The 102,787-nt window shown below is 48.5% G+C and carries 92 protein-coding genes, 1 tRNA gene and 2 pseudogenes (1 of these 95 only partly in view); 33 read left to right on the top strand and 62 right to left on the bottom strand.

Annotated features, from left to right (window positions below):
• Window positions 1–393: 393 nt before the first annotated feature.
• Window positions 394–1,278: an SGNH/GDSL hydrolase family protein gene (locus H6G00_RS13235; protein ID WP_199318466.1), complete on the top strand. Its 885-nt coding sequence runs from the start codon at window positions 394–396 to the stop codon at window positions 1,276–1,278.
• A gap of 10 nt (window positions 1,279–1,288) precedes the next feature.
• On the opposite strand, the gene H6G00_RS13230 is transcribed toward H6G00_RS13235, so the two are convergent.
• Together H6G00_RS13230 and H6G00_RS13225 are read right to left on the bottom strand one after the other, a co-directional pair.
• A complete protein-coding gene (locus tag H6G00_RS13230) occupies window positions 1,289–1,528 on the bottom strand; it encodes a hypothetical protein (protein WP_190797081.1) in 240 nt (79 codons plus the stop codon).
• A 16-nt stretch (window positions 1,529–1,544) separates the two neighbouring features.
• The gene (locus tag H6G00_RS13225; RefSeq protein WP_190797080.1) at window positions 1,545–1,694 is read right to left on the bottom strand and encodes a hypothetical protein; all 150 of its coding nucleotides are present in this window, start codon (window positions 1,692–1,694) and stop codon (window positions 1,545–1,547) included.
• 249 nt (window positions 1,695–1,943) lie between these two features.
• On the opposite strand from H6G00_RS13225, the gene H6G00_RS13220 reads away from it, so the two are divergent.
• The 5 genes from H6G00_RS13220 to H6G00_RS13200 all read left to right on the top strand — a co-directional run bounded on the left by H6G00_RS13220 (window position 1,944) and on the right by H6G00_RS13200 (window position 11,607).
• Complete coding sequence (locus tag H6G00_RS13220; RefSeq protein WP_190797079.1) at window positions 1,944–3,476, top strand: MFS transporter; 1,533 nt, start codon at window positions 1,944–1,946, stop codon at window positions 3,474–3,476.
• Between the two features lie 189 nt (window positions 3,477–3,665).
• Window positions 3,666–4,532, top strand: a complete 867-nt coding sequence (locus tag H6G00_RS13215) for a DUF6671 family protein (protein ID WP_190797078.1) — start codon at window positions 3,666–3,668, stop codon at window positions 4,530–4,532.
• A gap of 473 nt (window positions 4,533–5,005) precedes the next feature.
• On the top strand, window positions 5,006–6,574 hold the full coding sequence (locus tag H6G00_RS13210) for an MFS transporter (RefSeq protein ID WP_190797077.1): 1,569 nt from the start codon (window positions 5,006–5,008) through the stop codon (window positions 6,572–6,574).
• A gap of 239 nt (window positions 6,575–6,813) precedes the next feature.
• A complete protein-coding gene (locus H6G00_RS13205) occupies window positions 6,814–7,749 on the top strand; it encodes a DUF4394 domain-containing protein (protein ID WP_190797076.1) in 936 nt (311 codons plus the stop codon).
• An 807-nt stretch (window positions 7,750–8,556) separates the two neighbouring features.
• Window positions 8,557–11,607: a pentapeptide repeat-containing protein gene (locus tag H6G00_RS13200; protein ID WP_199318465.1), complete on the top strand. Its 3,051-nt coding sequence runs from the start codon at window positions 8,557–8,559 to the stop codon at window positions 11,605–11,607.
• Window positions 11,608–11,762: 155 nt separating this feature from the next.
• Here the strand turns inward: H6G00_RS13200 and H6G00_RS13195 are convergent, their stop codons facing one another.
• Window positions 11,763–12,449: a hypothetical protein gene (locus H6G00_RS13195; RefSeq protein WP_190797074.1), complete on the bottom strand. Its 687-nt coding sequence runs from the start codon at window positions 12,447–12,449 to the stop codon at window positions 11,763–11,765.
• 547 nt (window positions 12,450–12,996) lie between these two features.
• Window positions 12,997–13,317 carry a thioredoxin family protein gene (locus H6G00_RS13190; protein WP_190645299.1) on the bottom strand — a complete coding sequence of 107 codons (321 nt, stop codon included), beginning with the start codon at window positions 13,315–13,317 and terminating at the stop codon, window positions 12,997–12,999.
• Window positions 13,318–13,501: 184 nt separating this feature from the next.
• Here H6G00_RS13190 and H6G00_RS13185 point away from each other — a divergent pair, with 184 nt between their 5' ends.
• A complete protein-coding gene (locus H6G00_RS13185) occupies window positions 13,502–14,167 on the top strand; it encodes a hypothetical protein (RefSeq protein WP_190797073.1) in 666 nt (221 codons plus the stop codon).
• On the opposite strand, the gene H6G00_RS13180 is transcribed toward H6G00_RS13185, so the two are convergent.
• Entirely contained in the window at window positions 14,160–14,492 is a 333-nt protein-coding gene (locus H6G00_RS13180; protein WP_190685768.1) for a winged helix-turn-helix transcriptional regulator, read from the bottom strand. The two genes, H6G00_RS13185 and H6G00_RS13180, sit on opposite strands and share 8 nt — an antisense overlap.
• Before the next feature lie 116 nt (window positions 14,493–14,608).
• Here H6G00_RS13180 and H6G00_RS13175 point away from each other — a divergent pair, with 116 nt between their 5' ends.
• Window positions 14,609–15,340 carry an SDR family oxidoreductase gene (locus H6G00_RS13175; protein WP_190797072.1) on the top strand — a complete coding sequence of 244 codons (732 nt, stop codon included), beginning with the start codon at window positions 14,609–14,611 and terminating at the stop codon, window positions 15,338–15,340.
• 105 nt (window positions 15,341–15,445) lie between these two features.
• Here the strand turns inward: H6G00_RS13175 and H6G00_RS13170 are convergent, their stop codons facing one another.
• On the bottom strand, window positions 15,446–16,651 hold the full coding sequence (locus tag H6G00_RS13170) for a phosphoglycerate kinase (RefSeq protein ID WP_190797071.1): 1,206 nt from the start codon (window positions 16,649–16,651) through the stop codon (window positions 15,446–15,448).
• Window positions 16,652–16,938: 287 nt separating this feature from the next.
• Here H6G00_RS13170 and H6G00_RS13165 point away from each other — a divergent pair, with 287 nt between their 5' ends.
• A complete protein-coding gene (locus H6G00_RS13165; protein WP_190646880.1) occupies window positions 16,939–17,346 on the top strand; it encodes a universal stress protein in 408 nt (135 codons plus the stop codon).
• A gap of 75 nt (window positions 17,347–17,421) precedes the next feature.
• Window positions 17,422–18,282 (top strand): ribosome biogenesis GTPase YlqF, encoded by an 861-nt coding sequence (gene ylqF / locus H6G00_RS13160; RefSeq protein WP_190797070.1) that lies wholly within the window; start codon window positions 17,422–17,424, stop codon window positions 18,280–18,282.
• Between the two features lie 23 nt (window positions 18,283–18,305).
• On the opposite strand, the gene H6G00_RS13155 is transcribed toward ylqF, so the two are convergent.
• From H6G00_RS13155 to H6G00_RS13145, 3 genes are all read right to left on the bottom strand, one after another.
• The gene (locus H6G00_RS13155) at window positions 18,306–18,704 is read right to left on the bottom strand and encodes a hypothetical protein (RefSeq protein WP_190797069.1); all 399 of its coding nucleotides are present in this window, start codon (window positions 18,702–18,704) and stop codon (window positions 18,306–18,308) included.
• Window positions 18,701–19,366, bottom strand: coding sequence for a hypothetical protein (locus H6G00_RS13150; protein WP_190685795.1), 666 nt, complete (start codon window positions 19,364–19,366; stop codon window positions 18,701–18,703). Before H6G00_RS13150 ends, H6G00_RS13155 begins: the two co-directional genes overlap by 4 nt.
• Window positions 19,367–19,934: 568 nt before the next feature.
• Window positions 19,935–20,426 carry a hypothetical protein gene (locus H6G00_RS13145; protein WP_190646871.1) on the bottom strand — a complete coding sequence of 164 codons (492 nt, stop codon included), beginning with the start codon at window positions 20,424–20,426 and terminating at the stop codon, window positions 19,935–19,937.
• Window positions 20,427–20,784: 358 nt separating this feature from the next.
• On the opposite strand from H6G00_RS13145, the gene H6G00_RS13140 reads away from it, so the two are divergent.
• On the top strand, window positions 20,785–22,404 hold the full coding sequence (locus H6G00_RS13140) for a 2-isopropylmalate synthase (protein WP_190797068.1): 1,620 nt from the start codon (window positions 20,785–20,787) through the stop codon (window positions 22,402–22,404).
• A 144-nt stretch (window positions 22,405–22,548) separates the two neighbouring features.
• On the top strand, window positions 22,549–23,253 hold the full coding sequence (locus H6G00_RS13135) for an SDR family oxidoreductase (protein WP_190797067.1): 705 nt from the start codon (window positions 22,549–22,551) through the stop codon (window positions 23,251–23,253).
• Window positions 23,254–23,287: 34 nt separating this feature from the next.
• On the opposite strand, the gene H6G00_RS13130 is transcribed toward H6G00_RS13135, so the two are convergent.
• The 12 genes and pseudogenes from H6G00_RS13130 to H6G00_RS13085 all read right to left on the bottom strand — a co-directional run bounded on the left by H6G00_RS13130 (window position 23,288) and on the right by H6G00_RS13085 (window position 33,235).
• Window positions 23,288–23,917, bottom strand: a complete 630-nt coding sequence (locus H6G00_RS13130; RefSeq protein ID WP_190797066.1) for an FMN-binding negative transcriptional regulator — start codon at window positions 23,915–23,917, stop codon at window positions 23,288–23,290.
• A 49-nt stretch (window positions 23,918–23,966) separates the two neighbouring features.
• A pseudogene (locus tag H6G00_RS36630) lies at window positions 23,967–25,672 on the bottom strand (serine/threonine-protein kinase).
• Window positions 25,673–25,771: 99 nt separating this feature from the next.
• A pseudogene (locus H6G00_RS36625) lies at window positions 25,772–25,819 on the bottom strand (4-Cys prefix domain-containing protein); the annotation flags it as partial.
• Window positions 25,820–25,923: 104 nt separating this feature from the next.
• Window positions 25,924–26,949 carry a low-specificity L-threonine aldolase gene (gene ltaE / locus H6G00_RS13120; protein ID WP_190797065.1) on the bottom strand — a complete coding sequence of 342 codons (1,026 nt, stop codon included), beginning with the start codon at window positions 26,947–26,949 and terminating at the stop codon, window positions 25,924–25,926.
• A gap of 14 nt (window positions 26,950–26,963) precedes the next feature.
• Complete coding sequence (locus H6G00_RS13115; RefSeq protein ID WP_190797064.1) at window positions 26,964–27,782, bottom strand: ABC transporter permease; 819 nt, start codon at window positions 27,780–27,782, stop codon at window positions 26,964–26,966.
• A 2-nt stretch (window positions 27,783–27,784) separates the two neighbouring features.
• A complete protein-coding gene (locus tag H6G00_RS13110; protein WP_190797088.1) occupies window positions 27,785–28,642 on the bottom strand; it encodes an ABC transporter permease in 858 nt (285 codons plus the stop codon).
• 247 nt (window positions 28,643–28,889) lie between these two features.
• A complete protein-coding gene (locus tag H6G00_RS13105; RefSeq protein WP_190797063.1) occupies window positions 28,890–30,191 on the bottom strand; it encodes an extracellular solute-binding protein in 1,302 nt (433 codons plus the stop codon).
• On the bottom strand, window positions 30,161–30,286 hold the full coding sequence (locus tag H6G00_RS36100) for a hypothetical protein (protein ID WP_277881874.1): 126 nt from the start codon (window positions 30,284–30,286) through the stop codon (window positions 30,161–30,163). The genes H6G00_RS13105 and H6G00_RS36100 overlap by 31 nt, the downstream gene beginning before the upstream one ends.
• Before the next feature lie 21 nt (window positions 30,287–30,307).
• Window positions 30,308–31,465, bottom strand: coding sequence for an ABC transporter ATP-binding protein (locus H6G00_RS13100; RefSeq protein ID WP_190797062.1), 1,158 nt, complete (start codon window positions 31,463–31,465; stop codon window positions 30,308–30,310).
• A 396-nt stretch (window positions 31,466–31,861) separates the two neighbouring features.
• A complete protein-coding gene (locus H6G00_RS13095; protein ID WP_190797061.1) occupies window positions 31,862–32,338 on the bottom strand; it encodes a hypothetical protein in 477 nt (158 codons plus the stop codon).
• Window positions 32,339–32,457: 119 nt separating this feature from the next.
• Window positions 32,458–32,829, bottom strand: a complete 372-nt coding sequence (locus tag H6G00_RS13090) for a putative toxin-antitoxin system toxin component, PIN family (protein ID WP_199318462.1) — start codon at window positions 32,827–32,829, stop codon at window positions 32,458–32,460.
• Window positions 32,830–32,890: 61 nt separating this feature from the next.
• Window positions 32,891–33,235 (bottom strand): hypothetical protein, encoded by a 345-nt coding sequence (locus H6G00_RS13085; RefSeq protein WP_199318461.1) that lies wholly within the window; start codon window positions 33,233–33,235, stop codon window positions 32,891–32,893.
• Window positions 33,236–33,496: 261 nt separating this feature from the next.
• On the opposite strand from H6G00_RS13085, the gene hydA reads away from it, so the two are divergent.
• The 3 genes from hydA (at window position 33,497) to ruvB (ending at window position 36,801) form a co-directional block, all read left to right on the top strand.
• Complete coding sequence (hydA, locus tag H6G00_RS13080; protein ID WP_190797060.1) at window positions 33,497–34,909, top strand: dihydropyrimidinase; 1,413 nt, start codon at window positions 33,497–33,499, stop codon at window positions 34,907–34,909.
• A gap of 11 nt (window positions 34,910–34,920) precedes the next feature.
• Window positions 34,921–35,586, top strand: a complete 666-nt coding sequence (locus H6G00_RS13075) for an SDR family oxidoreductase (RefSeq protein WP_190797059.1) — start codon at window positions 34,921–34,923, stop codon at window positions 35,584–35,586.
• A 126-nt stretch (window positions 35,587–35,712) separates the two neighbouring features.
• Window positions 35,713–36,801 (top strand): Holliday junction branch migration DNA helicase RuvB, encoded by a 1,089-nt coding sequence (gene ruvB / locus H6G00_RS13070; protein ID WP_190797058.1) that lies wholly within the window; start codon window positions 35,713–35,715, stop codon window positions 36,799–36,801.
• Between the two features lie 24 nt (window positions 36,802–36,825).
• Here ruvB and H6G00_RS13065 read toward each other — a convergent pair whose 3' ends face one another.
• The 5 genes from H6G00_RS13065 to H6G00_RS13045 all read right to left on the bottom strand — a co-directional run bounded on the left by H6G00_RS13065 (window position 36,826) and on the right by H6G00_RS13045 (window position 40,736).
• Window positions 36,826–37,359 (bottom strand): hypothetical protein, encoded by a 534-nt coding sequence (locus H6G00_RS13065; protein WP_242042253.1) that lies wholly within the window; start codon window positions 37,357–37,359, stop codon window positions 36,826–36,828.
• A 72-nt stretch (window positions 37,360–37,431) separates the two neighbouring features.
• Window positions 37,432–38,217: a hypothetical protein gene (locus tag H6G00_RS13060; RefSeq protein ID WP_190797057.1), complete on the bottom strand. Its 786-nt coding sequence runs from the start codon at window positions 38,215–38,217 to the stop codon at window positions 37,432–37,434.
• Window positions 38,218–38,396: 179 nt separating this feature from the next.
• Window positions 38,397–39,464, bottom strand: a complete 1,068-nt coding sequence (locus tag H6G00_RS13055; RefSeq protein WP_190646856.1) for a fatty acid desaturase — start codon at window positions 39,462–39,464, stop codon at window positions 38,397–38,399.
• Window positions 39,465–39,810: 346 nt separating this feature from the next.
• The gene (locus tag H6G00_RS13050; RefSeq protein ID WP_190797056.1) at window positions 39,811–40,095 is read right to left on the bottom strand and encodes a hypothetical protein; all 285 of its coding nucleotides are present in this window, start codon (window positions 40,093–40,095) and stop codon (window positions 39,811–39,813) included.
• A gap of 143 nt (window positions 40,096–40,238) precedes the next feature.
• Window positions 40,239–40,736 (bottom strand): hypothetical protein, encoded by a 498-nt coding sequence (locus H6G00_RS13045; RefSeq protein ID WP_190797055.1) that lies wholly within the window; start codon window positions 40,734–40,736, stop codon window positions 40,239–40,241.
• A gap of 260 nt (window positions 40,737–40,996) precedes the next feature.
• On the opposite strand from H6G00_RS13045, the gene thrC reads away from it, so the two are divergent.
• On the top strand, window positions 40,997–42,106 hold the full coding sequence (gene thrC, locus H6G00_RS13040) for a threonine synthase (RefSeq protein ID WP_190797054.1): 1,110 nt from the start codon (window positions 40,997–40,999) through the stop codon (window positions 42,104–42,106).
• Between the two features lies 1 nt (window position 42,107).
• Here the strand turns inward: thrC and H6G00_RS13035 are convergent, their stop codons facing one another.
• From H6G00_RS13035 to H6G00_RS13025, 3 genes are read right to left on the bottom strand one after another with little or no spacing between them, the layout of a single operon-like run.
• Window positions 42,108–42,392, bottom strand: coding sequence for a SelT/SelW/SelH family protein (locus tag H6G00_RS13035; RefSeq protein ID WP_190797053.1), 285 nt, complete (start codon window positions 42,390–42,392; stop codon window positions 42,108–42,110).
• Window positions 42,393–42,403: 11 nt separating this feature from the next.
• Window positions 42,404–43,243, bottom strand: coding sequence for an SWIM zinc finger family protein (locus H6G00_RS13030; RefSeq protein ID WP_190797052.1), 840 nt, complete (start codon window positions 43,241–43,243; stop codon window positions 42,404–42,406).
• A gap of 18 nt (window positions 43,244–43,261) precedes the next feature.
• On the bottom strand, window positions 43,262–46,594 hold the full coding sequence (locus H6G00_RS13025; protein WP_190797051.1) for a DEAD/DEAH box helicase: 3,333 nt from the start codon (window positions 46,592–46,594) through the stop codon (window positions 43,262–43,264).
• Window positions 46,595–46,838: 244 nt separating this feature from the next.
• On the opposite strand from H6G00_RS13025, the gene H6G00_RS13020 reads away from it, so the two are divergent.
• Window positions 46,839–47,516: a HEAT repeat domain-containing protein gene (locus tag H6G00_RS13020; protein WP_190797050.1), complete on the top strand. Its 678-nt coding sequence runs from the start codon at window positions 46,839–46,841 to the stop codon at window positions 47,514–47,516.
• A gap of 164 nt (window positions 47,517–47,680) precedes the next feature.
• Here the strand turns inward: H6G00_RS13020 and H6G00_RS13015 are convergent, their stop codons facing one another.
• From H6G00_RS13015 to H6G00_RS13005, 3 genes are all read right to left on the bottom strand, one after another.
• On the bottom strand, window positions 47,681–48,571 hold the full coding sequence (locus H6G00_RS13015) for an LD-carboxypeptidase (RefSeq protein WP_190797049.1): 891 nt from the start codon (window positions 48,569–48,571) through the stop codon (window positions 47,681–47,683).
• A 94-nt stretch (window positions 48,572–48,665) separates the two neighbouring features.
• Window positions 48,666–49,727, bottom strand: a complete 1,062-nt coding sequence (locus tag H6G00_RS13010; RefSeq protein WP_190797048.1) for a glycosyltransferase family 4 protein — start codon at window positions 49,725–49,727, stop codon at window positions 48,666–48,668.
• A gap of 241 nt (window positions 49,728–49,968) precedes the next feature.
• Window positions 49,969–50,343, bottom strand: coding sequence for a c-type cytochrome (locus tag H6G00_RS13005; protein ID WP_190685866.1), 375 nt, complete (start codon window positions 50,341–50,343; stop codon window positions 49,969–49,971).
• A 228-nt stretch (window positions 50,344–50,571) separates the two neighbouring features.
• Between H6G00_RS13005 and petG the strand changes: the two genes are divergently transcribed.
• Window positions 50,572–50,685: a cytochrome b6-f complex subunit V gene (gene petG, locus H6G00_RS13000; protein ID WP_190646845.1), complete on the top strand. Its 114-nt coding sequence runs from the start codon at window positions 50,572–50,574 to the stop codon at window positions 50,683–50,685.
• Window positions 50,686–50,967: 282 nt separating this feature from the next.
• Here petG and rsmD read toward each other — a convergent pair whose 3' ends face one another.
• Window positions 50,968–51,513: a 16S rRNA (guanine(966)-N(2))-methyltransferase RsmD gene (gene rsmD / locus H6G00_RS12995; protein WP_190797047.1), complete on the bottom strand. Its 546-nt coding sequence runs from the start codon at window positions 51,511–51,513 to the stop codon at window positions 50,968–50,970.
• 396 nt (window positions 51,514–51,909) lie between these two features.
• Here rsmD and H6G00_RS35330 point away from each other — a divergent pair, with 396 nt between their 5' ends.
• On the top strand, window positions 51,910–53,694 hold the full coding sequence (locus H6G00_RS35330; RefSeq protein ID WP_190797046.1) for an N-acetylmuramoyl-L-alanine amidase: 1,785 nt from the start codon (window positions 51,910–51,912) through the stop codon (window positions 53,692–53,694).
• A gap of 85 nt (window positions 53,695–53,779) precedes the next feature.
• Here the strand turns inward: H6G00_RS35330 and H6G00_RS12985 are convergent, their stop codons facing one another.
• From H6G00_RS12985 to H6G00_RS12965, 5 genes are all read right to left on the bottom strand, one after another.
• A complete protein-coding gene (locus tag H6G00_RS12985; protein ID WP_190797045.1) occupies window positions 53,780–55,060 on the bottom strand; it encodes a glycoside hydrolase family 10 protein in 1,281 nt (426 codons plus the stop codon).
• A 135-nt stretch (window positions 55,061–55,195) separates the two neighbouring features.
• The gene (locus H6G00_RS12980) at window positions 55,196–55,807 is read right to left on the bottom strand and encodes a glutathione S-transferase family protein (protein ID WP_190797044.1); all 612 of its coding nucleotides are present in this window, start codon (window positions 55,805–55,807) and stop codon (window positions 55,196–55,198) included.
• An 8-nt stretch (window positions 55,808–55,815) separates the two neighbouring features.
• Window positions 55,816–56,190, bottom strand: coding sequence for an urease subunit beta (locus H6G00_RS12975; RefSeq protein WP_190797043.1), 375 nt, complete (start codon window positions 56,188–56,190; stop codon window positions 55,816–55,818).
• Window positions 56,191–56,274: 84 nt separating this feature from the next.
• The gene (gene ureA, locus H6G00_RS12970; RefSeq protein ID WP_190685886.1) at window positions 56,275–56,577 is read right to left on the bottom strand and encodes an urease subunit gamma; all 303 of its coding nucleotides are present in this window, start codon (window positions 56,575–56,577) and stop codon (window positions 56,275–56,277) included.
• Window positions 56,568–57,899 (bottom strand): Na+/H+ antiporter NhaC family protein, encoded by a 1,332-nt coding sequence (locus tag H6G00_RS12965; RefSeq protein ID WP_190797042.1) that lies wholly within the window; start codon window positions 57,897–57,899, stop codon window positions 56,568–56,570. Before H6G00_RS12965 ends, ureA begins: the two co-directional genes overlap by 10 nt.
• 157 nt (window positions 57,900–58,056) lie before the next feature.
• Between H6G00_RS12965 and H6G00_RS12960 the strand changes: the two genes are divergently transcribed.
• Both H6G00_RS12960 and H6G00_RS12955 read left to right on the top strand, forming a co-directional pair.
• Window positions 58,057–58,947, top strand: a complete 891-nt coding sequence (locus H6G00_RS12960; protein WP_190797041.1) for a LysR family transcriptional regulator — start codon at window positions 58,057–58,059, stop codon at window positions 58,945–58,947.
• Window positions 58,948–59,072: 125 nt separating this feature from the next.
• Window positions 59,073–59,145 (top strand) — tRNA-Ala (locus H6G00_RS12955).
• 401 nt (window positions 59,146–59,546) lie between these two features.
• Here H6G00_RS12955 and H6G00_RS12950 read toward each other — a convergent pair.
• Both H6G00_RS12950 and H6G00_RS12945 read right to left on the bottom strand, forming a co-directional pair.
• Window positions 59,547–61,133, bottom strand: coding sequence for a tetratricopeptide repeat protein (locus H6G00_RS12950; protein ID WP_190797040.1), 1,587 nt, complete (start codon window positions 61,131–61,133; stop codon window positions 59,547–59,549).
• A 193-nt stretch (window positions 61,134–61,326) separates the two neighbouring features.
• The gene (locus tag H6G00_RS12945) at window positions 61,327–61,932 is read right to left on the bottom strand and encodes an HNH endonuclease (RefSeq protein ID WP_190797039.1); all 606 of its coding nucleotides are present in this window, start codon (window positions 61,930–61,932) and stop codon (window positions 61,327–61,329) included.
• Between H6G00_RS12945 and H6G00_RS12940 the strand changes: the two genes are divergently transcribed.
• The gene (locus H6G00_RS12940; RefSeq protein ID WP_199318459.1) at window positions 61,932–62,735 is read left to right on the top strand and encodes a LysR family transcriptional regulator; all 804 of its coding nucleotides are present in this window, start codon (window positions 61,932–61,934) and stop codon (window positions 62,733–62,735) included. The two genes, H6G00_RS12945 and H6G00_RS12940, sit on opposite strands and share 1 nt — an antisense overlap.
• Window positions 62,736–62,877: 142 nt before the next feature.
• Here the strand turns inward: H6G00_RS12940 and H6G00_RS12935 are convergent, their stop codons facing one another.
• From H6G00_RS12935 to H6G00_RS12920, 4 genes are all read right to left on the bottom strand, one after another.
• Entirely contained in the window at window positions 62,878–63,234 is a 357-nt protein-coding gene (locus tag H6G00_RS12935) for a RidA family protein (protein WP_190797037.1), read from the bottom strand.
• Window positions 63,228–63,641: a nuclear transport factor 2 family protein gene (locus H6G00_RS12930; protein ID WP_190797036.1), complete on the bottom strand. Its 414-nt coding sequence runs from the start codon at window positions 63,639–63,641 to the stop codon at window positions 63,228–63,230. The genes H6G00_RS12935 and H6G00_RS12930 overlap by 7 nt, the downstream gene beginning before the upstream one ends.
• Window positions 63,642–63,889: 248 nt before the next feature.
• A complete protein-coding gene (locus H6G00_RS12925) occupies window positions 63,890–64,858 on the bottom strand; it encodes an SDR family NAD(P)-dependent oxidoreductase (protein ID WP_190797035.1) in 969 nt (322 codons plus the stop codon).
• 64 nt (window positions 64,859–64,922) lie between these two features.
• Entirely contained in the window at window positions 64,923–65,678 is a 756-nt protein-coding gene (locus H6G00_RS12920; RefSeq protein WP_190645515.1) for an SDR family oxidoreductase, read from the bottom strand.
• Between the two features lie 107 nt (window positions 65,679–65,785).
• Here H6G00_RS12920 and H6G00_RS12915 point away from each other — a divergent pair, with 107 nt between their 5' ends.
• The 4 genes from H6G00_RS12915 (at window position 65,786) to H6G00_RS12900 (ending at window position 68,670) form a co-directional block, all read left to right on the top strand.
• Window positions 65,786–66,400, top strand: coding sequence for a TetR/AcrR family transcriptional regulator (locus H6G00_RS12915; protein WP_190797034.1), 615 nt, complete (start codon window positions 65,786–65,788; stop codon window positions 66,398–66,400).
• Between the two features lie 512 nt (window positions 66,401–66,912).
• The gene (locus tag H6G00_RS12910) at window positions 66,913–67,377 is read left to right on the top strand and encodes a hypothetical protein (RefSeq protein WP_190797033.1); all 465 of its coding nucleotides are present in this window, start codon (window positions 66,913–66,915) and stop codon (window positions 67,375–67,377) included.
• 110 nt (window positions 67,378–67,487) lie between these two features.
• Window positions 67,488–68,300, top strand: coding sequence for a class III extradiol ring-cleavage dioxygenase (locus H6G00_RS12905; RefSeq protein WP_190797032.1), 813 nt, complete (start codon window positions 67,488–67,490; stop codon window positions 68,298–68,300).
• A 229-nt stretch (window positions 68,301–68,529) separates the two neighbouring features.
• Window positions 68,530–68,670 (top strand): hypothetical protein, encoded by a 141-nt coding sequence (locus H6G00_RS12900; protein WP_190797031.1) that lies wholly within the window; start codon window positions 68,530–68,532, stop codon window positions 68,668–68,670.
• Between the two features lie 111 nt (window positions 68,671–68,781).
• On the opposite strand, the gene H6G00_RS34685 is transcribed toward H6G00_RS12900, so the two are convergent.
• Window positions 68,782–69,708: a hypothetical protein gene (locus H6G00_RS34685; protein ID WP_199318458.1), complete on the bottom strand. Its 927-nt coding sequence runs from the start codon at window positions 69,706–69,708 to the stop codon at window positions 68,782–68,784.
• A 224-nt stretch (window positions 69,709–69,932) separates the two neighbouring features.
• On the opposite strand from H6G00_RS34685, the gene H6G00_RS12890 reads away from it, so the two are divergent.
• Entirely contained in the window at window positions 69,933–70,376 is a 444-nt protein-coding gene (locus H6G00_RS12890; protein ID WP_190645508.1) for a DUF4385 domain-containing protein, read from the top strand.
• Window positions 70,377–70,510: 134 nt separating this feature from the next.
• On the opposite strand, the gene H6G00_RS12885 is transcribed toward H6G00_RS12890, so the two are convergent.
• Genes H6G00_RS12885 through hppD form a run of 6 tightly spaced genes read right to left on the bottom strand, consistent with a single transcriptional unit; the run spans window position 70,511 to window position 77,904 of the window.
• Entirely contained in the window at window positions 70,511–72,649 is a 2,139-nt protein-coding gene (locus H6G00_RS12885) for an AMP-binding protein (protein WP_190797030.1), read from the bottom strand.
• Between the two features lie 2 nt (window positions 72,650–72,651).
• Window positions 72,652–73,917, bottom strand: coding sequence for a cysteine desulfurase-like protein (locus H6G00_RS12880; RefSeq protein WP_190797029.1), 1,266 nt, complete (start codon window positions 73,915–73,917; stop codon window positions 72,652–72,654).
• Window positions 73,918–73,957: 40 nt separating this feature from the next.
• Window positions 73,958–74,635, bottom strand: a complete 678-nt coding sequence (locus H6G00_RS12875) for a 2OG-Fe dioxygenase family protein (RefSeq protein ID WP_190797028.1) — start codon at window positions 74,633–74,635, stop codon at window positions 73,958–73,960.
• A 48-nt stretch (window positions 74,636–74,683) separates the two neighbouring features.
• Entirely contained in the window at window positions 74,684–75,604 is a 921-nt protein-coding gene (locus tag H6G00_RS12870; protein ID WP_190797027.1) for a hypothetical protein, read from the bottom strand.
• 3 nt (window positions 75,605–75,607) lie between these two features.
• Window positions 75,608–76,780, bottom strand: coding sequence for a homogentisate 1,2-dioxygenase (locus H6G00_RS12865; RefSeq protein ID WP_190797026.1), 1,173 nt, complete (start codon window positions 76,778–76,780; stop codon window positions 75,608–75,610).
• 32 nt (window positions 76,781–76,812) lie between these two features.
• Complete coding sequence (gene hppD / locus H6G00_RS12860) at window positions 76,813–77,904, bottom strand: 4-hydroxyphenylpyruvate dioxygenase (protein WP_190797025.1); 1,092 nt, start codon at window positions 77,902–77,904, stop codon at window positions 76,813–76,815.
• A gap of 611 nt (window positions 77,905–78,515) precedes the next feature.
• Here hppD and H6G00_RS12855 point away from each other — a divergent pair.
• Both H6G00_RS12855 and fahA read left to right on the top strand, forming a co-directional pair.
• Entirely contained in the window at window positions 78,516–79,415 is a 900-nt protein-coding gene (locus H6G00_RS12855; RefSeq protein ID WP_347278177.1) for a hypothetical protein, read from the top strand.
• Entirely contained in the window at window positions 79,412–80,722 is a 1,311-nt protein-coding gene (gene fahA, locus H6G00_RS12850; protein WP_190797023.1) for a fumarylacetoacetase, read from the top strand. Before H6G00_RS12855 ends, fahA begins: the two co-directional genes overlap by 4 nt.
• Window positions 80,723–80,766: 44 nt before the next feature.
• Here fahA and H6G00_RS12845 read toward each other — a convergent pair whose 3' ends face one another.
• Both H6G00_RS12845 and H6G00_RS12840 read right to left on the bottom strand, forming a co-directional pair.
• Window positions 80,767–81,165, bottom strand: a complete 399-nt coding sequence (locus H6G00_RS12845) for a tetratricopeptide repeat protein (protein ID WP_190645493.1) — start codon at window positions 81,163–81,165, stop codon at window positions 80,767–80,769.
• 519 nt (window positions 81,166–81,684) lie between these two features.
• The gene (locus tag H6G00_RS12840; RefSeq protein ID WP_190797022.1) at window positions 81,685–85,527 is read right to left on the bottom strand and encodes an AAA-like domain-containing protein; all 3,843 of its coding nucleotides are present in this window, start codon (window positions 85,525–85,527) and stop codon (window positions 81,685–81,687) included.
• Between the two features lie 219 nt (window positions 85,528–85,746).
• Between H6G00_RS12840 and H6G00_RS12835 the strand changes: the two genes are divergently transcribed.
• Window positions 85,747–87,543, top strand: a complete 1,797-nt coding sequence (locus H6G00_RS12835) for an AAA-like domain-containing protein (protein WP_190797021.1) — start codon at window positions 85,747–85,749, stop codon at window positions 87,541–87,543.
• A gap of 272 nt (window positions 87,544–87,815) precedes the next feature.
• Here H6G00_RS12835 and tnpA read toward each other — a convergent pair whose 3' ends face one another.
• From tnpA to H6G00_RS12820, 3 genes are all read right to left on the bottom strand, one after another.
• Window positions 87,816–88,229, bottom strand: coding sequence for an IS200/IS605 family transposase (gene tnpA, locus H6G00_RS12830; protein ID WP_190797020.1), 414 nt, complete (start codon window positions 88,227–88,229; stop codon window positions 87,816–87,818).
• A 412-nt stretch (window positions 88,230–88,641) separates the two neighbouring features.
• Window positions 88,642–89,322 (bottom strand): response regulator transcription factor, encoded by a 681-nt coding sequence (locus H6G00_RS12825; protein ID WP_190645485.1) that lies wholly within the window; start codon window positions 89,320–89,322, stop codon window positions 88,642–88,644.
• A 5-nt stretch (window positions 89,323–89,327) separates the two neighbouring features.
• The gene (locus tag H6G00_RS12820) at window positions 89,328–90,428 is read right to left on the bottom strand and encodes a response regulator (protein WP_190645483.1); all 1,101 of its coding nucleotides are present in this window, start codon (window positions 90,426–90,428) and stop codon (window positions 89,328–89,330) included.
• Between the two features lie 403 nt (window positions 90,429–90,831).
• Between H6G00_RS12820 and H6G00_RS12815 the strand changes: the two genes are divergently transcribed.
• Together H6G00_RS12815 and H6G00_RS12810 are read left to right on the top strand one after the other, a co-directional pair.
• Window positions 90,832–92,271, top strand: coding sequence for an ABC transporter substrate-binding protein (locus H6G00_RS12815; RefSeq protein WP_190797019.1), 1,440 nt, complete (start codon window positions 90,832–90,834; stop codon window positions 92,269–92,271).
• A gap of 58 nt (window positions 92,272–92,329) precedes the next feature.
• The gene (locus H6G00_RS12810; RefSeq protein WP_190797018.1) at window positions 92,330–94,789 is read left to right on the top strand and encodes a hybrid sensor histidine kinase/response regulator; all 2,460 of its coding nucleotides are present in this window, start codon (window positions 92,330–92,332) and stop codon (window positions 94,787–94,789) included.
• 650 nt (window positions 94,790–95,439) lie between these two features.
• Here H6G00_RS12810 and H6G00_RS12805 read toward each other — a convergent pair.
• From H6G00_RS12805 to H6G00_RS12795, 3 genes are all read right to left on the bottom strand, one after another.
• The gene (locus H6G00_RS12805; RefSeq protein ID WP_190797017.1) at window positions 95,440–96,627 is read right to left on the bottom strand and encodes a calcium-binding protein; all 1,188 of its coding nucleotides are present in this window, start codon (window positions 96,625–96,627) and stop codon (window positions 95,440–95,442) included.
• 355 nt (window positions 96,628–96,982) lie between these two features.
• Window positions 96,983–99,841 carry a TIGR02921 family PEP-CTERM protein gene (locus H6G00_RS12800; RefSeq protein WP_199318457.1) on the bottom strand — a complete coding sequence of 953 codons (2,859 nt, stop codon included), beginning with the start codon at window positions 99,839–99,841 and terminating at the stop codon, window positions 96,983–96,985.
• Between the two features lie 45 nt (window positions 99,842–99,886).
• Window positions 99,887–100,075: a hypothetical protein gene (locus H6G00_RS12795; protein ID WP_190645475.1), complete on the bottom strand. Its 189-nt coding sequence runs from the start codon at window positions 100,073–100,075 to the stop codon at window positions 99,887–99,889.
• 11 nt (window positions 100,076–100,086) lie between these two features.
• Here H6G00_RS12795 and H6G00_RS12790 point away from each other — a divergent pair, with 11 nt between their 5' ends.
• Window positions 100,087–101,196, top strand: coding sequence for an S-(hydroxymethyl)glutathione dehydrogenase/class III alcohol dehydrogenase (locus H6G00_RS12790; protein ID WP_190645473.1), 1,110 nt, complete (start codon window positions 100,087–100,089; stop codon window positions 101,194–101,196).
• 220 nt (window positions 101,197–101,416) lie between these two features.
• Here the strand turns inward: H6G00_RS12790 and H6G00_RS12785 are convergent, their stop codons facing one another.
• The 3 genes in view from H6G00_RS12785 to H6G00_RS12775 are tightly spaced (at most 49 nt apart) and all read right to left on the bottom strand, a layout consistent with a single transcriptional unit that may run on beyond the window.
• A complete protein-coding gene (locus tag H6G00_RS12785) occupies window positions 101,417–101,944 on the bottom strand; it encodes an adenylate kinase (protein WP_190645471.1) in 528 nt (175 codons plus the stop codon).
• Window positions 101,945–101,989: 45 nt separating this feature from the next.
• Window positions 101,990–102,445, bottom strand: coding sequence for a GNAT family N-acetyltransferase (locus H6G00_RS12780; RefSeq protein WP_347277740.1), 456 nt, complete (start codon window positions 102,443–102,445; stop codon window positions 101,990–101,992).
• Between the two features lie 49 nt (window positions 102,446–102,494).
• On the bottom strand, window positions 102,495–102,787 hold the end of the coding sequence (locus H6G00_RS12775) for an NAD(P)/FAD-dependent oxidoreductase (protein WP_190797016.1). 688 nt of this gene lie beyond the right edge of the window; the window shows 293 of its 981 coding nt (coding positions 689–981); its start codon lies off the right edge, out of view — the gene reads right to left on this strand; the stop codon is at window positions 102,495–102,497.

The following is a 102,787-nucleotide window of genomic DNA, read 5'->3' as shown; positions in this document are numbered from 1 at the left end:
ACCGCTTGATGCTGACAGCCGCAGGGTTATGGAACTTTTACCTGATGGTTGCTTAGACCAGAGTCACTCCAAAACTAGCAGTCGCTTCCTTACTCTTATTTCCCGACAACTCTAATCAGAATTTTGAACAAGGTGGCACTTCAGCAACGTCCGGTTTTTACTACCCCAAACGCAGTTGAAATCGCTATAGTGGTGAAAGTGATAGATAAATTAGCCCGTTCCAGCGACTGAATTGATACTAATAAAACAGCACTTTACACTCATTGGATCAACAACCTCAGCAACTTTTTTAGTGCAGTAGAACGATTAATCTAAAGTTAGAAAACTCTCTTTCTCACCGAGGTAGAGAGCTTTTTATTGAGTAGTTTGAGTTCTGGTTCTGCTTGAAGAACAGTGAGAAATATTATTGTAGCGATCGCCCTCGCACTTGTGACATTTATGACAGCACTAACCCTCTCGGCTCAACGGTTTGAGCCAATCGATCAACTGGTTGTATTTGGTGATAGCCTTTCCGATACAGGAACAGTGTTTCGAGCAACTAATGGAGCCTATCCACCTAATCCACCTTATTTTCAAGGACGTTATTCTAATGGTCGCGTTTGGGTAGAGTATCTGGCTGATCGTCTCAGTCTCTCTACCAGCCAAATCGACAATCATGCTTATGGCGGAGCAACGAGTGGCAGCTATTCTAACGGTCTTGTGCCCGGATTGCTCAGCCAGGTTCAATCTTTTACCCAAACTCATTCATCCGTCAACTCTACTGCTTTGTATGTCGTGTGGGCGGGTGCAAATGATTATCTGCAAGGGGTTAATGATGTCACAACTCCGGTGAAAAATGTGATAGAGGCGATCGCCTCTCTATCTAATGCAGGGGCAAAGCGGGTTTTAGTGGCAAACTTACCGAATCTAGGTCAACTGCCTGCCACGCGAAATACTGCTAATTCTGCCAGTCTTGTGGTGCTAACTCAGTCACACAACCAGGGATTGCGGCGATCGCTCAAGGTGTTAGGGCAACAGCAACCCGATCTTGAGATTGCGGTTTTAGATGCCAATGCGCTTTATCAAGAGGCGATTACTCACCCAGCCGAATTTGGATTTACGAACGTGACGGATGCTTGTATTTCGGATTCTAGAGCCTGTGACTGGCCCCAACAATTCTTGTTTTGGGATGGCATTCATCCAACAACAGCGGCGCACCAAATTTTAGGGGAGCAAGCCTTTGCCGCGATCGCGGAACATCTGCCATCGAATCCCGGAGTATTGCACAATAAGCTGTAATGCTGAGGGTTTATTGAGACTGTTCAATCTCATGGAGCAATGCCTCATCTGAGTAAGCGCTTTCCCAATCACCTGACAGTTTCAGCCGAACTGACTGTGCTCCACCGCTGGGGGTACACACAACCCAATAAGCATCTTCCTCCCCCTTCACCTGGGCAGCATCCTTATGTTCTGCCTGGTCGGATAATCCCGTAAATGCCTGAATGCAAGTCCAGGTAATGCCATTTTGATCGCTGACAACCCGCTCCACTAAAATTCTCCTATTGCTAAAGTTCAAGTTTGAGCGCGAGCGCCCTCGGACAGTTCAGGGGCACAGTATTGCGGCGATCGCTAAAATACAGCCATTTTTGGATGGGTAAGCCATAGCGTAGGGGCAGTTCGCGAACTGCCCCTACAGGGATTTTTGGTTTATCCAAGTGGAAATATAGCTGTAAGTCATATAACTTAGCTCTCAGTGCTGATAAAAGACCTTCCCCATTGCCATTTGATCATCTGAATTGATATCTTAAATTGCTGTCTACTCGGCGAGCATCCCACTAATGGCATGAACGTCGAGGCGATCGCTACAACCCTATGCAGAAGCGAATTCACCTGTCTTTAAATTAAATAGGGTGGGTATTCTAATAGATGCCCAATACAATGGCTGGCTCCAAGGATAGAACTGGGTGACAGATTCCTTAGAAGAAACAATCTCTTTAGGTCAAGAGATCTCCTCAACCGTCCTGGCGTTGGAATCTTCGGTTTCCAAAAGCTTTTCAACCAAAATCTCAAAAGATGAAATTCGGTCTAGCCTCCGCGCTTCAACTCTAGATGGGGTTTTTGCTACCATCTTTTCTACGATTACCGGGGGCGTGTTGCTCAGCAATTTTCTTGTAGAGCTAGAAGCAACTCCCTTGCAGATTGGGATGCTCGCTTCAATCCCAATGATGGCAAATTTGCTGCAACCCTTAGGAGCGTATTGGGCAGATCGCACTACCAGTCGGCAGATCTACGGTCTATGGGTCTATGGCATTTCTCGCTTGCTCTGGTTGCCGTTGGCGATCGCAATCATTGTATTTAGCTGGCATCCTGCCCATCCACAGCAGATGATTTTTGCCACCCTGGCTGCGATGTTGGTGACTCATGTGCTGGGGGCGATGGGCAGTGCTTCCTGGCTGTCTTGGTTAGCGACCTTGGTTCCTCGGCGACTGCGGGGACGATATTTTGGTTTTCGCAACAGCATCTTTAGTCTCACCAGTTTGGTGTCCCTGCCATTATTAGGCGTTGCAATCTCCCACTGGACGGGAGGTAGCATTCAGGGGTTTGGAGTGATGGTAATCCTAGGCGTTGTCACAGGACTGATTAGTTTGGGCTTTCAGTTACAGATGACGGATGTGAATCCGCAAACTTATTGTTTTGCGACTTTAGAGCCTGCTTCAATCTCTAAACCAGAGAACTCAGATATTCTAGATTGTTCCATCGTTCAGGAAAATGAACTGGAAAACTCTGCCATAACGGTTACTGAGGCTTTGCCAGAAACCGCTCACCGCAGTATGCTCAACAACTCCAATTTTTTGCTATTCCTACTCTACTTTGGTGCATGGGCATTTGGATTGAACCTCTGCAACCCGTTTTTTAACCTGTATTTGCTTGATAACCTGGCTTTAGATTTAAGTTGGGTCACGCTTTACAACACGTTGGGAGTAGGAGCAAATTTACTCATGCTGCTCCTCTGGGGCAAGTTGGCAGACCAGATTGGGAATCGCCCTATTCTGTTAATAGATGGAATATTAGTTGCGGTCACACCGCTGCTCTGGCTAGGCACTGGCGCAAACTCAGTTTCGCTGTGGCTGTGGTTTCCGCTGCTGCACCTGCTGGGTGGGGGTACGGGTGCAGGGGTTGACCTGTGCATTAACAACCTTCAACTGGCGGTCGCCCCCATGCAGCACCATACTAAATATTTCGCCATTACGGCTGCGATCGCAGGAGTCTCTGGAGCATTGGGAGCATTGGTCGGAGGGTGGTTAGCTCAATTTGCGGATGCGGGCGGCATGATGGGGCTATTTGCGCTCTCCAGCATCTTGCGGCTCGTAGCGCTGCTGCCCCTAGTTTGGGTGCAAGAACCGCAGCAGCGATCGCTCAGGCAGACTCTACAACGGTTCATTCAACCAGCCCAATCCCGGTTTTCAGGCTCCACAGTAGAAGCCTCGACAAAGTGATAGACCAGAAAAAATGGATCTAGGGTATGTGTACCGTTGTTGGAAGAAATACCTTATACCAATTTAATTTGAGGATGTTGTAGATGTGGGTAGGGGCGCACCGCAGTGCGCCCTTACAGAGATTATCGCCATTGCCATACCTGGGAAACCACAGGTTAAACTTCTTCTACTGCTGCTTTGCTTACAATCATGGACAGCTCATTTCCCCAAGATCCGTTTTGTGACAGAGAAAGTGTATTGGCAACGATGCATCGAAAAGAACAGGCAATTGCTCCCATTGTGGAACAACAGCTCGGAGTAAAAGTTGTTGTTCCTCAAGGATTTAATACCGATGAGTTTGGCACCTTTACTCGTGATATTAAACGCGCTGGAGATCAGCAGAATGCAGCTAGACTCAAGGTCGAAAAAGCAATGGCTTTGACCGGATTAACGCTTGCATTTGCCAGTGAGGGAAGTTTTGGACCTCATCCAGCGATTCCTTTTGTGGCATGTGATTGCGAAATTGTGTTGTTGAGCGATCGCACTCATGATCTAGAAATTGTGGGACAAGCTATCTCTACAGAAACGAACTATAGTCACAAGTCTATCCAAAGTCTTGAGGCAGCTCTCACCTTTGCCCAGCAAATTGGCTTTCCGACGCATGGTTTAGTTGCTATGTCTGAGGAACAACCAACCCCGTCTTCTGACCTTGTTAAAGGCATCACCGATGAGGCACAACTGATAGAAACAGTGACCTGGTTCCTCAAGAAGTTTGGTCAGGCGCATCTTGAAACGGATATGCGGGCAATGTATAACCCTACGCGAATGAAGGTGATTGCTCAGGCGACTGAGGATCTCGTCCACAAGATTAACCAACGTTGCCCTCAATGTGATTGTCCGGGATTTGCTCCCGCTGAACGCAAACCAGGCTTATCCTGTGGGCTTTGCGGATCGCCAACTAATTCAACGCTTGCTGTGGTTCATCGTTGCATCAAGTGTGACTTTAGCAACGTAACGTATTTCCCGGACGGACAGGAGTTTGCCGATCCAACGTACTGCTTTTTCTGCAATCCTTGAGGGTTTACAAAGTTATACCAATTTAATTGAAGCATGTTGCAGATGTGGGTAGGGGCACACCGCAGTGCGCCCTTACAGAAATTGATGTGTCGCTTCTTCTCCAGGATTGCTGATCTGATGTATGAATTTCGTAGGGGCATGGTAATGCTATGCCCCTACACAGGGGATTGAGATCCGTGAATCATATCCGCATTCAGCAACGCTTTCTTCTCTAGGATTGCTTCCCAACATTCACAGAAACAATGTCCATAACAAAGTGTTTGAACTTTTACTTGAACCATAGGGCGATCGCTCCTCAAGGTCAATCCGTAATTTGAGTAGTTTGCATTTGAGATCTTGTCGCAAGTGAGATAAAACTCACTTCTGGATATAAAGCTTCATGAACCATTCCAGAATCACATGCGATTAGCCCCGAGGAGATCGTGTTAATCGTGTTATTGATTGTTCCAAGGTTGTTTTGTGCTTGAGAACTCATGACCAATATTGGCAAACCCCCTTGTGATGAAGCAGTGATTCGGTCAAAACCTTGTGTAGAGCCCTGCAAGCCAAATTTGCGCCGCTGGATTTTGGCAGCGACGATTCTTGGCTCTAGCATGGTGTTTATTGACGGCAGCGTGGTAAATGTGGCGCTGCCTGTGCTGCAATCTGAGCTGGACGCAACAGCAGCCCAGGTGCAGTGGATTGTAGAGGCTTATGCTCTATTTCTAGCAGCGCTAATTCTAGTCGGAGGGTCGCTGGGCGATCGCCTCGGTCGCAGGCGGATCTTCATTTGGGGAGTCGTCATCTTCGCGATCGCCTCTCTCTGGTGCGGATTCTCCCCGGATGTAAATCAACTCATTCTGGCGCGTGCCGTCCAGGGCATCGGTGGAGCACTGCTGACTCCAGGAAGTTTGGCAATCATCAGCGCTGCCTTTAGCGGCGCAGAACGAGGACGGGCGATCGGCACCTGGTCTGGATTTACGGCAATCACGTCAGCGTTAGGGCCAGTACTGGGCGGTTGGCTGGTGGAATCGGTGTCTTGGCGCTGGATATTTTTCTTGAATCTACCGTTGGCGGCAATGGTGTTAGCGATCGCGCTCTGGCGAGTACCCGAAAGCCGAGACGAATCAGCGGCTCGGCTAGATTGGGCTGGCGCACTGTTGGCAACCGTTGGTTTAGGCGCATTGGTGTATGGCTTGATCGAAGCCTCAAATCTGGGCTTAGGCGATCCACTGGTGATTACAGCAGTAGTGATTGGCATCGCGACTCTGGCTGCCTTCATTTGGCTAGAAGCTCATAGCCGCTATCCTATGATGCCGTTGAGGCTGTTTCGTTCACGCACGTTTAGCGGGGCAAACTTACTCACGTTGTTGCTCTACTCAGCGGTAGGCGGAGTGTTGTTTTTCTTCCCATTTAACCTGATTCAGGTGCAGGGCTATTCTGCAACCGCAACGGGAGCAGCGTTTTTGCCACTGATTTTGACGTTGTTTGTGCTGTCTCGCTGGTCGGGTGGGCTAGTGAGTCGTTATGGCGCACGGTTGCCGCTGACGATTGGGCCAATTGTTGCCGCAGTGGGATTCGCTCTATTTGCCCTGCCCGGAATTGGCGGCAGCTATTGGACAACCTTTTTTCCGGCGATCGCCATTCTAGGGCTTGGTATGGCTATCAGTGTGGCACCCTTGACCACAACGGTAATGGGTGCGGTTGAGGCTCAACAGGCTGGAATTGCCTCTGGCATCAACAATGCTGTATCCCGCGTAGCCAGTCTGTTGTCAGTAGCCGTCTTAAGTCTGTTAGTGCTGGCTGCTTTTAGTCGTGGATTGCGTGAACGGTTAGCAGCGCTGAATCTGCCACCTGAGGTTCAGCAATTGATTTATGAACAACGGGTCAGGCTAGCAGCCATTGAGGTGCCTGATTTACCTGCTGGGTTAGGGGAAGAGGTGGAAAGGGCGATCGCCGAATCCTTTGTTGACGGCTTTCGCCTGGTCGTCTTCATTGCCGCTGGACTGGCACTAGCCAGCGCATTCATCGCGGTACGGATGATTGGGGGGCTGAGGAGGTAACGGAATAAGACGGTTTTCACGCTCCCACTTCCCTATCTTCTTCATTTCTTCTTCAAGAACTAAAGCCTATAAAGTCGCTTTGATAAAGCTTCAATGAAGCTAACTGAGCAGTGCATCTGAAGCCGTGCTCCTTCCGTATCCCTAGCACAACGACACAAAAGACCGTGAACTTACGGAATTCTGCTCGTCGTTCTTATCGCGCCTTTAAACAAGATCATCATTTAATGCGGAAGGTTCCCATGACACTGAACAGGCTCAGCACAATCCTTGCTGCTACAGCGGTGACAACATTAGTCGGTCTATTTGGCGCTGTTAAACCTGCCTTGGCAGCGACCGTTCAACTCATCGGTTTGACTGACAGCAACTCACTGATTCTGTTTAATCCTGATGCTCCCACCAAAACCCGTAATGTAACGGTGACGGGTGTTAACGGCAATTTGTTGGGAATTGATATTCGTCCAGCAAATGGGTTGCTCTATGGCATTACTGATACAAATGATATCTACACAATTGACTTTGGAACGGGTGAAGCAACTTTGGTGAGTTCGCTTTCTCCAATTGAGTTTGAAGGGGGCAATCAGTCAGGATTGGACTTTAACCCGGTGCCCGATCGCCTGCGGTTAGTCGGTAGCAATGATCAAAACCTTCGCATCAACGTGGATACAGGGGCGATCGCTGACCTAGATATGAACCCCGCAACAGGCTTCCAGCCCGATGGAACGCTGGCTTATGCAGCTACTGATGTTAACGCTGGCGCTAACCCCAACATCACTGCTGCTGCTTACACCAATTCTTTTGCACCGTCTCCCGACCCGACTCGAATGACTCAACTGCTTGGGATTGACTCTGCTCTGGATGTGTTGGTGTTGCAAAGTCCTCCTAACGCTGGCACGTTGACGACTATTGGTTCTTTAGGAATTGACTTTGATGTGGTAGGTGGGTTTGACATTCTTGCTGATGGCATGGGTAACAACGTTGCTTATGCGGCTTCTAACTCCACGCTTTATAACATCAACTTGTCTAACGGTAGCGCCAGCACTGTGGGCACAATTGGCGATGAACCCGTTCAGTTAGTAGGGTTAGCAGCGACTACCGTTCCCGAATCCGCAACGGGTGCAGCTTCCTTGCTGGGTCTGGGTGGTTTGTTCCTGGTGAGAAGATTCCGCAAAGCGTAAGTGCATTAAAAGTTTTCTCTAACCTCGTGAAACTTAAGGGAAGCACAGTGTGCTTCCCTTTTTCTCATGCTTGAGTGCTAAGTAATAAAAACTTACCTGAAAGAGTTGCGAGCAACTGAAATTATGGATGAACTGATAAATCCCAGGAGACCCAAAGCACTAGATGGAATCGTGACAATTGGACCCCAAGCACCAATAAAGCTCATTGTTGTGATTAAGTCTCCAAGTCCGGGATTTGTAGGACATTGATAATCGAGACCCATTTCTGCTTGGCAGCCCAAAGCTGTAGCTAAGGAAGCCCCGACAAAACCGAGCAAAAGTGGCAAAACTCCATACAAAATGCAAGCACCGAGCAGAAGCAACTTCCGAGGAGTTGAGCGAGAACGGATTGCGAGAAAACAGAGTGCAGGCCCAATTAAAATCAGCGCCCAACCTAAGACTGTGGAAACAATAGTTCCAATCAAAACTGCGATCGCGGAAGTGATAGTTCCAAGCGAGGAAACCATATTTAAGCAGAGTGCTAACTGTAGTAAATTCAGATACCAACATCAGCGACAGGATTTCGGACATTACAGGTTAGACAACTACTAATCATGTGTTTGTGCGATCGCCCCTACTATGCCTTACTTTTCCACCGTAGGGTGCGTTGCTGCAAGCAAACGCACCATCAAACTAACATTATTCCAGTTCCTTCGTAGGGTGCGTTGCGATCGAGCAAACGCACCGTCGAATATCATATCGAGTGCAATTTTTGGACTTCAGCCAGTTTTGCGCTAAGTTCAATGCAGAATTGGTGGGGAAATGGCAATGGCAGCGGGCGTACTTAAAGGATTCTGGCAGTTTCTCAATACCGATATTAGAGAGTTGCCTTGGGGAGAGTTGACTACAACAGGAGCGGAGTCTGCTCAGGCAATTCAGGAGTTTGGTCTGGTGTTCAAAGAGCAGGCACCGAAGATTCAGGAACTTGCGCCCCTTGCCAAAGATATTCAACCGTTTCTAAACGCATTAGACTCACCGATCGTGCAACTGGTGGGGGCAGGATTACCTTTTGTCTCCATTGGCGTGACGCTGGCAAAACTCTATCTTGAACACAGCAAGCAAGACCCGACTCTAATCGATTCAGTCCTGCTGGTCAGCCAAATTGCGTTTCTAGCAAGTCTAGAAGATGTGTTGAATACGTCTGATGCAGTTAAGAATGTCTTGGGTAACACGCCACTGAAAAAGATTGTAGAGCGTCAGATCCGCTATTTGGATGCCAAAGCCCTGACGGAATCTCAGGCAAAAAAGGCACTGGTTTGTTTCCAGGAGTCGGACATCTCAGCAGAGTTTAGTCAAGCCTTGCGGGAGGAGTTGCAGGAAACGGGACTGAATGATGCTGAAACGCAAACGTTTACTGATCGCGTTGCCTGGAATACCCCTCGCTATCTCTATCAGGCATTGGCAGAAGCCGCCGATCAGGTGAAGCCGCTGGCAGACCTTTATCGAATGGGCGGACAGGAAGCGTTGGATAAATTCACCAGCATTGATGAGTATCTGCGAGACTATATCTCTCCAGACTCAACCGAGCCGGAGTTAAGAAACCGTTGGCGCGTTTTTGACGAATCCTTCATTCTGAAAGACCTTTACGTGCCGCTGAATGCTCAACGTATTGACCGCAATGGAGAGCCTGTCAAAAATAAAAAACCTGTTGTGCTAGAGGAATGGGCAAAAGCATGGCTCGACGATGATCAGCGACAAGATCGGGTGTTGTTTGTTCAGGGTGGACCGGGTCGGGGGAAGAGTGCTTTTTGCCGGATGTTTGCTGAATGGGTACGGCAATATGAGCATCCCCGCTGGACACCGATCCTGATCCGTTTGCGTGATGTTTCGGTGCTTCAGCCCAGTTTTGAGGCGACGTTACAAGATGTAGTGAAAGCTAGCTTTGCCCGTTATGATCGCTGGTTATTTGACCGCAGCACTCGTTTTCTGTTTTTGCTGGATGGGTTTGATGAGTTGCTGATGGAGGGCAGAACCAGCGGCGGGTTGGAAAAGTTTCTCAAGCAAGTCGGTACGTTTCAGCAGGATTGTAGTCGCAGTGGCGAGATGGGGCACCGCGTCGTGGTCACGGGAAGAACTCTTTCACTACACAGTGTTGAGCGAGACTTGCCTAACAACCTGGAGCGGGTAGAACTCTTGCCCATGAATGAGCAGATTCAAGACCGCTGGTTTGTGAACTGGGCGCAGTTAGCAGGCAGTGAGAAAAGCCTTGCTTTTCAGCAATTTTTGCAGAATTCACACTGCCCAGAGCGGATTCGAGGAACGGATGAAGAGTCAGGACTAGCGCAAGAACCCTTAGTGCTTTATCTGCTGGCTGCGATGCATCGAGATAGACAGTTGAAGATTGAAGACTTCGAGGGCGTTGAGGGGGTTCAAGCAAAGATTCGGGTTTATCAGAATACGCTGGATTGGGTGTTGACAGAACAGCGCCCCGAATGGCTGAACCGTCAGATCACCGAACTGGATACTGAAAATCTGCGCCGCATTTTGGCGGAGGCAGGGCTGTGCGTTGTGCAGTCAGGGAGTGAGTGTGCTTCCCTTGCCACGATTGAGAAGCGGTTGAAGGGAAACAACACTGCAAAGGCTCTGCTAGAGGAAGCCAGAAACCGGATTAAGGACAATCCGCTCCGTAATGCTCTAGCGGCGTTTTATATGCAGCCCGGTAGGAGCGGCGAAGGCTCGGTAGAGTTTATTCACAAGAGTTTTGGAGAGTTTCTGTGTGCGGAACGGTTGAAAGAATCCCTGGAGGACTGGTCAAAATCGGGAGATCGTCGCCGCGAATTCTATATCTCACGTGACGAAATGGATTGGGAACTCTATGACCTGCTGGGGTATGGAGGACTCACACCAGAAATTGTGGAATATCTCATGGCTATGTTAACAGACAGTCCAGAAGTTGATCCAGAAGGCTGGATTCGCCTGTTTCAACGCCTGAATGAATTTTATGAGCGATGGTGTGAAGGAGAGTTGATCGACGCTCAGCCAGAGAACTTGCCTCAAAAAAAGATGTGTCTGCTTAGAGACCAGCGACCTGAGCAAGAAAAGCCTTTGGGACTACGGCAAGTGGATGTCTTTACTGGGCTAAATGTGCTGATTTTGCTGCTGGAACTGCATCGCTATGCCCAAGCCCCAGAGCAGCCCAGTGAGGAACTGAAGCAGCAAATCTTTTTCTATCCTAGTGGGCAACTTCCAGAGGAAGCAGCTTCACATGAAAGAACACATCGCCTCTTGAAGATTGTCCATTATGCGGATTGTTTAGAATCCGGATTATTTACTCAGATTGCTGGTTCATTTCTCTCTAGAGCCAACCTCTCCAGCGCCAAACTCCCCGGCACCAACCTTTCTAGAGCTAACCTCTCCGGCGCTAACTTCTCCAGCGCCAACCTTTCTAGAGCCTACCTCTCCGGTGCTAAACTCTCCGATGCCAACCTCTCCAGCGCCTACATCGCCAGCGCCTATATCGCCAGCGCCTACCTTGACAGAGTTAATCTCTCTAGCGCCAACCTCTACAGCGCCAACCTCGACAAAGCTAACCTTTCCGATGCCAACCTTTCCGATGCCAAACTCTCCAGCGCCAACCTCTCCAATGCTAACCTCTCTAGAGTCAACCTCTCCAGCGCCAAACTCTCCAGAGTCAACCTCTCCAGTGCTAAACTCTCCAGCGCTAATCTTGAGGATGCTAATCTCAGCAGCGCTAACTTAACCAATGCAGATCTTGAAGGTATCACATGGAATGAAGATACTCGTTGGCAAGGAGTGCGAGGTTTGGAAACAGCGAGGAATGTGCCAGCGAAACTGAAGGAGCAGTTGGGCTTGGGGTGAGAACTGTGCCAACCTCTGGAAGGGAGGAATGAGAGTTCGATTATTGGGCAATGCACATTCTGTAGAGGCGAAAGGCATTCGCTCTGCGCCAGCAAAACATATCTAATCCGATATGTCCTGCCTTTAGCATTCAACCAATCGCCCTCACAAAAGCATTACGCAGAACGCCTCTCTCCAGAACTGGTGTTGCGCGACTTCACCACAATTCCCAATCCTTCCAACAACTGCCGATCGCTCTCTAACGCCAGACGCGCAATTCGGGTAAAGTCACTCATCCACGATCGCAGAGCAGCGATCGCCTTCTCCTTTGTCTGAGTAGCGGTTTGGGCATCGCCTTTTTCAGTTTTCTGAGATAGGTTAGCGGTGTCTACTGCCTGCACCTCTGCCTGCCCTGCCTGAAGCTTGTCTGCGGTAATGCCATACTCACGCAACTGGGTCAGCAATTCGGGTGCGTTGAGCAGGTTCGTGTAAAACTGGTTTGCCTGGGCTAGCCAACCGGGCAGGCTCTTTTTGCGATCGCCCTCTAGTTCTAGACGGGTTGCCACTCCGGAGTTGTCCTTAAACACAATACGTGCCACCTTCAAATAGCGCATGTAGCTTTTCTTGGCAGTATCCCAAACTTGTTTCAAGGCAGTAGTGGCAGTTCTCTGGTCGCCATAGTCGGCACGCTGTTGTTGATGGGCAGCAAGGGCAGCTTCGTAGAGCAGTTTGCCCTGCTGAATCCGCTCTGGCGTATAGCCAAACTCCTTGAGATAGGCTTGAATCTGAGAATTAGTGAGGGAGTTGTTGATCGCAACGTGGGCAGAATTAAGCAGAATGTCGATGCTTCGTCTGGAAGGCATGGTAGGTGCACCTGAGGAGAGTGGATTTGTTCTACATAAGGTGCCCTTGAGGAGACCAATTTGCACACCTCCCAGTGGTTTCGCATAGCTCCTTTGTCATTCCGCATAGCTCCTTTGTCATTCCGCATAGCTCCTTTGTCATTCCGCATAGCTCCTTTGTCATTCCGCATAGCTCCTTTGTTGTTCCGCACAGCTCCTTTGTTGTTCCGCATAGCTCCTTTGTTGTTCCGCATAGCTCCTTTGTTGTTCCGCATAGCTCCTTTGTTGTTCCGCATAGCTCCTTTGTCATTCCGCATTGCAATTGAAAGATTTTGTGAGATTGCCGGAGCGTAGCTAGCGGTAGGGTGCTGTTAGCGATCGCGTAATACCAATTCCCTAAAGAGGAACAACAGATTGGGTAGGGGCATTTCGCGAAACGCCCCTACAGGAGCATTTATGTGTAGGCGTAGGTTGGGTGGAACAACGTGAAACCTAACGTTTGTCTAAATTCTGTTGGGTTACGCATTCGCCTCACCCAACCCACGGAAGCCTCTGTGTTTTGTATTCTTTACTCAGCAGCAACCTGACTCAAAACTTCTTGAAGCTTTGTGCGAAACTCACCTTTAGGATGTCCGCCTTTGACTTCACCCAGAATCCTGAAATCTCCTTCAGGTGAATCGCAGACTAGATAGGTAGGCCATCCCATTTCTGCTTTGTCAGGATATTGAGTGAGTAAAATCTTGCGATATTTGCGGTAGGTTGCCGTGTCCTGCATCTTCACGCTGACAAACTGTAGCCCCAACTCTTCTGCTACCTTTTGATCATAAAAGGACATCTTGTGGCAAATGCCGCAGTCCTCAGAGGAAAATTTGATTACCGCTCGATCCATGTGCTTTGACTCCGAAGCTTCAAAAACTGAGTTAATTTCAACTTGATCAAGATTGGCAAGGATTTAAAAGTATCGCAACCGAATTTAGCAAAGTGCTACATTTGGTCGTATCTGAGTTGCTAACGAAAAAATGCTGCACCTTAAACCTGTTAGACGGTCTGTGCTTGTCACATGGAGAAGCAGCTTGCCAGCAATTTCCTTGCTCGTCCTTTTTGCGTTATCAACTTTAGGCTGTGCTTCATCTCGTGTTGAATCTGCTGACTTCCAGGGAGATCCTCAAGCAGTGGTCAGTTCTGAGTATGCCTGTCCTAACGGAGAGGGAGCAAGTGTATTTGAAACTCGCCCCTGGGAAAGGGGTGTGGTTGTGGTGTACGAAGTTCGGTGTGACGATTCAGAACACTTATCAGGACACAGCGTTTTTAGGCAAGTTAGAGATGGATGGAAATTGATTGACAGGAAGGCATCTAACATCTCTACAGAAGAATTCTCGACTACTGGAACATTAGTAGATTACTACTTCAGTGGAATAGATGATTTCAGTGTGAGTTTTGTAGATCAGCTTCAAGAATTTATCCCTCACTCACTAAGGCGTGAACGAATTCGACCCAAACATTACTATGGTGTTTACGGTCGAATTCTCTCCCCTGAAGTCGCTGCTGTAGAAGCAACATTCAACACTGGAGAAACTTTGCGCGATGAGGGAAATGGAGGTATGTTTGCGCTAACCTCATTTCGAGCAGCCGAGATCTGTGAATTCAGGGTTTTGGGTGCTAACGATCAAGTTTTGCAGCATGAGAATAGTTTGATACAACTGATTGGTGCAGAGAGACAGTCTTCGTGCTCTAGATAAGCTCTAACCGTTTCAAATGCCGCTCACCCCAGTTGCAGAGCGTTTGCAAAACAGGTTCGAGGCTTCTGCCGTACTCGGTGAAGGAGTATTCCACTTTAGGAGGCACTTCTGAAAAAACGGTACGGTTAACTAATCCATCGCTCTCTAGTTCTCGCAGTTGTTGAACTAGCATCTTCTCAGTAATTTCAGGAATGAGTCGCTTGAGTTCACTGTAACGTCTGTCATTATCCTTTAAGTGCCACAAAATTAGAAGTTTCCACTTGCCCCCTAAGACCTTCAAAGTTGTCTGGACAAATAGGGTTCCTTCGGTCTGATTCTCCTGCATTGGCATCCTCTCGTCTAACACTGGCAGCAACTTACAAAAAAGTAAGTACTTCCAAAAAAGTTAGTGGAAGTATACCTTGATGAAGGTTGATGATCAGTTACTAACAGGAATCCTCTATGCCATTGCAAGGAAAGGTTGTGATTGTCACAGGTTCGTCACGGGGAATTGGACGGGCGATCGCCCAGCGGCTAGGGCACGACGGGGCAAACGTCGTCGTCACCTACAGCGGCAACCGCGACAAAGCAGAAGAAGTGGTTTCAACCATTGAGGCAAGTGGTGCAAAAGCAACAGCAATTCAAGTGGATGTGCGAAAGCTTGAGGATGTAAGGAGCCTATTTCAAAAGGCGATCGAACACTTTGGCAAAGTAGATATCTTAGTCAACAATGCGGCTGGGAAAAACATCTTTAAGCCCACAGCCGAAATGACCGTCGAAGAGTATGACAGCATGTTCGACATTACTCGCGGAGTCTACTTTGCGCTTCAACAAGCGGCTCAACACTTAGCAGATGGCGGTCGAATTATCAGCATCTCCACCAGCGGGACAGTGATGGCAATTCCTACGGGAGGCGCATATGCCGGAGCTAAAGCGGCAATCGAGCAGTTTAGTGCAGGATTGGCGAAGGAGCTAGGGGCAAGGGGCATCACCGTGAATACTGTTTCTCCTGGTGTGACCAACACAGATGGTCTTGTTTTAGAGCAAGCCCAAGTCGATCAGCTAATTGCTCAAACTCCATTAGGACGGCTAGGTCAACCCACAGACGTAGCCGATGCCGTAGCAATGTTGGCTTCAGACGATGCCCATTGGATCACCGGACAACACATTCGCGCCAATGGTGGAATTGTCTAAAACTCATGGAAGGGTGGGCAATGCCCATCCTTCCAGTTAGAGATGTTTGGATAGGGATGAACAGTCGTTCGTCCCTACGAGTTTAAAGTCTTGTCCTCGAATCTCTTAAGCGTCATCTAGGGCCGCAATGCCAGGAAGTTCCTTCCCTTCTAGCAGTTCCAGGCTGGCACCGCCGCCAGTGGAAATGTGGCTCATTTGCTCAGCGACACCAACCTTTTCAACGGCTGCAACAGAGTCGCCGCCACCGATGATTGTGGTCACACCCTGAGGAGTTAAACCTGCTAGCGTATGGGCGATCGCCTCCGTTCCCTTAGCAAACTGGTCAAACTCAAACACACCCATTGGGCCATTCCAGATGACGCTCTTGCACTCAGCTAGCGCATCCTGGAACACCTTGATTGAGTCAGGACCGATGTCCAGACCCATCCAGCCATCGGGGATGTTTTCAATACTGACGGTTTGGGCATTGGCATCAGGGGCAAAGTTATCAGCAACGACAACATCAGTGGGCAACAACAGGTCTACGCCCCGCTCTTTTGCCTTTGCTTCCAGCGTTTTGGCTAGCTCTAGTTTGTCTTCTTCAACCAGCGACTTACCAACGTTCAAACCCCGCGCTTTGTAGAAGGTGAAGATCATGCCGCCGCCGATTAGCAGTTTGTCTACCTTGTCGAGCAGCGTTTCGATCACGCCGATTTTGCTGGAAACTTTGGAACCGCCGATAATTGCTGCCAAAGGCTTCTTAGGATTCTCGATCGCATTCTGCAAATACTCCAGTTCCTTCTCGATCAGGAATCCGGCAACGGAAGGTTTCAGGTAGTGGGTCACACCTTCAGTCGAAGCATGGGCGCGGTGAGCAGTGCCAAAGGCATCGTTGACATACAGGTCAGCTACAGATGCTAATTTCTTAGCAAATTCAGGGTCGTTCTTTTCCTCTTCGGCATAAAAGCGGACGTTTTCTAATAGCGCTACCTGTCCGGGCTGCATCGCTGCAACGGTGCTAGCAACTTCGTCACCAATGCAGTCGTCGCATTTGATCACGGGTTGACCGAGCAGTTGAGAAAGGCGATCGCTTACCGGGGTAAGCCTCATGCTGTCTACGACCTTGCCCTTGGGACGACCAAAGTGGCTGGTCAAAATCACCTTAGCTTGCTTTGAAATCAGGTCTTGAATCGTTGGCAGAGCCGCCCGGATGCGCGTGTCATCCGTGATGTTGCCCTGATCATCCAACGGGACATTAAAATCGGCTCTGACTAACACGCGCTTGCCTGATAAATCAGATGCCGACAAATTTGCTACAGATTTCTTTGACACCGCAAGAACCCCCTAATGAGTCTTTATACCTATTAATTAGATTAGCGGTTAACAGCCAGCAGTTAATAGTAAACTGCGAGTTTTTTTGATGGTGCGCTTCCAGTCGTTAGCTTTTTCTAAAGGATCTGGTATTTAGTTCACAACTCCTTCACACTAGAGGTGCAGGAATCGGCGGATCACTAGATTGCTCTAGCTTTATTGCTGAAGCTAACGGCTAAAAGCGAATTGCTAACTGCTCTCTACGCCGTCCACATTTTACCGGAGTCTGCACCCCAGAGAGGTATGACATGTTTAAGACAGTTTTATTTCCAATTGATCAAACCCGCGAATCGCGGCAGGCGGCTGAAGTGGTCGCCAATGTTGTAAAAACCTATAGCAGTCGGCTAATTATTCTATCTGTAGTAGAAATTCCCGAAGAAGGAGAGTCCACTAACCCAGACATGACCTCAGCGGCGGCGATCGCCAAGCTGCTAGAAGATGCCAAAACTCTATTTCAATCCGAGGGAATTAATTCTGAAACGATCGAGCGTCAGGGCAAACCTGCCTTTACCATCTGCGACGTTGCTGACGAAATCGAGGCTGATCTGATCATCATGGGCTGCCGAGGCATCGGTCTAACTGAGGAAGGCGTAACTGATAGCGTCAGCAATCGGGTGATCAACCTATCGCCCTGCCCCGTGCTGGTTGTTCCGTAAACGGAAAAGCTTCTACCATCGTAGGGGCGAACAATCGTTCGCCCTACCAGTTCACCGTTAGGCACGATAGAGGTTATGACTTCACCAGCAATCCAGTGGTATCCAGGGCACATTGCCAAGGCAGAAAGGGCGCTTCTGGAACAGCTCAAGCGAGTCGATGTGGTGCTGGAAGTGCGAGATGCGCGAATTCCGCTAACGACCTGTCATCCGCAGGCTGTCCAATGGATCGGTAATAAAGAGAAGGTGCTGGTCCTGAACCGGGTGGACATGATTCCGCTTGTGGCTCAGCAAAAGTGGACAAGCTGGTTTCAGCAGCAGGGAGAACAGCCCTATTTCACCAATGCTCAGCACGGCAAAGGAATTGCGTCCGTGTCTCAGGCAGCACAGGCAGCAGGCGAGAAGATGAACCAGCGGCGGCGCGATCGCGGCATGTTACCCCGACCCGTTCGTGCAGTCGTGATTGGCTTCCCCAACGTCGGCAAATCTGCCCTGATTAACCGTCTGCTGAACAAACGAGTTGTTGAAAGTGCCCGTCGCCCCGGTGTCACCCGCCAGCTTCGTTGGATTCGCATCTCCGAGCAGCTTGACCTGCTCGACGCGCCCGGTGTCCTGCCCTCGTTGCTCAAGGATCAGGAAGCGGCTTTGAAGCTAGCCATTTGCGACGACATTGGCGAAGCCGCCTATGATAATCAGCGAGTTGCCGCAGCGTTAATCGATCTGCTGAAGCACCTGCAAGCCAAAAACCCTGAAGCCGTACCAGGAAATCCGCTTCTGGATCGCTATAGCCTTGACCCCGCTCACCTGACCGGAGAAAGCTATCTTGCAGCGCTAGCCGATTCCCGTCATCAGGGTGATATAGAGCGTACTGCCCGGCAAATGTTAAACGATTTCCGTAAGGGGATACTGGGGGCGATCGCTCTGGAGATGCCTCTCTAAAATTCTAAGTAAAAAGCCAAAACTCAATTGAGGGAGGCTTTACGTTTTCCCTCAGCGCGGTGAGTTAGCGTCTTCAAGTATGCTTCAGCTTCATCAAGTAAGGCGTGACTGTCGTGCTGCAACGATTGCTCATCTTGTTGCATATCTTGCAGTTCAATTAAGCCCTCATTTAGTCGCTCATTCAGAGCAGCAGCTTTTTCATCTTCTTGTTTCCAGCGTCTTTCTGCGGCAGCAACCTCAGCCTGCAACTCATCGACTTTAGCAGTCTGAGTTTTCGCTTGTAGAGAATTGAGTACTTGCATCCATGATGCTGTTTTACGTAAGTCTAAGGAATTGAACTCCTTGAACTTACGTTTAAGCGCTTGAGTGGTGTCAACTTGAGCTAACACATAGACTTGTTGTTTCAGTTCAGCAATTTTCACGGCTGATTACGGCTTTCCAATTCTTTAATGTAAGCTTCCAGTTCTTTGACGCGAGTTTCTAGCTCTACAATACGACGCTGTTTGCGATTGTTGCTAGCAGTGAGTCCACCAACTCGTCCACGCATCTGATAAGAGAGAGCTTTTGAGGCTTCGGATTCAGCAATTTTGCGCTCTAGCTCCTCCTGAAAAGAGATATTGCGTTCCTCCAAAAGTTCGAGGCTGAGTTTCTGCGATTCGACCTGCTTTAGCGCTAGTGCGTTTTCCTGCTCAAGCTGCTGGATTCGGCTATTGCCTAACTTGAGTGCATCCATTAACCGCTGGATCAGGCTGCGGTCTTTATGCCTTCCTCTCTGTAGCTCAGTAATTTCGTCTTTGCTCTGTTTGTAGCCCTGTTCGAGCCGTTGAATTTTCTGTTCACGGACTCTAGCCCTTTGTTGTTGAACAAGCGTGGTACAGGCGCTTTTGATAATCCAGTATGCAACTTCTCGATCAGATTCGTCTAAAGCTTTAAACTCTGCTGAATTAAGCAGTTCATCATAATTGGTTGCTTCATGCCGCAGCTCGGCTACTTTAACGTATCCTATTTTAGATAACGGTTTAGCATTAACAATGCAAGCTTTATCGTTCCAGTACTGTGCTAGCTCTGACTCTCTGTAATCCACTGGTTGTTCTACCTCAAAAACATGGATGAATTTAGGTTTGTTCTTTAGAAAATTTTCTAACTAAAATTGTGCCCGATTGAGGACAGTTCTCTACTCTGACCAATGCTTATTTATCCGGATAATTACATACGCCTCACATGCTTTTTATGTTGGAACGTAAGTTCGCTGTCAAGCTCTCAAATAGAGTGATTAAGGTCACATCTTGAATGTGATTACTATCTATAGCCCTGGTTTGAATGAATGCGTGAGTCAACGTGTTCAAGCTACTTAACGATCGCTCCTCTGTTTGACTAAGCTCAGCAACAAGCTGAGTAGATTCGATGACTGGCTGAGCTATGTTTAAATCAAGTTCAGTAGACTCTAAGCAAACTGGTTAAGGTTTAGAACTTCGTTCAGTAGATTTAAAGACTAGTCGAGCAAGCTAAAAGACTAGCTGAGTAGTTTCTAAGATTAATCGAGCAAGTTAAAAGACTAGTTGAGCAGTGTTTGAAACTAGTCGAGCAGGCTAAAAGACTAGCTGAGTAGTGATTGCACCTACTCGACCCAGTTCAAACACAACTCAACCTCTCTACACAGTGCCTGAAGCGGAGGTTTTGTCTGATTTAGGACGGCGATTGCCCATTGCCTTAAATCTCTCGCCCAGTTGGTCAGCTACGCTTTTCAATCCAGGGGTATGTTTTGCGGCTGTTTTCACATAGTCATAAACTAGTAAACTACTCGCCATCGACTCGCTTCCTACTGCTACTAGCGTATCGTCTACCTTTTCTGTCAATTGTTCTAACAGACTCAAGATTTCAGTCAGCGCCACCATCAGCTGATAATCTTTGGCAAACTCTGCAATGTCAAAGTTGGCAGGCACGATTTCTGAGTTGTTCTGCGTCACGCTCAAGCTGTTGTTGACAAACGCTAGACTTTTGTCACCCATCTTAAAGCGTTTACGCCGCTCGTCTGTTGTGAGGTTAACTAAGAACGGCATGTTGGTTTGAATGGTTGCGATCGCCGTTTTAATTTCCTTGAGCTTTTCGTCTGTAAGCGTAGCGCTAATGTTCTGATAAGGCATGAATAGGCTCCCTTTCAATCAAAGTAATGGGTAAACGTGCGGCGTGGTTCTAGCCTGAAAGCACGCCAAGCTACCCGTTTAGAGTTCCCATTAACAACAATTTGGAACAGCGCTATGATTTTCAGCTTTACCTTAAAAGCTTTAGATGAGGGAGAAAAAGTGAAAAGGACATAGACGTCAAAGAATCTGGAATTTCGCCCTTTAAGTTATCCATCGATTTAACAGAATAATTCGGTAGGTGCGTAACATCTTCCAAATTTCGGAAGCCGTTAACGTGGATAGGAGCAGGTACTAGAATATCTAAATACTGTTCTAGTACGATCGCCTTTCAGCACTACTCATCCACTCGTCAACCTCTATGAAATTCCAACCTCAGCCAGACCGCGTTCTGATTTTTGATACCACTCTACGTGATGGGGAGCAGTCTCCGGGTGCAACTCTGAATGTGGAAGAGAAGCTGACGATCGCCCGTCAACTGGCGCGACTGGGGGTAGACATCATTGAAGCGGGGTTTCCGTTTGCCAGTCCGGGCGACTTCGAAGCAGTAAACCGAATTGCTGAAAACGTTGGAACGGAAGACGGTCCGGTGATTTGCGGCTTAGCCAGAGCGACGCGCAGCGACATTGAAACGGCAGCAAAAGCGCTTCAGCCTGCGGTGCATCGTCGGATTCATACGTTTATTGCTACGTCTGACATTCACCTGGAGTTTAAGCTGAAGAAATCACGCAAAGAAGTGCTAGAAATTGCGCCAGAAATGGTTGCCTATGCCAAATCATTTGTGGATGATGTAGAGTTTTCACCCGAAGATGCGGGTCGCTCTGACCCGGAGTTTTTGTATGAAGTGCTGGAACGGGCGATCGCCGCTGGTGCAACCACAGTCAACATTCCTGATACGGTCGGCTACACAATGCCGTCGGAGTTTGGGGCGCTGATCAAGGGCATTAAGGAAAACGTTCCTAACATTGACCAGGCGATTATTTCTGTTCACGGGCATGACGATCTAGGCGTAGCGGTTGCCAGTTTCCTGGAAGCGGTCAAGAATGGGGCGCGGCAGCTTGAATGCACGATCAACGGCATCGGCGAACGGGCAGGCAACGCAGCGCTAGAAGAATTAGTGATGGCAATGCATGTGCGGCGGCAGTACTTTAACCCATTCCTGAGTCGTCCGGCGGATTCTGAAGCCCCACTGACGAATATTGATACTCGCCAAATCTACAAGACTTCCCGGTTAGTTTCTAACCTGACAGGAATGTTGGTGCAGCCGAATAAGGCGATCGTCGGTGCAAATGCTTTTGCTCATGAGTCGGGCATTCACCAGGATGGCGTGTTAAAGCACAAGCTCACCTACGAAATCATGGACGCTCAGTCAATCGGGCTGACGGATAACCAGATTGTTTTGGGTAAGCATTCGGGACGCAACGCCTTCCGCACTCGTCTAAAGGAGTTGGGCTTTGAACTGGCAGATCAGGAGCTAAACAAAGCCTTCCTGCGGTTTAAGGAGTTAGGCGACAAGAAGAAAGAAGTCACCGACTGGGATCTAGAGGCGATCGTGAATGACGAGATCCAGCAGTCGCCAGAGATGTTTCGGCTGGAGCGGGTGCAGGTTTCCTGTGGCGACCATGCCTGCCCGACTGCGACGGTGTCCCTTCGCACTCCCGATGGACAAGAGTTAACCGACGCGGCGATCGGCACGGGACCAGTCGATGCAGTGTACAAGGCAATTAACCGCGTGGTTGAGATTCCGAATGAGCTAATTGAGTTTTCGGTGCAGTCGGTCACCGCTGGGATTGATGCGATCGGGGAAGTGACGATTCGGCTCCGGTATGAGGGACGGCTCTTTTCGGGACATGCTGCTAATACAGACATCATTGTCGCCTCGGCTCAGGCTTACATGAATGCGCTTAATCGCCTCTATGGGGCGTTACAGCACGGCAACTCGTTGCATCCTCAGCATGGCGAAGTGGAGGCACTGCGTTAATTCTAGGCTACGTACAGCTTGATATCGTTGCTAGAAATTTAGAGCTCTTGCGTGAATGGTAGCGTGGCGGAGTTGCGCTACCACTCACGCAGAAAAAAGTGATTCATGCAGGAGTCCTATGGAGCAGAATTGGAGATTAATTAGATGACGCAAGCACAGCGAATTGCAATCGTGACTGGCGCAAATCGTGGCATTGGACTGGAAGTTGTACGCCAGCTTGCTCACAAAGGCATGACCGTGATCTTAGGGTCGCGTGATTTAGAGAAAGGAACAGCGGCAGCAGCAAAACTAGCAGATGAAGGACTCCAGGTAATTCCTCGCCATCTAGATGTTACCGATCCTGACAGTATTGCCCAGCTTGCAACTCAGGTAGAGCAGGAGTTTGGGCGATTGGATGTGTTAGTTAACAACGCAGGCATCCTATACGACACTTGGCAGCAAGCGAGTAACGCAAACCTTGATACAGTGCAGGAGGCGATCGCCACCAATACCTTTGGACCTTGGCGGATGTGTAAAGCATTTGTGCCATTGCTGCGCCGGAGTCAGCAGGGTCGGATCGTCAACGTTTCTAGTGAAGCGGGATCTCTCACTAGCATGGGTAGCACTGCGCCAGCTTACAGCGTTTCTAAAACCGCACTCAATGCCTTCACTCGCACCCTAGCGGCTGAGCTAAAAGGCTCTGGAATTTTAGTCAACTCAATCTGTCCGGGTTGGGTCGCGACTGATATGGGTGGCGCAGGCGGACGACCCGTTGAAGATGGCGCTGCAAGTATAGTTTGGGGGGTAATGCTGCCTAACAATGGACCTACAGGTGGGTTCTTTCGCGATGGCAAACCGTTGCCCTGGTAATGGTGTGAGGCAATCGCTGACCAATAAGGCTTGGTTAATCATCCATTGAAAGATTTTGTCTTATTTCCTCACCCACAGCAGAAATAACTGGATCTGAACTTTGCAATAGTGCCGCTGACACCGTTTCTTGATCGGTTTGGCTACGGTTTTGACTCAGCTTGTACTTCCCTTCTAGACGAGTCACCGTCATCTCAAAGCCGATGATGCCATTCATCATGCCCTGCCGATAGCCATCTGATAAACCATGCCAGTGAGATTTGTAGTCCGCCTCATAGGTGTCTATCATCTCGTCGATCATCTGATCCATCGATTCGGGTGAATGGTTAAGTGTAATAACTTTGGGAATACCATAAGCATGAACTGCAATATAGTTCCAGGTTGGGACATTCTCATGTTTTTCGTACAGAGCAGGAGAGATATAAGCGTGCGCTCCAGTAAAGATAGCTAGCGATTCAACTGTTTCAAAGGCTTGCCATTGAGGGTTTGGCTTTGCCAGATGACCGATGAGTTGAATTACATCTCCCTGCACCTTAACCACAAGAGGAACATGTGAAGCATAAGGTACACCCTCTACAATCGATACCAACGTGGCAAAACTGTTAGCTCTCATGAAAGCAACCAGTTTATCAACATTGTCTTCTTGAAAAGCGGTAGGTCTATACATAACGGTTGGTTTTCAGATGAAAATGGTACTACATAAGACTTTGTTATCTCTAATCACATCGCCATAGTCTAATCGTTTTGTCGCTGCTGCAAGTGGCAAGTAATTTTCCATCGGGGCTAAACGCAATTCCATTAATCCAACTTGAGTGACCGCTAAGTTGTTGGGGTTGAGTTCCGGTGTAGACGTTCCAGATTTTAATCGTATGGTTTTCGCTGGCGCTGGCAAGGGTTTGTCCATCCGGGCTGATGCAGGCTGGGTGCGGGCAATTGGGCTGATCGACAAGGGCGCGAAAGTGCTGTCCACTCCAAAAGTTCCACAGTTTAATCTCACAGTCCCAACCCCCTGTTGCAAGAAAGCGACTGTTGGGGCTAAAGCTAATCGAGTTAATGGTATTCGCGTAACCGCGCAGGGTACGGAGTTCTTGCCTGTTGGCAATGTCCCAGAGCTTAACGGTTTTGTCAAAACTGCTGCTGGCAAGAATTTTACCATTGGGGCTGAAAGCAATAGAATTCACCAGTCCGTTGTGTCCGCGTAGAGTGTGTGGACTGTGGTGGTCGCCCACTCGCCACAGCTTTATTGTCTTATCAGAACTGCCGCTAGCAATCAGGTTTCCGTCAGGGCTAAAGGCGATCGCATTCGACACAAACGGATACTCATTAAAACTCTGAAGTGACTTGCCCGTCTGTAAATCCCACAGTTTTACACTTTTATCCCAACTACCCGTGGCAAAAGTTTTTCCATCGGGGCTACAAGCAACTGAGGAAATTAGATTAGAGTGTCCCGAGAACCAGCCCGGATAGTGAGTGCGAATTTCTTTTCCGGTGAGGGTGTGCCACAGTTTGATCAGGTTATCGCCACCACCACTGATTAAAATTTGTCCGTCAGGGCTAAAGGCGATCGCATACACTTTTCCTTCATGCCCTTTGAGCGTGCGAACACAGCGCCAGTTTCCTTGAATTGTCGTAGGAAGCGTCTTAGATGCAGATTCAGCAAGGCTGAGCAGTTGTCCGGGAGCAGGCGCAGCAGAATCACTATTGAGCGCAAGCAATACTTCTCTGGGCGATCGCCACCTCTCTTTGAGGGAATTTTGCACCATTTTGTCGAGAATAGCAGCGAGGCGATCGCTCACCGCCTGATCTATCAAATATTGTCGCCAAACCCAGGCATCTTCACTCACATCAAATAGATCAAAAGGCGACATTTGCGTGAGCAAATGCAAACAGGTGACACCCAGACTGTAAACATCGCTGGCAAAAATCGCCTTGCCTCGCGTCTGCTCCGGTGCTGTGTATTCAGCGCTGCCGATCACCGTTCCTGTTCTCTCTAAGGCAGTTGCAGTAGCGTACTTGGCTGCGCCAAAATCAACCAGTACTAGCCTAGTATCTCGACGACGAATGATATTTTCCGGCTTAATGTCTCGGTGAATTACGCCACCCCGGTGAACAAATTGCAGTACGGCAGCAAATCTTGCAGCAAGTTTGTAATTTGTGGTTCTGAGAAGGGACCGTGTTCTGCCAGTTCATCAGCCAACGTTTGCCCTTCTACAAATTCTTGAATAATGTACTGCCGCTGGTCTTGCTCCAGGTAGGCATACAGTTTTGGAATCTGCGGATGCTCTAGCTGCTCTAGTCGTGCTGCTTCGCGCTCAAACAGTTCTGCCGCTTTGGGTGCGTTTGCCTCACCCGCAGGGTGAAACTGCTTAACCACACAGGCAGCAGGCTGAGTTTCTGTTGTGCTGTACTCATCTTCCGCCAAAAAGGTTTTGCCAAACCCGCCTTGACCAATTAGCCGAATTGCCCGATAGCGATCGCCCAGCAGCAACTCCGTTCCGCAATTCTGACAAAACCTGGCATCTACTGAGTTTTCAGGCTTTGGGCAATGAGGATTTAAGCAATGACTCATAACGGCGATCGGTAGCAGCGTTCAATCCTAACTTCACCCATTTATAGCGAATCTGACTGATAGCTGGCGTAGTGGGGCGATCGCTTACCTACAAGCAATTAGGTCTACATGTTTATGGCAGATTCAATTGAACCTGGTACTTGTTGAATCTGCTCCTGGTTAACCATCAAATTTGTAACCGCTCTGATAGAGTTTGGACCGATCGCTAAAACGGCTACTCCCTTCTCTTTGAGCCGGTCTACCAATACTTGAGCTGAAATGGTTGGTGTATGAAACACCACAATGTTGGTTTGAACCTCTTCAGGAGCAATTTCAATCCCCTCAAGTTGAGCCAATCCTTCTGCCAAAATTTTGGCGTGAATGTGATCGTCCTGCAATCGTTCTCGATGATGTTTCAATGCATACAACGCTCCTGCTGCCAGTATTCCGGCTTGGCGCATTGCTCCACCAAACATTTTACGAAATCGGCGCGATCGCTCAATAAATTCTCTAGAGCCCGCCAAAGCAGAACCAATTGGCGCGCCTAACCCTTTAGAAAAACAGACGCTTACCGTATCAAAGGGTTGAGCATACTCTGCTTCAGAAATACCTGTGGCAACACAAGCGTTCCAAAGCCTTGCTCCGTCTAAATGAAGTTTAAGTTCCTGCTCCTGGCATACTTGAGCGATCGCCTGTATCTCAGAGAGTGGATAAATCCGTCCACCGCTACGATTGTGAGTGTTTTCTAGACAAACCAACTTGGTTCGTGGGAAATGCTCATCAGTAGGACGTAAAACTTTTGTTAAATCGCTAGCCGTAAAAATCCCGTGATTGCCTGGGATCAAGCGACACATGACACCCGACAAAGCGGCAGGTGCGCCTCCTTCGTAGTAGTAAATGTGAGCTTGCGATTCTAGAATGACTTCATCTCCAGGTTCTGTGTGGGCGCGCAAAGCAATCTGGTTTGTCATGGTGCCAGAAGGCATGAAAACAGCCGCTTCTTTACCCAAAAGCTGCGCTACATAACTCTCCAGCGCTTTCACGGTTGGATCGTCACCCAGCACGTCATCGCCTACTTGAGCATGGGCGATCGCCTCTCGCATTGCTGGCGTGGGTTGAGTCACCGTATCGCTTCTGAGATCAATCATCATTAGTTTTTAGGGGTTCACTGCTGCTGGCGACGTGAAAAGAACTGGAAGGCAGCAAAGGCAATTCCAATGATACAAAATGAAAATACGGTTGTGACGGTTCCCAGGGCGTAAAGTGCTGGAGTCGTTACATTGGTAGTCATGCCAAAGATTTCCAGGGGCAATGTGTTCCTGCCGCCAGAGATTAACGAGGTGCGGGTAAATTCGTCATAGGACAGTGTGAAGCCGAACAAAGCAACTCCGATCAAGCTGGGCGCAATTAGCGGCAAAATTACTTCTTTAAATGCCTGCCACTCACTTGCGCCAAGATCTCGTGCGGCTTCTTCATAGGACAGGTTAAAGCGATTGAACACACCGATCATGATTAGGAAAGCAAAGGGCAGCGTCCAGGTGAGATGTCCTGCCAAACCAGAGGAATACCAGTTAGTTTCAATTCCTAGCAAGCTAAAAGCGATACCAATACCCAGGGAAACCAGAACACTAGGAACGATCAGGCTAGAGATGGTGAGATAAAAGATGACGCGCGAGCCGGGGAAGCGACGACGGAAGGCTAAACCTGCCATCAACCCAATTAAGACGGTAAGTGCCATGACCAGCAGTCCCAGCAGGAGCGATCGCTGAAAGGCTGCGCCAAAGTCACCAATCCGCTGCTGTTGAAGAAATAGAGATTTGATCCAGTAAAAGCCAAAGCTGCGAACAGGAAAAGTGAGTGCCCCATTTTGCCCCTGAAGTGACAGGGTGAAAATAGCAAACATCGGCCCGTACATAAACAGGACAAATAGCACAAAGAAGGCGGCGAGAATGTAGAAAGTGGGCGATCGCTTTTTCAGTCCCATAACTACAGCTCCTTACGAATATCAATGGTGCGAAGAATCCCAAAAATGATTGCTAATGTCACGATGAGTAAAATTACCGCATTGGCGGCGGCTAAGGGATATTGCAAACTGCCAATCTGGTTACGAATCAGGTAGCCCACGGAAGCTGCCTGTCCGCCACTCATCAGCCGCACGGTGACAAACTCACCCATTGTCAGAGTCACTACAAAGATAGAACCGATCGCAATTCCAGGTAATGACAGTGGCAAAATCACCTCTTTGAACACCTGAAAGCCTGACGCACCCGCATCTTCTGCCGCTGCGATCAGGTTGCGGTCAATTCGCATCAAACTGTTGAAGATGGGCACGATCATAAACAGCGTGTAGAGATGCACCATCGCCAACACCACAGCAAAATCCGAGAATAGAAAAATATCAATCGGCTGTTGAGTTAGACCGATGCCAATCAACAGTTTATTCAGTAATCCTTCGCGCCCTAGAAAAGGAATCCAAGAGATCATGCGAATGATATTGGATGTCCAAAAGGGAATCGTGCAGACCAGAAATAGGATGATTTGCCAGCGCAAACTGTCAATATAAAATGCTAGGAAGTAAGCAACCGGAAAGCCAATGGCCAATGTGAAGAACCAGACCAGTCCGACAAATTTGAAGGTGTTGAGATAGGTGGCTAAGGAAACCTGCGAGGTAAAGATATTGCGATAGTTATCTAACGTGAATCCGGGAGTCATGGAATAGCCCGTAAATTCCCAGAAGCTAACGATGAAGATAGTGGCGATCGGAAATACTAGAAACAGGAGAAACACCAGGGTTTGTGGTGTAACTAAGAGGTAAGGCTCAACGGATTTCCAGCTTTTGAACATAAAGATTTTTTGAATAAATATATTTTTGAGCTGAACTCGTTTCCAGGCTTCGCTGGGAAATGCCAAAGGCTACCTCGTGAAATAGATAGTCGTAGGATGTGCTAGCGGTAGCGTAACGCATCAAGTCTTATAAGCACGGTGCGTTCGACTTTGCCTAACACACCTCACAACTGATCTGATTTTGTAAGTTGGGTTCCGCTCTGCTTCACCCAACCTACGTCCGGATTCACGAATAACCAGTGACCTCTTACGCCGCTACAAACTCATTCCACTTTTGAACGAGGTAGGTTTGCTCATCCATTGTGGAGTTCCAGACGACAACGTTGCCCATGCGATCGTCAAAGGAACCGCCATCGCGCACGGCTCCAGCGGATTCTAGCTTGGTACCAAAGGGATCGATCATGTCTTCGGCAGCGGCTTTACCTTCATACCAGAAATCCCATTCTGCTTGTGACATAAACTTTTTGGCGTTTTCAGGCACAGCGCTGTAGTAGCCTTGCCGCCCCAGGAAGGCACCAACCCAGCCGTCTAACATCCAGTTGATGTATTCATAGGCAGCATCCAACTCAATCCCAGAGAGGTTTTTGGAAAGCCCAATGCCGCCCCCCCAGGCACGATAGCCTTCTTTTAAGGGTGCGTAAATACATTCAATTCCCTGCGCTTTTACCGCAGTAACGGCAGGCGACCACATGGATTGCAGCACCACTTCACCCGATGACATCAGGTTGACGGACTCATCAAAGGTTTTCCAAAAGGCACGGAATTGCCCAGCCCGTTTTTGCTCAATCAGAATTTGGGTGATTTGATCTAATTCTTCACGAGTCATGTTGCCTTTGTCGCCAAAGGTCATGAGTCCTAGCGCTTCCACCACCATTGCTGCGTCCATAATGCCAATGGAGGGAATGTCTAGAATTGATGTTTTGCCGCGAAATTCTTCGTTGAACAGTTCCCCCCAACTGGTGATTTCGCGCCCAACCAGGTCAGGACGATATCCTAGTGTGTCGGCATTGTACTGGAAGGGGATTAGCGTCGCCCAATTAGTCGGTTCAGGCGCAAATTCGGTAGATTCCTGGTCAGGGAGAAACATAACTCGGTGTGGCGCAGTTCCCTGAGAAGAGTTGACCTTTGCCCCGTTGTACAGTTCTCCCGTAGTAAAGATAGGAACAATTTTGTCGAAGGCAGAGATACGGGTAACATCGATCGGCTGAAGATTTCCTGAGGGAACAACTAAAGGCAGGCTAAAATATTCGCCGTCAAACACGTCGTACTGTCCCGGCTGAGTAATCGCGATCTGGTTATTTTCCTCGGTACTTAGTGCCCGCATCTCTAACTTAAAGCCCAGATCTTCTTCAGCTTTTTGGCGAATTTCGTTAATTTGAGACACACCCGTACCAATGAAGCGCAGGGTGACATCTTTAATTTGATTGGTGTTAACGGTGGGTCCAGGAGCCGGGTTGTTGGGGGTGCCACGCGCACATTGAGTTGCTGTAACCATTGCCCCAGCGGCCAATCCAGTTCTCAAAAGCTGACGACGAGTAAATTTTGCCATAGTTTTCCTAATCTAAGGGGCGATCGCCAATGATTCAATTCAACCGAGAAAATTGCATTCTCAAACGGGTCTGCACTCCAGGATGTATCGAACATCACAAATGCAAACTGACGGTACTAGTGAGGCAGGAAAATGCAGTCCTCAGTTGACCAACCGAGAACCACGGATTCCCCTTCCTGGAGCGGTTGAGCCATCCAGTCTTGAGTACGGACTTTGTATAGCGCCTCTTCTCCTGTCGCTTCTAACAACAGAGAAACTCGCGTTACATATCCGGTAAATTCCACAGCCGCAACTCTTACAGAGATTTGGTTAGAAGCGTGTGAATCAGGGGTGTGAGGCTTTAGCACCATGCGATCTGCCCGAACCGAGCAGGCGGCCGTCATGCCCACATCTGCGGCTTGTCCGCGACAGAGAAATGTACCTAACCCATCTACCTCAAGCTGAATCAGGGCAGTGTTTGTGTTGGGTGTGACGTGTGTGACTTTGCCCACAAAAATATTGTTGTCTCCGACAAACCGAGCAACAAAGCGAGAAGCCGGAGCGCTGAAGATCTCGGCAGGAGTGCCAATCTGGTCAATGTGACCGTGATCCATCACGACAATCTGGTCTGCCAGGGAAAAAGCTTCATCCTGGGCGTGAGTCACCTGAATGAATGTCATGCCAAACTGCCGCTGAAGCTTGCGGAGTTCGCTTCTGGTTTTGACGCGCAGGGATTCATCTAGAGCGCTGAGCGGTTCATCTAACAGCAAGACTTGGGGGCGAGTCACCAAGGCTCTGGCGAGGGCAACGCGCTGCTGCTGTCCGCCGCTGAGCATGGTGGGCTTGCGATCGCCAAACTTACTCAGCCCCACCACTTCCAACATTTCGTTCACACGCTGGGCGCGATCGCTCACCTTCACGCCGCGCATCTTCAGCCCAAATTCCACATTCTGCCACACCGTCTTGTGCGGGAACAGGGCATAGTTTTGAAACACCATTGCCGTGTTGCGTTTGGCAGGCGGCAGGTCATTCACACGGCGATCGCCGATGATCACATCGCCACTGGTCGCCTCCTCATGACCCGCAATCATCCGCAGCGTGGTAGTTTTGCCACAGCCACTTGGCCCCAGCAGGCAGCAATAGGAACCCGCAGGAATGTCCAGGTTAATGTTTTCGACCGCGACAAAGGAGCCATACTTTTTGGTGAGCGATCGCAGCATCACCCCCTCAGCATGGACAGGAGCCACATACGGAGTGCTAACTGTCTGCGCTTGTTGCGTCGTTCCTGTGATCATGTTGCTACCCGAAGCGTTCACTTAACTAGTCATTAAACGGCTTCTACGGTAGCGAATTGTCTTTTTAGCTACATTAATTAATCCCAAGCATGAAATAGCAGTTACGGAGAAGGGGGAGGAGCGATTGCTAAGCTGACTTGGTTTCTAGTGAAGCTAGCTTCACTGCTAACTAGCCTAGCTTCATCACTGACTAGTCCAGCTTCATCACTGACTAGTCCAGCTTCACCGCTGACTAAGCCAGCTTCGCTATTGGTTAGGCTGACTTTATTGCTGACTAGGCTAGCTTCATCACTAACTAGGCTGACTTCAGTCTGGGCTAAGTCAGCTAGCTAAAAAATTAGGCTGGCTTCACTACGATTGAAGCCAGCCTAGTAGACGACCTAGTGGAAAGCTGTCTTAACTAGAAGTGGTAGAAGACGATCGCCCCCGTCCAGACTGTTGAGTAAACCGTTGCCCCATTGCCTCTACGAGGTTATCTAATCCGGCAACTGTCCCGTTCGCTTTGGCATAACGGTAGACTTCTAGGGCAGCCGAGTATGCTTCGCCGCCTGCTGCGACCGCTGTATCATCAATCAACTCTTGCAACTGAGTCAGTGCCAAAAGCATAGGTTGCAGAGCTTCAAACAATTCCAGGTCGTGGCGCATTTCTTCGAGGTCAAAAGAGCGGGGCAGAAATTCAGGATTTTGCGCTGCAATCTCTAGCGCCTTGCGGGTAAAAGCACGATTGCGATCGCCTAACCTGACGGTGGCGCGGCGTTCTTCTGGACTCATCGGAATCAAAAAGGATAGCTTCTGGCGAATGGTGGCGATCGCAGTCATCACCTCTTGTTGTTCTACAGCAGACAGGTTAACGCTAACTCGGTTGGTAGGCATAACGATGCTCCCAGGTAAATTACCTGTTTAGGGTGCCCGAAGGTTAGACAACGGCAACGATCAATCTCTCAGCCGAGGCAAACACAGCTTCTTGCACGGGTGCACCTTTCGTATAGTTCTTAACTTTCCTCACCCAGAGCTTCCAGGAAAGAATTAACACCCAGCAACCGAATGCCGTAGGTTGTCATTATTGTCCTCAACCCATCATCAGCCCGTAAATCATCATCTCCGGATACGATAATTTCTGCTTTGCCATCAATTGCTGTAACCAGCACAGGTAAATCTTTAGGATCTCGACAAGTTGGAGGCACCGTTACTAGTTCGACCCAAATAGCTCGATGCTGCAACTGCTGTTCAAGTCGAATCGCTTGACTAGGATTAATTCGTTCTCGCAAGCGAGGGCGATTCCAAACTAGATGAAGTTCCTCCATGAGTGGCTGACTTATCACCAACTGGAATCTTTCCCTATTAAATGCCTCCAACACAGGCATGTCATTCGTCCTCTTAACAGAATGCGAATCCAAATGTTTGTGTCGATGACTACTCGAAACGTCATAATATTGAGCGGGATTGCTGACGTACAGCCTTAATTTCAGCCATAACATCGCCGTCTGTAATATCATCATCAGGGGCTTGAGCATAAAGCTCTTGAATTAAAGCCACTAGATCTGAACGTAAACCTACTTGAACCAGGACTTTAGCAACCTCTGCCTGCTCGTTTGGTTGCAACTGTTTCACAGCTGTAATTAATTGTTCTAAGGTAATGGGAATAAAGATCATATCGGTACCATGATTGAGCTTCTCAACTTTAGTTTGAACTAAATTGCCCCTATTGCCAAAAACTGTTATGCCAGCCTTTCTAAACCGTTTGCCCAAATGTAAAACCGTGTCTTCCATAGTTAAAACAGAAGAAGCAGGAACCCCCTTGAGGTGTTACCAAGATGAAGCTTGGGAACGAGGGAATCTTGGTAACAAGAGAAACTAGGTTAATTAAGATATGAAAACCGATTCCCTTCTTTATCGTTTATTTCAGCGATCGCCTGGATTACTCAAGCATTGGTGGATTAGGAATTGTTAACCTGTTCAAAACTCCTTGAACTTGCGCGGTATAACAACCTGATTAGAGTATGTGCCCAGCAACAAGATGAGGAGTAAAAGATGGGTGAGGTGATCATTAGAGGTGGGCGGATTGTTACAGCGGTAGATGATTATGTTGCCGATATCTTGGTGAAGGATGGGCAGATTGAGGCGATCGCCAGACACCTCCCCAACTCCGACGCTGAAGTTCACGATGCATCAGGGTTGATGGTGTTACCTGGTGGGGTAGATGTTCACACTCACATGGAATTTCCTCTCGGATCAGCAGAAACTTGCGACACGTTTGAGACGGGGACGCGATCGGCAGCGTTTGGCGGCACTACTACAATCATTGACTTCGCTCTGCAAAAACAGGGAGAAACGCCCAAACAAGCACTTGATCGCCGCCTTGCTTTAGCTGAACCGCAAGCCTGTGTAGACTACGGTTTTCACATCATCCTCACCGAAGTTACTCCCGAATCGCTGAGTGAACTGCCTGATCTGATCAATCAGGATGGTGTGTCCAGCTTCAAGATGTTTATGGCGTATCCCGGTGTGCTGATGGTGGATGATGCAGGCATCTTTAGAACGATGCGAAAGGTGGGCACTCACGGCGGCATGGTAAATCTACACGCTGAGAACGGTGGTGTGATTCAAGTGTTAATTGAGGAAGCGTTGGCACAGGGCAATACTTCACCCAAATATCACGCTCTCACTCGGCCCTCAATTATGGAAGGGGAAGCTTCCCATCGGGCAATTCGACTGGCAGAACTGGCAGAGATTCCGGTTTATCTGGTGCATTTGTCAGCAAAAGAAGCGCTGGATGCAGTTGTGGAAGCCCGCGATCGCGGCATTTCTGCCTTTGCGGAAACCTGTCCTCACTACTTATTTCTCACCATTGAAGAGTACGATCGCCCCGACTTTGATGGCGCAAAATATGTAATGACTCCTCCTTTGCGCGATCACACCTGCCAACATGCGCTGTGGCGTGGGCTAAAGTTCGATGACCTGCAAATTGTCTCTACCGATCACTGTCCGTTTTGCTTCAGTGAACGTCCGTTTGGTATCCATCGCTCCAAACAGTTAGGACAAGGTGATTTCTCCCAAATTCCGAATGGCGCACCGGGAGTAGAGTTTCGTGTTCCACTACTCTATGACGGTGGTGTAGGTGGCGGCAAAATTTCACTCAATCGCTTTGTTCAGCTTACGTCTACCGCACCTGCCAAGATGTTTGGGCTATTCCCACAAAAGGGAGCGATCGCTGTTGGTAGTGATGCCGATCTCGTACTGTTTGATCCACAAAAACCTCATATTCTCAGCGCTAGCACTCACCATTCCAACGTAGATTACTCACTGTTTGAAGGGAGACAGGTAACGGGCAAAGTTGAGAAGGTGTTTCTCAGAGGTGAATTAGTTGTGGATGGCGATCGCTGGCTGGGGAAACCGGGCAACGGTCGATATCAAAAGCGATCTGCTTCGGGTCGGGTAATTTGATTGGAGTTCTCATGGCAACTTATTTAATCACAGGTGCAAATCGAGGCATTGGTTACGAATACTGCCGTCAACTGCAAGCACGGGGCGATCGCGTCATTGCCATCTGTCGCAATGCTTCTGAGGAATTGCAGCAGTTAGGAGTACAAGTTGAGGAAGAAATTGATATTACCTCAGATGAGTCTGTAGCAGGTTTACGCACTCGCTTAGGTGATACGGCGATCGACGTGCTGATCAACAACGCTGGTATTATCAAGCGTGTCACCTTAGAAAACCTGGACTTTAACAGCATTCGAGAACAGTTTGAGGTGAATGCTCTGGGTGCATTACGAGTAACCAGTGTGCTACTTCCACTTCTCAAATCAGGCTCCAAGATTATCTTGATGACAAGCCGCATGGGGTCGATTGAGGACAATACCTCTGGTAGTTCCTACGGCTATCGCATGTCAAAGGTGGCGTTGTCGATGGCAGGCAAGTCCCTGTCCCACGATCTCAAACCGCGAGGAATTGCCGTCGCAATTCTGCATCCCGGTTTAGTGCAAACTCGCATGACGAACTTTACAACGGGCGGCATTACTCCAGAAGAGTCTGTCAAGGGCTTGCTGCGACGGATCGACGAGTTGACATTAGAGAACACGGGCACCTTCTGGCACGCAAATGGCGAGGTGTTGCCCTGGTAATTTGATAGTACGGTGGTAGTACGTTCATTTGTATTGCAGAATGTTCCGTATGATGGGCAGTGTTTGCCTGTCCTCAATACACGCAAATTCTATTCGGGTGAGGAATGCCCATCTTGCTGGTACGTTATGGCAATTATTTCTTCTAAACAGCCTGAACCCAACCGTCGCCACAAGGCGGAACCCTTAGAGACGACAACCACCTTACTGAAGCCAGAGGTTGATGTAGATGAGTTGGGGAAACAGGAGGAAAGCCTGCGTCCCCAAAAGCTGGCAGACTACATTGGGCAGAAAGCGCTGAAGGAAGTGCTTGATATCGCCATTCGAGCCGCCCAAGCCCGCAAAGAAACTCTAGATCATCTATTGCTCTACGGCCCACCCGGTTTAGGAAAAACAACCATGTCGCTGATCTTGGCGACAGAAATGGGCGTTGGCTGCAAAATCACGACAGCCCCAGCACTGGAACGTCCACGCGACATTGTCGGACTGCTGGTCAATCTTCAGCCCGGTGACATTCTGTTTATTGACGAAATCCATCGGTTGCCCAGAATGACCGAGGAAATCCTCTATCCAGCAATGGAGGACTATCGCATCGATATCACCATTGGCAAAGGGCAAAGTGCCCGCACGCGCAGCCTACCGCTACAAAGGTTTACGCTGGTTGGCGCAACGACTCGCGTAGGGGCACTGACTTCTCCTTTGCGCGATCGCTTCGGCTTAGTCCAACGGCTGCGTTTTTATGAATTGGACGAACTCACCCTAATCGTGCAACGCACCGCCGAAATTCTCAAAACTCCAATTGACCCTGATGGTGCAATGGAGATCGCCCGTCGCGCCAGAGGCACTCCCCGTATTGCCAATCGCTTGCTCAAACGAGTGCGTGACTATGTTGAGGTAAAAAATACAGGAGCCGCGATTAGTGAGGCGATCGCTGCCGAAGCCCTAGAGCTATTTAACGTAGACCCCTGCGGACTCGACTGGACCGATCGCCGAATGCTAACCGTAATGATCGAAAACTTTGGTGGTGGACCAGTTGGGCTAGACACCCTTGCCGCTTCCACTGGTGAAGATGCCCAAACCATTGAGGAAGTCTACGAACCCTACCTGCTGCAAATCGGTTACCTTCAGCGCACCCCCAGAGGACGCATCGCTACTACCGCCGCATGGAAACACCTGGGCTATCAGCCTCCTGAAAGCCAGCTTTCACTGCTAACTTAGAATTTATATCTTGAAGGAGGCAGACTAACTGCGATCGAATAGCGATCGCAGCCTAATTTTACTCGATACATAGAACGGAACCTGGTAATGCTCCGCCAGCAGCCAAGCCACCAGCAGCAGGTGAATAAAAAGTGTACACCCTACCCAAACTGCGGGAAACCACGCCCACCGACTGCCGGGTAAGGGGGGGAAAGTGTAGGCAGATAGCCAGACAATCGACGGTGGCATCAACGCTACAGCAATTCCGACCAGCCAGATCACCAGCGTCAGGTTTAGCTCATCCCGATAGGCAACCTGCCAGGTCCGCCCCGTCCAGCGCCAGGACATCGGTTGAGAGCTATCTACCACCTGAACAGTCTGACTTTCCAGATTGGCAGTAAAAATGTGGCGACAGAAACTACAGGCAAAAGCATCCATCAGCGTTAGCTCAGTAATCTGCCCATGCCGACAGACTGGACAGAGATATGTCCCTTGATAGCTAAGCTGAGTGTTTTCAGTTGCTTCAGGCGATCGCAGCGTATCGCTCTTAGCCTTGCGCTCTGGGAATTGCTTCGTCATACCAACCTATGAACCTTCACGCCCACATTTTTGCCTTTGCCGCAGCGTTTTCCCAAACCCATACAGAAACCGCTACAGCGCACCCGCTATTGCAGAACTGCCAACTGACCGAATCACCTCAACCCCACCCTGTTCCAAAATAACAATAGGTTCGCCTGTTGTGTCGATTCGCTTGACCAACACACTGCCACCCGCAAGATAGTCTCCCGCATTCACGTAGCGGCTCGTTGGCTCACCCGGAACCTGAACGATCGCACTCACCGTTCCGCCTGCCTCAATGACTCCACTCACCTCAATCCCATTGGCAAGACTGGTTGGAGCAGCGGGGGAAACAGGAGCAGTAGAAGGATTCGCAGCCACACTTGTTCCCGGTACAGCCACAGGAGGAAGACTGTTACCAGGCAGAATTGGCAGCGGCTGATTTGGTAGCGGCACAGTTGTAATTTGAGGTGCCGGAGCTGGAACTGAAGCTGGAGCCGGAGCAACTGCAACGGATGGTGCGGGGTTGGATGGTGCAGTCGCGACTGATACTCTACGGCGCACAATTGGTGCATCGGCAATCGCCCCAAACGGTTCGCTTCGTCCCACCGTTACAGTCGGTAGGCGATCGCCTGGTGTTGTCGGGGGAATCAGATTGGGCACAGGTAAAGCTTGAGGAGAGGCTGCTGCACCTTGGTCAGGGGAAGTTGAGTTAGCCTGAGACGTAGCCACGCTATTGGTACCATCCACAGCAACCGTTGTCTCAGCTTGGGGCTGAGCTACAGGCGCAGAATTTTCAGCAACTTGATTGCCACCGCAACCTGTTAGAACCAGTGTGGCTCCCGCCAAACCTAAAACTCCTCCTAGCGCCTTCCTCATACATTTCACCCCAATTTTCAGGTTTTACTCGTGCCTCATCTCACTAAGGATAGCCCTGATTTTGGGTTGTGAACCAGTACTTCTTGGGGAAGGGAAAAAAGGGAAAGGGCTTAGGTTGCGCTTCAAAGCATTCCTAAGCCCTTTCCCTGGATCAAGCGAAGACATTCGCTGATTCCAATCTACTTTTCCTGTCTGTGATATTCCTTAAAGGATTGGTAACACGCTTCAGGATGGTACAAATGGCAGCGATCAGTAATCTCCTTCATTAAACTCCAAGAGAATTGCCGCTCTTGCATGTGTTCGCCCCAATTTTGCTTTAAGCTCTGGTGCGCCATCCGCAAGTTGTAAGAGGGAATTGCAGTGGAAATGTGATGAGGAACGTGAACGCTGATGTCATGGCAAAGAAACTCTATCCAACGAGGATAGTCGCAGTGAACGGTTCCTGCTAGCTGAGCCTGAGCTGCATCCCATTCAGATGTTTCAACAAAAGCAATGTCTGGATCAGTGTGATGCACCAGGGTAAAGGTGCTCATCCAGAAGTGGTAAACCATCCAAGGCAACAGCCAAAATTTGACAAATCCCCAAATGCCAGTAGTGGCAATCAGCAGGGGAAATGCGATCGCCACAAACCCAACTACCACTGCAATAGAAAGCTTCACTTTACTGCGATCTTTGGCTGCAAACTGTGACAAATCAAAGTGCAAACCGACCCAATGCACGATGGAGGAAAGCCACCAAAAGCGCTTCCGCAGTAGTTCATAGCCCAACCGCACTGGACGTGCAACGGTGTCATAAAACTCTGGCTGAAACGGCTGCCAGGCATTATCTACAGCTAATTCATTCGTATGCTTGTGATGGAAATTATGCAGAATTCGCCAGCTATGGAAGGGGTAGATCAGCGGCATCATCAGCACATGCCCAACTAGATCATTAACCCAGCGGCGCTTGGCAAACGAGCGATGACCGCAATCGTGACCCAGCACAAAAAAACCGGTCAGTGCTGTACCGGTAAAAATCCAGGCAATGGGAAGTAAAAACCATGGAGCGATCGCGATCGCTCCATATCCCAAAGCAACCATCGCAACATTAATCAGAACTGCACTCCAGGCTTTAACTGGATGTTTTTGAAAGCATTCCTGGGGCAAGGTTTTTAGAATGTCTTTCAGTCGAATTTTTGCGGTAACCGAGTCATCAAAGCCATTTGCGGCTTGTACCGTGTCGTCAAACTTGATTGATGTTGCTGTCATGAATGAGTTAAAACACCTTAACTGTTTTGAAATTAAACGTGCTTTCCTGAAAATCTACATGAGCCAGATTGCAGATTCTCTGGAGAGGTTCTCAACTATTTCTAGCAAGCTATAGCAAGATAGTCGCATCCAATCTCTAGTTAATAGTCACAAAATTACTGAAATCAAAAGATTTAAGCATTTTCAATAAGCAATAACTATGCAATTAGCAGGACGAGACTTAGGAATATGAAACTTGACCTAGAGCAAAATCTGCATACAAAAATCAGTCAGGTTCAGTTCAGAAACCTCGATAGCCTCATTTCAAAAACTGAATCTTGACTGAATTCTGTGTAAGCCTACTTCTCTAAGTGAGAGCTTCGATCTTCTCGCTCTCTACTTGGGAAAGGGAGTGACTTGAAGTGAGCCGTTGCTGTTGAAGCACTTGAAGCTGCTTCAATAGAGCCTCAGTTTCAGCTTGAAGGTGCAGCAGTTCAGCTCGATGATTGTCTCGATAAGGCAACTTACTAGGTTCTAGTAAACGAAGGCTGCCCTGGTTTAAAGCGGATTTAGCACTCTCTTTACTGCTCGTGGGGTTGGGTTCACAGACGGCAGTTGAGGATTTGGTTAGCTCAGATAAACGATTTGACATCAAAACCTGACTAGTTATTATTACTCATTCACACCACTAGGGTATTGTAACCCAAAGTTTAAATTTGATTGTATTAAACATGTCGATTTGTCAAAAATTAGGTGTGTCGGTTTGACAACTGGCTGATCTAGACTACTTTTCTTCTAGAAATTAGGGTCGTTTACCCAATCTCGACATCTTCCGTCTTCCCAGGTTCTAACCGTATTCTGGCACTCGGCTTTGCTGTCAATCCAGGGCACGTCGGTTGCGTGAGGTTCAAGCTCTGTCAATTTTGTGAGAGTAGGCAGCAAAGCTTTTTGCAAACTCAAACTTGACAGCAGGATCAAACCGATAGCTGCTGCGATCGCCATCATGTTAGTAGCCGTCCAAACAGGGTACTTGCGGAACTCTGTCTGCAAGCGTTGCTGCGATCGCCGTTCTGGACCTGCTAAAAGCACCAGATAAAAGCGATTGAACGGGACAGGAACCGACAAACGAATGTCTACAGGATGCTTCTTCCAATTCAGCTGGCTACAAGCTTGCTTTAGTGCCTCAACTTGAGCAACGGTGAAAGTCTCTGCTGTTTGAGGGGGTACATGAGCCAGAAATTGCTCAAATAGAGAATCTTTCCTGGAAGGTTTGCGTGTAATAGTTTGTCTCATGTGTTTCGCCGCGCGTATCAATACATACAGGCTATTTCATGGGATGAAGAATGAAATCTGGATGATTGGCTGATACGCATCAGCTAATTGTAGGAATTCTTCCTGAAACTAAGGGATATTACTGCTTTTTCTGAGTGATTTATATTACACTTTGAGGTTTTGCAATGTAAGTCAGAGATTATATATCAGAGAGCTTGCCTACCAAGGTAGACTTAAGATCCATACCGTAATTTTTAATTCTCAAAGCTAACTTGACTCCTGTGACTCTAAGCCTGCCTTCCGACTCTGTATCTGTAACTTCTTCGACGAAGCTCAACAGTTGGCCTGGGCTGATTGAAGCCTATCGCCCCTATCTGCCTGTTACTGAAGCAACCCCGGTTGTGACACTTCTCGAAGGCAATACGCCGCTGATTCCAGCCCCGGCGATCGCCGCTGCAATTGGCAGACAGGTACAGGTTTTTTTAAAGTATGACGGTCTCAACCCCACGGGTAGCTTCAAAGACCGGGGAATGACGATGGCAATTTCCAAGGCAAAGGAGGCTGGAGCCAAAGCGGTAATTTGTGCCAGCACGGGTAATACCTCAGCAGCGGCAGCAGCTTATGCAAGGCGGGGCGGAATGCGAGCCTTTGTGCTGATTCCTGATGGTTATGTAGCCCTGGGCAAGCTCGCTCAAGCTTTACTCTACGGGGCAGAGGTGCTGGCGATTAAAGGAAATTTTGACCGAGCGTTGGCGATCGTTCGAGAAATGGCAGAAAGCCACCCGGTGACTCTGGTGAATTCAGTCAATCCCTACCGCCTGGAAGGGCAGAAAACGGGTGCCTTTGAGATTGTTGATGCACTGGGTAACGCTCCTGATTGGTTGTGCATCCCCGTGGGCAATGCCGGAAACATTACGGCGTATTGGATGGGGTTCTGCCAGTATCATCAGGACGGAAAGTGCGATCGCCTGCCCCAGATGATGGGCTTTCAGGCAGCAGGTGCATCGCCTCTAGTGACTGGGGAACCTGTAGAACATCCTGAAACCCTGGCTACCGCGATTCGCATTGGCAATCCGGCAAGTTGGCAGAAGGCCGTTGCTGTCAAGGAGGCTAGCCAGGGGCAGTTTAACCCCGTTACAGATGAAGAAATCTTAGATGCTTATCGACTGCTAGCTTCCCAGGAAGGAATTTTTTGTGAACCTGCGAGTGCTGCTTCTGTGGCTGGGTTGTTAAAGGTCAAAGATCAGGTTCCGGCTGGGGCAACCGTTGTCTGTGTGCTAACTGGCAATGGGTTGAAAGATCCTGATACGGCAATCAATCACAGTCAGAATCAGTTTAAGCCTGGCATTGAGCCAACTCTAGAAGCTGTAGCTCAAGTTATGGGTTTTTAGCCTAGTCTTTGGGGCGGTCGCTATGTCCCAAGTCTCTTTCGGGGGCAATGCGATCGCGCACTAGCTGCTTCAACTCCTTAGATTCAGGGAAACGTCCCTGCTCTTTGCGTGAAAAGATTAGCTCTTCTTCCAGCCGCACTTCAAAAATACCACCAGTACCGGGAACTAGGGCAACTTCTCCTAGCTCTGTTGTAAACGTGGTGAGAAGTTCCTGTGCCATCCAAGCTGCTCGTAGGAGCCAGCGACATTGAGTGCAATAGGTGATTTCTACGCGAGGAGAGGGCATTGGCTTCAGGTTCACAACACATCTTTATTTTTAGTCTTAACGCGCTGATAAAACTCTTCCATCAGGTCAATGAAAGAACTATCTTTCTGCCAAAACGGAGGAAAATCTCCCTGCTTCTTGATCAACACAGCCGGAACGCTGGTTTGAGGTGTTGCTTCAAAGTTTTGCGGTAATCGCTTTTCGCTCATCCAAAACTCCCTCAGATCGATCTCACCTTCTAACGCTACTGTTTCTGGCTTGGTGTAATAGCTGGAGGAGGGACGTGGTGCAGCTTTTTCAGCAGTCAACTCTGCGGACAGAGCCATACCTAGCGGAGACTTTGCTAATTCTGTTTTGAGAGTTTCTCGACTCAGACCGCGTAATTCAAACAGCAAAAATGGATCGCGATCGAGTTCTGCGGCAACTAGGTAATAGACTCCGGCAATGTGTTTACAGGGGTTACTGTAGTCTGGACAGGAACAGCTTGTCTTAAAGTCTGCTTTGCTGTGCGGCAAAAGGTGTAATCCTGATGTGGCAAAAGCCTCTTCAACGTTGTCCGGCATTTCGTTGAGCAGCAGCTTAGAGACAAAGCTGGCTTTGGAGGCAATGTGGGCGATCGCCTTTTTCCACTTTACTTGAGCGATCGGCGTGATTTTAATTTCTGTGGTGTAGAGCGGTTCCTTATAAACCCCAAAGTAAGGATTCACCGAGCCTTTTACTTTCGCCGTCACCACTCCATCTTCAATCTCAAAGCTTTTTACCTTGCCGCCACTAGCATAGGAACGCCCGCGACTCAACCGACCTGAATCGGTGAATGCTTCCAACGCTTCAATAAACTTTTGTCCCCACCAAGTACGACTAAATCCAGCCATAATTTTTCTCCTAAATGGCTATTCCAAAATGGCACTTTGATTGAGGGCAATGAGATCTCTAAACGCATCATTATCTAACTCCGTCAGCCACGACTCATCAGCACCGACGATCGCCCCTGCCAGTTTCTTTTTGTCTTCAATCATTTGGTCAATGCGCTCTTCTAAGGTGCCGATCGCCACAAACTTATGAACAAACACATTCTTTTTTTGCCCAATTCGAAAGGCGCGATCGGTTGCCTGGTCTTCGACTGCCGGATTCCACCAGCGATCAAAATGGAATACATGATTGGCTTTGGTGAGTGTGATGCCAACTCCTCCCGCTTTGAGGGAAAGGATAAACACAGACGGCTCTGTTTCAGGATCTTGAAATTCAGCGATCATTTTTTCTCGCTTGTTGCGATTGGTGCCACCGTGAATGTAGTAGGTGTTGTAGTGCAGCGTTTGTTTTAGGTATTTCTCTAGCGCTTCGCCAATTTCGGTGAATTGGGTGAACACCAGTAGGCTCTCTCCTTCCTCCATGACTTCGGTTATCATTTCGCTCAAGCGAGTGAGTTTGTGCGATCGCTCCGGTGTAAACTCACTGCTATCCTGAAGAAACTGCATGGGATGGTTACAAATCTGCTTTAGTTTCATCAGTGTGGAAAGAATTAGCCCCTTTCGCTGAATTCCTTCAGACTCCTGAAGCTGTTTTTCTACATCTTTGACCGTTGCCTCATAGAGAGAAGCTTGTTCTTTAGTCAGGTTACAAAACAGCTTTTGCTCTACCTTGTCGGGCAGGTCTTTGATGATCGACTGGTCCGTCTTCACACGCCGCAAGATGAACGGTTCTACCAATTTCTTTAAGGTAGAAGATCGAGTCACGTCATTGTTCTTTTGAATTGGAATTTCAAACCCTTTGCGAAACTGAGCTTCTTTGCCCAGATAGCCCGGATTCAAGAAGTTAAAGATTGACCAAAGATCAAGCAAACGGTTTTCAACAGGTGTTCCCGTGAGCGCCAAACGGTGATGAGCTGAGAGTTTTAGGATTGCTTTAGTCTGTGCAGCCTGGGGATTTTTGATATTTTGCGCTTCGTCCAGCACCAGTCGATGCCAGTCTACACCGTTCAACAATTTGGCATCTTTCCGTACCAGGGTAAAGGAGGTAATCACCACATCATGTTCCAGACAAGTTGCTTTAAACTCATCTTCTGTTTGGAGTCGCTGGTTGCCGTGATGCACCATCGCTCGCAAATGGGGCGCAAACTTTTCAATTTCCTTGTGCCAGTTACCCAGAACTGAAGTGGGCGCAACCAATAGCGTTGGGGGAACTGCTGCACCTTCCTGCTCAGCCAGTTCGCGCTCCTGGATGAGTCGGGCAATCACCTGCACGGTTTTACCCAAACCCATGTCATCTGCTAAACAGCCATTCAACCCCAAATTTTCCAGATAATAGAGCCAGGAAACCCCGCGTTTTTGGTATTCCCGCAAAGTGCCTCTTAGACCTGCCGGATCAGGCATTGCTTCCAAGCGGCTTTTATCATTCAGCTTTTCTAACATTTCTGACAAAAGCCGATCTCGATTCAGGTCAAGCTCAAAATCATCCTCCGAATCTGCTGTCAGCTTCATTAAGTCAAGCAGGGTCATTTCCGGGTTTTGCTGCTGTTGAGTTTTCCAAAACTCCAGCATTTGCTGCATTCTTTGCTGGTCTAGCTCTACCCACTGTCCCCGAAACTGCACTAAGGGAGACTTTGCTTCAACTAGCTGTTGCCATTCTTTTTCGCTAATGGGTTGGTCGCCGATTGCCAGTTCATATTCGTAGTCCACCAGCGTTTCAAATGAAAAGTAACTCTGAGATTTTTTATCACCCGCAGGCTTTTTACCCGCTGCTCTTAGCCGCACCTTTGCCCGCTGCTGTCCTTTAGAAGTCCACCATGCTGGGACGATTACTTTATAACCTGCCGCTTCCAGCACCCAAGCGGATTCGCGCAAAAAATCAACTACTTCATCTAGTGACAAAAATGCACTATCGGGTTCGTTGGTTTCCAATCCCTGCCATAGTTTCGGATAAACTCGTGCCGCATAGCCCAGGTTGAGCAGCAGGTTTTGCTCAAAGTCTTTGCCAAACTGCTTTTGCAGTTCTTTTTGCTGGCTTGAGCGCAACCGCCAATAGTCCAGCAGAGGAATTTTCAGGGAAGGATCTTGTTTTGGTGCAACCTGAAACTGAAGCTGCCATTTATCTTCGGGCTTTGCGGGTGAATGCAGCTGGAAATAAAGGTGAAAGGGCGTTTCTGTCTGAGTGCGGCGGAGGCGATCGCTCCACACCTGCCACTGCTGATATTGCTCTAGAGCGACGGTTGAAGTCCAGGGCATTCCGCTTTTATGCAGATACAGGCAGCTATATATTAAGGAGTCAAAGATCTTCTGGTCAAAGGCGCTGGTTGAAGGGGTATGCGTGACAATGTCTGTGAGTAAGCACTCGGAGAAGTGCCGCAACAGCATTTCTTTGGCGTAAAAACCGGGCTGATCAGGAACTGCCTCAAAGCCTGCAACACAGACTAAGGGCATATATTCAACGTATTGCTGAATCTCCGTCTCGTACTGTTCAGAAACAATTTCCCAAGCTGGATAAATTTCAAAAGATTCTGAGGCAGATTCTGATTCAGTAGATTGTTTAGCGCCATTTGAACCAGAAGTTTGCTTGGATTTGGCAGATCGAGTGGCTTTGACAGATTTCGTTGCCCCAGTCTGTTTGGTTTGAGCAGCCTGTTTGGTTCTCGTAGATCGTTTGGTTGAACTGGGCTTTGCCTCAGCTGCAGGCGAAGAGCGGTATTTGAGTGCAGGAATGTACTGATCGGTGAGAATAATTTGTTTGAGAAATTGGGTGTAGTGATACCAGAACAGCAAGTCTGCTCCTAGTTGAACTTCTGCTAGGTTGTGCAGCGCGATGAAGTGCAGATTGTTGAGCAGGTTGATGACATTGCTAACCAGTGAGTAGCGATGAACATCGGCTTTGACGGAAGCGATCGCCCTATAGCAATCAATTTGCCAATACTGAAAGTCAAATTTTTCTGGCGTTTCTGCTTCTAAATAGCGCGAAAGTTCTAAAGAGGGTAAAGGTTGGTCGGCTGCACTGGGCAGGAGAAAATATTTTGGTGAGATGGTTTCTTCTGGCTTTTGAGATGCAATTTTGACGCCCAACTCATCCGCTAGAAACGTCTCTAGTTCTAGTTTGGAAAGCTGACGCGGATGGATGGATTTACTTTTTGAGCGTTGTTTTTTGCCCTCAGTTGTCTCTACCCAAAGATAGAATGCACCTGCCTGAATGAATCCATTTTCTGTCTGAGGAATCCAGGTTCCGTGAAGGATCTTCATCGGCTTACACTGCTGAAATTCTCAAATTAGGTATTCCTAAGATTAGTGCAAACTTTACTCTTTTTAAACCGATTGCCTCACCAAAGTTCTGGAGAATTGACAAAACGCTGAAATCGTCAAATTTAACAGACCTGTCAGAAGAACTGTTTGTCTAGAGCGCGAAATCTTTGAAAGGCTCACATAGATAGAACAAGTGCTTATAATAGATGAAACAAATGTAAATTTATGTAAATCTGGGGCAGTTATGAGTCAGTTGAGTTTGGAGCAGATTGCGAATCAGCTAGATAGCCACAATTCGCGCGATCGCATGTTGGCGCTGGCTTCTTTGCGAGATATTCCAGCGACAGATGCCGTACCACTGATTAAAAAAGTGCTAAATGACGAAAATCTGCAAATTCGCTCAATGGCGGTATTTGCTTTGGGTCTAAAGCCAACTGAAGACTGCTATCCCATTCTGATCAAGCTATTAGAAGCCGATCCCGACTACGGCATTCGAGCAGATGCTGCAGGTGCACTAGGTTATTTAGAAGATCCCAGAGCCTTCGAGCCACTGGTACGAGCATTTTATGAGGATACCGACTGGCTGGTGCGATTTAGTGCAGCCGTTTCACTGGGCAACCTGAAAGACCAGCGAGCACACGATGTCTTAGTTGAGGCACTCGACAGTGATGAGGTCGTGTTGCATCAGGCGGCGATCGCTGCCTTGGGCGAAATCAAAGACGTTAGCTCTGTCGATCAAATTCTGCGCTTTGCCCAGTCCGAGGACTGGTTGGTACGCCAGCGACTTGCTGAAGCGTTAGGAAATATGCCTACTTCCAAGAGCATTTCTGCACTGCACTACCTGGAAAAAGACCCCCATCCGAATGTTTCCGCCTCGGCAACAATTTCACTCAAGCGTATTGCAGAAGGAAAGGAAAATTAGAGGTTATAACGTTTCTCCAAAAAGAGGCTACAGATGAAAGGGCACCCTGCTCAGCGGGGTGCCCTTTCATCTGCAACCCTAATTTTTGAAATTGGTATTAGGAGTGAAGGATGAGGAATGAACCTGAAGCTCTAACCCTAGCCCCTAGCCCCTAATCCCTTCCTTTAAACAAAGCTTAGGGTGCCGCGATCGCCATCTAGCTGAACTGGAAGACCGACTGGAAGGGCCGCATTCACGCCGTCGTGCCCGAAGGGCAAATCTGAGACGATGGGGATGTTGAGATCGGAGAGGCGATCGCGCAGGACTTCCTCAACTGTAAAGCTAGGTACTTGGGCAGGAGGATGACACTGGCTAAATCGTCCCAGAGCAATTCCTTGAATTTGAGAGAGTGCACCACTCATGCGCCACTGGGTAAGCATTCGATCGATCCGGTAGGGTGCTTCGGATACGTCTTCTAACGCCAGAATGATGCCCTTTAGGTCAGGCTGGGCGGGAGTGTTGAGTAGATGAGTGGCGACAGTGAGGTTTGCAGGCAGGAGGGGAGCGATCGCTTGTCCACTACCCCACCCATTACCGTGGAGAGGGTCTAAAGCTTTGCCTGTAACCCAATCAAACAAACGTTGAGCTGACCAGTTGGGTTCTGCTGCTAGCGTAGTCAAGAGTGGTCCATGTACGCCTGAAACGCCACGTAAGCTCATGCTCCAGAGTAGGCTGGTGATATCCGAGAAGCCAATTAGCCATTTGGGTTCGGAGGCTGGCCAGACCCAGTTTTCTAATAGCCTTGCCCCACCATAACCCCCTCTTGCACAGAGAATTCCCTGGCAGTCAGGATCTTTGAGAGCCGTCTCTAGCTGCGATCGCCGCTCCGAATCGATCCCGGCTAAATAGCCCCAGCGACCGTCGTAACCCGAAGTGAGTTCAACCTGATAGCCTTGCGATCGCCACAGTTCCACTCCCTGCTGAAATGCCTCTCGCTCTCGTAGTGTGCCACTAGGCGCAATGACACGGAGACGATCGCCGGGTTGGAGGGGAGCAGGAGGTTTACAGAGATGCATTGGGAATGGGAGTCATTTGTTATTAGTCATTGAGCATTGGCACTGGTCATTGGCGGCAAGCCACTAACTAATGACGAGGATGAATGACTAAGGACTAATTTGCGCTTCTTAGAATATCGCTAAACCACGCTTCAATGCGATCGCCCATTGCAGACATTGAGTATTGCGCTTCAGCTTGTTGACGGCAGGCATGGCGATCAATCTGGTCGAGATGGGCGATCGCGTCAACCAAGCTTTCAACGGAGTCGGGTTCTACTAACCAGCCTGTTTTGCCATGCTGAACGATTTCGGCTGGGCCACCACGACGGTAAGCGATCACTGGAACGCCACAGGCTAATGCTTCGATTGCCACGTTGCCAAATGCCTCAACCCAGCGGGGGGTCATCAGTAAGCCGCGACATTGTCCTAACACTTGCTGAAGCTGTTGAGTTGGCAAAAAACCTTCGTAGCTGACTGGGGCATCTGGGTAAGCCTGACAAACTTGTTGCCAGTAAGCAGGATCGGGCATTGCGCCTAATACTTTGAGAGGAGTTCCTGTTTGCTGGGAGGCGGCGATCGCATCTTCGATTCCTTTTTCGGGGGCAATTCGTCCGACCCATGCCAAAAATTCATTGGGAACAGATTGGAACTGGTAGCGGGATAGATCCAAGCCGTTCCCTAAACAGCGACACTGCTTGGCAAAGGCAAATGTGTCAGCCTGTGCCTGACTGTGAACGCCAATGGTGCCCGGAAACTGAACGGCAACTTGCTCAATTGCCTGATCCATCGCCAGGGAAAGGGAACCCATGCTAACTAAGTGGGCGATCGGGCTGCGCAAGAAAGGCGTGAGGTAGAAGGGCAACCAGTCGTAGGCAAAGTTGACCAGCAAATCATAGTCAGCTTCTACCCGACGGGCATATTCCCAAATGTTTGCCAGCACTGCATTGGCAGGCAGGCTAATGGGGGCATCGCGTTCTAGAGTTTGAGCCGTAACTTGTAGATTTCCAGCAATCTCGACCAACGGCAAAGTTTCTTGAGAACCTTGGGGCGCTACTATCTGCAAGCTATGTCCCCGTTGATGCAATTCCTGGGCAATGTTGTGTAGCGTCAATTCCACTCCGCCCCCCAAACCTGAGCCTAACGGCCCAACCGGGGTTGAGAGTAACAGCAGTCTCATTTAAATTTCACCTCAATCATGCCAGCAGAGAGTTTGCTTAAACCCTCTGTAAATTACGCCCTTACTTGTAAGCGCATGTGCCAATATGTTGCCCGACCAGCCCACGCAGAAAAATGCTTTCGTAGTCCGGATTAGCGTTAGCGTAACCTGCCAGAATCGAACCTGAGTTAAATTTCAACCTGGTTAACTAAATCTTTATTAGCTCATGCCGAAGAATTGCCTGTGCCCAACGCTTTCTTTATCACAGGCTCTCCAAATACTGCAACAGGTCTGCCATTTCTTGAGGGCTGGGCTGAAACTGGGGCATCGGCGGAGTTTGCCCACTGGTGACCTGATGGATTAAGCCAACGCGGGATTTTCGGTCTGAGATGTGGTGCAAACTGGGACCAACCCGGCCATCGCCACCCATGCCATGACAGCTAGCGCAGTTCATCTGGAAGATGGCTTGCCCTTGCTCGGTATCGCCTGTCAACTCCAAGACATCATGCACATAGGGGTCAGAATAGCTGAACTGGGAGATGCCCAAAAGCACAACCAGAACTGCCAGTAAAATTCCCAGAATTGCCAGAGCAATCCCCTGAATCAAATTGTTTGTGTTAACTAGCTGATTATTCACCAAAGACTCAAGAGAATTCTGACCGAAAATACTAGAGACAAATGTACAAGGAATTTCTCATCTCCTTACACAGCTTAATTTTTTTTTCGTAGCTTGTGCAAGTGAACTAGTCTGCTTTAGCCAAATTCTCTCGGGCTACTAACGGCAAATGGCGACAAGCGGTATTATGAGAGTCAGGTAAAAAAGATTAATTGACCTAACTTTGCATTCATTAGAGGGAGATTTGTCATGGTAGAACCGTTGCTTTCAGGCATTGTCTTGGGTCTAATCCCAGTGACTTTGGCTGGGCTGTTAGTTGCTGCTTACCTGCAATACAAGCGGGGAAACCAACTCAACCTATAGCATTGACGGCTGAAAACATCTGGTTTTAGTTATTCCTGGGTGATAATCAGACTGGCTAACATCCCTGAGAAGATGTTTGAGAAGTCACAAATAGACCTTCTGCGTGAATGGTAGCGAGGCTAAGCCTCGCTACCATTCACGTTTCAAAGTGATTAATGCAGAAGGTTTATGTTTCTTGGAAAGGCGTAGCATTCGGGCAATAGTTCTCGGTTCGTTTCGAGTATCTACCGAATATTGCGCTCCCTCTTTGTTTGGTGGGGTTTTAAGGACTTTGTTGGGCAGTCATCCTGCATTCCGATAAAACGTCAGGGCCGTGTTGCCATAAGTTTTTTGTCGGCAAGTTTGAAGGGAGGCGATCGCCTCTGGCAAAGCATAATCAGGACTATGTTCCGCAGCAAGTTCGCCGTTAGCTGCTAGGAGGAGGTGGTGGGCGATCGCCTCTAACACAGGCTGATAAAGCTGACCAGCATAGGGTGGGTCAAAATAAATTCGGTCGAACTGTTGTCCTGCTAGGGCAGGCAATCGCTTCACTACATCTGCCCGAATCACCTGAAATGTCTGGTTGCCGTGGGCAACTCGCTGCCAGTTTTGCTGAATCACCGTACAGGCTGCTCCCGACTGCTCAATGCCAACGATCGCACTTGCCCCTCGGCTCAAAGCTTCGGCTCCCATTGCGCCACTTCCGGCACATAGATCCAGCCAACGGCAACCCTCAATCTTACCCTGCCAAATGTTAAACAAAGCTTCTCGCACTCGTGCTGGTGTGGGTCGCGTTGCTAGTCCGGGCAAAGTTTTGAGCGATCGGTTGCCGTAAATGCGGAGACTCATGAGAAGGAGGTGTAGTAATGGAAATTAGGAATTGGGATTGGATTAATTAGGATAGATGTTGGCGATGGCTGACTCCTAAAAATTTTATCCGAGTAAGACGAAATCGCGGTTGCTAAGTGCCGCTCTACGTGTCAGGTTTCTAACTGTACTACTGTGCTGGCGTTGAGTGAGAAGAAAGGACGCGCACAAGATAACTCAGATAAGGCTACAAGTTAGCCGCTGACTGCAATTTTATTCCTCCGGATAAAACTGAAAGCGTAGTTCACTTGATCATCTATAACTTTTACTTCCCACTAGCGTAGTTTTCTGCACGACGATAGAAGCGGAACTGGAGGATTGACGCACATCACTTCCTCGATTCATTGCCCAACCTCGCTTCAGAACGGGAAGCTCGATATGAATTCTGCTCTCTATCGTGTGATGGCGGCTACGGCTGCTGTAGGATCTTTGGCTGCTCATGAGCCTGCTTCAGCAAGCTCAAGTCAACCCGAAACATCATCTCCTCGGGCTAACGCAATTGCTCCTCAGCAGATGAATGCGGCGATCGCCCCTATTCCTATGGCGATCGCCCCTGATAGTCCAACAGTTGACTTTAGCAACAGCAAATCTGTTGTAACTGCGTCTGCTGTAACTGTGTCTCCAACCTCAAATGTAGCAACGTCTCAAGCTCAACTGGCGCCCCTACCTACCGTTCCATCGGCTCCAGTTGTCTCGCCTCCATCAACTCAAGCACTAGCAGCTCAGCTACCCACCGTTGGCGTATCACCTGCGCCACAGACCTTGCCGCGTGTGTCTTCCCCTACATCACCCGTTTCCTCCCCTGTCCCGACTCAAACGGCGGCTCAAATGGGACAGTATCGAGTGGTTGTGCCTGCAAATACGGCTGCTATGCAACAACGGGTAAGAACGGCTGTGCCTGACTCATTTCGTACAACGGTGAATGGACAAACGGTGATGCAGGTCGGGCTATTTCAAGATCAAAGTCCGGCTGAGGAACTGAAGCGCTCACTTGAACGGCAGAATCTACAGGCTTCTATTGTTTCAGTTGGGGGAACAGTTGCTCCTTCCCAACCCTCCCAGCCCGCTCAACCTGTTTTCCCATCTCAGCCCCAACCTTCTCAATCTGCTGCTGGCTCACTGTATCGGATAATTGTGCCTGTCAGCACGGCTGCGATGCAGCAACGAGTGAGAGCGATCGCCCCCGATGCCTTCCGCACCACATTGAATGGTCAAACGGTAATGCAGGCTGGGCTATTTCAAGATCAAGGCACCGCAGAAGCTTTAAAGCGTTCCTTTGATCAGCAGAACTTACGAGCTTCTATAATCGTTACACCTGGAACAGCTGTGCCCCCTTCACAACCCTCTCCACCCAGGGCAATGGTATATCGAGTCATCGTGCCTGCCAGCACAACTGCAGTGCAGCAACGAGTGAGGGCGATCGCCCCAGACGCATTCCGCACCACATTGAATGGACAAACGGTAATGCAGGCTGGGCTATTTCGAGATCAAGCTACCGCTGCAACTTTACAGCAGTCTTTTAACCGCCAGAACCTTCAGGCTTCGATTGTCCCGATTGCAGAAACGAGTGTGCGTCCACCACAGGTTCCGTCTCCCAGCAACCCATCCGCTGAGGTTCCCAAAGACCGGATTGTCGTGATGATCGATCCAGGTCACGGTGGTGCAGATCCAGGCGCGATTGGTATTGGTGGGCTTAGAGAAGAAGATATTGTCCTCTCAATTTCCCAACAGGTGGCAAGTTTGCTGGAGCAAGAAGGTATTCAAGCGATTTTGACTCGCGGCGATGATCGAGGATTGGAGCTTTCGACACGAGTGCAACTCGCGCAAAGAGCTAATGCAAACTATTTTGTGAGTATTCATGCCAATTCGCTGAATATGAGTCGCCCTGATGTAAACGGGGTAGAGACTTTCTATCACAACAGTGGTCGGGAACTGGCTCAGTCGATTCAAAACAGCATTATGCAAAATGTGGATATGAATAATCGTGGAGTTAAGCAAGCAAATTTCTATGTGCTGCGAAACACGTCTATGCCAGCTGCCCTGGTTGAAGTTGGATTTGTCACTGGACGAGATGATGCGGCTAAGTTAAGGGATGCAGGCTTCCGTACCACGATGGCAGGGGCGATCGCTCGTGGCATTGTTCAGAATGTGCGATCGCGCTAGTGCTGTAGCAGTTCCAAGAATTTTAGATATGAAAAGGGGCACCCCGCTCGGGGTGCCCCTTTTCATTTTGAGGATTGCTGCCTTCTTACCGAGCTGCTGCACGTTCGGCTGGATTATAAAATAGCGCTTGAAATGCAGACTGTCGCTCTGCGGGTGGCTCTGCGGCAGAGTCCCAAAGGCTTTCATAGAAGAAGAAAGCAACTCCCAGTCCACGACTTCGAGCAGCCCTCACTTTAGACTGAATCAGTTGCATGGGTACTGGCGCATTTCTCAAACCCGTTAAAACGCCTGCCGCAGTTGGAATTCTTTGCTGAGCTTCACGGATTTCGGGGCGAGAAATCTGTTGGGTAAAACTTTGCAGGTCAGGGCGATAAATCTGCACGATCAGCTCATCGACAATGTCTTGTCGCACCCAGGTTAACCAATCTTGCAGATAGCTACCGTAAGCAACATCGTAGGGGTTTGGCGAAACTGAAAAAATTGCATTGGGTTTACGCTGCTTCACTGCTTGATTGAGTCGTGTCATGAATGCGGTGATTTTGTCAGCCCGCCAGCGTACCCATTCTGGATCACGAGGATTAGCAGGGACATCTCGGTTAGTCTCCTGTCGGTACAAGTCCATTGTGTAGCGATCGTAGCCAAACTCAACGGGCAGACTGGTGTGATCGTCAAACTGAATGCCCTCCACGTCATATCGTGTGACCGTTTCCAGCACCAAATCGGTAATAAACTGCTGCACTTGAGGATGAAAGGGATTCAGCCACATCACCTCACCCGCTGCGCTGATGGAAGTTTGGCTCCCATCTCGCTTTTGCGTCAGCCAAGCCGGATGGTTGGTTGCTAATTCTGAGTAAAGCGGAGTCATGAAGCCAAACTCAAACCAGGGAATCACCAGCAAATCTCGCTGATGGGCTTTGGTGATTAAGTCGGCGAGCGGGTCTTGACCTTCTAACCCTCTACGCACAAAGGGTTGAATTTCATGACGCTGTGCGACTGCGCTGGGATACAGCACATAGCCAGAGTTCCACACGACGGGGTAGACCGTGTTGAAATTGAGCCGCGCCAGTTGGGTTACTGCATCTTCTAGCTTGGCACTGTCGATCATGACATCGTTGTCGTTGCTGGTGATCCACACGCCGCGAATTTCTTGAAAAGTTTGCGGAGCGATCGCAGGGGGCAGGACTCCAGTAGAGGACACTTCGGAAGACAGCACGTTCGCAAACAGTGCGCCAGAGAAGAGTACGGTGGCGATCGCCCCTAAAGCAGCAAGAGCCACGTATTTGAGCGATCGCCTCACCGTCGTAGTAATTTGCCTTTGTCCAAGTCTCCGCTTTGCCCAGCCCCTAAATGTAAAATGCAATTTCATAGATATCAAACGAAAAGACAGCTACCCAAACTCGCAGTCGTAAAAAAAGTTTACAGCCAGACGGTCACAGGTATTAGTCTTTACGGAAGATTTGATGATCTAGCAGGACAGCAGGGCTAAATAGTATCCATAGAATTAATGCTTGCCAGAGCTGGTAATTGGGATGTATTGAGGTTGAGCTTGAACTCGCTCAATCCAGGACTGGATGCCTGGAAATTTTTCTAAGCTAAAGCCGCCTTCCTCTGCAACGTGGGTGTAGGCAAACAGAGCAATATCCGCAATGGTGTAGCGATCGCCCACTAAGAAAGGATGGTCTTTCAACCGTTTCTCCATCACACCCAGAGCTGCGTAACCTGGTGTCTGCTTTTGAGCCAGAGCTTCCCGATATTCCTCAGCTTTGCCGTTGTGCAGCCAAAATCGTGAAGTGGCAATGTAGGGTTCGTGGCTGTATTGCTCAAAAAATAGCCATTCTGTGACTCGTGCCCGTTCCAGCCGATCTGCTGGTAAAAAAGGGGTGCCTTCGCCCAGGTAAAGCAAGATTGCATTCGATTCTGAGAGAAACACGCCTGGTTCAAGTTCTAAAACAGGGATGCGGCCGTTCGGGTTTTTCTGCAAAAACTCCGGCGTTCGGGTTTCTCCTTTGAGAATGTCTAACTCGATGTATTCAAAGGAAATGCCCAACTGAGTTAAAAGCAAACGCACCTTGTAGCCATTGCCCGAAAACAAATAATCGTAAAGTCGGTACATGGATGTGCTCACTTTTTCTTCTTTTTGCCGTCGCCTTTTTTCTTGCCTTTACTCTCTTTTGGCTCAGCAACTTCTGTATCTAAAGCGCCGTTGATTTTGGCATTGAGTCCATACACCTGACGGCTACCGGCTAGCGCAACCAGCGTCACTTCCCGCTCATCCCCCGGCTCAAAACGAACGGCAGTGCCCGCCGGAATATTTAGCCGCATTCCTCGCGCCTGCTCTCGCTCAAAGCTCAACGCCTCATTGACTTCAAAAAAGTGATAGTGAGAACCAACCTGAATCGGGCGATCGCCCGTATTTGCCACTTGCAGCGTTACCGTTTCACGACCTGCATTGAGTTCAATTTCACCCGGCTCTACCAATAACTCTCCCGGAGTCATACTCCCCCACCCCACTAAGATTGTTGATTGCTGCTAATCTTCGGCGATCGCTCGTCTTCTGTCTATCGATTTAGCTCACTTTTGCTATCGAATTGGGTCATGCACGGTGACGAGCTTGGTGCCATCTGGGAAAGTTGCTTCCACCTGCACCTCATGAACCATCTCAGCGATGCCGTCCATTACGTCTTCACGGGTTAGCAGCGTGGTCCCGTAGGTCATTAACTCTGCAACAGTGCGACCTTCTCTGGCTCCCTCCAGAATTGCGGCTGAAATGTAGGCGATCGCTTCAGGATAATTTAGCTTTAGTCCTCTTTCTTTGCGACGTTCTGCTAAAAGAGAAGCTGTAAAGATCAATAATTTATCCTTTTCCTGGGGAGTCAGTTGCATAGTTTTAGCTTAGGGGGTTGGCTCAGCCTGATTTGAATTAGATTTAACAGCGGAATCAGGTACAGATAAAAAGCATACGGGATAAACCCCAGATCAGTCATCAAAATCGTCGCAGGAACCAACCCAGCAATGTTCCAGGGAATTAGAGGCGAAATTACGACCACCGTGTTTTCCAGGTCTAACGCCAATTTATAGTTGCCTTTTGTAGTTTCTTTATACTTTTGCTCGACAAGCTCTTGAGTCAGTAAAATGGCGATCGTTTGAGTGCAGCCAAAGGCCGCCGAACCCACCCCCACCAAAAGCGTACTCAAGAAACAATTACTGCGGGATTTGAACCGTTCTAGAAACACTTGGATTGTGTCTAAGGTCCGAGTTCCGGCAAAGATGCCAACAAAAGCAGTAGAAATAATCACGACAATAGAAACTTTGACCATTGAAATCACGCCACCACCTAGCAAAATAGAGTCTAGCGGCGTGTCTTCCGTGAGATGAAATCCTAAAACCGTAAATTTTAGAATTTGTAAGAAGGAATAGTGTTGCCAGAAGCAAGAGAGGGCGATCGCCACCAAAATGCTCATCAGCATCGACAGCCTCACCTCAATTTGTAAAATCGAGAAAATTAAAATCACCGCGGCAGGAAGCAGCGTGATTAAATCAACATTAAATAATCGGCTGATTTCTGCTGTAAAAGTTTGGTCTGCTAGCTGAACTGGATTAAATAACGATAAAACTCCATATAAGCCCACCGAAATAACCAGTGGCAACATCGCTGTTTTCCACATATTTTGAATATTGGTATAAAGCCGAGTTTTGGTAATCGCTGCAACCAGATTTGCGCTGGAGGACATCGGAGAACATCTATCTCCAAAGTAAGCTCCAGCAATAATCGACCCAGCGATCATATGAGGATCGACCCCACTGCTGTTCGCCATGATCATCAGCGCAATTCCGATCGTGCTGACTGTGCCAAATGACGTGCCTAGCAGCAAAGAGACAATACTGCTGAGAATAAAACTAGCCAGAATAAAATACTGGGGGCTAATTAACTGAATCCCATAGTAAACAATCGCTGGAACCGTTCCCGCTGCCATCCAAACGGCTGTTACGGCACCAATCAACAGCAGAATACTAATTACTGAAAACGATTTTTTACTGCCTGCAAAACCCATTTTCAGCAAAGTATCAAACGTAAAACCTCGACGCAACAGCGCAAGCGTAAATATTGCCAGGGACGACAATAGCGGATAGGCAACAAAATAGCCCTTTACAGCACTAAAAAGCAGAAACCCAAATGACAGTGCTAACGCAAACAGTAAATCCATTTCACAAAAATTGTTTCATCTCGCAATTTGACCATAAGATTTGCTAATACAGAAATCAAAGTAGAGTATAGATAGATTCTATCGATGGCTTCGATAGAATCTTATTGGAATCCTTCAAATAATAGGATTCTCTCCCTTCGTTGCGGGTGACTCTAAGTTGAAAATTTCTCAGCTACAGGCTTTTGTTGCAGTTGCCGACCAAGGAAACTTTAGCTCGGCTGCCTTGGAGTTGAATCTGTCGCAGTCTACTGTAAGCCATGCGATCGCCACCCTGGAAACTGACTTGGGCATCATCCTGTTCCTGAGAGGACGGCACGGCGCAACCCTGACTCCTGAAGGTGAGCAAATGATCCAGGAAGCGCGTCACATCCTCCAGTTGATTGAGTCAATTCACAAAAAAGCAAGTTTGGCTAGAGGATTACAGTCTGGGCAAGTGCGAGTTGCCTCAGTTCGCAGCATCACAACTCATGTTTTACCCAAAATTATTCGCCAGTTTCGCAACAAATTTCCAACAATCAACGTAGTCATCTCCGAGTTCGACATTTACGTTGAAGTGGAGCAGGCAGTCCGCGAAGGGCAAGTGGACGTAGGCTTCACGTCTCTACCCGTCACTCCTGGCTTTGAAGTTTGGGAATTATTTCAGGATGAATTTGTAGCCTTGTTGCCACCCGGAACAATCCATCCCGAAACAACCCTCACCTGGGAACAGTTAGCCAGCTATCCAATGATTCTCAACCTGCGTAGCCCTCGACATAATCAGTCTGTGCATGACCACTTCTCACAGTTTGGTCAAACGCTCAAGATTGACTACGAAGTGAGAGAAGATTCAACCATTCTTGGCATGGTGCAACAGGGATTAGGCGCAACAGTCATGGCTCGACTGGTAGCAGAGCCAATTCCAGAAGGCGTACAAATCAAAAGCCTGCCCGCCCCATTGAAACGCACAATTGGCGTGATCATCTCATCCGATATCCTGCTACCCCGCACGGTATTTGCGTTTCTCGACGTGCTGAAGGAAGTGTGGCGAGAGAATACAAAACTTGCTTAAGCTGTTGTGAGCAAAAATGCTTGTCAACTTGGCGCTATTTGCTCAACCATAAAACTAGCTGCATCTTCTTGGCAAAGTGCAAACTCAGGTAGTATAATCAAAAGCCTGTGCAAAAAGCGCAGTATGGGGCTATAGCTCAGCTGGTAGAGCACTGCAATGGCATTGCAGGGGTCAGGGATTCGAGTTCCCTTAGCTCCATTTTTTTTGATGTTGTACATTCGCACATTAAATGTCGCGATCTGTCATCGGTACCAAACCAACCGTGGTCAAATGCCTAATGATTGTTTTTGTAGAGACAAATGCCATTATCAAAGCAATCGTCCCGAAATTTAGAAAACGGCTTGATGTGCGCCATCTGTAATATTTTGATTAACCTGACTAATCACTTTTAGCTTACAGAAAACGCAGCGCTGTTCATAAAGAGAGACAACCACTCTTCCAAACGCCGCATTTCTGAATGTAACGCGCGGATTTACTCAAATGTTGTCGTTCGGACAAAATAGCCATAGAACCCTTGTTATCCAAACCCGTGGACCCAATTCGCCTGAGCGAAAATGTTTCATAGATTGCGACATTTAATGTGCGAATGTACATTCATTTTATGGAGTGCGATTGGGTTGCCCTTGCGTTTCGTTCATTTGGTTGAACGGCTCCAACATTTGGCTTAAATGCTCTAACATCTGATTGCGAAGCGTTTGTGCTTGCTGAGAATACTGTTGGGCACGATCGGGTTGCCCTTGCATGTCATAAAACTGAGCCAACTGAGCTAACAGATGAACTTTTCCCGGTGAGAAGTCGTCGTTTTCGTATAAACCCAGTGCCTGTTGGTAAATGGCTAATGCCTGTTCTGCCTGCCCCTGTTCTTCATAGACTGAACCCAGGTCAAGCATGATTTGGGAAATCTTATCTGTCTGTCCTCCGTATTGCCGCTCAAGTTCTTGAAAGGCGGCTAATGCTTTTTGGTATGTCGTCAAAGCCTGATCGAGTTGTCCAATCGTTTGATACAGGTTCCCCAGACTCGCGAGTGATGTTGCCCGTTCTAGGGAAAAGGTTTGGTCTTGAACCAGTTCTGTATAGCGTTCCTGATAGGGAAGGGCGGGTGCTATCTGCCCTTGTTGGGTGTAAGCAAAGACGATTGTAGGCAGCAGATATTCCAGCCCTCCACCAGGGTGTTGACCTGCGATCGCTACGGCACGATCAAAATAGCTCCTGGCTTGTTCAAGCTGTCCGATTGTGAGGTAAAAATCGCCCGCTTCTTTCAGGAAATCGGCTTTTCGAGATAGGTTCTCCCCTATGAACTCATCAGTCGATGCTTGAGTGAGCGTTGTTTCTGCTTGTTGAGCATAGTCTGCTGCTAAATCTGCTCGTCCCTGGGCTTGATACAGACTGCTGATGTTCTCAAGGGTGACGACGCGATCGACCGTTTGAAAGTCATCTGATTGTTCTGCAACGGCGGCTAATCCTTGTTGATAGGCGGCTAGGGCTTGGTCAAACTGTCCCTGTGCCTGATAGATCATGCCAATTTGATTGAAGATTCTAGGTGCATCATAAGAACTGCTACCCTCCTGTGTGTAGATTGCGATCGCCTGTTGGTAGGCAGCGAGGGCTTGTTCCGTTTGTCCGGCAATTTGGTAAGCCGTTCCCAGATGCCCCAAGGTTGATGCTTCCTCCCAGGGCAGGTTGGCTTGATGATTGATCTCGACTGCCTGTTGATATGCCTCAAACGCCTGTTCAGGTTTTTCAAGCCGCATATGAATTAAAGCCATCTGGTTAAGCACCTCACTGGCTTCAAACAGTTGAGCTGTGCGATCAACAGGAGAAATAATACTTCCTCCATAAATGTCCAGCGCTTGTTGATAGTAGGTTAAAGCACGCTCCAGATCTCCTTCTGTTTCAAAGCTAGATGCAATACTTTTCAGCAAATTTGCTTCTGCAACGCGATCGCCCCTATCCCGCAATTGCTGCAACAAACGTTCAAACAAAGCAATGCCTTCTTCCGGGAGACCGGATGATATCAAGCTATCAGCCTGTAAATAAAGCTGCACGGTGGGATTGCTGAGATCTGGAAAAGTTTGAGCAAGTGCCTGAGAAGACCCCGAAATAGCAGCGTGATCGATGTGGAACGTCGGTAGGGCGATCGTTAGGGATAGGGTGAGCGCTAGAGAGAGCAGTTTGGGGAAATACATGAGCTGTGCTAGATAGGGTGATGAATGGTTGTTAGATAGGGCGATGGATGGTTGTTAGATAGGGCGATGTATAGAGATATACCAAGCTTACTGGAAAATTTGGCTGCAAAGTTTTTTTGCTTGCTGGGAGTACTGATAGCAGTTGCAGGGGTATAGCTACGCGATCGCCCTGCAACTCCAATACAATCGCAGATCACAAGGCAATCTTCCAATAGTTGCGATGCCATTTCAGGGCCTCAATTCTTGGTTGATACTCAAGGTGAGTTGGCATCAAGATTTGTTCTCCATGAAACTCTCGGATTGACTTTGTATCCCTCGGAGTTTCTTCATAGAATCGATTGTCAGGTACAACAATCCTGTAGCTATCATTGATGCCAAACCAACCGTAGTCAAACGCCCAGTGGTGGTTTTTGCAGAGAGAAATGCCGTTATCAAAGCGATCGTCCCGAAATTCAGAAAACGGCTTGATGTGTGCGCCGTCTACGATATTCTGATTATCCTGACTAATCACTTTCAGCTTGCAGAAAACGCAGCGCTGTTCGTAGAGAGAGACCACCACTCTTCTAAATGCTGCATTTCTGATAAATATTTTTTCTTCATCCTTTAAATCTTCTATCTTATAAACGGCTCCCCCTTGTTCAGAGAGCTTACGCTGAACGTTCTCAAACTCATCCACCTCATAGAGTTTCTGAAGCTGAATCTCCTGGTGCGGAAACCATGTTTGAATCAAGATGGTCGTGAGTTGAAATCGGGCAGCAGGAGATTGCTGCCGCCGATCGCATGGAAATGTCTCCCGCAATGGCTAGCAAACACGTTATGCACCTAGAGCAGCACTTAGGCGGTCGCTTGCTCAATCGCACCAGCCGGCATTTAAGTTTGACTGAAATCGGGAAAGTCTATTTTGAACAATGTTGCGAGATGTTGGATAGCCTGGATGAAGTAGAAGCAACAGTCAGCCGAGCAACAATTGTACCGAGTGGGGTGCTAAAAATTAGTGCCCCAGTCTGGTTTGCCAATCGCACATTTACGAAGATACTTGCTAATTACCAGGCACAGTTTGCCGCAGTCTCTTTAGACATTGACTTAAGTGGGCGAATGGTTAATGTAGTAGAGGAAGGGTTTGATTTGGTATTGAGAGTGACTCAATCTCCTCCGAGTAACCTGATTGCACATCCAATTGCATCTATTCCGTTTTACCTGGTAGGCTCTCCGTCATACCTTCGCAAGGCTGGATACCCTTTAAAACCGAAAGATTTATCGCAGCACGCTATGATCACTTATTCATATTTGTCACTTTCAGAAGGTGAACTACCCCTTGAAGGATTAACGGGGAAAGAGAGCGTTAAGATTGATTCGTCGGTGCTGCGGACTAACAATGAAAATCTGATGCACAACGCGGTAATGGATGGAATGGGTCTGGCATTCTTACCAACTTGGCTGATTGAAGACGATATTGCTGCCGGACATCTAGAGAGGGTGATGCTGAATTATCGTTTGCCAGCTAGCATGCTTTATGCCGTGTATACTAGCCGCAAATATCTTTCATCGAAAGTGCGAACCTTTGTTGATTTTATTGCTGAATGTAGCGAGCTAAAAAACTAACTTTTGGAAAGAGCAGCACAGGTCACGCGTGGTTGAGTGACGTGGTTAGCTTTCAACACTATGTGAAAGAATCGTGCTGCTGCTTTGCCTGACCAGTTTTTGCGATACAACCTAAGCGGCGGCGCTGCCGCTTATGCGAAACCTACGGAACAATTGCAGTAACGCGGATTTCAATCCGCATTGTTGGAAGCCCAAGCGCCGCGACTCCTACCTGTGTCCAAATTGGGGCGTGGTTAGGCATGTAATGACGAAATAGCTTGACCATCACATCGTTAACCTCTGGGGGAAACCCGCCAACATGGTAAGAATTGACGTGGACAACATGCTTCCAACCCGCACCAGCAGTCGTCAAAGTTCGCTCTACGTTCCGAAACGCTTGGGCAATCTCGTCTCCGAGCGATTCGGAAATTTGCAGATCGTCATCCCAACCACCTTGACCGGATGTCTCCACTCGATTGCCAATTTTTACCGCTTGCGAGTAATGCAATTCATTCAGCATGTATTCCCCATAACCGGGGGTGACAAAAACTCGGGCTTATTCATGGTTTCATCCTTGACTTCAGTTTTGATGACGAAAGCCCTTAATTCAACAATCTCACCGTCGTGAAAGCGCCAGACATCGCAGTACGAGTAATGAGCTGCCTTCCCGTCTTCGTCCTTCATTGTGATGTCACCGAGTGCCGTGACGAAATCACCTTCAGCGATTAAGTTAGCAACCATAAACTTGGGAGGCTCTACGTATGTCGTTGCCATCCATTGGCGAACGGCTTCTTTTCCGTTGAGGGTCTTATCGCCTACAAACGTCCATTTCGTATCGTCAGCGCAGAATGACAAGAATCCTTCATAGTTGCCTGCAGCGATCGCCGCGTTTGCCTCTTCTAAGATGGCTTTATTTTTGGCTGACATCTGAATCTCTCCTCTGTTTAAGTGGATGCTTTAACGGAGTGTTCTCTCTACCAACGCATCATTCTCCTCAGCCAAGCCGACGAACGACTGGAGACATTGCAGGGTTTCCCTAACCGACATTAATGTTAGGCGTTGAGTTCTCCTGGGAATGTTGCTTCTCGTTTGATTTAACTTAAGCGTAGTGAATTCCTATGCTCGGTTTCTTTCAGATTCTTAGGGTGTTTTGTCAAATTCTTGCGTGATAACCTTTAGGACACAGCGCTGATCAGTTCCTCGCTTTTCGCCCAAAGCTGCTTAGCTTTGTTAGTGTCGAGCGCATACGACCTGACGCCGTCGGCAAACGGGTTGGGCGTGTCATTGATCGGCGCGATCGCGCAATCTTCGAGATAGCGTCCGCCGATCTCGTCTTTGTTAGCCACGACTGCTGCCCAGACCGACGTCGCGGCTGCCTGCGGGATTTCTTTCAACCCTTTCGGCGGCAGACCCGCTTCGGCGCGCGCTGCGTCAACGGTCTGTAAAAGTCCCTGCAAATCCTCCGGCGAGAAATGGCGGGGTAGGTCCGTGAGACTGTTTCCGGGCATCACCGAAGCAGCCCGAATGCCGCGATCGCGATGCCGCCTGTCAAACTCCACAGCGAACAGTGAATTGGCGGTTTTCGATCGGCTATAGGCAACCCATGGATCGTACGCCTGCTGCTCAAAATTCGGATCGTCCAAGTCGATATCGGCACCGCGATGCGCGAGCGACGACAAGACTACCAGCCGTCCATGATCGGCGAGCAGCGGCTCGATCTCATTGATCAGGGCGAAATGACCAAGATGGTTCGTCTCAAACTGGACTTCAAAGCCGTCGATCGTTCGACCGAACGGAGTTGCCATAACGCCAGCGTTAGCGATGATGACATCGAATGGCTGTCCGTCAGCCAACAGTTTATCCGCGCAGGCACGAACGCTTTGCAAGGATGCCAGATCGAGTTCGATCAACTCCAGACTGCCACCTCCTTGCGACGCGGCGTCACGAACCGATGCAGTAGCCCGCTCAGCTTTACCGAGGTTCCTGACCGCGCCGACAACACTAGCGCCGTGAGAGACCAGTGAGCGGGCGGTTTCAAGCCCAATGCCCGACGATGCACCCGTAATGAGAAATCGCTTTCCCTTGAGATCAATGCCCGTAAGCACCTCGTCGGCGGTCGATTTTGCACCAAATTTTTCAGCCATTTCTTTTCCTTTCGTTAATTGTGAGTGTAAAAGTCTTGATCTTCTTCGGCTTGATCTTCGACGCTCAGATTTGGAATCCGCCGGACACATCCACTACACCGCCGCTGATGTAGTCAGCGTCTGGACCTGCAAGGAAGCAAACGGTCGCTGCCACCTCCTCCAAGGTTGCGATCCGGCGGATTGCGTGAAGATCCATGATCGCTTCCGGCAATTTGTCAGCTACAGCCGCCGCCATGTCCGTTGGCATGATGCCTGGCTGCACGACGTTTACGGTGATGTTGCGCGGGCCAAGATCACGCTGGACACCTTTCGCATACCCTATGATTGCCGCCTTGGTGCCCGCATAGTCCGCCACGCCCGGGAATGGGACACGGCTGCCAAGCCCAGAACCGATGAAAATGATCCGCCCACCGTCCGCGAGTTTTCGTGCTGCGGCCCGCGTTGTTGCCACAACACCGAGTACATTGATGTGCCACTGACGGTCGTATTCATCGGCATTGAGTTCAGGATCATCGACCCTCTTGCCTTGAACCGCGATGCCCGCATTGTTCACGAGGATGTCGAGCCTGCCGAAGTGTGAGACGACGGTGTCGATCAACGATTTAGCGGACGACAGGTTGGACTGGTCGCTTTTGATCGCGATGGCGCGCACGCCTGTCTTTTTCAACTCCTGAACAACCGCCTCCGCTTTTTCTGCTGACACGACATAGCTGATCGCAACGTCAGCACCCTGAGCAGCCAGCGTCGAGGCGATCGCCGCTCCTAGACCGCGAGAACCACCCGTTACCAGTGCAACTTTGCCTGCAAGGGTTGTCGTCATGATGTACTCCGTTGGATGTATTACCGCCAAATTAGTATTTATTTACCGATTGGTACAGATTAGTATGAGCCTTCTCACACTGTCAAGGAAGTTTTATGCTGAACGGTATGGAAACTAGAAAATCCCATGGTGTGCAGGGTCGTCCTCGCGCTTTTAATGTCGACATCGCTTTAGAGCAGGCTTTGCTTCTGTTCTGGCGCAAGGGCTATTTGGGTACATCGCTCACCGATCTGACTGAGGCGATGGGCATTAACCGTCCGAGCCTTTACGCCGCCTTTGGCAACAAGGAGACTTTATTCCGCAAGGCACTCGATCGCTATCGCGATCAGCGCGCTGCGTACGTGCGGGCTGCCCTTGAGGAACCTACTGCCCGGAGAGTGATCGAGCGGATAATGCAGGGCGTTGTGGACTTAGTGACCAATCCAAACAATCCGTCCAGTTGTCTGGTTGCACAGAGTCTGCTCACCTTTGCAGATCCAGATGATCCGCTCCATCAGGAATTGGTAGAACGCCGAGCGGCAGACGAGCTTGCTATCCGCGATCGCTTCGAGCGGGCGGTATCTGAGGGGGACTTGCCGCCTGATGCTGACCCTGCTGACCTTGCCCGCTTTGTACTCACGGTCAACTCTGGACTGTCTGTGCAAGCAGCAGGTGGGGCCAGTCGCACGGAACTCCTACAAGTTGTTCAGACGGCGTTGCAAGCTTGTCCAATATTAGATTAGGTAGATAGGTTTTATTATTTGTTTAAGTTAAGGAATTGCTGTTCGCAAAGAGTATGCAGAGGTCATTGGTACCAATGGGATGGAGTTGTTAGAGCGGGTATGGGAAGATGCTACTGCACCTGTGAGGTTGACCTATCTTCCATGTCAAGTTCGCATAAATCAGCCTTTGTTCTAAATCTTATGCAAGGTTTTAACTTCCCTACATCTGAGAGCAACGCTTAACTAGAACATTCCATCTCCAATCCGATCGCTACTAGCTAAGCCAAATGCCCATTAGCAATTCCTCAAGGGAGGAAAATACTTGTCAATCGTTGGCTTAAAGAAGCACCAAGCAGGTTAGCTAGTTTGTAATTACTCTGTTAGTTCTAGCTAACAAGTCATCCTGAAGCTCCTCCGATTCACGAGGAAGGATTTTTCAGCGGACACCTGGTTAAAGAAATCTAACAAGCTGATGGATTTCAAGATTCCCCTGCGTATTTTGGAGATGGCTGAGAGGAACTTGATCACAAGCGATGAAAAAAGACCTTAATTACTACGCTAGAAAGTTCGCAAAGCTCAACGTTAACCGAAATAATGGGGTGAACGCTCCGCACAAACCGATCCTATTACTCGCGGTTATAGAACTGATTGAACAGAGGAAGATTCAGACCAATCAGATTTACCTTTCTCCAGAGCTAATCGCTACCTTCTTGAAATACTGGTCTAACTTAGTCACAACTCATCATCAGTCCAATATTGCGCTTCCGTTCTTTCACCTGACAGGCGATAAATTTTGGCACTTGGCTCCTAATATGAGCTATGAGGGAAACCTTGCTTCCATCAAACCAAGCTTGTCGGCTCTACGAAACGCGGTGAGATGTGCCTATACCGACCCTGAACTATTTGAGCTGTTGCAACAAAGCTTTTCAGTTCTACAACTCTGCGAAACACGCGCATGCTCACTAATGTATCCATTTTGTCCAAGTATCATCAACTAATAAGAAATGATGGATCAATATTTTGCCTATTGATGAACTAATAGTATATGAATATAGTGAGTTATATCGGCTACGGGGCCATAACCATCAAACAGAATTTAGATATGATAATGCCTGAATTTCCGACCTACTTTGTTTCTCACGGTGGTGGACCCTGGCCCTACATGAAAGACCAATTGGGTCAAAAGTTTGCTCTGCTCGAAACTTCGTTACAGGATATCCCTCGCCAGTTAGGAGCGACACCCAAAGCAGTGCTAATGATTTCGGGACATTGGGAAGAAGAAGACTTCACTGTTTCGGCGAGTCCAAATCCTCCAATGATTTACGATTATTCAGGATTCCCCGCGCATACATACAAAGTGAAGTATAGTGCCCCAGGTTCACCAGAATTGGCTATTCGCGTCCAATCGCTGATTCAGAGTGCTGGATATTCAGCCCATCTTGACCCAAAACGCGGCTTTGACCACGGTACTTTTACGGTGATGTACCCCATGTATCCGCAAGCACAGATTCCTGTCGTTCAGCTTTCGCTCAAGCGAAGCTATGACCCGAAACTTCATTTGGAAGTAGGACAAGCATTGGCTCCATTGCGAAAGGAAGGTGTACTCATTATTGGTAGCGGATTGAGCTATCACAATCTCAGGAATTTTGGGCCAAATGGTGCAGAAGCATCCCAGCAATTTGATGATTGGCTTCAGCAGACGCTGGTGCAATCTGAGCCAACACAGCGAGTTGATAAACTTATCCATTGGGCTAACGCCCCTGCTGCACGATTAGCTCACCCACAGGAAGACCATTTACTACCGTTAATGGTTGCAGTTGGCGCAGCCCAAAACGATCCAAGCGTTTGTGTTTATCATGATGAAAACAGCTTTGGCGGTATTGTTGCGTCTAGTTTTCGATTTGGCAACGCCGCAGCATAATTCTGGATTGGTCTCTATTGCATTACCTGAAAAATGGAATTGTACCCATACCGGATTAATTCATGCCGCAATTATGCAATGCACAGCAGTGTCTGCTCATCCTGCTCTCGTCTCGATTATTGTTCCTGTGCTGCGTGGCAGAGGTATTGACGGACTGCTTCTATCCATCAAAGGAAGACCAAAAGCTGCAAGCCATTGAGTTTGAATCTCGTAAACACTACATCAGCAAATGCCTCGTTCGTACTTGAAGGCTGCTGAGGTTGAGCATTATGAGGAGGCGATCGCCCCTGTCAAGGAACTGAAGCGTCTGAAGCGGGAGATTGAGGTGCTACGGCAGAAGATTGAGAGAGTCGAGCAGTTGGGTGGATAGGTGAGGCGATCGCCGGTTTTTCAAAACTCTGGCACCCTTAGCAGAGTATCCCTGATGGAGTAGGTGACTGCTCCGCTGAGTTTAACTACAGCCCCTGCAGTTAGGTAGAAGCTATAGCCAAAGCTCTGCCTGCTTCTTTTTCAGGCTTTTAATGTGACGGATGATGACTGCCAAAGGATTAATCCCTTGTATGAGTAGCAACCCTATCCAGCAAAGCAGTTTAAGTTGGCTAAAAGCGGAAGGACGAGTGAGGCTTTCGTGGATAGCAATTCGGGCTTCATCCAAAAAGCTGTCGTATTCCTCCACAATTGGAGCGTCATGAAAGACTCGCCCATTGATGCCGTTAACACCGCTCACCCAATGGTTTCCCATCTGAATTCTATCGAGCTGAGCAACTTCAAGGTGATAGAGGTCATGATAGTGAATCCAAACGTTTCGGACTTTGACCCCTCTCTTACCGACTTTGATTGGAATCAGGCTAATACTGCCTAGTCTATGCTTCAGGGTCACTGTTTTGGCATGATTGGTGCCATTTGCTAGCCAAACTTTCGCCAGAGCAAGCAGCTTTCTGTGATAGTGAGTACACCAGACGGCGAATTTTCCTTTTCTGCCTGATATCAATAGTTGATTCTGGTTTTGCTGAGAAATGAGTGGAGTGTTGGAGGGGTCGTCTAACAACAGGAAAAGATAGTAAGGAAATCTGGTAAAGCAGAGTGGCGATCGCCTCAAATGCTGATGCTCCCTTTGAGTGAGGCACTCTTTAAACTGTTGTTTGAGGTCGTGACGATACCGAGCTAAAGTATCTGCGGATAGGCGATCGCGTCGTCTATAAACAGCAAAAGCGCGCAACAACAGTCGTTTTATTTGAGGTGCAACCTGTTCATCCAGCTTTTCCTCTGCCCACAGCGCTATCTGCAGCGTGTTTTGCTGTCGCTTTGAGAGGGGATTTGCATTGAGCTGATGCTGTTGTGAAGCAGCAGGGTGTTTGGTGGAAACTAAGCATTGAGTTAAACAGTGATGAGAAAGGTAGCCAATCATGCTGGATTCAAAACTCTACTATCTTTCTCTCAGGAGAAACGCTGTTTTTTGGGTGATAGCTTAAGTCCAAGACCCAAGTACGGGTATGTTTAGCAAACGCGAGTCGATGTTCTAACTAAACTGGCGGTAACTATATCAGTAGGGCGATTCCATCAGCAATGAATTTGGTCAAAATAAGGAAACTGGATCAAGACTAGTTGTTTTGGGTTAGTGAACTTCTGTAGATGAAGGAATTTGATTACTCGCTCGATTTCAAGGCGATCGACTTTCGCCAGCATCCAGAACTGTACCGGATCGGTCGAGGCGAACAGGGCGTTTTGCTAGTTGAACCCTACAAGAGCGAGATTTTGCCCTACTGGAGATTCAAAACCCCAGATATTGCCCGTCAATCTGCTGACAAAATCTACAGCCTATTTCTCCAATACAAGGCGGAGGGCGATTTCGTTGGTATGGACATGGCACGAAAGTTTTTGCAGATGGGGTATACCAGAGCGCGTCGCTATGCCAACCACAAGTCAGGACGCAAGTATGCAGCAGGTTCCAAAACGGTTCTACCCCGTGAAGAAGATCCAATCAAAGCTGAATCTGCCAAGATTTTCTATGAAAAGTGGCAATTGGTGAAGGCAGATCCAGAGTATTTACGATTAGCTACATACCACCGCGACTAGTATGAACGCCCTTGACAGTTTTTGCGACACAACCGCCCAGCTTGCCAGTCGCGAAGGTGGTTTCATACAGCAACTGATGTAGCGGAAATGGATGACTGGGTTGCAGTAGCTGGTGCGTCCAGTGATGTTCTCACTTAGTGCTGCCGATCGCGCTCTAGCCCATCCCAAAAGACGGCGATCGTGTTATAACGCTCCCGCAACACCCGACGCAGGACTTTCTGGGAGGCGGTGCGAGGTAAGGACTCCACGATGACGAGATCGCGCACTTTAAACAACGGATTAAGCTGCTGGGCGATCGCCTGCTGGCACTGCGTCTGTAAGGCTGCTGACGTTAGCTCAGTCCCTAGTCGTACAACGGCATAGATAACCAGTTGGCTTGGTCCCCCTACCGGAGGCGAGACCGCGATCGCTGCCGTTTCCTGAATCTCCTCTAGCTGATTGAGCACCCGTTCAATCTCAGCCGAACTGACCTTAATGCCGCCTAAGTTCATTGTGTCATCTACTCGACCACAGACGCGGTAGTAGCCGTTTTCCAAGCGTTCTAGATAATCACCGTGTCGCCGTAGAGGAGTCATGGATGCAGCACCAGCCGGTAAATTGCCCCTGGATGGGTCGTTCGGCAATCCCTTCCACCGGGGAGTGTCAGCAAAATACACGTGATGGTGGTCTTGGTTAAGCAGGGTGGTGGAAAGTCCTATCGCAGGGGGCACAATAAACGCTTCTCCTTTGTCAGTAGGTTGACCGTTTTCATCGAGCAGCACTACATCCAGACCCAAGGCGGGAGTGGTAAAGGTTGCTGGCGCACAGGGTTGAACCAGCGTCCCAGTGATGTAACCACCGCCAATTTCAGTGCCGCCGCAGTACTCGACAATGGGACGATAGCCAGCTAGCGACATTAGATACAGCATGTCCTGTGGATTCGCACATTCTCCAGTCGAGCTAAACGCTTTGATGGCGCTCCAGTCCAGTCCCTCCATGCAGTAAGTCGTTCTCCAGACATTGACCAAACTGGGGACAACTCCCAACATCGTCACCCGCGCTGCTTGAATAAATTCGCCGTAGCCGCGAGTGGTGGGTGCACCATCGTACAGCGCGATCGTCGCTCGGTTAATCAGGCTGGCGTAGATTAGCCACGGTCCCATCATCCAGCCTAAACTGGTTGACCAAGCCAGCACATCTCCTGGATGCAGGTCGTGATGCAAATGACCATCCGCAGCACACTTAATTGGGGTGGTTTGCGTCCAGGGAATCGCTTTCGGATCGCCAGTTGTACCCGAGGAGAACAAAATATTGGTGGGGTCCATAGCCGATCTTGGTACCGCGTTAAAGGTGTCGTTCTGGCTGAGAAAATTGCGCCAGGTCAAATCTTCTGGGCGGACCACTACAGGATCAGCACATTCAGAAAGCACGATCGCCAGGGGCGCGTTGGCTGCTATCACTTTGTGGTAGAGCGGCAGGCACTTGCCCCCCCGGTACATCACATCTTGGGTAAAAATTGCCCTGGCGTGGGCGATTCGCAGCCGTGCGGCGATTTCTGCTGGTGCAAAGCTATCGGCGATCGACACGACGATACAACCTGCTTGGACAATGCCCAGGTAAATTGCCACGGACTCAGGCGTCATCGGCAGATCAATGGCGATCGCCTCCCCCGGTTGCACTCCCAATTCCACCAAACCATGAGCAACACGGTTGGCAAGGCAGTGTAACTCCTGATAAGTCCACATCTCCAGTGACTCACTGCGGGATTGCCGTTCTGAGCTAAAGATAATCGCTGGTGCAGTGGCAGAAGCTTGAAAACAGCTTTCGACAATATTGAGGCGAGCATCAACCAACCATTGCGGAGATTCCACACCCTGAGATAAATCGACAATCTGGCTGTAGGGCTGCTGTAGGCGAATGCCGAGCCGTTGCACCATCTGGTCCCAGAATTTAGCCCGGTTCTCGATAGACCAGGTGTGCAGTTGCGAGTAAGTCTTCAGTTGTAATGCCTGCATCAAGGCAACAATATTGGTAGACTGAGCTTGCATCTGCGTCGGAAACCACGCCGGGGGCATTCCCTGGGTTACATCCCAATTACAGAAAGCTGTTTTGTACAACAATTCGTGCAGGGAAAACGGGTGTTTGGGTGTTAGCAAATGCTGAGTCAGATCTTGCCAGCAGGCGATCGCAGGTAGCGTTGCGAGGGATTGGTTAATGTGGGGCAGGATTTCAGTAGCGGTCTCTGCTGTCACATCGCAGGCGATGATCTGCTCCAGAGAAAGTTGCTTTGCCATCGCTACCCCCTGTTAAGGTGAAAGTGTGACGTAGTAATCTCATTCAGAGCTTTCAGCAAACGATTCACTTCAGCCTCGGTGTTGTAGTGGACGAGTCCAATACGCACAAAGCCACCGCTTGCTTCAAGCTCTAGCCGTTGCGTCAGTCCCAACGCATAGAAGTTGCCATGCCAGACAAAAATTCCCCGATCGCCCAATTCTTTTGCAACCGCGTAGGGAGTCTGCCCTTTCAAGCGCAGGGCAACGGTGGGAGTGCGCCAGCTAAAGCAACTCGGTTCCGTAATGCCGTAAATGGTCAGATCTGGAATTTGTAACAATCCCGGAATCAACAGTCGGGCTAACTTCCGTTCATAGTGCTGGATTGCTTCCATCGCTTGTATCAGGGCAGCCCGATTCCCCAACTGGGGTGAAATCTGATGACCGAGTTCGGTCAGATAATGCAATGTTGCAATCAGCCCTGCCATGCCTTCATGGTTCTGGGTGCCTGTCTCCCAGCGACCGGGAGCATCGTCGGGGGCGGGTCGCACCTTATAAGGAAGAAGCCGCGCCAGATGTCTCCGTTTGCCGTATAGAATGCCAATGTGAGGACCAAAAAACTTATAAGCAGAACAAGTGAGAAAATCACAATCCAGTGTCTGCACATCGATCGGTCCGTGGGGCACATAGTGAACCGCATCAACAAAAACTAAAGCTCCCACCGCATGGGCAATGCGCACCACGGCAGCTATATCATTGATAGTGCCGACGGCATTAGAGGCATAGCCGATCGCCACCACCCGTGTCCGCTCATTTATCATTTGTTCCAGACTATCCATGTCCAGCGTACAATCCTGGGAATTAATATCGACCACACGAAGGACTACGCCCTCCGCTGCCAAGGTAGACCAGGGTGTGACATTGGCATCATGATCCAGCCGGGTAACGATGATTTCATCTCCCGGTTGCAGCTCTCGTCCGATCGCCCGACTGATGGCAAAGGTCAGGGTTGTCATGTTTGCCCCAAACACGACTTCGTCTGCATCGCAACCCAGCAGACTTGCGACAGCCGAACGGGCAGAGGCAATCAAACCATCGGTTTGGGCACTGGTCAGAAAGGCTCCGTGGGCATTGGCGTTGGAATGCAACAGGTAGTCGCCCATGGCTGCAATCGACGTTCGTGGCACCTGAGTCCCACCGGGACCATCAAAGAAAACAATAGGTTGACCGTTGAGTTCCTGCTGAAGTGCCGGAAATTGTTCACGAATCCAGTCCAGATCGAGGGAAGTCATAACGATCTCCTAATGTAGAATTGCCTCGTGCTGCCAACCGTTAATTTCTTCCAGGCATCAATCCTGGGCAGGTGAAAACAAACACATCCCGAATACCCTGTTCAGTGGAGCTGGTTTTAATTTCAGAGGTGAAATGGAAAAATTGCCGATCGCTGAATACCAGCAGTTCACCCGGATTGAGAATTTTGTCAAAAATTGGCTGCTCCTGCCTGGATCGATAAAGGTGAGTTTCTCCGCCTTCAACGCCTCTCCGTTGGACGCAGAAAATTCCCACCAGATCGACCCCATCCCGGTGAATTCCTTCAGGAGCTGGACTTCCCATGTGCTGACTGGAACTGGTAATGCGAATCTGGTGAACGCCAATCTCGTTGGCTGTTGAGCAAAGTTTGCAGAATTCAAAGAACTCTAAAACCGTTTTCTGAAAATCCTCCAGCTCAATCAGGGCATCCGCTAACTCTGGATACTCTCTGACAACATTACCCAGCAAGGGATTGTAATCTTTGGTCTGAAAAAAGAGTCTATGCGGTAAATGAACCAGACGATCGGCTTCAACTCTAAAGTGAGATAAACGCCGGAAACGATAACTGCCTTTCAGATAAGGATCAACAGGAAGATCATCAAAGAATGGCTTCAGTTTATCTATGTCAACAGTAGTCAGCGCTTCTAATGCATAACTGGTAAAAGAGTTAACATTCTGGTTCTTCAATGACAAAAGCATTCTTTCAGCCTCCTGGCTCGATGATTTCATTGCACTGACAGTTCAAAATCAGGCGTAAATGGCGTTTAGCCGATCGCACTCTAGCCCATCCCAAAAGACGGCGATCGCCTCTAAGATCTCCTGACCGCCCTGGATAAATTTGGCTCGATCAAATCCCGGTTGAAAATAAACCGCTTCCAGTTCTTCCAGGGTATGTCCGGCATGTTGGGCTTCCACGCGGTTATGCCAGGTGAAAAATGCTAGTCGCAGTTGGGGATGACGCAGTTGTTTAATCCGCATTAAGCCATCTTCTAACTCTTGCCAGAAGCCTGCTGCTGCCCAATTTTCTACAGCAAAGCTGGCACCCTCGGCAATATTGGCATCATCACTGCCATAGAGGCGTTGCAGTTCATCACAGAAGTGCAGCGTGGTGGCGCTCCCGTGCTTCCGTTGACCAATCTCCTCATAGTGCAACCCCAGCCCCTCGGCTACGGCAGTCAGCCACTCAAAATGAGCCGCCCGGAAGCGACAAATGCCACCATCCACCGTTCCTTCGGTGCTGACAAATTCCGGGTCGCCTTCTCGATCTTTTTCCTCGTCTGTTTGAGTCGTCTGGGTACCCGCTGTGCCACTCAACTTGCGATAAATCACGCCCAGTTCATTTAGCAAAATCTCCCGGCTGGCACGGGACTGTTGCAGGGTAGGCGAATTTATCACTTTCAGCAGGGCTGCAACTAAAAATTGATTGGAAAAGACAGAAAATTGCTGGATAAAATACCGCAATTCCTCATCGGTCGCGTTGCCTGCCTGAAACCAGCGCGTGTAAGCATTATCAGTGAGGATGCGGTCCTGAAAAATGACCCGATCGACCTGATTGAGAAAGTCTTGAAACTCATTCACCTGCGATCGCGTTAACTCTCCTTTTTGTAACCGCGCTTGGATTCTGGGAGAGATCGTCAGTGAGTGAGCGTTAGGAATAAGAGCGACCATAAATCAACTGCTCCTTTGATCAATTGTCCAACTGTAGGCATATTGCAAGTCGTCTAACGCGATCGCCTGGCGAGTGAACTGCAACGGGCGAAACGTATCAACCATCACCGCCAATTCGTCCGTTCGCTCCTGACCGATTGAGGCTGCATACTTTCCGGGATGGGGACCATGGGGTAGTCCACTGGGATGCACCGTGATGGACGATCGCTCTATCCCGTTGCGAGACAGAAAATTCCCCTCCACGTAATACAGCACTTCATCTGAGTCGACATTCGAGTGGTTGTAGGGAGCGGGAATTGCCAGCGGATGATAATCCAATAGTCGCGGCACAAACGAGCAGATCACAAATCCCGGTGCTTCAAAGGTTTGATGAACGGGTGGCGGCTGGTGAACTCGTCCGGTAATCGGTTCAAAGTCGGCAATGTTGAAGGCGTAAGGATAGAGATGACCATCCCAGCCCACCACGTCCATTGGATGATGATGATAAGTGTAGGCTGTGATGCGATCGCGCGCTTTCACCCGGACTTCAAACTCACCCACCTCATCGCGAGGAACTAATGCTTCGGGTGGTCGCAAATCCCGCTCCCCGTAAGGTGAATGTTCTAAAAACTGTCCCTCACGATTGAGATAGCGGGCTGGTGGGGCAATGTGTCCCTGAGCTTCAATCACCAGCAGCCGTTGAAGAACGTCCACATTGGGCAGGAGACGCCAAAACACACCCGTGGGAATCACCAAGTAATCCCCAGGACGATAGTGAAGTAAGCCGTATTGGCTCTCCAACACACCGCTGCCGTCATGGACAAACATTACCTCATCCCCATGAGCAAAGCGATACCAATAGGACATGGGTTCCGTCGGCTGCGCTACCGAGATACAGACATCCGCATTTGCCAGCAGCAGTATACGAGACGAAATTGCATCGCCTGCACTCACACCCTGGGCGGTGCGTAAATGGCGGGGACGTAAAGCGCTAGGTTGCTCAAATTCCAGAGCAATTGTTTGCACTAGCCGCACGGCATCTATCTGAGTGGGTGGGTGCAGATGATAGAGCAGCGATTGAATTCCCGTAAAGCCATGTATTCCCATCAGCTCTTCGTGGTACAACGAGCCATCGGGTTGACGGAATTGCGTATGGCGCTTCTTAGGAATTGTGCCGAGACGGTAGTAGTACGTCATGGTTCTGTACCGGTTTGCTCAACTGCTGCCCCTCATAAATTGCCGCGCAACGCCTGTTCTCGCTCGATCGCCTCAAACAGTGATTTGAAATTGCCCTCTCCGAAGCTTTGTGCCCCATGCCGTTCAATGATTTCAAAAAATAGGGTGGGACGATCTTCAACGGGTTGCGTAAATATTTGCAGAAGATACCCCTCGTGATCGCGATCGACCAGAATTCCCAGATCTGCCAGTTGGTCGATCGGTTCATTAATGTCGCCCACGCGGGCGGTTAAATTGTCGTAATACGTGGTGGGAATCCGAAGAAATTCAACACCAGCCTCTCGCAACTGAGTGACGGTTTGAATGATATTGGCAGTTGAGCAGGCAATGTGCTGCACTCCCGGTCCTTGATGGTATTCCAGGTATTCTGCAATTTGGGATTTTCGCTTGCCTGGAGCAGGCTCATTGATCGGTAGTTTGATTTTGCCGGAGCCGTCCTGCACCACTTTAGACATCAGCGCGGAGTATTCAGTCGAGATCGCTTTGTCGTCGAAATGCACCAGTAGCTCAAAGCCCATCGTGTCCGCAAAGAATTTAACCCAGCGCTCCATAGCACCGAGTTCAACATTGCCAACAACATGATCAATGGTTTGTAGTCCAGCTGTGTGGTTATGAGTCCTGGTGGGTTGCGGCTGAAATTCTGGGGCAAAAATGCCGTGATACTCGGTGCGATCGACAAACTTGATAAGCACATCGCCATAGGCACGGATAGCGGCGTAACGCAATAAGCCATGCTCATCCTCAGCAGTGGTAGGGGGAATAACGCCGACCGCCCCGTGTGCCGTCACTTGCTTATAAGCGGCGATCGCATCGGGCACCGCCAGGGCAATCACAGCCACATGATCACCATGTTTCAGCACGCTATGAGCCATCAGGTGGTCAGGACTGACTGCCGTACTGAAAACGAAGCGAATATTGCCTTGCTCCATTACATAAGAGGCAACTTTACGGCTACCGGTTTCTAACCCGCAATGAGCAGTATTGGTAAACCCAAATAATGTTTCATAAAACTTGGCAGCTTGCCACGCGTTGCCTACATAAAACTCAAGGTGATCGAAGCCAAGAACGGAAAAAAAATCAGTCATGTGATTCCTCCCTCTATTAGGAAGAATTAATTATTTGTAGCGATTGAGGACAACTCAAAAAACAGATTACAGACATTGCACATAAAACTTGCGCGAGGCGATCGCGACTAATTGCAACGAAAAATACTCGACGAATTTCGATTCAAAAATTGTTAAATCAATCGCCGAACTCAAGACACTAGCTAGAAAGCTCGCAAACTCTCTATCATGCTCTGAAGCGAGTGACTCAACTTGACCTGAGAGCCCATAAGTAAATTATAGATTTATCGTCTAGGTTCGCCCAGTTAGAGTAACTAATTATTAAGGCTATCTTGACATCTATTACTAACAGGATAGCTATAATTTCTGTCTGATTTATATTCCTACAGAAGCAAGTTTTTCACTTAATTAGGTGCAGTAGGAAGTTAAGTACATTATTCACAGAAATTTGATCAAAATGCCGAATTTCTGTTGCCAAACTGTACGACCTATAGGCAAACTTTTTTAGCTAAAACGCCTAACCTCTCCAGCGCTAGATGGAGTTAAGCAGAAACTCGACTATGATTTTCTCATTGGTAGCAACACTGACTCTTCACTACTCTTTCCTGCTGCCTGATGTTTGAAAGGAGGAGATGCATTGCGTGTTACTCTCCCTTAAACAACTGCTCTCAGCGATCGTGGATTATGCTGGACTGTTTCCACCTGCCCAGTTAAGTCTGCCCGAGGCACTAGTAATCTGCGATCGCGCTTGGTCTTCTCCCCATCACTGGATGCTCGGGCACTTTGTTGTACCAGCCTCACGATTGTCTGAGCTAATTCAGCTTCTGCCAAGCTTGCCTAGTCGGAGCAATTCCTCTCAACCCTGGACACTGAGCGTCATTCTTTCGCCGAAATGGGTAGCCGAACTTGAGCAGATCCACCAGCTCAGCCATGCCACTAGCCAAATTTTGATTTGTGCCTTGGAAGTTGTCCCGTTACCACCGGACGAGATCCAGCAGGTTTACCAGCATTTACCGACAGAAGTAACCGCTTTCTTTGAAATTCCGTTTGGTGTGGATTTAGCACCTTACCTGAAAGTTTTGCAGCAGCCCGGCACTGCGGCAAAACTGCGGACAGGCGGACTCACCAATGATGCCTTTCCTGACAGTGGACAGCTTGCTCAACGAATACTATCTCTAGCCGAAGCCCAAATTCCCTTAAAGGCTACAGCAGGGTTACATCATCCTCTGCGAGGTCAGTACTGCTTAACCTCTCAAGCTGACAGTGCCCCCGCCACCATGCATGGTTTTTTAAACGTACTGTTGCTGGCAGCTTTGGCTTATCAAGGCAGTATTAGTGGTGATGAAGCAGTGGCAATTTTGGAGGAGCGATCGCACCACTCGTTCCAGTTCACCGATACGACTATCCATTGGCGGAAACACTCCCTTACCTTGTCTGAAATTGAACGCTCCCGGCAGCAGTTCTTCCACTCGTTTGGTTCCTGTTCGATTCAGGAGCCGATTGCCGATCTTGATCATCTGGAACTCCTATGATTTGTGCCATTGACGCCACTCATGATCGAAACCTACGAAGCTGGGTTGAGTCAGCAAACACAGCCGACACGGAGTTCCCCATTCAAAATTTACCGTTTGGGGTATTTCAAAGATCGGGCAGCAGTGATGCTCCGCGAATTGGGGTGGCGATCGGTGACCAGATTTTAGATTTGGCTGCATGTCGCACCCTTGAATTATTGGCAGCACTGCCTGAGCCTCTACAAATAGCCTGTGCAGCGCCAAATTTAAATGCTCTGATGGCAATGGGAAAAACGACCTCATTACCGTTACGCCATCATTTAAGTCAATTACTGCGGACGGGTCAGAAACCAGAAGCCGCCAGCCAAATCCTCGTTCCCAGAACAGACGTGCAGATGCTGTTGCCTGCCACGATTGGGGACTACACGGATTTCTATGCCTCAATTTTTCACGCTACGAATGTTGGCAAGCTGTTTCGTCCTGACAATCCGCTATTACCGAACTACCAATATGTGCCGATCGCCTACCACGGGCGAGCCTCATCTATCGTGCCTAGTGGTACTCCGATTCAGCGCCCCTCTGGTCAACAGAAACGCCCTGAAGATAAAGCTCCCAGCTTTGGTCCCTCCCAAATGTTGGACTACGAGCTGGAAGTGGGATGCTTTGTCGGGATGGGGAATGTTTTAGGAGAAGCGATCGCCCTGACTCAAGCCGAAGACCATCTGTTTGGACTTTGTCTGGTGAATGACTGGTCAGCGCGAGATATTCAAGCCTGGGAGTATCAACCCCTTGGACCCTTTTTAGCCAAGAGCTTTGCCACAACGATTTCTCCCTGGGTAGTGACGATGGAGGCGCTTGCACCCTTTCGCGGCTCTGCCTTTACCAGAACCTCTGATGCCCCAGAAACCTTACCCTACCTCACAGGCTCGGTCAATCAAGCGCAAGGTGGCATAGCTCTGACCTTGGAGGTGTTCCTCACTTCTGCTCAGATGCGTCAAGCAGGAATTGCTCCTGTGTGCCTGAGCCGTAGTCCGTTTCAACAGATGTATTGGACCGTGGCGCAAATGCTCACCCATCACACCAGCAACGGCTGCAATCTTCGTCCTGGAGATTTGTTAGCCAGTGGCACTGTTTCGGGCGCTGACGTTGGAACTCAGGGATGCTTATTAGAAATCACCCAGCGCGGCAAGCAACTCCTGACGCTACCCACTGGTGAAGTGCGATCGTTCCTTCAAGCTGGGGATGAAGTAACATTTCGGGGGTATTGTGATAGGCAGGATTATCCCCGAATCGGATTTGGCGAGTGCCGGGGACAGGTGATCAGTTAGCTTCATCGTTCATCATTATCCTCTGCCAAAAACAACTCACAAGTTTAAGCATAAACAAAAGGAATCAGCTTTTGTTTGAGCCAAACGTCGTCCCAAGCATGCAAATAAAGAGGATCAGGATGAAGCGCAATAGCCCGATCGTAGGCTTCCAAAGCAGAACCTTGCGCCCCCATCTCTGCTAGCAAGAGTCCTCGGTTAAACCAAGCTTGATGGTAGGTCGGATTAAGTGCGATCGCTCTATCGTAACAACTGAGTGCCTCAGCTTGACGCTGCAACGCACTTAACGCATTAGCACGATAATTCCAAGTTTGACAGTTTTTGGGTTCAAGGCTTAAGGCACGATCAAATGCAGCGATTGCTGCTTGATATTGTTCCGCCCCACAAAGAGCACAGCCCTGTGCTTGCCAGTCAGACGGAGAATAGATATCTTGTACAGAATTCATAGTTTATACCTTTGGTGACTCTCTGGTGACTCTGCTTGGGACAATGCGGTTTGGGTGAGCGATCGCTGAATTGTACCTTCTCCGTATCCTAAGTCGTACTGGCCGAATTGCTCTGGATCATCTCTAGTGAATCCTTAGAGCGACTCAGCAACTATCCTCTTTGCCACGACTAACCCAATCCTCCTCACCTATTCTGAGAATGTTGCTCACTCTTCCTATTCTCGGCACTGCAAACAATTAATTTGGGTCTATAGTTTGAGCACTCTCTCTTGTTTTAGCGCGCCTGCTGACCAGTCGGCTCAACCATTAGACAGTTTTAGCCGAACAGCCCAGACTACTGCATAAACAGAGTGGAAGTGTCACACTTGTTAAGACGACAAACAAGATGTTACTCGACACAAGGATTATCGTGCTTATTCTTCAATTTCTCCGATTAAGTTGACAATACCTTGCTTAGTGGTGCAGAAAACTTTTTGAGGACTCATGAATGAAATGTTGCATAGCTCCACCACAGAGTATTTATTCGGGAGAGCAGTTCAGCCTACTACGCAATTCTGGATGCTGAGTGAAGTAGGGGCTTAGCCAGGAGCAACCTTGTTCTAGGAGAGTTGATAATTTTGGAATCTGCCACTGATACACCCTATTGCTATTGCCAACGCTAAAGATCGATTGTCCATCATCACTAAAGCTGACATTTTGAATGGACTGTGGAAGTGTGATGTCGCTCATCAATTGCCCGTCTACTGTCCATAGCCTCAATGTGTTGCCGGCAACAGTGATAAAGCTATGGCTATCGGGGCTAAACACAAGACGGTAGATAGGGTCTGTGTGTGCTGTAAAGTCATTCAATAGCTGTCCCTGGCGATCCCAGAGTTTAATATTGCCGTTTATCCCAGTAACTGCAAAATACTCTCCATTTAGGCTAAATTCAATCGCGTAAGCTTCGGGTTGAGATTGATCCAGCGTTTTGACTAGCTTTCCTTGAGCAGTCCAAATTTTTACAGATCCGTCATAGCCTGTGGTAATCAAGTGTTGCTCATCGGGGCTAAACTGCATGGCGATAATGCTCGACTCGTGAGCTTTCACAGTTGCCAAAACGTCTCCACTTGCAGACCATAACCTCAGGTTTCCGTCCGTTTGACCTACTGCAAAATAATTGCCGTTGGGGCTAAGACTTGAAGTACTGATAGATGTTTGGGACGACAAGTGAGTTTGCAATAGTTGCTCTCCTTGACGATTCCAAAGGACAATCTGGTTGTTGTTGGCAATGCCTGCGATATAGCTACCATCATGGCTGAGGGCAAGGGAACTAATGTAGGGGAGGCTACCTGTTAACTCCTGAAGGAGTTGACCTTCTGAATTCCATAGGCGGATTAACCCCTCTTCTCCGGCGATCGCCACTACCTGCCCATTCTGACTAAATTGAGCATGAGGATGAGATTGCCCAGATACATCTAGCGTTGCTACTTGCCGCCCTGCCATATCCCACAGCTGAGCCTTGCCTGCCGTATCGATACCAATCACGCGATTAGTTTGCTCGTTTAGATCTGCTATTGGCATCAAGCCAGACGTAGCCCCTTGTAGCGGATACTGGTTTGGGCTTTGCAGGTTCCATGTTTGAATCGTGCCAGCAGTTGAAAAGGTGAGCAGGCGATGCGAAGCAGTTCCCCCTTCGGGGTCATCGCCCTCTGGAGCAAACCAGGCATTGAGAATTCGACCTTGTCCTCGCACAATTGAAACGCTTGGCTGAGATGATTTGACTTGTTGCCGCAGGTAAATATTGCCAGAGTAATCGCTAAAGATGAGATGATCACCTTGCGGACTGACCTGCAAGTTTGGCTGCATTGGAGTGATTTGTGAATCAGGACGGACGTTAGGCACCTTTGGAGAGTGTTGTTCCCCGGTGTGTGTCCAATGGCTCACTTCGCCATTGACAGTAATTACAACGATTTCATCGCTGGATATAAACTGAGCATCAGCAATTGATTTGTATAAACCATTGCCGTCATCCGGAAACCTAATCTCGCCAAGGCGATCGCCATCCAGCGTCCACACTTGAGCGATGCCATCCATGCCGACGGTAAGTAAATGCTGATTATTAGGACTCCAGTGCATCTTCTCGTGAGGAGAGGCTTTGAAACTGGCTAGAGTTTGACCGTCGCGTGACACAATTTTTACATTGCCTCGCTCGTCAATTGCCGCCAGATGTTGTCCATCCGGACTGAAGTGAACTGCATGAAGATTGCCCTCAAAGCCCTCCACTTTGAACTGGTAGCGTCCTTGAGATGACCAGATATCGACGGCTCCAACGCTAGCTACGGCTAGCCATTTACTATCGGAACTAAATGCCAGAGCCCATACTGAACGGTTTTCAGGCTGTTGAAATTCTTGCAGGCGATCGCCCTGTCGATTCCACAGTCGGATCTTGCCATCATATCCAGCAGTAGCAAACATTTGACTATCAGGGCTAAACTGCATTGCTAACTCACTTCCGCCATGATTTCCTAAATCAGCAATCAAGGTTCCTTGAGTCGTCCACAGTTGGGCTTTAGGTGGTTTCCCAGTAGAGTCAGAGGCAGAAGCCGTTAGCACCAATTCTCCATCGGGGCTAAATTGGGCTGCACCTAGATCAGACGGAAAGCCTGTCACTCGATTTTGTTCATGAATCTGGTTTAGAACAGTGTGCAAAGCCAAAACGGGACTAGTTGCCGGATATTCAGATAGGGAATGATTGCCTTTCACCAGTTGATTAAGTTCTGCTCCTGCCTCCATTGCCGCCACCAAAGCATCCAGTTGAGAGGTCTCAAACTGTCGCAGAACGCTCATTCCCTGTTGCTCTAAACGTGTGCCTGTTAAGGCAATTTGCTGTTTTTGTAGGGCAATACTGGCAAATGTCCCTGCGATCGCGGCTCCTATCGTAGAGACAGCCAGCACCAATGAACCAATTTGAATTCGGCGCTTTGCCTTGTGGTTAGCAATCGTCAAAATTTGATTTGCTTTAGCGATCGCTTCCTTTTCCTGCTTTTCAATGTCCCAGCCAATTTGAACCTCTAATTTCTCTAGTTGAATCGTGCGATTTTCAGCGTCCTGACTTGCCGCCAAAAATTGGTAATCCTCATCGCTCAAGCTTTTGCCTGCCGACCAGTTCAGCGCTTCTCGTAGCGATTGTCCTCGCAGTAAGCGAGAACTGTCTTCGCGGTTAGAAGCGATCCAGGCGGCGATCGCATCGTTGTAAATCCGCAGATTACCCAACTGCTCACTCACCCAATCGGCATCAAACACCGTTTCATAAATCCGGTTAGCGACCCACAGTTTGCCCTGGCGCTGCACCACCAAACCCGACAGTTTCAGCGCCATTTGCTCCGCCGAATCATCCGCCAGAATCGATCGGTCGGGAGCCAGCAAGATCTGTTGATAAAGCCCCAATAGTCGCCCTGCTCGTTGCTCATTGCGGAGGAGGCGATCGCGTATGGTTTTCAGATGTTCTGGATAGTCCTGCGCTTCCCAGTTGGTGAGAAGGTGAGTTTGAATCAGGCGAGCGACATCACTTTTTCGCTCTTTTACTAATAGCTGACACACCTTTTGGGTAAGGAATGGCTGTCCACCCGTCCAGCCCAGGATGGTACGCAACGCGGCTTGAGGATCATCAACAGCTTCTGTTAGACCATCTGCTAAGAATTGTGCCTCATGCTCTGCAAACCCATACAAATCAATCGCTCGACCAATGTTGAAAGGAGTGCGTTTGGTATCGCTGATCAAATCACTAGGGGTAGCAACTCCCAACAAGGCAAACGTGAGACGACAATAAGCCGGATGATGGGCTCGTTTGTTGTAGCAGGCGCGGATCAGCACAAAGAAATCGTCCAGTGAGTCCCGAAAACTGAGAACACTGTCGATCTCATCAATAAAGATGACAATCGGTTGAGACTGCTTGAGTAAAATCTCTTCGAGCAGTTGGCTGAACCGCTGAACGGGTGAAAGGGAGCCGCGATCGCTCCACCAGGTCATAAACTCTCTGGAGCTAAACACGTTCAGGTTACTCACGAGCTTATAGGCAACACCGCCATACCACTGCTCTAGTGATACTTGATTACCAATATCGGAAATGTCGATCGTGACACAAGCAACTCCCTCTGCCTGTAAGCGATTCATCACCTGCACCTGAAGGCTCGATTTACCCATCTGGCGCGAATTCAACACATAGCAAAACTCTCCTGCCTTCAGCCCCTCATAAAGATCGAGGTCAGCCTGCCGCTGAACATAGGTAGGAGCATTTTCGGGTAATGTGCCGCCCGCCTGATAGTAGGAAGCGATCGCTCCTTCAGAGAAACCGTTTTGTATCGCTTTGTTGTGTGCCGTCATAGTTGTTTCGACGCTAAGTGAGAGAAATAGATTCTGGTGGGAACCTGTCTTCTCCTATGAAACTAGGGTGGTTGGTGAGTTCAAGCAGGAGAACTTTGCGCTGCGATTGACTTGCTATCGACTTTATCGACATACTATCGGGTTTATCTCATTGGTCATAATTGAAATTGCCAGTACAGAATTCTGGATTGCCAGGTTCATTCCCCCTACCTCCCGACCATGCCGCGATCGCTTAAACTCCGTCAGTCCTGCATCTCCCACGTTAAGCTGTCTCTGTTGCGAAATGGCTTTCCCAGTCAACGACTGCTGGCAGATCAGCTTGAGATTGCTCAATCAACAGTTAGCCATTTCCTCAATGGTAAACCTGTCGATTTTGTCAATTTTGTAGAACTCTGTCAGGTGTTGGGGCAAGACTGGCGCGACCTGGCAGATTTAGAAACAGAACCGCAAGGAGAACAGCAGGAAGCGAACAGACAGGATGCTGTAACTGTTTTAATCAGTGGAGACGCGAGTTGTGCCGAGTTAATCACGCAGCTCCAGCAGGCTTTTACTCAGACGCAGCATCGAGTAACGATCGCCCCAAGAGGGGAACAGCTTCGCTTTGCCCCCACCCCTCTTCTATCCGTCGAAAACGTTCAATCCTCCGACTATTGGCTGCTACTGTTAACAGAACAATCTGCTGTTAGTGAAGCAACGCTGGCAAACATTCAGCTTGCTCAGGAGTTACAGAAGACGCAACAGCCCACAATTTTACCAATTCTGATCGATTTACCCTGGATGCAGCAGTTGCCGTTTGACCTGTTGGGCTATTTGCAAGACAAACAGCCCTGGCAATGGCAGACAACCGATGCTCCCACACGATTAGCAGCAGCACTGTTGGAAGTTTGGGATCAGCGCCGCAAGTCACTTCCTGTTAACCCTGAATTTGCTATCTCCTGGGCAAAGATTACAGGTTCCAGTTCTCATGTGCCTGTTCCACCCTTGCCCAGCGCGGCTCCTGAAATTCCTGGTGGGCAGATGGACCTTGCATCGCGGTTTTACATTGAGCGACCACCCATTGAATCACTTTGTTATGAAGCGATCGCCCAACCGGGTGCATTAATTCGGATTAAAGCTCCCCGTCAGATGGGCAAAACCTCACTCATGGCTCGCATTCTGCATCAGGCAAAACAGCAAGGATCGCGAGTTGTACCGCTCAGCTTTCAGCTTGCCAATCAGCGTAGTCTCACCAACTCAGATACATTTCTCCAATGGTTTTGCGCCAGTGTGAGTTTAGAACTGGGGCTCCTCGATCCAGATCAACTCACCAAACATTGGCAACTTGCCGACCTGATTGGCAGCAACCAATGCTGCAAAGCTTACTTTGAACAGTATTTGCTGCCCAGCCTTTCGGCTCCCCTAACGTTGGGGCTGGATGAAGTCGATCGCGTATTTGCGAACCTTGAAATTGCTGATGATTTTTTTGGCTTGCTGCGTGCCCTGCATGAAGAAGCAAAACGGCGAGAGATCTGGAAAAACATTCGTTTGATCGTGGTACATTCCACCGAAGTTTACATCCCGCTAGATGTAAACAAATCTCCGTTTAATGTCGGACTACCGACTGAGTTACCGGAGTTCACACTGCCTCAGGTTGAGGAACTGGTGCAGCGACATGGTCTTTCCTGCCGCTCCAAAGATATTCAAGCTCTAACGGAGGTGATCGGGGGACATCCATTCCTGGTGCGATTGGCACTGTATGCGATCGTCCATCAATCTTTGAGTTTTGAGCAGCTACAAGATACATCTACGACAGACCGCATCTATGCAGACCATCTTCATCGCCACCTCAGCAATCTCGAACGCAACCCCGCTTTAATGCAAGCATTTCGGGAGGTTGTCCTACACGATAGAACCGTGCGGCTCCCCTCCGAACAAGCCTTCAAACTGGACAGTATGGGTCTTGTCAAATTAACAGGTAATGATGTGGTGGTTAGATATCAGCTCTATCGCGATTACTTCCATCGTTGCCTAAATTAGCACATTATCATAAGCTCTGCTTCAAGGCATACCCTAGAAGTGTTGGCTCTTTTTGTGTTGCTCCTTCAATGTCAGCTGCATATCTAACTCCACCAGAATGCTGAATTGCTGACTGTAAGCGGGTTGCATTTTGTTGATAGGACTTGTGACTTAACACTTGCTGAATGACTCTTCGCAATTTTTGGGCAGTCAGATACCCCCAGTGAAGCTGGTAGCTCGATGAGTGTGACCGCCTGGCGGGTGTCCTTTCTGAGGGCTTATCTGTTCAACTGTTAGAATTGCCCGCCTTTATCGGCAATCTCTTGTTCGCGGATGCAGTGACGTACTGCTTCTAGTTCAAACCCAACCTTTGACACTGCGTATCCTCGTGCCCAGAAATTTTCACCATTGAAATTGCGTTGCTTGCCACTGAATTGACGCGCAATCGCATTCTTGCCTTTGAAAAACTCAACTACCGATGCTACTGCATACTTTGGTGGAATTTCAAGGCACATATGAACAGGGTCTGGCATCAGATGTCCCTCGATGATGCGACACTCCTTTTGCCGCGCTAGCTCATGAAAAATCGGACCGAGAAATTTACGAATCTCTCCGAATATCGTTGTAAGGCAATGTTCGGGTGTGAATACGATGTGATACTTGCAGTCCCACTCGGAATGGGAAAGGCTTTGATACAATTGCGACATGATATTCTCTCCTACGGTTTTGCTTCACCAAGCCACCGTGGGTGTTACTTTACTGCTGCAATGCTCAAAGCTGGTCGAGTCGCACTGGTCGAACCAGTGGCTTACTTCAAGAATTCAGTTAGTTGTTTATTCTTCACTAGTTTCTGCGACAGAGCCCTCTTACCCCACCACTGGCCTATTTTTGCGACACTCCCCTCAATCTGTAGATTAGCGTTACTTATTTGAAAAGCGCGCCAGTTTCAGGAGCATCTAAACCAGTCAGGAGAGTTTCATCGCCAACGCAATAACCTTAGAGTATTTGAATATAAACCCTGACCACATGGCATAAATGCCATTTTTCAACCGTGACATTTGTCATGTGCCCATAGGGGGCTATTGTTGTGAATAGATTATAGGACAGTGTGTGGAGAGCCTAGTTCTCAGAATCTTCAAGCCAGGTCAGGTGAGAATTGGCAAGAATCGCTGCTTGGGTGCGATCGCGTAAGTTCAATCGACCTAAGATGTGAGTGATGTGATTTCTAACGGTTCCTTCCGAGAGGTGAAGGGATTGAGCGATTTCTCGATTGCTAGAACCTACTGCAATCAGTCGCAAGATTTCTCGCTCTCTCGGGGTCAGCTCTGTCAGCCCTGGCGGTAGTTCTGGTTGCTCAGGCTCCTCTGTTAAAGGTGCCTGGGAGATTAAATTCTCCAAGATTCCGGGTCCAAATTGGGTGTAACCTTTGTAGATTGACCGAATTGCCTCTGCCAGCTCCTCTGAAGGCATATCTTTTAACAGGTATCCCTTTGCTCCAAATCTCAATGCCTCCGCGACATATCGAGTATCATCAAAGGTTGTCAACACCAAAATCTTTGTTCCTACAAACGTTTGACAAATCATTTGAGTCGCTGTTACCCCATCCATGATGGGCATTCGGATGTCCATCAGAACAACATCTGGCTGATCAGACGAAGCCCACAGGGTTTTCAACTGCTGAATGGCTTCCTGTCCATTACTGGCTTCTCCTACGATCCGAAGATCGGGCTTAGTCTCTAAAAGAGTCTTTAAGCCCCGTCGAACAATCTCTTGATCTTCTACAAGCAGTACTTTAATCATAAGTCTTAAGCAGTTGGGAAAAATGCACTAATGTGGCAGCCTCTGTTTAATTCACTGATGATCTCTAGGTGACCTCCTAGTGCCACGGTTCGCTCACGCATTCCTTGAAGCCCAAAGCCAGTTCTATTCTCCCTGACTCGAAACCCTTTGCCGTTGTCTTGAAGCGACAGCGACAAACCGGAAGCGTTGGTATGAATTTGGATTTGCACAGCGGTTGCCTCCGCGTGCTTACAAATGTTTGTCAGCCCTTCTTGCACAATGCGATATACAGCAGTATTAATTTGAATGGATAAGGGATGAGACAAGTTAATATGACATTCTGGTAAGACTCCAGTGGTGCGGTGAAATTCTTGAGTTAGGGTGGCGATCGCTGCCTCTAACAATTGTCCCTTAAGCGGGTCTGATCGCATATCAGATACTGATTGTCGCACTGCTTTGAGCGCTTCTGAACCTAGCTGTTTTGCCTCCTTAAGAAACGTGTAAGCCCTATCTGGAGCTTCTTGCCATAGCGTTAGAGCTGTTTCCATCTGAATATTTAGCGCCACGAGTGCGTGCCCTAGTGAATCATGAATATCGCGGGCAATTCGGTTTCGCTCCTCTAGAGTTGCCATCTCTTTTATTCGCTGGTTCAAGGTTTGCTCGTGTTCTAGCGATCGCCGCAGATTTGCCTCTGTTTGCTGTAAGCAAATGTTTTGAGCTTGAAGCTGTGTTTGCAGTCTGCGGAGTGTAAGCTGGTTCTCGATTCGAGCAAGCACTTCTTCTACTTGAAATGGCTTTGTGACATAATCCACTGCCCCCAATGAAAAGGCCCTTACCTTATCCAAAGTTTCGTTCAAGGCGCTGATGAAAATAATTGGAATTTCTTGAGTGCTAGGGTTGTTCTTTAAGTGCTGACAAACCTCATATCCATCCATTCCTGGCATATAGATATCAAGCAAAACCAAGTCAGGAGGCTGGGCTGACGCACCCATCAACGCTGTTGAGCCGTTTGTTACGCTCCGGACCTCGTACCCCTGCTCTAGGAGTAGGGTCGATAAAAAGCGTAGATTATCTAGCGTATCATCGACGATGAGAAGATCTCCCTTAGAAGATGAAGTGTGGTTCATAGTCTGCGCCTACTTATGGCTCATGAGGAATTGAGATAATTCAGCAGTAGAAATACTGGCTTGAATCTGTAATTTTCGTTACAAAATACAATACTTTTTGAAACAGGTGATATTTAAGATCAGTAATTTGTGAGACTATGCCTATTTCCAAAAACTCATCACCAGCTAATTTACATTCTTAGTGAACGCTGTGGCTGAGAATTAAAACAATTTAAACACTCGCTCTCACGTGTTTATTCTACAACTGTGATCGCGATCGCCATCCAACAGAGCTTTGCCTAATCAAGCAAATTTTTTATACCAAAACTTGATTACAACCCAACTCACTTAATTTACCTCTTTTTTCAAGCATTGTCGAATAGAAGAGATTATGCACATAGGGATAACATACACGTATAACAGTATGAATAGCCAAGCTGCTAGCGTTAGTAAGTTTCTGCGTAGAAAGACCAGTCGTCGGCTGAGGCGATTTTATCAATTCACGCTCATAGCATTGGTATTGAGTGTTATCATCGCTGCCTGCACTAACAGCGAACCAGGCGCTATAGTCACCGATCCGCCTGACCACAACGCAGCTCTAACAATCTGGTGGGATAAGGGCTTTAATCTAGAAGAAGATGAAGCCATTCAGCAGGTTGTGAACGATTGGAGTAAGCAACACAACGCGCCTGTTGAGCTTTCCTTTTACACAGCAGATGATTTGTCACAAAAAGCGCAGAGAGCACTGCAAGCGGGCAATCCACCAGACATTATGATGAGCAATAGTGCTGGCAAGGCCCTGATCCCTCGTCTTGCATGGCAAGGAGAACTGGCTGATGTTTCTGATGTCATTGAACCAGTCCAGCAGCTATATCCAGCTTCAGTTCTAGACTCTGTCGCTCTCTACAATAATACGAACCAAAAACGTAGTTATTACACAGTGCCGATTTCTCAGTCAAACATTTATATTTTTTACTGGCGAGATCTCATTCAACAAGCAGGCTTTCAGGAAAGCGATATTCCTCAAGACTGGGACACCTTTTGGGCATTCTGGCAGCAAGTGCAGGATAACCTCCAGAATCAGCCAAACCAAACTATTCATGGATTAGGTTTTTCCTACTCAGTTGCATCTGGTGATACTTACTCCATGTTTGAGCATATTTTAGAGGCACACGATGTGCAACTATTAACTCCTAATGGAGATCTTTTGATTGAAAACCCCCAAACACGTCAGGGTATCATTGATAGTTTGAGGTGGTATACACAATTTTATCAGCAAGGGTACGTTCCATTAGGGTCTGAAGATTGGAGAAATTCTGATAACAACACTAATTTGCTCAATCGTACTGTGGTAATGACCCCAAATGCATCGCTTTCAATTCCTGCTACTGTCCGTCAAGATACTGACACCTATCAAAACAAACTTGGCATCCTGGAATTTCCTAATAAACCCAGCGGGCAACCGATGCGGTACTTGGATGATATTAGGCAAGCTATAGTATTTGCAGATTCTGAAAATCAGAAAGCAGCGAAAGAATTTCTCTCATACTTAATTCAACCTGAGGCAATTGAGAACTATCTCAAAGCGGCGGGAGGGCGAAATTTACCCGTTATGACTTCTATTTTAGAAAATTCATTTTGGACAAACCCTGCTGATCCCCATCTCTCAACAGCAACCAAAATCCTACTTGAAAAACAATCTCGTCCATTCTATTCGATTTATCACCCTGCCTACAGTTTGGTTGTTCAAGAGAACGTTTGGGGTCAAGCTATTAATCGCATCGTGGTCGATCGTGTCTCTCCAGAGCAGGCTGCCGATGACGCAATTCAGCAAATCCAGCAGATTTTCGCTCAGTGGCAATGAGCCAAGGAAGAGGTTGAAGAATATTTTTCACATGCTTTAAAATTTTAGGAGAGCTGCGATGAGATTCTGGAACCAAAACATTACGAATAGAGTCTCTAGCTCCTTTTTACTGCTTTCTCTTGTAACGGTCGGTGTTGTTGGAGGAGTTGCTTTTACCAGAGCCAGAGAAGCATTAAAGCAAGCAACCTTTAACCAGCTTAATGTTACAGCCAACTTAAAAGAAGAAGAAATGTCTCGTTGGTTTGAGGACCAACAAAGGGATGTTTTATTGATGACCCAGGTTCCCAATATTCAGGATGATCTAGGAATACTTCTTTCTGAGCGTTCTGACGCAAATTACACTGCAGCTCATGAGGAACTTTCAGACTACTTAACAAAATTCGTTCAGCTCAAACCTAGTCTATTAGAAGTCTCCATTTTGGATTCTAGCAATCGTATTGTTTTATCAACGAATAGAAGCCGTGAGGGTAGATATGAGGTTCTAGCTAGTGTTACTTATCTTGATCACGTTGAGCCAGGAAACACTTTTGATCCAATCTTTTATGTTTCATCAACTACAGGAAAACCATCTGTTACATTAGCAGCGCCATTGCGCGATGAATTAGGCACTCGTCGGGGGTTAATTTTGGCTCACCTAAATCTAGATCGGATTGATCAAATTGTGCGAGAACGTACTGGTTTAGGTAGAAGTGGTGAAACCTATTTGGTCGGCTCATTCAGCAGTGAGACGATGTTCATTTCTAGAGAACAGTCGCGATCGCAAACCGTTCTACCAGAAATCAGCAGCCACGGAATTGACGCAGCAATGCACGGGATTAGTGGCTCCGGGCTTTATTCAAACTATGTAGGTGTGTCTGTAATTGGAGTATATCGCTGGCTCAACGACCGTGACATTGCTCTGCTAGTGGAAATGGAGCAAAACGAGGCATTTGCTCCTGCTCGTCAGTTAGCAGGAACAATCATGTTGGTAGGATTAGCGTCAGCGGGAATTTTGGCGATCGGGGTTTATTGGCTGGCGCAACAGCTCCAAATTTCTCGCAAGCAGCTAGAAAATTATAGCCGTCAGTTAGAGCAAAAAGCTCAGGAAGCAGATACCGCGAACCATGCCAAAAGCCAGTTTCTTTCTAACATGAGTCATGAGTTTAGAACGCCACTCAACGTCATTCTAGGCTTTACTCAACTCATGGCTCGCAGTACCTCTCTCAATCCAAAGCAGCAAAACTATCTCAACACCATCAGCCGTAGCGGTGAACACCTGCTCAACTTGATTAATGATGTGTTAGAAATGTCCAAGATTGAGGCAGGCAGAGTTGTTTTAAGTGAGAGTAGTTTTAACCTTTATGATCTGCTAAATTCGCTTCAGCAGATGTTTCACTTCAAGGCAGAGTCTAAAGGCTTACAGCTCGTTTTTGAACTGGACCCAGATCTACCTCAACATATTCGTACCGATGAGAGCAAACTGCGTCAGGTCCTAATGAATTTGCTGAGCAACGCAATTAAGTTTACCCAAACGGGACGTGTAATACTCCGGGTGAAACAAGTTGAAGAGCCAGAAAAAGATGTAGAGCATTCTCAGCGCTCAACTACTACATCTTTGCAGTTTGAGGTCGAAGACACTGGACCTGGCATCTCCCCTGAAGCAATAAAAATCCTCTTTGAGCCCTTTGTGCAGAGCGAGACGGGGCGCGATTCACAAGAAGGAACTGGACTTGGCTTATCTATTAGCCAGAAGTTTGTACGCCTGATGGGAGGTAGAATTTCAGTCACCAGTCGCGTAGGTGTAGGATCAACTTTTGGATTTGTAATTCCAGTTTGCCAGGTTGAACCGGAGCAAATTCAGACTCAAGTGCCCAATCGTCATGTGATTGGCTTAGAAGCCGGACAGCCCAACTACCGCATCTTAGTAGTAGAAGACAACTTGAGTAATCGTCAGCTGCTTGTAGAGTTGTTAACCCCAATTGGTTTTGAGGTCAAAGAAGCAACTAATGGAGAGGAGGCGATCGCCTTATCCAAAAGCTGGTTACCTCATCTAATTTGGATGGATATGCGAATGCCAATTGTAAACGGGTACAAAGCAACCCAACAGATTAAAGCAGCAGGTACACCAGCACCAATAGTCATTGCGTTAACAGGCAGTGCATTTGAAGAAGAACGCATCGTTGCCTTATCCATTGGTTGCGATGATTTTGTTCGCAAACCCGTACGGGAGGAGATTATTTTTGAGAAGATGGCGCAATATTTGGATGTGCGCTATGTCTACGCTACCGAACTGCAAAATCAAACAGTACAACCTTATCTTCAGGCTCTCACTCCTTCAGATCTAACAGTAATGCCACCCGAGTGGATAGAGCAATTACATCAGGCTGCGACTAAAGTGAATGCAAAACAAGTCATTGCCCTGATACAACAAGTTCCTGCTAAGAATGCTAACTTAGCCACTCACTTAACCTATCTGGTCAACAACTTTAGGTTTGAAGAGATTATTAGTTTATGTTGTGTTGGACAAGCTAAAAGTTGAGAATCATCATACTGATTCCGATGAACTACCTCAATCTTTGCCTGATAATTGCAGTCATCCTGAGTGTAGTAACGCTGTTTAAGCCACACTAAAGCGTCCTGTTTAGAGTGGAAGTGCCAATATATCTCCGTAGTTGGGTCGTACACTTCAAGGTATAAGTTGCGTTGGCGATCGCATTTACAAACAAGTTGAGACTCGTCATTTATGCCAACTGTATTGGCAAAAACTCTATAAAGACTTGAGCAAACTTGTAAGAAACGCTCGCCCTTTAAAGAGCGCCAGAATTTTGATGCTTTTGATCTGTAAGATCGTGAGTTTGGATTAGAGGAATTTGTGTTAGAAGAGATGGAATGGTGAAGCGACATGAAATTTTCCTTTGCTGCTTAGCCTCAAGAAGACGTAAAAGTTTGGTTAGTGGTCGTTGCTTTTGTTAGTTCTATTAATGTGTGAGTTATGGGAAGTACCTAGGAGAAGATTTTTGTGTAGGGTGTGTTTAACTTTCATAGAAGTGTTATACTAATTCTCTATGAGGTTGCACAGAATGTTTTCTCCTCGGGCAAGGGTTTCAGGCACCTGGGTTCTATGCAGCTTTACATAAAATTGGTATTAGCTCCATGATTAAGGCTAATTCACACCCTACAAATCATCAATTAACCGAAGACAAAACTGAAGGAATTGCTGTCTAAGCTGAGAGTATTAGCGGCAACATTTTGCACTACGCCAATCAACTCATTTGTGACAAACTGGCTGTTGCTCTTAATGTAGATTCCAGTGCCAGAAATATTATTGAGTGAAACATTAGCGAGTAGATAGTCAGACTTAGAGCCTACTAACTGAATCTTGTCCTCTGTCGCCTTGAAATCAGTAATTAGCGCGTAATCTGTCTGTCCAGAGGTGTTGCGTTGTCCGTCGTCATAGAAGCGCACCATGTAAGGAAATTCGCCACTCTTTGCTGCACCTAGTGCGAAGTAATCAACTCCAGTTCCACCCGTAAGCCTGTCAGTTTCGCCCTTACCCGCGTTATCGAGCCAAGTTCCAACCAAGGTGTCATTTCCTGTTCCTCCTAACAGTCTGTCGTTGCCATCTCCGGCACTAAGGTAATCATTTCCTCCTGAACCGCTCAGCTTGTTGTGGCCCACACCGCTGTAGATCTGGTTGTTAAGGTCATTGCCTAAGCCGTTAACGTTACCCGCGCTGTCAAGAAATAATTGTTCAACACCACTGCTGAGACCAAAGCTAACGGTAGAGATTACCTTGTCGTAGCCATTGTCAGTGTCCAACTCATTAACTATATCTGCTGCATTGTCAACGTAATATGTATCACTGCCGTTGCTGCCAAACATCGCATCAGCACCGATGCCACCAAAGAGTCTGTCGTTGCCTGTACCACCAAACAAAGTGTCAACGCCACCAGCACCACTGAGTGAGTCATCGCCCCTCCCTCCAAGCAGTCTGTTGTTGTTGCCGTTGCCCAAAATATAGTTGTTTAAAGCATTGCCTAGACCATTAGCAGCATTGCCAAGCAGTGTTAGATTCTCAACATTTGTTTTGCCGCCTGAGGAGAGGGAGAAAGAAACTGAGGATTTAACTGTATCAATGCCTTCATTGGCTGCTTCAAAAACTTGGTCGGTGGAGATATCAACAATGTAGGTGTCGTTGCCTTGACCACCTATCATTTTGTCAGCGCCTAAACCACCATTAAGCAGGTCGTTACCGCCAAATCCATTCAGCCAATCATTACCTGCAAATCCGAAGATTGAATCATCCAAGTTGGTGCCGTTAAGTTTGGGTTTTTGGCTACCGTTATCATTGAACTGTGTACCCGTGATAATTGCCATTTGAGTGTTCCCAGATAAATTAGATTAAGTAAGAGAAATCACGTCATGCAGCAGCGAGCTTTGCTACTCGACTGAAGTAGTCAAAACTGATTTGGTTCAATCGCCAATTTGACAACCTTGAAGTGAAAACGATTGGCGATCGCCTCATCGCAAATCATTGATCTTCTCTTCGAGAAGCTGCTGAGCAATTGCGCTCTCTTGTGATGTTTCTAAGTTAATGGGTGAACAACTCCACTCACATCGAATAAATGTCACTTCCTTAGCGTGACATCTGTCATGCTGAAATCGTTTTTGCTCGAAAGCTGTTGGTTGTGTCGCAAAAAGGTTGTGTCGCAAAAACAGGTCAGTGGCGACGCTATGGTGAATTGTAGGAACGGGGTTGTCTGTGGGAGCGAGGTCTTTTTTTCGTAGATAGAAGTAGGACGATCGCCACCACTCCCATTCCAACTATGTTTCCAGGCTCAGGAACAGTCGCTACATTGAGTGGGTTATTGGGTTGAGTCAGTTCGTCTAACCCGTCCTCGACTTCGCGCTCAAAGCGATCGCTACTCACTTCTGCCTGGGCCAATAGTTCTCGCTGGCGATCGTTGACTAGTACCAGCATGGAGGAGTAAGGAGTGACAATCTCAGTACCTTTTGCCAGAGTGTGAATCGCATCCAGTTCGGCTAGCTGAGTCATGTCTTTTTCGCGACTCAATTTGAGAATGAGTTGTCGAGCCGCGAGTGGTGTGAAGTCGGCTTCTGTCGATGCACTGACTATAGGTTCAACTTCTGAAGTATCAGCTTGGGGTGATTCTACTCTCCAGATATAGCCGTCTGTAACGCTGGCAACGGAGTGTCCTAGTTTTTCCTCAGTTGCGATGCGCTGCATTACTTCTGCCACATTGGTTGCAACTCCGCCTCTGGTTTTTTGAATGGTTTCCAGGGTGGCATCATCGTAAGCAGGAGGTAATTCACCCAAATGGACAGCCCAAAGTGGGGAGGCGCTCGCCGGAAGTTCAGCCTCGTCAACCGTTAGCTCATAATTTCCCTCATCGGTGATTACCAGCACTGCATCATAAGCTGTCTCACCGTGCAACTGCCCAAACTGTTGCAGCATGGTGTGAATTGGTAGGTTGCCGTAGAAAGTAGTTTTGCTAGAGTCAAACTCACGAATATCATCCAGACGTTCCGGCTCGGCTCCAGCAGATGCGGTGAGATACAGATCCAGGTCGTTGTTGGCACTGTGTTGAGCTAGCCAGCGGAAGGTTTTGGTTAACTCGTTAGAATGAGTTGCCATGCTGCGAGAGCGGTCTAACACCAGTGCAAACCGTTTGGACTGGGGCAAAGCGGATGAACTGTGGCTCAGGGGTTCTGCCACAACCTGATAACCTCCTGGCAGCGTCACCTGATGAGTTTGAGGCGCGTGTTGTCGAGCGGGTAGCGATGTTTCTAGCCATTCTTCTGCTGGCAGTTGAGCAGCTCTGCCATTGCGACGACGTACGGTGTCTTCTGTCCAAAAGACATTGCGCTTTTCTGCCAGATGAGGCATCGGCCAGCCTTGCTCCTGTCGCATTGCCTGATAGGTCATCCACAGATGCAGTTCTCCCGGTTCACCATTCTGCTGCTGCATTGGAATGGGAAATACGCGCAGACGATATTGCCGTGGCCCAACTTGCTCTAGCAATGCCGGATCTTCTGCCACAAAGTTAGTGCTGCGGGCAACCTCTCCGGTGTAGACCTGTTGGGCAGCTCCACGCGGCGATACGACAAACGGAAAGCGAGTGGCTCGACTCATGCTGTCGCCCAGCCATACCCCCGTGAGAACAGCACTTTCGGGTAATGAGAAAGAGTAAAAGATCTCCTGATCCTGCCAGGTGGGGTTCTGATAACGCTCATACAGCTCAATCTCTGCCCAGTCTCCATGTTCATGCACATTCACTCGCTGCTGGGCTAGCCAGACAATCTGCTGGTTGATGTTGAGCAATCCTGCCTGAGTTTCGTCCCGGTTCGAGGTAGATTGCAGCGCGTTTTGAATTGCCTCCCGTTCTGCCTTTTGAATCGGGGCATCAAAAAATTCTGCATACAGGTTGGCGGCTCTATCTGCATCAGCACGCGAACCGTTATATAAGAATGGGGAAAGAATATGGTTGTGTAAATCCTGCCAAAATTGAGCTTTTTCTGGAGTCAGATTAAATACGTTGCGGTAAGTTTCGCTCAGGCTGTTGCTTTCTTCCCAGGGGCTAATGTAGCGGTAAGAGTTGAGATAAGCGTTGACCAGCCCTGTCCGAATCAGATCTGACTTAGCTAGAAGTTCTTGGCGATCGCCCTCCGTTGGAGCAGGCTGTGAAAGCAGCTTAAAGGCTTCGATCTGGGGCTGTTGTTGTAGAGCGGTGAAAATGAGTAACCAGGCAACTGCTACCCCTGCTGTCCCTGCTACGGCTTTGAGTTGTCCGTAGCGATCGCCAAACGCTGCTGCCACTCGCCACCAAGAGCGCAAGTAGAAATTTGTCATCACAAACGGCATGGCAAAAAACAGCGAACAGCTAAACCCGAATAGGAAGAGGAAAACGGGTACCCACCAGATTGTGCGTAGCGGACTGTGAGTGAGTGTATCCCGCAGGACGGGTATCCACTCAAGCTGGAAGAATTGGATAATCCATGTGAAGACTGCAAATAGGGATACACACAGAGCAGGCACCGCATAAAATGTCAGTAGTACTCCGGTGTACACTCCAACAATCAACATTAAGCTGTGGCTTGCTAGCTGTAGCCATGCCAAAGTGCGTTTGCGCGCCGCAAACCCACACAGCAACTCAACCGCAAATGCCCCAATGCAAAACAGCGCTGTACTCAAGATCTGTGAGCTTGCCGGAGTGAGTTCTCGGATCAGGAATAGGCGCAGCAAACATAGCGCCACCAGTGGCGCTTCGACCCCATAAAACAAACGCATCAGCAAAACAGGCTGTTTGCGTAATCGGAACCAACCCACCAGGGTGCAGACCGTCGGCACCAGGAGTAAACCCATCAAGCTTGCAACCAGCGTCGCGGGAATGGCCACACCTGCCCAAACGTCTTCAGAAAAGGCAAAGCCGATTTGCGGTAGAACGACTCCATAAGCTAGAAGCAAAAATGTACAGTTCCACAGCCAAAAGATGGAACCATAAGAGAAGTGAACTAGTTTTTTCATGGTGAAGCTGAGGTAAGGTTGTGGCTCCAGTTTGGAAGGGGTCATTTGCTATTTGCCTCTTGTGAGCAGCCCGTAATTGATGACTGATAATTAAATGACTATCCCTGATTGCGTTCCTAGTATTTCCTCAGTCGAGATCGGCTCGATTTTGGGAATAGTTTTGTAAAGTTTTGATAAATGCGATCGCAACTCCAGAAAGTAGCCAAGCTTAAGACTGAGGCAACCCGACAGCGGACGTGAGATAGTCATTAAGCTGTAAAAATCGGAATTGCTGATCATAGGAGCGCGTTATGGATGTCAAAGCCGCAGTTGCCCTCGCCGCAGGAGAGCCACTGAGCATTGAGACAGTTCAGCTTGAAGGGCCACAAGACGGGGAGGTGATGGTAGAAATCAAAGCGACCGGAGTTTGCCACACCGACGCTTATACCCTCTCTGGCTCTGACCCAGAAGGACTCTTTCCCGCTATCTTGGGGCACGAAGGCGCTGGAGTCGTCGTTGAAGTGGGAGCCGGAGTAAAATCTTTAAAACCTGGCGATCATGTCATTCCGCTTTACACGCCAGAGTGTCGTAACTGCGAGTACTGCCTGAGCCAAAAAACAAACCTGTGCCAAGCTATTCGTAGCACCCAAGGGCGTGGTCTAATGCCCGATGGAACCAGTCGCTTTTCTAAAGATGGCATGATGCTCCATCACTATATGGGTACGTCCACATTTGCCAACTATACTGTGCTACCTGAAATTGCCGTTGCCAAAATTCGCGAAGATGCTCCCTTTGACAAAGTGTGCTACATCGGCTGTGGAGTCACAACTGGAATTGGAGCCGTAGTTAACACCGCCAAAGTTGAACCCGGAGCGAATGTCGTTGTATTTGGACTGGGCGGCATTGGCTTGAATGTAATTCAAGGGGCGCGTCTGGTTGGGGCAAACATGATTGTGGGTGTTGACATCAACCCCAGCAAACGTGCTCTGGCAGAGAAGCTGGGCATGACTCACTTTGTCAATCCCAAAGAGGTAGAAGGAGATTTAGTTCCTTATCTGGTCGATTTGACAAAAGGTGGAGCGGACTACAGCTTTGAATGTATTGGTAATGTGAATGTGATGCGTCAGGCGTTGGAGTGCTGTCACAAAGGTTGGGGAGTGAGTGTGATCATTGGCGTTGCAGGAGCCGGACAAGAAATTAGCACTCGCCCTTTTCAACTGGTAACCGGACGAGTATGGAAAGGAAGTGCATTTGGTGGTGCAAGAGGACGTACTGATGTCCCTAAAATTGTGGACTGGTATATGGATGGCAAGATTAACATTGACGATCTGATTACTCAGGTGATGCCCCTTGAGCAAATCAACGAGGCATTTGACATCATGCACAAAGGAGAAGGAATTCGCACAGTTATCACTTTTTAGTGCTTAGCGTAAAGCATACAGCAATATTCCAGTGGGTAAGCCTTAGAGTAGGGGCGGTTCGCGAACCGCCCCTACAGGGATTTGTTGTTTATGCAAATGGAAATTGCTGTAAGTCTTCGTAGGGGTGGGTTTAGTAGACAAACCCTGATAGTAGCTGAGGTTCAACAGCAAAACCCACCCCTACAATATTGGGATTATCTAGTGTGGTTATCTAGCAGGGTTAAATATTAGCCCCATTCTCAATAGATTGGAAGAATTGAGCAATCTGCTCAGTAGATTGAATGTGATAAACACTTTTAGTGTTCTTTGCTTGCTCAACATACTGGCGATATTTGGGAGTCAAATATTTGTGGCATAACCAGAGCACACGGTAACTGTTCATCGAACTCTTTAAGATGGGGCTCTTATCAGGCCAGCCTGCGGGCGGATTAGAGTAACCTGTGACGAATCGTTTAGTGACCCACCAGCAATGTACGTAGAGGGGCAGATCTACAAAAATCAGACTATCTGCCTCATCAAGTCGCGGCCAAAGGGTTTCCAGAGAACCAAATCCGTCAATGATCCACTGATCGCTGGTCAAAATTTTCTGATGGATGGATTTGTATTCCTCATCTGGAACCTCAATGCCTCCTGGTTGATATTTAACCTTGTCCAGGATGTAGAGTGGCAGTCCAGTGATCTCTGATAGCTTTCTGCTTAGAGTTGATTTACCACCTCCAGCATTGCCAAACACTGCTACTTTTTTCATACTGATTCCTGTTTGAGACACTGATTCCTGTTTGAGATACAGAGCTTAGAGTTTTTTCGTCATAAACACACTATTGGGATCATCAATATATCCAGCAAAGGGCCCTCGGTACTCAAACCCATACCGTGTGTATAAGGCTCGTGCTGGGGCGAATTCTGCGAAAGATCCTGTTTCTAAATTGAGGCAATTATAACCGCGTCGTTCAGCTTCTTTGATCATGTGTTCTAGAATTTTTGCGGCAACTCCTTTGCGTCGATGAGCATTAGCGGTACGCATTGATTTGACCTCACCAGTTTTTGGATCTAGTTCTTTTAGTGCGCCGCATCCGAGCAGTTCATCACCTTCCCAGGCTGTCCAGAACGTGATGTCGGGCGATCGCAATGCCTCTAAATCGAGTGCATGGGCACTTTCGGGTGGGGTAATCTCATACATATTTTCGAGATGTTCCCGGAGAAGGTCAGCGATCTGTTGACCGGTCAGGTCATCTTCGCGAATTTCCAAGTCACTCATCTTTTTAGTTGGCTCTGTAGACATTATGGTAGGAAGCAGCTTAAGACAGCTTTGCCTGATGTTTGGCACCAGGAATTCGCCGCAAGTCTCGCCAGATTTGAGTAGCAGCCAATGCTCCATCTGCTGCCGCAACGACCACTTGATTTAAGCCGACTTTGAGATCACCGATTGCAAAGATTCGAGGATGGGAAGTACGCGCCATTTTATCCGTCACTAGATTCTCACCCTGCTTTTCTAGATTAAACTTCTCTAGATAGTCGGCATGGTACTTTGACCCCATTGAAATCAGCCCAGCTTCTAGTGAAATGGTTCTGCCGTCTTCCAGTTCAACTC

The sequence above is a fragment of the Leptolyngbya sp. FACHB-541 genome, from assembly GCF_014695875.1.
GTDB lineage: Bacteria > Cyanobacteriota > Cyanobacteriia > Elainellales > Elainellaceae > JAAUTN01.
This window is presented reverse-complemented; position numbering and strand designations above follow the sequence as displayed.

Bases quoted from the DNA above. Each gene is read 5' to 3' on its own strand.
- H6G00_RS12930 (WP_190797036.1), bottom strand. From the start codon at position 63,641: ATGTCAGCCAAAAATAAAGCCATCTTAGAAGAGGCAAACGCGGCGATC.
- H6G00_RS12815 (WP_190797019.1), top strand. From the start codon at position 90,832: ATGAATAGCCAAGCTGCTAGCGTTAGTAAGTTTCTGCGTAGAAAGACC.
- H6G00_RS12825 (WP_190645485.1), bottom strand. From the start codon at position 89,322: ATGATTAAAGTACTGCTTGTAGAAGATCAAGAGATTGTTCGACGGGGC.
- H6G00_RS34685 (WP_199318458.1), bottom strand. From the start codon at position 69,708: ATGATTGGCTACCTTTCTCATCACTGTTTAACTCAATGCTTAGTTTCC.
- H6G00_RS13200 (WP_199318465.1), top strand. From the start codon at position 8,557: ATGGCAGCGGGCGTACTTAAAGGATTCTGGCAGTTTCTCAATACCGAT.
- tnpA (WP_190797020.1), bottom strand. From the start codon at position 88,229: ATGTCGCAATTGTATCAAAGCCTTTCCCATTCCGAGTGGGACTGCAAG.
- hppD (WP_190797025.1), bottom strand. From the start codon at position 77,904: ATGACTGATTTTTTTTCCGTTCTTGGCTTCGATCACCTTGAGTTTTAT.
- ltaE (WP_190797065.1), bottom strand. From the start codon at position 26,949: ATGATGATTGATCTCAGAAGCGATACGGTGACTCAACCCACGCCAGCA.
- H6G00_RS13090 (WP_199318462.1), bottom strand. From the start codon at position 32,829: ATGCCTGTGTTGGAGGCATTTAATAGGGAAAGATTCCAGTTGGTGATA.
- H6G00_RS13190 (WP_190645299.1), bottom strand. From the start codon at position 13,317: ATGGATCGAGCGGTAATCAAATTTTCCTCTGAGGACTGCGGCATTTGC.
- H6G00_RS12940 (WP_199318459.1), top strand. From the start codon at position 61,932: ATGGCTAGCAAACACGTTATGCACCTAGAGCAGCACTTAGGCGGTCGC.
- H6G00_RS36100 (WP_277881874.1), bottom strand. From the start codon at position 30,286: ATGTTCGATACATCCTGGAGTGCAGACCCGTTTGAGAATGCAATTTTC.
- H6G00_RS13115 (WP_190797064.1), bottom strand. From the start codon at position 27,782: ATGGGACTGAAAAAGCGATCGCCCACTTTCTACATTCTCGCCGCCTTC.
- H6G00_RS12885 (WP_190797030.1), bottom strand. From the start codon at position 72,649: ATGGCAAAGCAACTTTCTCTGGAGCAGATCATCGCCTGCGATGTGACA.
- H6G00_RS13065 (WP_242042253.1), bottom strand. From the start codon at position 37,359: ATGACGAAGCAATTCCCAGAGCGCAAGGCTAAGAGCGATACGCTGCGA.
- ylqF (WP_190797070.1), top strand. From the start codon at position 17,422: ATGACTTCACCAGCAATCCAGTGGTATCCAGGGCACATTGCCAAGGCA.
- H6G00_RS13175 (WP_190797072.1), top strand. From the start codon at position 14,609: ATGCCATTGCAAGGAAAGGTTGTGATTGTCACAGGTTCGTCACGGGGA.
- H6G00_RS13085 (WP_199318461.1), bottom strand. From the start codon at position 33,235: ATGGAAGACACGGTTTTACATTTGGGCAAACGGTTTAGAAAGGCTGGC.
- H6G00_RS13095 (WP_190797061.1), bottom strand. From the start codon at position 32,338: ATGCCTACCAACCGAGTTAGCGTTAACCTGTCTGCTGTAGAACAACAA.
- H6G00_RS13045 (WP_190797055.1), bottom strand. From the start codon at position 40,736: ATGAGACAAACTATTACACGCAAACCTTCCAGGAAAGATTCTCTATTT.
- H6G00_RS13195 (WP_190797074.1), bottom strand. From the start codon at position 12,449: ATGCCTTCCAGACGAAGCATCGACATTCTGCTTAATTCTGCCCACGTT.
- H6G00_RS13130 (WP_190797066.1), bottom strand. From the start codon at position 23,917: ATGTATAGACCTACCGCTTTTCAAGAAGACAATGTTGATAAACTGGTT.
- rsmD (WP_190797047.1), bottom strand. From the start codon at position 51,513: ATGAGTCTCCGCATTTACGGCAACCGATCGCTCAAAACTTTGCCCGGA.
- H6G00_RS12810 (WP_190797018.1), top strand. From the start codon at position 92,330: ATGAGATTCTGGAACCAAAACATTACGAATAGAGTCTCTAGCTCCTTT.
- H6G00_RS13145 (WP_190646871.1), bottom strand. From the start codon at position 20,426: ATGCCTTATCAGAACATTAGCGCTACGCTTACAGACGAAAAGCTCAAG.
- H6G00_RS13060 (WP_190797057.1), bottom strand. From the start codon at position 38,217: ATGAGGAAGGCGCTAGGAGGAGTTTTAGGTTTGGCGGGAGCCACACTG.
- H6G00_RS12820 (WP_190645483.1), bottom strand. From the start codon at position 90,428: ATGAACCACACTTCATCTTCTAAGGGAGATCTTCTCATCGTCGATGAT.
- H6G00_RS12965 (WP_190797042.1), bottom strand. From the start codon at position 57,899: ATGGATTTACTGTTTGCGTTAGCACTGTCATTTGGGTTTCTGCTTTTT.
- H6G00_RS13035 (WP_190797053.1), bottom strand. From the start codon at position 42,392: ATGCCCTCTCCTCGCGTAGAAATCACCTATTGCACTCAATGTCGCTGG.
- H6G00_RS12980 (WP_190797044.1), bottom strand. From the start codon at position 55,807: ATGTACCGACTTTACGATTATTTGTTTTCGGGCAATGGCTACAAGGTG.
- H6G00_RS12950 (WP_190797040.1), bottom strand. From the start codon at position 61,133: ATGTATTTCCCCAAACTGCTCTCTCTAGCGCTCACCCTATCCCTAACG.
- H6G00_RS12920 (WP_190645515.1), bottom strand. From the start codon at position 65,678: ATGACGACAACCCTTGCAGGCAAAGTTGCACTGGTAACGGGTGGTTCT.
- H6G00_RS12805 (WP_190797017.1), bottom strand. From the start codon at position 96,627: ATGGCAATTATCACGGGTACACAGTTCAATGATAACGGTAGCCAAAAA.
- H6G00_RS13010 (WP_190797048.1), bottom strand. From the start codon at position 49,727: ATGAGACTGCTGTTACTCTCAACCCCGGTTGGGCCGTTAGGCTCAGGT.
- H6G00_RS12915 (WP_190797034.1), top strand. From the start codon at position 65,786: ATGGAAACTAGAAAATCCCATGGTGTGCAGGGTCGTCCTCGCGCTTTT.
- H6G00_RS12790 (WP_190645473.1), top strand. From the start codon at position 100,087: ATGGATGTCAAAGCCGCAGTTGCCCTCGCCGCAGGAGAGCCACTGAGC.
- H6G00_RS13030 (WP_190797052.1), bottom strand. From the start codon at position 43,243: ATGGCTGGATTTAGTCGTACTTGGTGGGGACAAAAGTTTATTGAAGCG.
- H6G00_RS35330 (WP_190797046.1), top strand. From the start codon at position 51,910: ATGAATTCTGCTCTCTATCGTGTGATGGCGGCTACGGCTGCTGTAGGA.
- H6G00_RS13215 (WP_190797078.1), top strand. From the start codon at position 3,666: ATGGACAGCTCATTTCCCCAAGATCCGTTTTGTGACAGAGAAAGTGTA.
- H6G00_RS13015 (WP_190797049.1), bottom strand. From the start codon at position 48,571: ATGCATCTCTGTAAACCTCCTGCTCCCCTCCAACCCGGCGATCGTCTC.
- H6G00_RS12785 (WP_190645471.1), bottom strand. From the start codon at position 101,944: ATGAAAAAAGTAGCAGTGTTTGGCAATGCTGGAGGTGGTAAATCAACT.
- H6G00_RS12880 (WP_190797029.1), bottom strand. From the start codon at position 73,917: ATGACTTCCCTCGATCTGGACTGGATTCGTGAACAATTTCCGGCACTT.
- H6G00_RS13180 (WP_190685768.1), bottom strand. From the start codon at position 14,492: ATGCAGGAGAATCAGACCGAAGGAACCCTATTTGTCCAGACAACTTTG.
- ruvB (WP_190797058.1), top strand. From the start codon at position 35,713: ATGGCAATTATTTCTTCTAAACAGCCTGAACCCAACCGTCGCCACAAG.
- H6G00_RS13075 (WP_190797059.1), top strand. From the start codon at position 34,921: ATGGCAACTTATTTAATCACAGGTGCAAATCGAGGCATTGGTTACGAA.
- H6G00_RS13165 (WP_190646880.1), top strand. From the start codon at position 16,939: ATGTTTAAGACAGTTTTATTTCCAATTGATCAAACCCGCGAATCGCGG.
- H6G00_RS13210 (WP_190797077.1), top strand. From the start codon at position 5,006: ATGACCAATATTGGCAAACCCCCTTGTGATGAAGCAGTGATTCGGTCA.
- H6G00_RS12870 (WP_190797027.1), bottom strand. From the start codon at position 75,604: ATGGTCGCTCTTATTCCTAACGCTCACTCACTGACGATCTCTCCCAGA.
- H6G00_RS12985 (WP_190797045.1), bottom strand. From the start codon at position 55,060: ATGAAATTGCATTTTACATTTAGGGGCTGGGCAAAGCGGAGACTTGGA.
- petG (WP_190646845.1), top strand. From the start codon at position 50,572: ATGGTAGAACCGTTGCTTTCAGGCATTGTCTTGGGTCTAATCCCAGTG.
- ureA (WP_190685886.1), bottom strand. From the start codon at position 56,577: ATGCAACTGACTCCCCAGGAAAAGGATAAATTATTGATCTTTACAGCT.
- H6G00_RS12840 (WP_190797022.1), bottom strand. From the start codon at position 85,527: ATGACGGCACACAACAAAGCGATACAAAACGGTTTCTCTGAAGGAGCG.
- H6G00_RS13100 (WP_190797062.1), bottom strand. From the start codon at position 31,465: ATGATCACAGGAACGACGCAACAAGCGCAGACAGTTAGCACTCCGTAT.
- hydA (WP_190797060.1), top strand. From the start codon at position 33,497: ATGGGTGAGGTGATCATTAGAGGTGGGCGGATTGTTACAGCGGTAGAT.
- fahA (WP_190797023.1), top strand. From the start codon at position 79,412: ATGATTTGTGCCATTGACGCCACTCATGATCGAAACCTACGAAGCTGG.
- H6G00_RS12845 (WP_190645493.1), bottom strand. From the start codon at position 81,165: ATGAATTCTGTACAAGATATCTATTCTCCGTCTGACTGGCAAGCACAG.
- H6G00_RS12875 (WP_190797028.1), bottom strand. From the start codon at position 74,635: ATGCTTTTGTCATTGAAGAACCAGAATGTTAACTCTTTTACCAGTTAT.
- H6G00_RS12795 (WP_190645475.1), bottom strand. From the start codon at position 100,075: ATGATCAGCAATTCCGATTTTTACAGCTTAATGACTATCTCACGTCCG.
- H6G00_RS12855 (WP_347278177.1), top strand. From the start codon at position 78,516: ATGCATTGCGTGTTACTCTCCCTTAAACAACTGCTCTCAGCGATCGTG.
- H6G00_RS12890 (WP_190645508.1), top strand. From the start codon at position 69,933: ATGAAGGAATTTGATTACTCGCTCGATTTCAAGGCGATCGACTTTCGC.
- H6G00_RS13205 (WP_190797076.1), top strand. From the start codon at position 6,814: ATGACACTGAACAGGCTCAGCACAATCCTTGCTGCTACAGCGGTGACA.
- H6G00_RS12910 (WP_190797033.1), top strand. From the start codon at position 66,913: ATGAAAAAAGACCTTAATTACTACGCTAGAAAGTTCGCAAAGCTCAAC.
- H6G00_RS12905 (WP_190797032.1), top strand. From the start codon at position 67,488: ATGCCTGAATTTCCGACCTACTTTGTTTCTCACGGTGGTGGACCCTGG.
- H6G00_RS13055 (WP_190646856.1), bottom strand. From the start codon at position 39,464: ATGACAGCAACATCAATCAAGTTTGACGACACGGTACAAGCCGCAAAT.
- H6G00_RS12935 (WP_190797037.1), bottom strand. From the start codon at position 63,234: ATGCTGAATGAATTGCATTACTCGCAAGCGGTAAAAATTGGCAATCGA.
- H6G00_RS13140 (WP_190797068.1), top strand. From the start codon at position 20,785: ATGAAATTCCAACCTCAGCCAGACCGCGTTCTGATTTTTGATACCACT.
- H6G00_RS12835 (WP_190797021.1), top strand. From the start codon at position 85,747: ATGCCGCGATCGCTTAAACTCCGTCAGTCCTGCATCTCCCACGTTAAG.
- H6G00_RS12925 (WP_190797035.1), bottom strand. From the start codon at position 64,858: ATGGCTGAAAAATTTGGTGCAAAATCGACCGCCGACGAGGTGCTTACG.
- H6G00_RS13105 (WP_190797063.1), bottom strand. From the start codon at position 30,191: ATGGCAAAATTTACTCGTCGTCAGCTTTTGAGAACTGGATTGGCCGCT.
- H6G00_RS13050 (WP_190797056.1), bottom strand. From the start codon at position 40,095: ATGTCAAATCGTTTATCTGAGCTAACCAAATCCTCAACTGCCGTCTGT.
- H6G00_RS13020 (WP_190797050.1), top strand. From the start codon at position 46,839: ATGAGTCAGTTGAGTTTGGAGCAGATTGCGAATCAGCTAGATAGCCAC.
- H6G00_RS12900 (WP_190797031.1), top strand. From the start codon at position 68,530: ATGCCTCGTTCGTACTTGAAGGCTGCTGAGGTTGAGCATTATGAGGAG.
- H6G00_RS12865 (WP_190797026.1), bottom strand. From the start codon at position 76,780: ATGACGTACTACTACCGTCTCGGCACAATTCCTAAGAAGCGCCATACG.
- H6G00_RS12800 (WP_199318457.1), bottom strand. From the start codon at position 99,841: ATGACCCCTTCCAAACTGGAGCCACAACCTTACCTCAGCTTCACCATG.
- H6G00_RS13135 (WP_190797067.1), top strand. From the start codon at position 22,549: ATGACGCAAGCACAGCGAATTGCAATCGTGACTGGCGCAAATCGTGGC.
- H6G00_RS12975 (WP_190797043.1), bottom strand. From the start codon at position 56,190: ATGACTCCGGGAGAGTTATTGGTAGAGCCGGGTGAAATTGAACTCAAT.
- H6G00_RS13025 (WP_190797051.1), bottom strand. From the start codon at position 46,594: ATGAAGATCCTTCACGGAACCTGGATTCCTCAGACAGAAAATGGATTC.
- H6G00_RS13110 (WP_190797088.1), bottom strand. From the start codon at position 28,642: ATGTTCAAAAGCTGGAAATCCGTTGAGCCTTACCTCTTAGTTACACCA.